Source organism: Pseudoalteromonas sp. McH1-7, from assembly GCF_013366255.1.
Classification (GTDB): Bacteria; Pseudomonadota; Gammaproteobacteria; order Enterobacterales; family Alteromonadaceae; genus Pseudoalteromonas; species Pseudoalteromonas peptidolytica.
Genome location: NZ_JABWPQ010000014.1, coordinates 57,672 through 142,304, shown reverse-complemented (window position 1 = coordinate 142,304; position 84,633 = coordinate 57,672). Strand labels below are relative to the sequence as shown.

Sequence of the window (84,633 nt, the reverse complement as noted above, 5' to 3'; positions counted from 1 at the left end):
CCATGCGCTCACTTCCTCGAACTGGAAGCGTTACTTCGGTTTCTTGTCACCCAAACTCAGAAGTGAAACAAAACAGCTCGAAGGCGAGCCCCGCGAAGGGTCGGTCCCGGTCAATGATAGTGTGGGCTTCCCATGTGAAAGTAGAACATCCTACTTCGTAGCGAGCCAGGGCCTTATAAAAGGCCGATTAACCGCATTCATCCATGAATCTAATCGAAATTAGTGCATCCATGTACGTCAAACCTGTTGCAGCAATGCGACGTGTTTTTTGCTATGTGGGATTTGAAAAGAAACCCTTTGCAGCAATGCAGCGGGTTTTTTGCTATGTGGGATTTGAAAAGAAAATCTCACAAGATAATCAACACCTCGAAAAGCAATCAATACATTACAAAACAATCAACACATCGCGAGGTAAATTCTCTCCCACCACGACACCACCATAGTGCTGCATTGGTAGGAAGCGGTTTACCCGCCGAAAAGAAACCCTTTGCAGCAATACAGCGGGTTTTTTGCTATGTGGGATTTGAAAATAAAACCTCACAAGATAATCAACACATCGCGAGGTAAACTCGCTCCCACCACAGCACCAACAAGGTACTGCACTGGTAGGAGGCGGTTTACCCGCCGAGCTGTTGGCTCTATTAAACAAAAAGAACAAAAATATCCTACATGCGCTCATCTCAATGAGCTGAGGGCTTCGTAGTTTTTAAGCTCGAACATTGCTGTAATACCAATTAGCCTTAATATTTGTTCAATTTGGAGGAATAAATCAGACGTTAACTGCGTTAAAGAGCTCTTATTTAGAAAATCTAAATAAGAGATTTTCTCGCTTCAAATTAGCAAATTAATTATCATAATTGATATAACCAGCTTCGTAGCGGTTCAAAGCGGGTTGATCGGGAAATGGAGTAGCTATTTGATTAATAGGCTCAAATAAGCAAGAATAATCAGACTGAAAGCTCTAAGTTGATTACAGTTCCTAACCCTTTTTTGATAAAGAATGTTATTAATAAATTTCAATTTGTTGCATTTTTCACCTCTCTTTCTGATGTTATAAATCTGTTGTTGTTTTATTAAAAATAAAAAAATTCATATTTTTTATAAAAAATCTTGATCTTTTCCTCGTAAAGAAATAGTTTATGTTGTTGCTTTATCGGGAACGAAGTATATAAAAAAGAATAAGGTCATAAATGAATATAACAAACCTAATAACAAAACGAACTCCTGTGTTTTTTGCCGTAAGTTGTGCCATTGCGTCAACCTCAATGAATGTGCTTGCTGAACAAAGCTCCGGAGTTGATGAAGTAGAAAAAATCCAAGTAACAGGTTCTCGCATTTTAAGAGAGGGTGCGATCGCCCCAGCCCCAGTGACAGTTATCAGTGGAGAGGCATTGTTAGCCAGCGGTGTAACAAGCATCGGTGAAGCATTAAATGATATGCCAGCGTTAGCAAACACCTACTCTCTTGCGAATGCTGGAAGAAGTATTGGTACCGCAGGTCTGAGTTTACTTGACCTACGAGGTATGGGTACTGCAAGAACATTGGTGTTGGTTGATGGTAAGCGCCATGTGTCAAGTAGTCCGGGTTCTGCATCTGTTGATGTTAATAATATTCCTTCAAACTGGATCGAGCGTGTTGAAATTATCACGGGTGGTGCGTCAGCTGTATACGGTGCTGATGCGGTAACAGGTGTAGTTAACTTCATTTTGAAAAAAGACATTCAAGGTTTTGACTTAAGTGTGTCTAAAGGTACTGCTGCGGAAGGGCCGTATGAAAATGAAAAGTTCAGCCTTTCTTACGGCCTAGACTTTGATGGCGGTAAGGGTAATGTCGGTATTTCAGTATCTCATGTGAGCCAAGATGGTATGAATGCTACCGACCGCGCTCAAACTAATAGGCTGATTAGCTCAATCACTAACCCAAATGATGGTGACATCGCCGGCGAAGATGGTAACTATATTCATGATGGGATAGCTGATAGGTTAACAATCACTAATGCCGGTTATTATGATGACTCTGTAAACGGTAACTTTTATCAGCAGGAAAATGGCGAGTTAGTTTGGTATACCTTTAACCCTGACGGCAGTGTTAGACCACAAAAACTAGGTACAACCTATGAAAATGACTGGGCAATTTGTTCTGGCGACTGTGATATCCTTGACCTAACCCGTTATCGAGAATTACAGCCAACGTTTGAAAATACAAACGTAAATATCAAAGCTAACTACGATATTACGTCAGATTTGAATGTTTACGCCTCTGCAAAGTACACAAAATCAGAAGCAGATTCTATTGGTCAGCCGTCGTATTTTGAATATGGTGATAGCCGTGGGACGGGTGCATTTGTGATCAAAAGAGATAATGCTTATATGCATGAGTCTTTGGCACAGCTGATGGATAGAAATGGCGTCGATGAATTTAATATGCACCGTTTCATGGAAGATGCAGGCCGTCGCTATGAATTGAATGAGCGTGAGACAACAAGCTTTGTTGCAGGGCTGAGCGGAGTTGTAGCTGAGGACTGGGATTTTGAAGCGTCAGCTGTGTATGGTAAGACAGAGATCACGCAGACCAATGCAGGTAATACGATTAAAGCACGTATTAAGCAGTCAGCTGATGCTATTCGATTAGACAATGGTGATATTGTTTGTCGTGATGAGCAAGCTCGTGCTGCAGGGTGTGTGCCAACAAGTATGTTTGGCTATGGCGCAGTAAGTGATGAAGCCGCAGCTTGGTTCAATACAACAAGTGTCAGTAAGTCTGAGATTAAGCAAACAGTATTGAATGCCAATATCAGTAATAGCGGACTATTTGAATTACCAGCAGGTTATGTGGGCGTATCATTTGGTCTTGAGTATCGAAAAGAAGAAAGTGATTCCTTACCTGATGCCTTTGCTGCAACGGGTGCAACATTCTTGAATGCAATCCAAGAAGAGCATGGAGACTTCAGTGTAAGAGAAGCCTTTTCTGAAATTTCTGTCCCATTACTTGCCGATATGATGTTAGTGCAGGATTTATCATTAGATGTTGCAGTACGTTATGCTGATTATTCAACTATCGGAGATACCGTAAGCTGGAAAACGGGTTTAAACTGGACGGTAACAGATGAGTTACGAGTTCGAACCACTAAGTCTAGAGCGATGCGGGCACCAAATATTTCGGAACTATACGGGCCTCAAAGTGAGAACTTTTTTAGAAGTATCACTGACCCCTGTAAGCGTGGTGAAGTTCAAGATGCGAACCGCAGAGCGAACTGTGATGCACTTGGTATCCCAGAAGATTTTGACGCGGTAGCGACCAGCTCTTCTATACCGGGCGTACTTGGTGGCAACCCAGACCTTAAAGAAGAAGAATCTGATAGCCTTACATTTGGTGTAGTATATACACCAGAAGCAATATCGGGTCTTTCTATAACGCTTGACTACTGGGAAATTGAGATTGAAGATGCAATTAATAATATCTCAGGCCAGGACATTCTTGATAAATGTGTTGATTCGTTAAGTGGTATTGATAACCAGTTCTGTGCGTTGGTGACACGAGATGCGGACGGAGAGTTGACCGGTATTCGTTCAATTACGCAAAACGTTGCTAAACAGAACGCAGAAGGGATAGATTTTGAGATTGGCTATGACTTTGATTTATTCGAAGGTCGTATGACTTCCAGCCTAATAGGAACCTATCTTAAGAGTCGTGAAGAATTTCCTTTCCAGTCTGACTTATCAGACTCTGAAGAGTATGCTGGGACAACAGGTGAAGCAGAGTGGCAAGCTATGGTATCACTTGGCTATAAGGTCAATAACTGGCACTTTAGCTCGAAAACGCGTTACTTAGATGAAGTTAGCCTATATACCGATAAGTCTCTAAATAAAAACCCAGATCCTAGTAACATTATGAGCTATGGCAGCTACTTTATTACAGATATACGTGGTGGCTATCGTTTCGACAATGGCATTACGTTGGAACTTGGCGTTGATAACGTGTTTGATAGAGATCTACCAGGCTACACTACAGGCACAGGTGCAAGTAGTGCAAGTTATGACAATATCGGGCGGATGTATTACGGTGCCTTTACTTATCAATTTTAGATGTAAATCTTAGAGTGTTAAGAATAGCTCTAGAGTGACAACTTTGAAGGGTATGCAGTTGCATACCCTTTTGCTTTAACTCAACTAATAAAAAATTAAGAGGCTACTCGCTCACTTTTTTAGATATTGCCCTGGTGGTTTTCCAAATACCTTTTTAAACGCACTGCTAAATGCCGCGGTTGAGTCAAAACCTAAATACTGTGCTGCTTGTTGCTGAGAATATCCGCCTTTTAACAATTCGATTGCTTTGATTGCCCTTAATTTTTGGCGCCAGTCACTAAAGCCCATCATAAAACACTTGTGGAATAAACGGTTTAGTGTACGAGTGGATGCGCCCACTTGACCACTCCATTCCTCCAAACTTACTTTACATCCTGGGTTAGTATGCAGCTCGGTTACAATGGGTAAGATTCGAGCATCTTGTGCGCTTGGAATAAAAAAGTGGCAAGTTGCAGCTGATGTTAGCCTATCAATAAAGACCGTTATAAATCGCTCTGTTTTTTCATCTAGGTGGTAATCTTCCTGCCAAGTACAGATCTCCAAAATAAATTGTTTTAGTAGTTCATCGACAACAATCAACTTGGCTTTATTTCCCAGTAACTCAGTATATTTAGTATCAATATACACACTACGAAAGTCTCCACCGTAGCGACAATATGTCTCATGTGGCAGGCCTGGGGGGAGCCATAAAGCTTGGTCAGGAGGGATCACAAATGTGCCCTCTGGGGTCACAATAGTGATCACGCCATTACTGGTATATGCAAGCTGGCCCCAATCATGTTGATGTTGCTGGACATGTTCCCACTCTGCTTTTTTTACTGCCCTAGGAAGAATTGGTCGACCAAGTGCAGGTTTTAAAAAGCGCTTCGACTTTGGCTGAATACGCCAAGGAGAGATTGTCTGTTTTGATAAAGAACTTGGCATAATTGTGTATATCAGAAATTAACATGTGGCCATATTATAGCCATAACTTTTAATAGTTGTGCTTTATGTGGAGATAATCATGAAGAATACTTCTCAAGGATGGCAAAGTCCTTTTAATTTCTTAGTGCTCGCAACCGTTGTTATGGCCGTTACGTTCGCAGGTTGGATGGCTATGCTCAATAACTTTGCGATTGAAGCGGCAAATTTCAATGGTGCTAATATGGGAATGTTGCAATCGCTGCGTGAGATCCCTGGGTTTTTGGCGTTTACAGCGGTATTTGTTTTATTGGTGTTAAAGGAACAAACCTTCGCACTGATCAGCTTGTGTTTGTTGTCGCTTGGCGTCGCCATTACGGGGTGGTTACCTACTATATACGGTTTGTATGCGACCACAGTATTAATGTCGATAGGTTTTCACTATTTCGAGACGCTGAATCAATCGCTCAGTTTACAATGGTTTAATAAAGATGAGGCACCGGCAAAACTGGGTATCTTGCTCTCGATTAAATCCATCGCCTCTTTAATCACCTACGCGATAATATGGCTGGGTTTTAGCTACTTCTCTGCGGACTATCAGTGGATGTATCTACTAATTGGCGGTGTTGGTTTTATTATTGCGTTACTTATGTTTATTGGCTTTCCGACGTTTGAAATACACACTAGGCAACATAAGAAGCTGATTTTAAGAAAAGAGTATAGCCTTTATTATGCGTTGATTTTCTTTTCTGGTGCGAGGCGGCAAATCTTTATGGTATTTGCGGGTTTCTTAATGGTGGAAAAGTTTGGTTTTGATGTTGCACAGATCACAGCACTGTATATGCTAAATCATTTGGTAAACATATTTATTGCACCTAAGATTGGGCAGATGATTGGTCATATAGGTGAGCGTAAAACCCTGACAATAGAATATATTGGGCTGATTGCTGTGTTTATTGGGTACGCATTAGTAGAGTCAGCAAGCTTTGCAGCAGCACTTTATGTGATTGATCATTTATTTTTTGCGATGGCGATTGCACTTAAAACTTATTTCCAAAAAATTGCTCGACCAGAAGATATCGCGGCAACGGCTGGTGTTAGCTTTACCATTAACCATATTGCTGCGGTGGTGATCCCTGCAAGTTTTGGGGTGGTATGGCTGTACGATCAATCCTTGGTATTTTACTTTGGGGCTGCACTGGCTGTATGTTCGTTAGTGCTAAGTCAGTTTGTGAATACACACAAGGGACAGGAAACGCTGGCTAAGTCAGTGTGATGTTGGTGCATCACACTGTAAAGTAGGGTGTGGCTTATATACTGCGACCACACCAAACAACACGTCCTGCAATGCCGTGACTATCGGCATTGTCAGCGGTGATCTCCCAGCTCGGGTAGTCAGGGTTGTCACTGATCACCTGGATTCGGTTCTGTCTCTGTTGCACGCGTTTTGCCATTAGGCCGTCTTGCGTTTGCACGATATAAACGGCATCTTTACTAGGCTGATGTTGTGATAAATCCACAAGTACCATATCGCCGTCTAATAATGTAGGCTGCATACTGTCACCACGAATAGACACAAAAGCGAGTTTATCTGAGTACACGCCTAAATGAGAGTTTAGCCAGCGGCGATTAAGTGCAAATTGCTCTGTTACTTCCTCATTACCAATCACACTCCCCATCCCTGCACTGGCCTCAATGTCGAGTTTTGGAATGAGTGTAAGTTCATCTTGGAGCTGGCTTTGTGGCTTATCGAGAGGCTGCTCTCCTGTCAGTAGCCAATTTAAGTCAACCGCAAAGAGATTATAAAGATGTTCAAGATAAATCATAGATGGGCGGCTCAAGCCGCGACAAATACGGTAAATATGGGAAGGAGATTTACCTGTTAGTTGGGCAAATTGACGTTTATTGCCGCCTGCAAACTGCTCCACTAAAGTTACAAATCGTCTCGAAAATGCCGTACTCATTTCAGTGTTATTCTCTTTATCAGCGCCTAAACTTGCAAGCATACTGAGCTCTGTCTTATCTGTACAGCCTACGAGCATCAATTGCACATTTTATAAACGTGCTCCACTGCAAATACACGAATGGAATAGAAAGTAAGACGCTTTATCACTGTATTAGACTAAGGTCGTAGCACCGCATGTTGTACGAAATTTATCCATGCTGATAGGCTAGAATCGCAAGTTAACATTTATTTAAACTCGGCATGGCTTGCTTTAGCCGACATACAACATGGAAAAAGGTAATGAAATATACAAATCTATTGATAGCACTTCCGCTCTTAGGTGCGATGGAAGTTGCATTAGCTGTGGACTGTAGCAACTTAACGCAATGGCAATCACAGCAGGTCTATACCGGTGGAGATGCTGTCACTTATCAGTCTTCCAAATACACAGCTAAATGGTGGACACAAAACCAAAATCCAGCACAGCATTCTGAAACTTACGGAGTCTGGCAAGCAAACGGACGCTGCGATGCGACTACGCCACTTCCCATTGTGTCGGTTACTTCTCCGAGCAGCAATGCACGCGTTGTTGCTGGTTCGCTCGTTAGTCTTGCTGCAACAGTAAGCCATCCGCAAAATACTACCATTGATAATGTTGAGTTTTATCTTGATGGTACGCTTGTGGCGTCTGATAGCACTCCACCCTATGAGGCTATGTGGCAAGCGCAGGGGCTTGGTGCTCGTGCGTTAACCGTCTATGCCACTGATACATCTGGGGCGAGAGGTGAGTCGAGTTCTGTGAGCTTTAGTGTAGTTTCTGATGATACACCTCCTGGCGATCCTAATTTTAAAATTGTCGGCTACTTCCCAAGTTGGCAAGGCTCCGTGAGCGACATTCAATTTGATAAGCTCACCCATATCAATTACTCATTTTTACTTCCTAATGCTGATGGCACACTAAGACCGCTCGAAAATTTAAGCAAAATGACAGCGCTGGTAAATTCAGCTCATGCCAATAATGTGAAGGTAGGGATTGCCATTGGTGGTTGGAATGGCGGCGATGATAGTGCGTTTGAGACATTTGCTAACTCGGAGCAAGGTCGAGCGCGTTTTGTCCAAGAGGTTATTGCGTTTGTTGAGCAGCACAACCTTGATGGGGTTGATATGGACTGGGAGTATCCAGATCCTGGTGCTTCTGCAAATAACTATGCGTTACTGATGAAAGCGCTAAGCGTTGAGTTGCGTGCCAGAGGTAAATTTTTAACAGCCGCAGTGGTGGCGCTTGGGTACACAGGTGGTGGCGTGTTGGAATCTGTATTCCAAGATATCGACTTTTTAAATTTGATGGCGTATGACGCGAACAATGGCGATCATGCTTCTATGCAATATGCCAAAGATTCTATTGCTTATTGGCAAGGTCGTGGTTTGAGCAAGGAAAAAACGGTATTAGGTGTACCATTTTATGCAAGACCTACTTGGAAGGCATACCGCACCTTACTGCAAGAAAACCCAGCCAATGCGTGTCGTGATAGTGATGGCAGCAGTTACTATAATGGTATCCCGACGATCCGTGCAAAAACGCAGTACGCTAAGCTCAATGCTGGCGGCATTATGAATTGGGAGCTCTCGCACGATAGCAACGGTCCTGCATCATTGCTAACGGCGAAGTGGGAAATTGCTAAAGGATTAACCCCTAGCTATCAGTGTCAGTAATACCAGCGGTAATTTAAAATGGTGGTCGCCCTGTAGAGGGTGACCACGCGTTGTTTATAGTGCTTTAAAGCGGATCGCAACCCCGCCACCGGCAGCCAGTTTTAACATCAGCTTGTCAGTACTGGTTACTTTTTTACGGTAAATGTTCATTTCATACGGATTGTGTTTCCATTCAGCTTTGTCGCCGTCTGCGTAAATTTGTGCTTCGAAGGTTTTACCTGGTTCGAGGAAGTCCAAAGTAATAGGAATGTCTCTTGCTTCTTCATCCGTCACTGCGCCTAAGAACCAGTCGTTACCGCTGTATTGTTTATGTTTACGTTCCTTTCTGGCAAAGACAACATAATCACCCACTTCTCCCGCAAGTGCGATACTGTGTTCCCAATCAGTCGGTACATCTTTTATAAATTGAAAGGCATCTGGCTTAGCGAGGTAATTTTCTGGTAAATCGGCCGCCATTTGAATTGGGCTATAAAGTACAACATAAAGCGCTAATTGCTTAGCTAGGGTGGTTTGTGGGCGGTTAGTTTTATCACCAAGGCCATTAAAGCCCATGTCAAAAATACCCGGAGTAAAGTCCATAGGGCCTGCTAACATGCGGGTAAAAGCAAGCATTGGCACATGTTCAGGTGAGTTTGGTGGCGTGCCCCATGCGTTAAACTCTTGTCCTCTGGCGCCTTCTCGAGAAATCCAGTTTGGATAGGTGCGGCGCAGCCCTGTGTCTTTGATAGGCTCATGGGTGTTAATACTGATCTTATGTTTGGCTGCCAGTTTTATGTTGTCTAGGTACTCATTTGCCATAAATTGGCCATCATGCCACTCGAATCTGGCATTGCCCTTGGCATCAATGCGTTTGATGTTGCCGCCATCTGCAACATAGCCTGTTTTTACCTGACGTACACCGGCTTTTTCGTAGAGTGCAAAGGCCTCTGCCATTTGATTTCGATAGTTACTAACATTGCCTGAAGTCTCGTGATGGCCAATTAAGCGAGCGCCGACAGTTTCGCCATGTTTGGCTATTTCGTCTATGTTGAAATCAGGGTAGGCTTCGGTAAAGCTAAAAACATCGCCGTTGAAGAACCAGTCACCATCCCAGCCAGTGTTCCAGCCTTCAACTAATACACCATCAAAGCCATTATCGGCTGCAAAGGTTAGGTATGCTTTAGTGCGCTCAGTCGTTGCACCATGCTTTTCTCCACTTCCCCAAGTGTTTTTATTTATGTGCATTTCCCACCAAATACCGATGTATTTACCCGGTTCAACCCAAGAAACATCGCCTAGTTTGTTTGGCTCATTGAGGTTTAAAATCAAGTGGGAGTTGAGCAAATCTTTAGCCTCATCTCCTATTTGAAGCGTGCGCCAAGGTGTGTTGAACTTGCCATTGGTCTTAACTGCAATCCCATCTGACCAAGGAGTTAAATCAGCTATAAATGTGCCGGGACGGCGTTGATTTAATGTCATACCCGCATAATCTATAAGGGCGGCTTCGTGTACACTGATATGCACACCATCTTGGTTCTTTAAGGTAAATGGGGTGTGCACATGAGCAGCATCGTGCAGAGGTGTGGTGTTGTATACATATTCATAGCGATTCCATCCACGCGCTGGGATCCACCATGCGGTAATCTTATCGCTGCTGGCAAAGGTAAATTCGGTGAGCTCTTTGGTAATATAAAGGGCTTGGTTTTGAGCAACCTCATAGCGAAAGCCGACACCATCATCAAACACCTTGACGCGTACAGTATATTGCGGTGATTGGTCGGTCTGTTTGGCAAATGTGACCGCCAGCTCATTATGCTGGTCTTGGATCACGCGAGCCTCACCCCAAGGCTGCTCCCAGCTACTATCGACACTGCTACGGTGATGCGTGGCGATAGTCAACCCATCACGCATAGATGCCGCCTTCGCAAAGTCAAAACCAAGTTTAGAGGGAGCAATAATGGTTTTGTTGTTAAAGCTTATTTGGTAGGTAGGTTGGCGCTTATCGTCATTTAAAGTAAAAGTAATATTGCCATCGGGCGAGCTGACTGCTAATGATGTGGCGAAGCTTGTGCTGGTAAAAAAGCTTAAGCCAATGAGTGAAACTGATAGGGGGTGCATAGCGTTTCCTTTTTGTTGTCGACACGTCTATTCGTGTTCTTTTGCGTATAAGCTAAGCTTACTGTTGTATGCTAAAGTTCACGTAAAAGCTGCATACGTATTCATCCAGTAAATGCGATGAATGTAATATTTATTCCGCTCGGTCTACTGAAGATAAGCACAAAATAAAATAAGGATAGGACAAACCGCTTATGCAAAACCTAACTTTGCTGCGATGTCTTGCCATCGCACTAGTCGCATTACAATCAAGCGCTGTTGGTGCGCTGGAAATACAAGTGTTAGACAATGATAAGCAGCCGCTAGCGAATGCAGCCGTATGGCTTGAAGGTGAAGGCGTCGCGCACTTGGCACCGGAAAATGGTTTCAAGATGGAGCAAAAAGATAAGTCATTTGTGCCGCATATTCTAATGGTACCAACAGGGGCTCAGGTCTCGTTTCCTAATTTAGATTCTATTTTGCATCATGTGTACTCTTTCTCACCAGCCAAGCCCTTTGAGCTGAAGCTCTATCGTGACGACCCAAAAAAGGTACTTTTTGATAAGGCAGGGATTGTCGAACTTGGCTGTAATATTCATGACTGGATGTTAGGGTATATCGTGGTTGTAGACAGTCCTTTATTTGCCGTAACTGATAGCAATGGTTATGTCACTCTGGATCTAGATGTGGTGCAAGCAGGCGCGTTACAGCTACATGTGTGGCACGAACGGTTTGAAAACCTAGAGCAAGTTGAGCAGCACCAGCTCTCTGGCTTGAGTAACACCAGTTCAATAACGTATCAATTAAAACAAACGTTGATTGCTCCACTACAGGACTTTTCTGATGGCTTCGATGATTACTAAATTAAGCCCTATGCTAGCACTATTTGCCATTGGGCAAACTAATGCAGTCGAAGTGTCTGGACATGGCCAGTTACAGGCTACCTGGCAGCACGATGACAACCGTAAAGCTTGGTATCAACCAGGTTGGGGGGTAACTCGCTTCGGTCAAGCCGAGTCAGATTTGGTGTTGAGTCGCGGGGTAGTGGATTGGCGCATTGATTTTGACAGTGCTTGGTCTTTACATGGCGTAATGCAATACGTACCAGATCCAGATGATAAGCTCGGATTTACCGAGTTATATTTACAGTATCGCACCCTTCCCAAAAATGGTCGCCGGTTGATAGTGCGTACCGGTGGTTTCTATCCCAGTTTTTCCATTGAAAACCCAGATATTGGTTGGTCATCTCCTTACCATTACCAGTATTCAGCAATTAATGCTTGGATTGGGGAAGAGGTGCGTGTATTCGGTTCAGAAATAGCCGTGGAGCAGCCATCAACTCGTCGCAGCAGAGGTAAGGGGTATAAAGGGGTTGCTGGGATCTTTAAGGGCAATGATCCCGCAGGTACTTTGTTAGCATGGCGAGGGTTTACAGTTCATGATAGGCAGTCGGTATTTAATGAAAGCATACCCTTTGCCGCCGTTGAGTCGTTAAATACGCCGCAGTTACAGCATCAAGCGCAATATGTTGAGCCTTTCACAGAAATAGATGGTCGTTTTGGATACTACTTTGGGTATCATCATGACTTCTCGACTCGTAGCGCGGTCAATGTGTATTGGTACGATAATAATGGTGATCCGAGCAAAATTAATTATCGCACGGGCCAATATGCGTGGGATACCAAGTTTATAAGCGCCGCTTGGCGCTATAAGTTATCAACACAAACACAGCTGCTGTTCCAAGGAATGGCTGGCAATACTGCGATGGGGACTAATCGCGGTGTCGATAATGACTTCAATAGTTGGTTTCTGTTATTGACTCATAAGCGTAACGCGTGGCGCTTTAGTGTGCGAGCAGAGCAATTTAAGGTTATCGATAAAGATGACTGGCAGTTCGATCCAAACCAAAGTCATGGCCATGGTTTCACTATAACTGCAAAATATCAGTTGCATTCAAATTGGATAGTAGGAGCGGAATGGCTAGGGCTCACTACTACCGTTGCGAATCGAGAAGCCTTTAATGGTAAACCCAAACAAACAGATAGTGTCTGGCGGCTCAGCGCTGAGTATCGTTTTAGCTTATAAAAAGCGTGATGTGCTAGACGTCACGCTTGTTTTAACTAATCTAGCAGGCGGTTGATCCCATTTAGCGCCGCAACACGATAGGCTTCCGCCATGGTTGGGTAGTTAAATGTGGTGTTGATAAAATACTCTATGTTATTGCCTGCACCCTTTTGTTCCATAATCGCTTGGCCGATATGAATAATTTCAGAAGCGCGCTCACCAAAGCAGTGGATGCCGAGTATTTCTTTGCTCTCAGCATGGAATAAAATTTTTAAACTACCCACTTCAGTGCCTGTAATCTGGGCGCGCGCCAGGTGTTTAAATTGTGCACGACCTACTTCATAAGGAATGCGAGCAGCAGTTAGCTCTTGCTCTGTTTTACCTACTGAGCTCATTTCTGGAATAGTATATATGCCCGTTGGAATATCAGTGATCAAACGGTCATCGCACGCTCCATGCACAATCGCATTGGCAGCAATACGCCCTTGGTCAAACGCGGCACTGGCTAGGCTTGGATAACCAATTACATCACCCACTGCAAAAATATTATCGACTTCTGTTTGGTAATGCTCATTGACTTTGAGTTGTCCACGGCTATCTGCCTTCAATCCAACGCTTTCTAGGTTTAGCGTCTCAGTGTTTCCTGAGCGACCATTGGCCCATAAGATACAATCTGCCCGAACCTTTTTTCCGGATTGCAGGTGAACAATCACGCCTTTCTCATGGGTTTCTACTTTGGCAAATTCTTCGTTGTGTCGAATAACAATACCGTTATTCCAGAAGTGATAGCTTAGCGCATCTGAAATCTCTGCATCCATAAAGGCCAAAAGGCGGTCGCGGGTATTTATCAGATCTACCTTTGCCCCAAGTCCTTTAAAAATAGAGGCATATTCACAACCGATAACGCCAGCGCCATAGATCAATACGCGCTGCGGGTTGTGCTCTAAACTTAAAATAGTATCGCTGTCATACACTCTAGGGTGAGTGAAGTCTACGCCTGGTGGGCGATATGGCCGCGAACCTGTCGCGATGACAATGGTATGAGCGGTTAATAGTTCCTGTGAGCCATCTTGGTGCAGAACTTGAACCGTGTGGGCATCGATAAAGCTGGCGTCACCTTGGAATAAATGAATACGATTACGGCCATAAAAGCTTGAGCGCAGCGTGGATTGCTTGGAAATGACATCACTCGCATGGTGCAATATGTCTTGAAACGTATGGCGCTGCGGACGCTCGGTAAAACGGTATAAGGGATTGGCTTTGTATTCAATCAGGCGGCTGACGGAGTGGCGCAGTGCCTTGGAAGGAATAGTACCCCAGTGAACACAGCCGCCACCAACAGCATGTTGACGCTCGATGACAGCGACTTTTTTGCCACTTTTTGAGAGGTTCATGGCGGCGCCCTCGCCACCTGGGCCTGTGCCTATGATTATGGCGTCATATTGATAGGAATCTGGAATACTTTTTGTTTTTTCTGTGGCTTTTTTGCTCACGGCCTCACCCTTATCATTGTTGAGGCCGCTGAGTGTTATGCCGTTTTCAGAAGCCTCGAGTTCAGTGCAATCCAAGCTTGTTTTTGACTTTCCCAAGCTTGTTCTAACTCTTTATATTGTTGCATTAATGCGGAGTGTTCGCATTGTGCACGTACGGCTGCTTTCTTTGCTTCAAGTACTTGCTTTTGCACCGCACAGTAGTTTTGAAGCTTTTTCAGAAGCAAATCATACTCTTGTTGTAACAATGTAAGCTTATCTTGCGCTAAAGGCAATTTTGCGAGGCTAACTTTCGTTTTATTTAGTAGCGTTTCTGCTTTGGCTTTCTCGATACGCTCTATCGGCGTTCGTTTTAGCTTGCTGGCAAGCCCGAGCGCCGCAAAGGCACGGATCAGCCATTTAGTCGGATCGTAGTGATACCAGCGAATACCGTTACGGTAGTCACTTGCAAAAATATGGTGAAAATTGTGGTAGCCCTCACCATAAGTAAACAATGCTAAAAAGCCGTTGTCTCTTGCGGTATTTTTCTCTGTATATGGACGGCTTCCCCAGATGTGTGCCAGTGAATTGATAAAAAAGGTAAAGTGTTGACTAAGCACTAATCTCAGCACACCTGCGAGTAGCAGCATACCGATAACATTACCTAGCAATAAGCCCAGCGTGAGCGGAATACCAATATTGGTTAGTAATACCAATTTCATATAATGTTTATGCTGCCACATAACAATCCGATTGCGCTGTAAATCGCGTGCGTTGCTGTAATCACCATAGCTGTCGCCTTGATAGTCGCGTAGCATCCAACCAATATGGCTATACCAAAAGCCTCGAGTTGCGGCATAAGGGTCTTTAACGGGATCATCAACTTGGCCGTGATGAATTCGATGATCACTACTCCAGTGTAATGCGCTGTTTTGTAGCGCAAATGCACCGCCTAGCGCAAAAATAATTTGAATAACAGGGTGTGCATCGTAGGCTTTATGTGCCCACAAGCGGTGATAACCTGCTGTAATTGATAGGCCTGCGTAGAACATGCAGGCAATAAATGCTAGCCAGTGGCTGGTGGTATAACCGTATTCGAAGCCATACCAAGGAACCAAAGTAACGGCTGCCAGAAACGATAAGCTAAAAAACAGCACATTGGTCCATAAAATGGGAGGTTTTTTCATCAGTCAGTCTCAAAATCTTATTTCAGCGTACAACTGTACGCTAAAATAGTATTTCATTCTTGCTGCGTCAAGGTTTAGACTGCGCTTTATTGTTCTTATTTTCGAAGCGAATTGGGGAAAGTCCATGACAGGTGTCCGTGCCCAACAAAAACAGAAGACTCGTCAAGCGCTTATCGAAGCGGCATTTAACCAGCTGAGTGCGGAGCATAGTTTCTCTAATTTGAGTCTGCGTGAGGTTGCAAGAGAGGCTGGTATCGCACCTACTTCTTTTTACCGCCACTTTAAAGATATGAACGAGCTTGGCTTAACTATGGTGGATGAAGCTGGCTTAACCCTGCGGCAATTAATGCGACAGGCAAGACGCCGCATTGCCAAAGGCGGTAGCGTTATTAATACGTCTGTTTATACTTTTATGGAGTTTATTGAGCAGTCGAGTAACCAGTTCCGGTTGTTACTACGTGAACGCTCTGGCACCTCACCGGCATTCCGTGCTGCGGTGGCACGAGAGATAAAGCACTTTATACTTGAGCTTGCACATTACTTAGAGACTGAGACTAGGGTGGATGCGCATCACGCTCATATGCAAGCTGAGGCTATGGTCACTTTGGTATTTAGCTCAGGTGCAGAGGCCTTAGATCAAGACTCACAACAACGTGCAGAACTTACCGAGCGCCTGAAGTGGCAACTGAGGTATATCGCAAAAGGTGCTTCAGGATATGCGAAGCACCCAGAGCCGCCCAAAAAATAGCCTTGCATAGGCTATTTTTTTGCTTGTAATTAAAATTCAAAATTACCCTGTTCATTTCATATACTATCTGTATTTCTCTCTTAAATTGAAAGATATTGTCTATTAAATACTTTTTTTAGACTTAAATTTTTATTTTATATATTTTAAAGTCAGTTTTGATGGATAATTTATGCTTGATTGTCACTTTTGAAGCATGTTAAAACATAACTAATTCATCAACAGGAACACCTAGCTCATGAAACTAACAGCGCGTTTGTCACTCCTTCTTAACCTCCTACTGGTAAACCACAGGGGTGGGGTGTAATTGCGCGAATTGAGCGACATTTACTGTAGACACCCCGCACTTGCGGGGTTTTTTTTGGCTGAGGATAAGGGTATGCAAGATAAAGTTTGGATTTTCGATACAACGTTAAGGGATGGTGAGCAGGCACTAAAGGCCAGCTTAACCGAAGAAGATAAAATACAACTGGCGCATACCATTAGTCGGCTCAATGTGGATGTGATGGAAGTGGGTTTTCCGGTATCCAGCCCCGCGGATTTTCGTGCCGTACAGCGCATCGCCAAAGAAGTAAGAGGACCTGCAATTTGCGGCCTAGCCCGTGCTGTGGCAAAAGACATTGACGCCTGTGGTGAAGCCTTAAAAGGCGCAGAGCAGCGTCGTATCCATACGTTTATTGCAACCAGCCCACTGCATCTAGAGCATAAGTTAAGAATGAGCTTAGATGACGCGACTAACATGGCGATTAACGCCATTTCTCAGGCCAGAAAGTACACCGATGATGTTGAGTTTTCTTGTGAGGATGCTGGCCGTACCCCTTATCCAGATCTGTGTCGGATTGTTGAAGCTGCAATAAATGCTGGCGCCTCTACGATTAACTTGCCTGATACCGTTGGTTACGTGACGCCCGATGAGTATGCCGCGATGATCCACCATATTCGCCATAATGTACCTAACATAGACAAAGCAAGATTAAGTGTACATTGCCATAACGATTTGGGGCTTGCGGTAGCAAACTCTATCGCTGCGGTACAAGCAGGTGCAAGGCAAATTGAATGTACTATCAATGGTATTGGTGAGCGTGCGGGGAACTGTTCACTAGAAGAGGTGGCGATGATCATGAAGATGCGTCAAGACCACCTAAAAGTTCATACCGATATTCGTAGTGAAGAAATCTACCGGGCATCACGTCAGGTCGCTAAAATTTGCAATATGCCGGTACAACCGAATAAAGCAATTGTCGGTGAAAATGCGTTTGCACACAGCTCCGGTATTCATCAAGACGGCGTGCTAAAAGCACAAAATACATACGAAATCATGGCACCTGAAACGGTAGGCGTACCGAGTAACCAGCTAAATATGACGTCTCGCTCGGGTCGTCACGTGATTGAACACCGCCTCAATGAACTTGGTTATCAACAGTCAGACTACGATATGGATAGCCTATATGACAGCTTCTTAGCGTTAGCTGACCAAAAGGGTACGGTTTATGACTATGACCTAGAAGCGATGATTTACTTCAATCAGATCAAAGATAAAGATGAACGCTACCAATTGCAGTTCGTTAACGCTTCATCTAACTCGCAATCTATCGCCAGCGCCACGGTTGGAGTCACAATCAATGGGGAGCTTAAGCAAGAAGCGGCAACAGGTAACGGTCCGGTGGAAGCGGCATTTTTGGCTATTGAACGGATCACAAATATGGCGATTGAAGTTGTGGAATATAACTTAGACGCAACTAGTCAGGGCGCCAGTGCACTAGGCCAAGTGAATATCATTGCGAAATTTGATGGCAAGCAGTATCACGGCGTAGGGCTTGCTTCTGACATCGTAGAGGCATCGGTAAGAGCGATGATCCGAGTATATAACCTAATCGATAGAGCACAAAAAGTGTCAAGTCTTAAACAACAAAGGAAAGCAGGATGAGTCAAGCAAGCTATAAAGTAGCAGTACTGGCAGGTGATGGAATCGGTCCAGAGGTGATGCAAGCCGCTGAGCTAGTATTGGATAAAGTGGCGACTAAGTTCAACTTTACTTTAGATAAGTCGGCGCAAGCGATTGGTGGCGCGGCTATTGATGCGTTTGGCGAAGCCTTACCAGCAGCAACATTAGCTGCATGTGAAGCCGCTGATGCTATTTTATTTGGTTCTGTCGGTGGGCCAAAGTGGGAGCATCTGCCACCGAATGAGCAGCCAGAGCGGGCATCTTTATTACCGCTTAGAAAGCACTTCCAGCTTTTTTGTAACCTGCGCCCTGCGCAGCTATTACCCGCATTGAGCGCTGCCTCGCCACTGCGCAGTGACATTAGCCAACAAGGTTTTGATATTTTATGCGTCCGTGAGCTTACTGGCGGGATTTATTTTGGCGACAAAGGTCGCCAAGGTAAAGGCGAAGACGAATCAGCGTTTGATACGCAAACCTACTCGCGCAAAGAAATCGAACGCATCGCCCGTTTTGCGTTTGATGCTGCAAGGCTCAGAAATAATCATGTGACGTCGGTGGATAAAGCGAATGTACTTGCAACTAGTGTGTTGTGGCGTGAAGTGGTCAATGACGTGGCGAAAGAATACCCAGATGTGGCGCTTGATCACATTTATATCGACAATGCTGCGATGCAGCTAGTCAAGCAACCTAGCCAGTTTGATGTCCTATTGTGCGATAACCTGTTCGGTGACATCCTTTCTGATGAATGTGCAATGATCACGGGTTCCATGGGGCTGTTACCATCGGCCAGTTTAAACCAGTCAGGCTTTGGTTTATATGAACCTGCGGGTGGATCAGCGCCAGATATCGCCGGTAAAGGCGTGGCTAATCCTATTGCACAAATCTTAAGTGCTGCGTTGATGCTGCGTTATTCCTTGGGGCAGGACGAAGCCGCGCGGGCAATTGAAAAGGCGGTAGCAGAGGCAGTGAAAGATGGTGTGGGCACACCTGACATCTACCCGCAAGGTGGGTTTACTACAATGGATGTCGCACAAGCGATCGTCGATAGGGTCTAATAAGGGTAAGAGCAAGTGGCAAAAACATTATACGATAAAATTTGGCAATCCCATGTAGTTGCCAATTTAAATGAACAAACGGATCTGCTGTACATCGACCGTCACCTTGTACACGAAGTTACTTCACCGCAGGCGTTCGCTGGATTGAAGGAGCAGAACCGCTCCGTGCGTTGTCCACATAAAACTTTTGCAACGATGGATCATAACGTATCCACTAAAAGTCGCTCACTTGAGGCAGCCAGTGATGTGAGTAAAAACCAGCTACAAGCCTTGGCACAAAACTGTGAAGAGTTTGGTATTGTACTGTATGACTTAAACTCGATTAACCAAGGCATAGTACACGTAATGGGGCCGGAGCAAGGGATCACTTTGCCAGGCACAACCATAGTGTGTGGTGATAGTCATACTTCAACACATGGCGCATTTGGGGCGCTGGCTCATGGTATTGGTACATCAGAAGTTGAACACGTGCTGGCAACACAAACATTACAACAGAAAAAAGCCAAATCGTTAAAGATCCAGGTGAACGGTGTATTGCGCCCGACCGTGACTGCAAAAGACTTGATCCTCGCTGTGATTGGGCAATTAGGCACAGCTGGTGGCACGGGTTATGTGGCTGAATTTTGTGGCACAGGCATTGAAGCACTGTCAATGGAAGCGCGAATGACGCTCTGTAATATGAGTATTGAAATGGGGGCGAAGGCAGGGCTCATCGCACCTGATGAAAAGACATTTGAATATTTACGTGGGCGTCCATTTTCACCTCAAGGCAAAGACTTTGATGCTGCGGTGCGCTACTGGCAAACGTTGCATAGTGACCCGGAGGCCGAATTTGATCGTGTCGTGGAGTTAGACGCTGATAGCGTGCAACCTCAAGTAACGTGGGGAACAAGCCCAGAGCAAGTCATTGGGATTAATGACTTAGTCCCAAACCCTGACGATGAACCTAATTTAGTTAAAGCAGATGCGATGCGCAGCGCGCTGAAATATATGGGCCTCACAGCAGGGCAAAAGCTAAGCGATGCCAAAGTTGATACTGTATTTATTGGCTCTTGCACCAATAGCCGGATTGAAGACTTACGCGCTGCGGCACAAGTGGTAGCGGGTAAACGCGTAGCAGCAGGTGTTGAAGCGCTTATTGTCCCGGGATCTGGCTTGGTAAAGCAGCAAGCCGAACAAGAGGGCTTAGCCGATATTTTTAAAGCGGCGGGATTTGAGTGGCGCGAACCGGGCTGCTCGATGTGCTTGGCGATGAATGACGATCGCCTTGGTGCAGAAAAGCGCTGTGCTTCAACCTCAAACCGTAACTTTGAAGGGCGCCAAGGGCGAGGCGGTCGTACGCACTTGGTGAGTCCAGCAATGGCTGCCGCAGCAGCAATTGCAGGTCACTTTACTGATATTCGAGGAGAGGCGTCATGAGCGTGTTTCACAAGGGCCTAGTTGCGCCACTAGACAAAAATAATGTTGATACGGACCAAATTATTCCCAAGCAGTTTTTAACTTCAACCAGTCGTGACGGCTTCGACAAAGCGCTATTTTATGACTGGCGCTATCTTGATGAAGGTCAGCCAGATCCCAACTTTGTGTTAAATTACCCACAGTATCAAGGGGCATCAATTTTATTAACACGCGATAACTTTGGTTGTGGCTCATCTCGTGAGCATGCTCCTTGGGCACTTAAGCAATATGGCTTTACTGTGATCTTAGCCGAGAGCTTTGCAGATATTTTCTTTAACAACTGTGGCAATAATCAGATGCTTTGCATTGCGCTACCAGCCAGTACGCTAGATACGCTTTTCGACGCATGTGAGCAACAATCACAAGTGCATTTGAGTATTGACCTCGAAGCGCAGCAGATAAGCGGAACAGGTATTACGCCAATTGACTTTGAGGTGCGAGAAGACATTAAAGCGCGGCTCTTGAGTGGCCTTGATTTTATTGGTGAGACCGAATTATTAAATGCCCAAATTGATGCGTTTGAGCAGCAGCTGGCTACGACAAGACCTTGGCAATAATACTTGTTTACTCAATTTGGTCGAATAATTTTGCCACCAAGCCAGAAGCTGATTAAGCTCTGGCTTTATTTGTTTTAGGTGTCTCCAATGAAAAAATTAACTTTCGCGCTACTCACGACCTTGAGTTGCGCAGCTTTTGCGCGTCCAGCCCCGCTGGTTTCAATTCCTAGTCATGATGCGTTTTTCGATAGTATCAAAGCGCATTGTGGCAAAGCTTATGAAGGTAAAGTAACAGTAGATAATCAAGGTCCCAGCAGCTTTAGCGATGCGCGCCTTGTGATGCACGTACGCAAATGCAGTGATACTGAGCTTCAGGTACCGTTTCATGTAGGTAAAGATGCGTCAAGGACGTGGATCATCACCAAAACAGGCAGCGGTTTGAGCCTAAAGCACGACCACCGTCATGAAGATGGTAGCGATGATGTTTCTACTATGTATGGTGGACATACCTTAGATGCAGGGTATAACACAGTGCAGTCGTTCCCAGCGGATGAATACTCAAAACAGTTATTCATCCAGCAAGGGATCCCTCAATCCGTAGGGAATACATGGCAAATGTATATTTACCCAGAGCAGTTCACCTATCGCTTAGTTCGTGAGGGAAGAGAGTTTCGTGTCGACTTTGATTTAACGAAGCCGGTGACTGCACCAAAAGCACCATGGGGATATAAAGACTAAGTTCAGCGCTGAGTTGTAATACTAACTATTCGAAGATTAGGTTAACTATGCAATAAAGCGTTGAAAGTAAAGTGTGTGATTACCTTGCCACACACTTTATTTCAACTGTTAAATCATTTTGATAGGGTCTTGGCTCTAATGGGAGCCTGTCAAAATCTTGTACACCACTGAGTAATGTCACTTGTGGATGAGCACCTTGGCATAAGCGCTTTGCGTGACGTAGCAAGAACACACTTTGCTGCCTGAAGTGTGCATAACTATCAGGCTTTATAGCCAGTTTAAAGTAGGTATCACTATAAGTGATTTGCTCATAATGGACTTTATGGTCAAAATCATAGTGTTTCTCAGCCTCACCTTTTGGCACCTGAGTGTATTGACATGCGCTAAGTAATGCTACACCCACTGTTAGAGAACTTAGCTTTAACGCGCTTGGTCTTAATGATAACTTAGGCATAACTATCCTTTTAATCTGCTACATTCATAGTATATCACATAGGAGATGAGCAACTTGCTTAACCAACTAAAAAAGCTGTTCCAAAGCTTGCAAGAAACCGCTTCAAAAGAAGAGCTCGATTTTAATACTGCTTTAGCTGCGTTATTGGTGGAGGTAATGCGAGCGGACGGTAAGTTGCAGCAATCAGAGTTCGATAAAATCGCAGAGCTGCTAAAAACGCGTTGTGAATTACCACAGGCTCAAGTCACAACCCTTATTGATGAGGCGCAGCAGTTGGTCGAGCATGCAGTGGACATGTACTCATTTGCTAAACAGATAAACAACCATACCAATGATGTAGAGCGCATCGAGGTAATAGAGCTGCTGTGGCATGTGGCATATGCAGATGGCGAGCTAGACAGTCATGAAGACCATATTATTCGTAAAATTGCCGGTTTATTTTACGTTGCACATGCCGATTTTATTGCCGCTAAGCTCAGAGCTAAACCTTAGGCTAATTCGCTGCTTTTGCCATTAATGACTGACTAACTCTGTTTGGCAGCTGCTGATTGCCTCTTTGATCATAAAGTTGACTAAAGTTGGAGAGATTTTATAAAGGCTGGCAATCTCTTTCTGCTTTAGCCGACCATTACGATAAAAGGAGAGAATGTTTTGGTGGCGTCTTGAGAGCTTTCCAATCGTTTCGTTGATTTTTCCGCTCAGCTGTTCATTCTCATATTTTGCTTCAAGATCGACCTGCTGATCGGTAAGTTGCTCTAGATGACCTGCCTCAATATCCACAATATTTTCACGGTTAAACTTTCTGAGCATATCAATGGCGATATTTCTTGCTACTTGATAACAAAAGCTTGTTGCATTTTTAACTGCTAGGTTTTGACAATTAGACATACCAGCCAATCTAATATAAGTATCCTGCAGGGCATCTTCTGCCAAATATGGACAGCGCAAAATACTGCTTAGGTACACAAGTAATTTTGATTCGTTTTCAGAAATAACACGCGACCATTTTAGCGCAAATTGAGACACAGCGACTTACTCCTTAAGTATTCCAAAAATAACAACAATGCAAATGATAATAATTATCAGTTATTCTATTTTTTATCTGGGAGCCATGTCAAGTGAAAAGTTTACTTTTTGTGTATTGTTTTTTCTTCAAATTAACAAAAGTATTTGTTTTGGGTATTCAGCTGGGGAGGTAGATAAATTAATTTCTAACTTATTGTTTTTAAAGCAGGTAAGTGAATTTTTTTATCCATTATGGCCCGTGAGTCATAGAGAAAATAGTGGGTTATTCGCCGTGAATGCAGTGCGATTAATACTAAAAGTTAATGTTATTAATGTGTTTTTTATTTTGATTTAAGGTTTCTATTTGAGCTTTTGTGTTAACTGGGCTGTGAGGCTGCACAGTATTAACGAATAAATAAAACTAAATAATTTTGTCCGTGAGGCGTCATTGCTAGCAACTTAGTTTATTTACAGTCTGGGTGAAAAGTTATGAGCTTTGATAATGAGAATTGCACATTTAAAGTATTGATAAATCATGAGGAGCAGTACTCTTTATGGCCAAGTTATAAAACTATCCCTGGAGGATGGCAAGAAGCTGGCTGCGAAGGAGATAAGCAGACTTGCCTTGATTTTATCAACGAACACTGGGTGGATATGAGACCGCTGAGCTTGCGTCAGGCATCTTCTAGTTAATCATCCGCATTCTTTTTTAATCTATTTAATGTCGATGGGTTTATGGAATTTAGGTTTCATCACTGAGCCCATATTGTCCAATTTTGTTCGTTAGCAAGCGTTTTCAATTAGCCATGTGCTGCTATAAACATCGGAGATCCTCGGAGTAATCTATGTCTGCCATTACCATTACAGACTACCTTGCGCGCCATGCCGAAGCTCAACCTGAGCAACTTGCGTTAGTATGTGTCGAACGCAAAGCAACCACACAGTGGAGTTATCAAACATTACTAGATAAGGTAATGTCTCTTGCAGGTCACTTTCAACATCATGCAAAGATAGGCGACAGAGCGCTAATCTTGATGGAAACCGGCATTGAATATGTAGCCAGCTTTTTAGCGTGCCAATACTGTGGGATCACCGCTATTCCCAGTTTTCCTCCAGAGTCAACAAAACCACAACACCTAGCGCGAACGATAGGGATTGCTAAAGACGCCAGTGCGACCTTGATCCTGACCACATCACGTTTTAGCGACACGGTGCAAGCGCTGACATCACAAACTCCCGATGCTTCTATGTTGAGTGTTGATACGCTTGCGCCATTTGATGGCAAAGCCGAGCGCGCTGACGTTGCACCAAGTGACATTGCTTTTTTGCAATATACCTCAGGCTCTACTGCTGCTCCGAAAGGCGTTATGGTCAGCCATGAAAACTTGATTGCCAATGAGCGCGTTATTTGCGAGCGAATGGCCACAACCGCTGATGACGTCATGATTAGTTGGTTACCGCTGTTTCATGATATGGGACTAATCGGCGGCCTGCTACAGCCACTCTTTGTTGGTTATCCGCTGGTATTGACGTCACCTCGTTACTTTATGGAACGACCAGTGAGATGGTTGCAGTTACTGAGTCAATACAAAGGAACGATTTCTGGCGGGCCAGACTTTTCATTTCGCTTATGCTTAGAGCGCATCAAACCACAGGTAATGGAAACGTTAGATCTTAGTCATTGGCGGGTTGCTTTTTCAGGCGCTGAGCCTATCCGGCATGACACCTTGATTGATTTTGCAGAGCGCTTTGCTGTATGTGGGTTGGACAAGCAAGCCGTTTACCCTTGCTACGGTCTTGCCGAGGGTACCCTGATGGTAACAGGTAGTCACGCAGGACAGGGGGCATATGTTGCTGCATTTGATAGCGAAGCTCTGGCAGCAGGAAAAGCAACTGAGGTGCCGAGTCAGGATTGGCGAAATACCGCGCAATACCGCCATCAGGTTGGATGTGGTGTGGTTGCCAGCGAGCATTTTTTGCGTATTAGCGACCCGCATACACAGCAGCGTCTTGATGATGGTGAAATTGGCGAAATATGGACCGCAGGCCCAAGCATCGCTGTAGGGTATTGGCAAAATGAAGCTGCGACACAAGCAACATTTGTAGAATTGGACGGTAAGCGTTGGTTAAGAACCGGTGATGTCGGTTACATCTATGATGGTCAGTTGTTTATTTCTGGACGAGAAAAAGACCTGATCATTATGAATGGTCACAACGTTTATCCGCAAGATATAGAAAGGATCATTGAGGCGGAACTAAACTTTGTACGCAAAGGTCGAGTCTCAGCGTTTCCGGTACCCAGTGCCCAAACGGGTGAAGGGATCGGTCTTGCGATTGAAACCAGTAATAGTTACCGCAACTCAGTTGCGGCTGAACACACCGCAGAAGTTATCAGAAACTTTGTAAGTACCCAATTCGGACATAGTCCCGAGTTAGTGCTGTTGCTAGATCAAGGCACGTTACCGAAAACCTCCAGTGGCAAACTACAACGTAGCGCCTGTCTCAAACTGTATCAACGTGAACGGTTGGTACCGTATGGGGCATTTGATAGCGAAGCGCTGCGCAATCTCACTATGGCGGAGTGTGGCACTGAAAAGTGGTCTGATTTTGAATTGACCATTGCCCAACTGTGGCAGCAAGTGCTCAACTATCCAGTCACAAGCGATAAAGCAAATTTTTTCTCGTTGGGCGGGAACTCACTCAAAGCGGTGCGCTTAATTGCTGCGATACAAACCCAGCTTGATTGTCAATTAGACACCACTTGTTTGTTCACCGCACCAGAATTTGGTGCATTTTGCGAGTTCGTAAAACAAAACAAAGCGCAACTCAGCACGCAAATACAATTGCAGCCGTCTCAACAAACAGATTATCCATTGAGTGCTCAGCAGCAGCGGCAACTATTCCTTTGGCAATTACAGCCAGACAGTAATGCCTATCATATTGGTGCAAAAACTACGTTAACCGGCGCCTTGTCCAATGCGCATATTCAGCTGGCATGTAGTACAGTATTTGAACGCCATCCTATCTTGCGACAGCAATTTCTTAAAAGTCGTGATGGTATGTGGCGACAGTCAGCGTCTTCTCGTGAAATGGTTTGGTGTGAAGAAGATTTATCACTGTGTACGCAAGATATACAGTCGCAGTGGATAGCAAAGTGGTATCGCACACCTTTCGCACTTGCAGAGGGAGAGTGCTTCAGAGTAGCACTGATAAAAGTTGCGCCACAGCAGCATAGATTACTGATTGCAATGCACCATATCGTTGGTGATGCGTGGTCATTTGAACTGCTACTTAAACAAATCGCTGAGGCTTATCAAGCTTTGGAAGACAAGGTGGAGACAGCGCAAGCACTCCCGTTATTGCAATATGGTGATTTCGCTCAGTGGCAGCAAGATTGGCTTGAAAGCGCAGAAGCTTTGCAGCAAAAAGCATACTGGCTGGCTCAGTTGTCAGGTGATGGGGATGAGGAACTTATTACACCGCAGTATGGCAATAGCTTAGCAGAACCTGCGTCGGCGCTACTTGGCGAACGAGTCGGGTATCGTCAGGTGCAGCAACTTCAGGCTTTCGCTCATCAACAAGGTGCCAGTTTGTATATGCTGTTGTTGGCGTCCTTGCAAGTCACGTTTTATCGCCTATACGCCAAGGCCAAGCCAAGAATTGGCGTCCCGATTGCAAACCGTCGTAGTGCCGCTACTCAAGAAATGTTGGGCTTTTTTGTCAACACCCAAGTGATCAGTGCACATATTCAGCCTGCGATGTCATTCACTGAAGTGCTAGCACAGGTTAAACAGCGCGCCCTTGAGGCGCAGCAACATCAAGACTATCCGTTTGAAAAGTTAGTTGAAGTGCTAAACCCAGAGCGCCAATTGGGGAAAAACCCATTATTCCAGTTCATGCTGAACCATGTGGAATACCAAGCGAACCCATGGGGTGCATGTACATCACTGCGTGCTGAAGGTGTAGAGGCACTCAATCAGCAAGCGCAGTTTGACTTTAGTGTAGACTCAAAATTGTTTGATGACGGTCACCTTGATATCGAGCTGCAATACAACAGTGCGCTATTTTCAGACGCGCAAATGCAGACCTTTATACAAAGTTGGTTGACGGTACTTGAGCATGCTACTCAAGCGCCACAAAAAGCAATCGCGGAGCTGACGACGGTAAAACAGCCCACTGAGTTATTAGCGTTGGGTCAAGGTAAAGCGAGCAGCGAAGCAACACCTTCGTGGCTGGCACAATTGGCACATCATGCCAACACCAATCCAGACGCAACAGCCATTATTTATCGAGACCAAAATTATAGCTACAGTTGGTTGTGGCAACGGGCACATGCCGTAGCTCGTCAGCTTAATACAGCTGGCCGTGACGAAGAGCTGGTCGTTGGTATTTTGTTACCACGAACACCAGAGATGTTAGCCTGTACCTTAGGATGTCTGCTTGCCGGCGCGGGTTATTTACCATTAGATGTCAACTTCCCAGATGCTAAATTGGCGTTCATGCTGAAGGATGCAAACTGTGGCAAGCTCATCAGTGATGGTAGCAAAGTCAATATAACTTGTGCGGGTGGCGTTTACACTCCTGCTGAGTTATTTGAGACTTTGGATAGCGATAACAGCAATGAAATTAGCGCTACAAATCCGCATACCGTGGCGTATTTGAACTATACCTCGGGCTCTACGGGCACACCAAAAGGTATCGCGATAGCGCATGACGCATTGGCAAAATATATTGAATCGGCCATCGACTTTATTGGCTTAACAGTGAATGACGTGGTGCTGCAATTTGCAACCGCCAATTTCGATGCCTTTGTTGAGCAGGTATTCCCAACTTGGACTGTCGGCGCAACAGTAGTGCTCAGAGAAGACGCACTGTGGGATGCACAAACCTTGTATCATCAAGCAAAGCGTCATCATATTAGCGTGATGGATCTCAGTGCTGCTTATTGGCGTTCAATTGCTGCATCATGGGCACAGCAAGCTAAGCGTGATGGCGCGCTGGTATTGCCTCACCTACGCCAAGTTCACTCTGGTGGTGAAGCCATGTCTGTTAGCGGCATTGCGGATTGGCGTGCCGCTGGATTGGCCGATGTGAAATTATTAAATACCTATGGACCAACAGAAATAGTGGTTGAAGCCAGTGTGTTTGATTGTCGCACACTTGGCTCATCGAAGACTGTACCTGTAGGTACGGCAATTCAGGGGCGGCAGCTTTATGTTTTAGATTCGGCATTACAGTTAGTGCCCCATGGTGAAGTTGGTGAGCTTTACATTGGTGGTGACATTCTTGCTCGCGGATACTGGCAGCAAAGTGCACTTACCGCTTGTAAGTTCATTGCTGATCCATTTAGAGACGATGGTGCTCGCATGTATGCCACGGGCGACTTAGTGCGTTGGCAAGGTGATCAGTTAGCATATATTGGTCGTCGCGATCATCAAGTGAAAATCAGAGGTTTTCGCGTCGAGCTTTCAGAAGTCGAATCACAACTAAGTAAGTTGCCTCAGGTCAATCACGCCGTGGTTCAACTTAGAGAAGGTCAAGACACTGCTAGCCTCGTCGCATTTGTTGAGGCTGAGCACACTTGTGAGTCTGAGTTAAAGCAAGCATTGCAACAGCATTTACCTCATTACATGATCCCAGATGTGATTCAAGTGCTTGATAAGTTACCGCTTTCTGATAGCGGGAAATTAGAGCGTCATAAGCTTCCCAACATCGAATCGACACCTGTTGAACCGCTGTTATCACAACAAACAGGAAGTGCACTAGAGCAACAGTTGCTGCAAGTATTTGCGCGCCATCTACAGCGCGATGCCATTGCCATGGAGCAAAACTTCTTTGACTTAGGCGGTCACTCATTGATGTTAATGGCTATCTTTGATGAGCTAAAACAAGATCACCCATCATTAGTCTTAACGGATCTATTCCAATACCCCAGTATTGCCAGCTTGGCGGCTCATTTAACCAGTCAGTCAAGCACCCAAGTTGCGTCGTCAAACGCGCCAAATAGTAAAAAACAAAAGCAAGCCATGAATGCCTTTGCTGCCAAGAAGCGAAAATCAAGAGAAGCATAAACGATGACAGAGCAAACATTTAACCCTTTAGATATTGCCGTGGTAGGTATGGCAGGCCGCTTTCCTGATGCGGATAATGTTGACGCATTATGGCACAACGTTCGTAGTGGCCACTGCGCGATTAACACCCTCACTGATGACGAGCTTGCAGCTGCGGGGGTAAGCGAAGCACAGCGTGAACATGCGGATTATGTGAAGGCAGCTATCCCATTTGCCAATAAAGATCAGTTTGATGCTGAATTTTTTGGTTACACACCAAAAGAAGCTACCCAGTTAGATCCGCAGCAGCGACTATTTTTGCAAACCTGCTGGCATGCGTTAGAGCAGGCAGGCCTAATGGAAGCAGGCCAGTTTACCGGCGTATTTGCAGGATGTGGTGTGCCTGCATATTTGCTGAAACACCTACTTCCCCAGCAGCAAGATAATGATATTACTAGCTTATTGGCGCTCACCAATGGTAATGAAAAAGACGCACTGGCAACTCGGATCAGTTATGAATTAGATTTAACTGGGCCGGCGGTAACGGTGCAAACTGCTTGCTCAACTTCTTTGGTGGCAGTGCACATGGCCTGCCGCGCGTTGCAAAACTATGAATGTGATAGTGCGCTTGCAGGTGGGGTGTGGCTCAATCTACTAGATGACCAAGGCTACCTTGCCCCAGTAGGTGGAAGTTTATCGACTAGCGGTAAATTAAGCGCGTTTGGTGAGCACGCGGATGGCATTTTAATTGGTAGTGGTAGCGCTGCTGTGGTACTCAAGCGTGTTGAGGAAGCCATAGAGGATGGCGATCATATCTTAGCGGTGATCAAAGGTTCGGCGGTTAATAATGACGGTAGAGACAAAGTAGGCTACACCGCACCGAGTGTCACAGGGCAGGCGGGTGCAATACGTGCGGCGCTCGAGTTTGCTGATGTTGATCCCCGCTCAATTGGCTACATAGAAACCCACGGTACAGGCACTAAGCTTGGCGATCCTATCGAAGTTGCCGCCTTATCGCAGGCATATCAACACACTGAAAAACAATACTGCGCGCTTGGCTCAATCAAGGCGAATATTGGTCACTTAGACTCAGCGGCTGGCGTAACAGGTTTAATTAAAGCAATACAAGCTTTACGCCATAAAGAGATCCCACCGAGTATCCACTGCACGCCACTCAATAGTAAAATCGACTTTGAGGCGAGCCCTTTTTATTTACCCCAGCAGGTGCAAACGTGGCACAGTGATGTTCCTCGCAGGGCTGCGGTCAGCTCGCTTGGTATGGGTGGAACAAACGCACATGTGATTGTTGAAGAGTATCAAGCGCCCGAGGGTAAGGGGACAAGTACCTCCGCGCCTTGGCATATCTTGCCTATATCGGCGGCTAACCCAGACAGTATTAAAAAACAGTGCCAGCAGCTGGCTAAAGTTATAGAGCAGCACCCGCAGCAGCTATCTCTGGTTGCGGCGCAGTTACAACACAAGAAGCGTCGCTTGTCAGCCTGCCATGCCATTGCGGTGAAAGATGCGACTCATGCGCTCGAGATATTAAGTCGTGAGCAGATTGATTGTACCACCACGAAAGCAGAACCGGTTGGTTTGTTGTTTTCAGGTCAAGGCTCGCAATATGTCACGATGGCACAGCCTTTATATCAGCATATCACTGCATTTAAAACGCACTTTGATGATGTAATGGCGCGCGTGCCGAGCCAACTCCAGTCAGAGCTACAAGCCGTGTTTTTCCCATCAGATGAGCAGATTTTGGCAGCCAATCAGCTCTTAAATCAAACTCGAGTTACACAACCTGCACTCTTTATTGTGGCGTATGCGATGGCTAAATGTTATCAGACGCATGGTGTGCAAATACATGCAATGTTAGGCCACAGCATTGGCGAATATGTTGCTGCGTGTTTGGCTGGCGTTATGTCGGTAGATGATGCCATTACACTGGTCATCGCACGCGGTGAAGCACTACAGCAAATGTCAGAAGGGGCGATGTTATCGGTGATGGCAAGCGCGGAGCAAGTACAAACTTATCTGCATTCTGAGTTAGATATTGCTGCGCAAAATAGCCCTCAAAATACGGTGGTGGCAGGGACAAAAGCAGCTATCAAAGCGCTGCAAAGCACCTTAAAAGAGCAGCAAATAAGCTGTACACGTTTACACGTTTCTCACGCATTTCATAGTCACCTGACAGAACCCGTGTTGGCAACGTTTGCAGAGGCACTAGCAAAGGTTGAGCTACATACCCCAACACTGCCATTTGTCTCTAATGTTACCGGAGAGTGGATCACGGCGACTCAGGCAACGTCAACACAGTATTGGCTGGATCATATCCGCAAGCCAGTTAAGTTTGCCCAAGGTGTACAAACGCTAGCGCAATCATGCCCAGTGCTAATAGAAGCAGGCCCTGGCGATACATTGCAAAAACTCAGCATGCAGAATCTTGGTGAGCAAGCACTCGCGCTACACTCGATTGCACATGTAAGAGATCTGAAAGCGGCCATACCTCCTTTTATCAACACGCTTGCGGCACTTTGGCAGCGCGGTCATGAGATTAGCTGGCAGCAAGTCACTGACTATCCACGTGGTCAAATGATGATCACACCAGAGTATGTATTTGCAGATACGCGTTTTTGGCAAGAGGCACAGCAGTTACAAGCACAGGTTGTTGGATCGCAAGACACTCCCCCTGAGTTACTTACGCCAATCTGGCAACAAACGCCACTGCTACCAAGCGCAAGCCAAGTGCCGAGTGCAGAGCAATGGCTGGTGATTTGTGATGATAGCCCACTTTGCGGTGTGCTAGTGAACGCACTTCAAGCTCAGCAAGTTGCAGTACTTCAACTGTGGCATAGTCGTGATTTTGAGCAGCAGCAGGCGCGAGTATACCGTGGCGATACGCAACAAGCTGAAACCCTAGAAGCGATTGCGGCACAATCTGGCGGTATCGACAGAGTCCTTGATTTAAGATTACTCGGTGATGATGTATTGGCATTTTCGAGCCACTTAGCACTGTTTCAATGGGCGGTGGCTAACAAAACCGCGGTAAGCCTTGTGACCACTGGGCTATTTTCGGTGTTGGGAAATGAAGCCATATCACCGCAAAAAGCGACACTTTTAGGTGCAACGCGGGCATTGCGCCACGAAGTATCAGAGTTAGCAATACAAGTACTTGATGTTGATGAAGCGATTGCCAACGCCGCGAACAATAGGCTCAATTCGACGTTACTTCAGCATTTACTTTACGATCAGAGCGTGGAAGTGGCTATCCGTGGTAAAAACGCCTTTAGCTTGTCACAACAGACACTGGCGGAGGTGACAACAGTGCCAGCTTGCACTGAGCAAGCCGTTACCTTTATTACCGGCGGCCTAGGCGGTGTAGCCCTTGTTCTTGCCGAGCAACTTGCACAGCAAGGACATAAACTTGCTCTACTCAGTCGCAGAGCAATACCAGATCCAACACAATGGCAGCGACTGGCAGCGAACGCTGACACAGAAGATGAAAGGGCGTTGTTTACGCAGTTGTGTGCATTACAAACCACAGCAGCTGATTTAATGGTATTACAAGGTGATGTTACTGATTTAACCGAGTTGAGCGATGCGGTCTATAAAGCTGAGACCAACTTAGGCAGTATTACGCATGTTGTGCATGCCGCAGGAGTTGCTGGAGGTGGCGTTCTGCCACAGCTAACCGCTGAGCAAGTGACGATGACATTGGCCGCAAAAGTCTCAGGTGCGGACAATTTACTGACCGTATTTGCACAGCACTCGTTAACAAAAATGATACTGTGCTCTTCGCTCGCTTCCGTACTCGGGGCGTTTGCGCAAAGTGACTATTGTGCTGCGAATGCCTATCTTGATGCCGTCACTTATCGCGCGTTACCATTTCCCGTTTGCACTATTAACTGGGATGGATGGGACAACATAGGCATGGCCGCAGGGCAGCAAGTGGCAAGTGGACTTGGTTTAAGTCGTGAACAAGGCGCAGCATTATTCAAGCAGGCGCTTACAAGTGATGTTCCACATATTTATGCCGCAGCCATGAGTTGGGCGCAGCGTGAAATCAAACTTCAAGCATTACTTGAGACCCTGGGTAGCGTTGACTCTGCGCAGCCGCTGACGTCACAAGGTAAAGCGCGACCATCTTTGGATGTTGAGTTTGAAGCACCCGAAAGCGAGCTGGAGCAGCGCTTAGCTAACTTGTGGTGTGAGTCTCTTGGTTATACAGAAGTTGGTATCTTCGATAACTTTTTTGCGTTAGGTGGAGACTCTCTGATAGCGATACAGATGATAGCAAAAGCAAAGCAAATCTTTGCTGTTGAAATCACACCAGCTGCCTTTTTTGAAGATCCCACGATTGATAACTTGGCATTTCTAGTTGAGGAAGCGCTGGTCGCAGAGCTAGAAAATCAATAACTGAAACGGGTGATAATCACCCGTTTTTTATATCTCACCTCATCTTAAACAAGTGATTTATTCCCCCTCGAAACCAATTGCAGCACGACTTCAATTGGTTTTATTACCCAGTAACAAGAAAAGGATAGGTATGAACTCTAATACACTGCTCATTCCATTATTATTATTTGGCTCCGTAGCATGTCAGGCCGACTACTCGTCAATTCAAAGTAATAACAAACAAGACGACAGCAAGCTTAAAGCGAAGATCACGCGTACTGAGTTTGGTATTGCGCATGTTACAGCGCATGATCTGCGCTCTTTGGCTTTTGGCTCCGGCTATGCACAAGCACAAGATCATGCTTGTGTCTTAGCGGATAGTTACTTGCGAGTACGTGGTGAGCGCGCTAAATATTTGGGCGCTGACTTGCATCATGCGGGCGACAACCGTCATGTAATGTCTGATTACCTGTTTAAGATTGCCGATATTCACCAGCAAGCTAAGTTAGCCTTTCCTCACCTTTCTGAAGATACACAAGCAGCAGCAGAGGGCTTTGCGGCGGGCTTTAACTTGTATCTCGCAGAGGTAGAAGAGGGTAAAGCGAGTCTAGAGCCGACCTGCCAAGGGCAAAACTGGGTGCAACCAATCACGGCAATTGACGTACTTGCCAATATCGCCGCGGCAGGTAGTGGAGCCAGTCTTGGGCAGTTTGCAACGGCTATTTTACAAGCACATCCTGGACAGGCTAATGAGTGGCTGCCAAGTGCAGCAAAGCCAGTCTCGCTGACCGCTCCCCTTGCTGCTGTCCCAAGTGCAGATACGCTTGTTACTCAAGGCTCTAATGCTTGGGCAATTGGTGGTGCACTGAGTGATGATGGCAAAGGGTTATTGATGGCAAATCCGCACTTTCCTATGACCGGGCAAATGCGTTTTTGGGCGTATCATGCCAACATTCCAGGTCAGCTAGATGTAATGGGGGCATCGTTACTTGGCTTCCCCGCAGCGGTAAATATTGGTTTTAACCACAATATCGCGTGGAGCCATACCTATTCAGCCTCAACACAGAGCGTAATTTATCGTTTAACGCTCGATGCAACTGATCCATTAAAATATGTTGTTGACGGCGAAACGAAGCAGATAGCGGTCAAGGATATCGCAATTGAAGTGCTTAGTGATTCAGGTGAAATATACAGACTACACAAACCTGTGTATAAAGCTGAAGGTGGCATGCTGGTCGAAATCCCTAAAGTGTTAGAGTGGAGTGAGCAACATGCCTATGTATTAAAAAATACCAATATAAATAGCTTTGCGGCAATCGATCATTGGTTGGCACTGAATAAAGCGCAAACACTCGCTGAGTTCCAACAAACTTTTAAAGATCACAATGGCTTGATGTTTAATAATGTGATTTATACCGATAAAGACGGACAAGCATTTTATATCGATGCTGCCAATGTGCCAGACCTTCCGCCAATTGCATTACAGTATCTCAATGATAACGCGCAGGCGAAGCAGTACTTTGCAAAGTTCAGAGTCCCAGTGCTGCCAGGTGACTCGGCGGCGTATTATTATCAGCAAAGTGTACCGTATGAAGCAAAACCAAAGCTAACACGTACAGATTACGTGCAAAATGCAAATGACTCATATTGGCTCGCCAATGCGAGTGCACCGATAGCTAAAGTTTCTCCACTTTATGGTCAACACAGTGTATTGCAAAGTCGCAGAACACGACACTCCCTAGCTAAAGTGAGTCACCCAGTCGGGGCTGATAATAAATTCAGTGCTGATGAAGTGGCGACCATTTTGTTATCGAATACTGCGCTTATAACTCCAATAATTGACGATGTCATTGCCGCTTGTAAACAAGGTTGGCAACGCAAAACCATCACGATTGATGAGCAATCAATTGCGCTCGCGCCAAGCTGTGCAGCCTTGCAAAAATGGGATGGGCACTTCAATCAAACATCGATTGCGGCGCATCTAGTGCGGGAATTTGTTGCAAGAGTCAATGATAGGGAAGACTTTGAAGTCAGTTTTGATGCGCGAGATCCCGTGAATACGCCGCGCAATATTCGGATTGATGAAGCGTTATTTAAAGAGCTGGCTATCGCGGGTGAAATTATTCGCCATGCAGGCTTTACACTGGAGGCATCGCTTGGAGAGCTACAATTCTTTGAGCAGCATGGGCAGCGTTTTGCGTGGCAGGGTAATATGAACGTTGAGGGTGGGCTAAATGTATTTGCAACGCAAAATCGCCTTGACCAAACCATATTTGCACCTGTGGCAACGCCATCTGTAACAACGCCATACAATAACAGGCCACTGTGGAGTGGGTTGTCACAACGTGGATACGAGCTCCACTTTGGTTCTAGTTGGATGATGGTTGTGGACTTTGAGCAAACGGGAGTGAAGGCACAGGGCCTGTTAACCTATTCTCAATCACAACATCCAGATGCAGAGAATAGTAACGATCAAACCCGCCATTATAGTGAACAGAATAAGCTGGTGACGTTACCTTTTGAAGCCGCTGACATTGCCACGACGCAAATATCGACAACCGTTATTAAGCAATAACTATTTCGTAAAGACATTAAAAAAGGGGCTGCTAGCCCCTTTTTTGGTCAACCGCTATTAAAAGCGGTATTTTACGCTGAAGTTATACGCGCGAGGTTCACTGTACTTCTTCGGTACGAAGCCGTAAGTATCGTAGAAGCTTTCATCAGTTAAGTTACTGACATTAAGTTTGAAGCTAAGCTGCTTTGAGTAATCATACTTAACATGAGCATTGATCAGAGTCTGGCTGTCTTGCTCTGCACGTACGGCACCACGACGACCACCGGCTGGAAGGCCAAGGTCAACGCCCGGTACGTTAAGAATGTCTACTTTTCTGTCGGTATCCCATGTCGCGTTTAAGCCAAAGCTCCAAGCTTCATAGGTGTACTTAGTGCTGACATTGAGTGTTTGTCTTGGTGCATATAGGTTAATGTCTTCGCCGTTTTCGTCAACGACATCAAAATCACTATAGCCAAGGTTAACTTGCCAGTTATCAGTAATATCCGCATTTAGTTCGATTTCAAAGCCATCAGCTTCTGCACCATCTACAGGGCGATACCTTGCTGGTCTTTGATCCGCATACTCAGGAATAACGACACCAAAGTCTTCTTTTAAGCTATCAAAATAAGCCACGTTTAGGCGTAAACGGTCATCAAGTAGATTCGTTTTCACGCCTACTTCGATATTGCGTGCGGTGATTGGATCAAGTTGCTTTAGGTTTACGTCAACTTTGTCTAGCTGAGGTTCATAAGCATCTGTGTAACTGACATATGTACTAACTTGTTCGTTGATGTCGTAAACAAAGCCTAGGTATAAGCTTTCACCGCTTTCATCTCCTTTATCGCTAGAGAAGCCACTCCACGCAAAGTCACGCTCATTGGTGCGTTCATAATCGAAAAACTTGATACCTGCGACTGCGTGTAGATCATCAGTAAGAACCAATTTACTGCTGATGGCCAAGCTTTGTTCTTTTGTTGTTTTATCCCAATAACCAATAAATTGCTTGTCGGTTGCATTCAAGTGTGAAGCCGGGTGGCGATTATAAATTGACTGAAGTGGATAAAAAACGGTGCGTTTGTTTGCGTCCAACTCTTCATAACGATCATCCGTTGATTCGAAGTCAGCATTGAGATAAGTCACATTGACCTGATGCGAGCGGTCGAATAGATCAAAGCGGCCCACTAAACCTAAAATAAAGTTGGTACCATCTACAGTTTCTACCCAGCGACGATCACCACCTTGTAACCCCAACCCTGTTTGCTTGTCAGGGTTACCACTAAAGTAGGTCATGGTAATGTCAGCTTCTGTTTTGCTGTACTGCGCACCAAAGTTAAGCGCCCAGTCTAAGTTGAGCTGATGCGATAATTTAAAGTGGTAACTTTGATGAGTGTTGCCATTGAAGCTATCCGGTGAAGATAGATTGGTTTTTTTGTCAATTTCTACCGATGAGCCATCAGAATAAAAAATAGGTAGTCCCCAAGGTGACAGTTTTAGTTCACTATCTTGGTAATGTACGGTGAATGACGCTTCAGTATCATCAGAAAAATAATGGTGTAGCTGAGTGTAAGCAACGATTTTGTTGCTATTCTCTTTGTCTACAAAGCTGTCTTTATCTTCATAAGCAAGAATAAGGCGGCCAGCAAGCGCTTTATCATCTGTTAACGCACCAGTTGCATCAAGATGCGAGCGTACTTTATTCCAAGAGCCAACCTCAGCACCGACTTCAACAAAACCATCTCTGTCGGGTTGTTTAGTGATCACATTTAAGGTCGCGGATGGCTGTCCTGCTCCAGCCATTAAGCCTGCAGCACCTCTTAGTACTTCTACGCGGTCATAGACAATGGTATCTAAGCGACTTTCTTGAGGGCCTGCAATAGAGGTTGGTAAGCCATCTTTTACCAACGCATTGATAAGATAACCGCGAGAGGTAAATTCGGTATTATCACCTGCACCAAACTTATATCGAGAAATACCAGTTGCTTGAACTAAGACATCTTCCAGATCATCAAGCTCAAAATCGTCGATAAAGTCATGGCTTAATACCGTGACAGACTGTGGGGTTTCTTTGATGGTAAGGTCCAAACCTGTTGGGCCTGAGTTACGTTTAATTGGTTGACCAACCACATCAATCCGTTCGATGTTTTTGGTGCTGTTCTGCGTATTGGCTAAAGTAGTAGGTGAGAAGTATATCAGTGACAGCATAAGAGATAATGCTGCTGATTGATGAGCTTTGCTTCGCATGGGTTTTTTCATTCCTGATTTTGTTATTTTGGCCAGTTATGCCATTTTGACTTAATGGTTTATTAAGCAAATTGGTATAAAACGCACTTTTGGCGCGCACCCGTAGGACGAAAAGTCGAAACAAAAATTTAGTAAAAGGAATCATTTTTATTTGCGACTGTTTTTTTCATTTTTTCACTCGTCTACTTGCCAAGTAAAAATGGCAGTTGCATTGTCCTAAACTGGAGACAAGAAAGTGGAAGCACCAACGAGAAAGCGCCAACGAAAATCACGGCTACACTCGACATCAACCCAACAGCTAAATGACCTAATAAAACAAAGAGCAAATGCGGCTCAGGTTAGCTTGTTAAGTCGCTCTGAGGTACAAGAACAAGCGCCTTTGACCGCAGCTCAGCAGCGCCTTTGGTATGCTTGGAAAGTTGCTCCGCATGATAAAGCATATAATTTAGCTGGATCTTTGCACTTTGATGGGCAATTAGATGCGGAGTTGGTCAAACGCAGTTTCGACGTGTTGCAGGCGCGCCATGGCGCACTTCAGATCCAGTTCTGCGAAACCGAAGCTGGGGTGTATCAGCAGCAAAATCCACAACTGAATTTTGAATTTTCAGTGGTCTCAATGGCGCAAACAAATGCCAATCAACCAGCTGATAAATTAAGCCATGCAATGCGTCCATTCGACTTATTATCAGAGCCGCTATTGCGGGTAGTATTGGTGAGTCATGAGAGCCGTTGTGAATTGCTGATTGTGATGCACCATATCATCACTGATGGCACTTCGATGCAAATTTTATTTGATGAGTTTGTGGATGTTTACCAAGCATACACGCTCGGAAAAGCGCCTGCGACACAAAAACAAGTCGACTTTATCGATTATGCCTGCTGGCAAGCGACACAAGATAACAGCACCAAGCTCGCGCAGCAAAAGCGCAATTGGGTGGCGCAGCTTCCGACACAAATAGAGGCCATCACGTTGCCAGCTGCGGAGTCAGCAAGGCGTCTAGAGACTTACACAATGGCGACGCATAGCGCCACATTGACAGAGAACATAGTGCAGGCGGTGAGTAGTACCGCTGAGCGCTTTGGCACCACGCCTTACTTGGTGATGCTAACCGTTTTTCAAATGACACTACAGCGTTTTTGTGGTCAACGAGATGTCTTAGTCGGTGTCCCCGTGGCAAATCGCCATATAGCAGAGACCTTAGGAGTGATAGGCTTTTTTGTGAATACGCAAGTGAGTGCGCTACGTGTTACTGAGCACGATAGTTTTTCGACACTCATAGCGCAAGCCAAGCAGTATCACCATTTTGCGCAGTCTAACCAAGATTTACCCTTTGAGCAGCTCATTGATGCACTGGCGGTTGAGCGAGTGAACGGCACCCATCCGATCTTTCAAGTGATGTTCAACTATCTGCGTCGTGATAAGCAGCGCGCCAAACAGTTACGTGACGCGACGCTCAGCCATGCGCAGGCACATCGCTTTACCATGCCTTTTGACTTACATTTGGATGTTATCGATGTACAAAATGAAGGGGTTCAGTGTCACTTTTATTATGCAGAAGAGCTTTATCAAGCGCCGTTTATCGCGCAGTTCCAGAGAGCGTTTTTTACCGCACTCAACCACCTGACTTCATGTTCGACGACGCCAATTACACAAGCAAGTTTATGGCAAAGCGATACAGCAAGCCGTTTGCCTATCGGTGAATCGACTCAACCGGGTGCCGATCTGCTCGCACAGTTACAATACTATGGTGAACAACAGCCTGAACAGGTTGCCGCAGTAGGTAAATCTGGTGTCCTGACTTATGGTGAACTGGTGCAGCTTAGCGATAAAGTGGCTGCAATACTACAGAGTAAAGGAATACTTGCACAGCGCCGTGTGGGTCTGCGAATGTCGCGCGATATTACCGCACTGGTAAGTATTTTTGGGGTGCTAAAAGCGGGCATGACATATGTTCCGATTGATGCCTCACTTCCTGAATCGCGACAACAGTATTTAATAGACAACAGTGAAGTTGCATTGGTTATTTCGGATCTTGAAACGACGCTAGCGATACAATGTGAGCAGGTGCCGTATCAACAGTTAATGGCACAAACGCCTGCGCCATTAACGCCGCCATTACGTCATAGTAAACAACTGGCTTATGTGCTTTATACATCAGGTTCAACTGGGCTGCCAAAAGGGGTAGCGGTGACCTTTGCTGGACTAAATAATTACTTAGCCGATGCCAGCGAGCGCTACATGGCAACATGCTCACGAGCCGTGGTCAGTTCAACGTTGTCATTTGATGCCACAATCACCAGCCTGCTAGTACCTATTTATGCTGGTAAACGTGTTGATATGATTGCGCAAGATGACGGACTGCTGGAGCAAGTAGCAGAGTGTATTCAACAGGCAACAGACAATACATTGTTTAAACTCACTCCCGCACACCTTGATGGCTTGCTGAGCTTAGGTCGTCATATCACTTCTTCGCTGCATCATTGCTTTGTTATCGGTGGAGATAAACTGATGTCGGGGACAGTGGCGAAGCTGCAACGTCATCTAATCAATAGTCGCTTTATTAACGAGTATGGGCCAACGGAAACTGTGGTGGGGTGCTCCGCATTTTTAGTGACCCCACAATCCTGTGCCGCGCATACGGTGCAACCTATTTCTAACGCACTGAACAATACCGCGCTGTTTGTTTTAGATGAATATCTTAACTATTGCCCTGCGAATGCGGTTGGCGAGTTATACATTGCTGGCGCTGGCTTGGCACAAGGTTATCTAGGTCGTGCTGATCTAACGGCAGAGCGTTTTATTGCCAACCCTTTTAGTGACGACGGTAGTCGGCTCTATCGGACAGGCGATATAGTGCGTTATGAGGCCGATGGCACTTTGCTTTACCTTGGTCGCAGTGACAACCAAGTGAAAATTCGAGGCTATCGTATTGAGCTGGCAGAAATTGAAGCCCAGCTATGCACGCTACCAAACGTTGACGAGGCGGTGGCGATAGTAGAGGAAGGGGCGACCCACTCTCGGATCATTGGCTATGTGGTTGCAAGCGAAGTTGATGTGCCCGGGGCGCTTAGTCATCTCGAAAAGCATTTACCCCAATATATGCTCCCTGCGCATATTATCGCCTTAGACAGCATTCCGCTAACCGTCAATGGCAAGGTAGATAAAACCGCGTTACCTAAAGCCAGTCTCCAATTAGCCCGCGACTATATTGCGCCAGAGGGGGAAATGGAACAGCTGATAGCCAGACTTTGGCAAGCGCAGCTTGGCCTTGAGCAGATAAGTCGTCACGATAGCTTCTTTAAACTCGGTGGCGACTCTATTATTGCTTTGCGGTTTATCGCTGCTTTGGGTAAAGCGCTTGGCTATGTTGTGCCGCTTAAGACCTTATTGCTGAATCCGGTGCTAGAGCAGTTTGCAGACGCGATTAATCAGCCGCAGAGTACGATACTGGCACTGGAAAAAAGGCCGCAAAATATACCTGCTTTGGCATCCCCTGGACAAAGAAGCTTGTGGGTTGCACACCAGTTGGCGTTGAATAAAGGCGAAGCGATGAGTTACAACATGTTTGGAGGGGTGGATCTGCACGGCGAACTTGAGGTAACAAAGCTACAGCTGGCATTAGATAAGCTTGTTGAGCAACAATCTGCACTACGTACGTGGTTTGCTGAAGTGGATGGTGAAATTAGGCTGAACGCCGCGGCGCACACACGCATCGTCATCGAAGAGTTCGATTTCAGTGCCTTAGATGATGAGGCTAAAGCCAAAGCGCTGGCACATCAGCAACAGCAGTTGTCGTTACATCAATTTGACTTGGCCGCCCCCCCACTTGTGAAAGTGAACGCGGTTTGGCTTGCACCAAAACACCTGCGCTTGTTAGTTAATATGCACCATATTATTTCAGATGGTTGGTCGATTGCGATCTTCATTGAGTCTTTGAGCAATTTGTATGGTGATAGCCATCAAGACAAAGATGCTGAACTGGCATTTGAGTATGACGACTTTGCACATTGGCAACAGCAGCGCTTACAGAGTGAGGAAGCTAAAACGCATCAAAGTTATTGGCGTAATACATTACGTGATGCTCCGACTTTGTCATTATTTCCTGCACACAAACCACTGTCAGAGCAATCCAGTGATGTTGGAGCAGAGCTAAGCTTGGTGTTCTCTGAAGCGCAAAGCCAGCAATTACGGCAATTTGCACAATCACAGCATGTCTCGCTAAATTCAGTCATGATGACTGCTTATTTACTGTTTTTGCAGTACGTAACTAAACAGCAAGATTTAGTGGTAGGGACCGACTTAGCGGGCAGAGAGATCCCTGAGTTAGAAAAAATCATTGGTTATTTTGTGAAAGTGCTGCCAGTTAGAACACAGCTATCAACAACGACCTCAATGGCGAACGCGGTAAAAACTGTGCACCATACACTTGCAACGACGATGGAGCATCAGTTATTGAGTCTGGATGAAATCATTAAACAGGTAAATCCACCTCGGGATCAGTTTAATGCGCCAATTTTACAGCAGTTATTTGTGATGCAAAACGCACCCAAAGCAAGCTGGCAAGCTCAAGGCGTGTCGTTTACGCCAGCGGTGATCGACTTACCTAAGTATAGTAAGTTTGCGAATGCGTTATTTGTCACTCCTAATGATGAGATTGAATGCACTTGGCTTTATAGAAAGGCATTGTATGACGGTTCAGCGATGCGTCTGTGGTTGCAGCAGTGGCGCACATTATTGTTGTCATTGATTGCTCAGCCAGATACGGCCATCAGCGAGCACTATCGAGCGCTTTCGGCTGTCAGCGGCCATAAACCCAAGTCAAATAAGTTTGCAAAATTTAAAGCTAAGTAATAGCTGCAATAGCACAACAGTAAAAGCCAAGCCTAGCGCTTGGCTTTTATGATCAAAAAGTAAATTTCAACTGCCTTGTACCGTCTTACTGATACTTTGGCCGCCTCGCGGTGTCAACTTTGAAGATAGGCATGGTGTAAATATGCAAGATGATTTTTTAGCGGATATTGATAGCGATATATTGAGTTTACTACTGGAGCAGGACTCGTCTGATGGGATCCCTCGTATATCCGGCAATGCCGCCCCTTTGTCATATTTACAGCAACAGCTATGGACACTGCAAGCACTTGATGAGTCAAACACCAGTTACTTGATGCCTGTGGTTTTTGCAGTAACGGGGCAGATTGATCCAAGTAAACTAGAGCAAGCACTGCAAGCTGTTATTGCCAATCACGGAGTATTTAGAACGCAATTTGTCACCACTGATGATACCCCAACTCAGGTCGAGCTTGATGAGGTCAGCTTTTCTTTAGCGCAAGTACAAAGTGACATGACAAGAGCCGACTACCTTGCTAGCGAAGCATTAAATCAGTGGCTGTTAGCAGCAAAAGACTTATCACAGGCACCACAACTCAAAGCACAGCTCATCACCTGTGCTGATCAATTACAAATATTGGCGCTGAGCTATCATCACCTCGTGTCAGATGGGTGGTCTAATAATCTGATTTTAGCGGATTTAAAAAGTGCGTATCGGGGGCTGGCACTCTCAATGCCAGCGCTGCGCTACCTTGACTTTGCACATTGGCAGCGTCACGCGTTATCACAACAGCATCCTGCGGTGGCATTTTGGCAGCAATACCTTGAAGCGCCGCGACAACCCTTACGGTTGCATCAGCAGCACACAACCACCACTAAGTTGAAGTCGGTAGGTGGGCGTCAGCAGTTTACGCTTTCAGCGCCTTTATGTGCCAGCCTTAGCGACTTTTGCAAGCGCAATCAGGTCACGCCATTTGCCTCTTTATTGGCAACATGGCAACTATTGTTGTCGCGTCATCATGGTAATGAGCAGTTTGTAGTGGGCGTGCCAAATGCGGGTCGCTCAGAGGAGCAGGTGCAAGATATTGTTGGCTGCTTTATCACCACACAGGCTTATCGCTGCGAAGCACATTGTGGACGCTCCTTTATAGAAACGGTAAAACAAATACAGCGTCATGCACTGACTTGTACACAATACAGTGATGTACCGTTTGAATACGTGTTGTCGGTGTTACCTGAGCATCGCGGCGATCTGCGCCAAGGTGGCTTTTTTCAAGTTGGGTTTGATTGTCAGCCGCAATTACAAGGGCAGCTCGACTTTGGAGATTTCTCACTCGCTCCAGTAGCAGGTGGCAGTATGCAGAGTAAATTTGCGATTGCGCTATCGGCACAAACCAGTGAAACGAGTGTTATCTGTGAGATAGAGTACGATTGCGCACAGTTTGATACACCATACATTGAAGTGCTGCAACGAGAGTTTTGCCAGCTACTGACACTGGCACTTGGGCATGATGCTGAGAAAATCGGGAATTGGCTTGATGTCGCCTACGAAAACCAGCCTGCGTATCTTCCTGAAAGCCGCGCGAGTAAAGGAAAACAACTCGCACCAGAAACGCGACTAACGCATGAGTTAGTTCGCCAGCAAGCGCTTAGTTCACCGACGGACACTGCGCTTATCTTCCAAGACCACCACTTTGATTATCAATGGTTAGAGGCGCACAGTAATTATATTGCGGCACAACTGCAACGTCATCATATCAAAGAGGGAGAGGTGGTTGGTATAGCCTTGCCACGTACCCCATATTTGATTGCTAGCTTGTTGGCGTGCTTTAAATCAGGTGTGGCGTATTTACCCCTTGATCCTAAGTTGCCACAAGACAAGCTCACGCACATGATAGAAGATAGTCAGTGTGCGCTCATTGTCGGTGAGCAATTGTCTGCGTCTTCATGCGCGGTGATTGCAGAGGCTGAATTAATATGCCCAGACTTATCTGTTTGGTGCCAGCAAGACGCCGCGCTTGCTGTGCATCCTGAGCATATTGCGTATTTAAATTATACCTCAGGCTCGACAGGAAAAGCCAAAGGGGTGGCGGTGCCACATGGGGCGCTGAGCCGTTATGTTTTTACCGCAGCGGATTTCATTTCGCTTACCCAACATGATGTCGTGTTACAGTTTGCAACAGCAAATTTTGATGCGTTTGTAGAGCAAGTTTTTCCCACTTTGGTTGTCGGTGCCGCTTTAGTGATGCGAGATGACACGTTGTGGGACGCGCAAACCCTGTATGAGCAAGCCAGCAAGCACAGTATTAGTGTGATGGACTTAAGTGCGGCCTATTGGCGACAAATTGCCGAAGATTGGTCGTATTTAATGCCAAAGCATCAATGGCAATTACCCGCGCTTAGGCAAGTGCACTCAGGCGGTGAAGCCATGTCAAAACAGGCCATTAGTGCATGGCGAGCGGCAGGGCTTGAAAAGGTGAAGTTGGTCAATACTTATGGCCCGACAGAAATCGTAGTTGAAGCGGCTATTTTTGACTGTAGTGCGTTGGATGTTGAGCGTATCAACTCTGTACCTATAGGTAGCGCGATTGCTGAGCGGCAACTGTATGTACTTGATGAACAGCTCAATCTGTTGCCACATGGACAGGTTGGTGAGTTGTATATTGGTGGTGAAATTTTAGCGCAAGGCTACTTAAGACGCCCAGGACAAACCGCGGCGAGCTTTGTTGCTGATCCGTTTAGCGATAGTGGTCAACGCCTATATCGCACCGGTGATTTAGTGAGATGGAATGCTCAAGCACAACTTGAGTTTATCGGTCGAGTAGACAACCAAGTGAAAATTCGCGGCTTCCGTGTTGAAGTTGAAGAGGTTGAGCTTAAGTTACGTGCTATCGAAGGTGTCAATGATGTTGCTGTGATTGCACAGCAACACGCAGAGTCGACCCGGTTGCTAGCCTACCTATGTTCAACCCGTGATGTACATGATATTCAAGCGGATACTCGAGCTATACTACCAGAATACATGGTGCCTTCAGTATTTATGCTTTTGGACAGCCTACCGCTTAACGCCAATGGTAAGGTCGACAGAGTTGCCTTGCCAACCCCTGCGGCATCACCGCAGCAGACACAAATAACGGCATGTATTGGTGAAGTAGAAACATTGATCGCTGAGATTTGGTGTAAGTTATTTAGCGTTGAGCAAGTTGGTCGTGACGATAACTTTTTTGCCTTAGGCGGTGACTCTATTATTTGCCTGCAAATGGTGTCACTAAGCCGACAAGCTGGATGGGAAATCAAGCCAGCGGATGTTTTTGAAGCGCAAACTATTATGGCGATTGCACCTTTGGCCACGCGATTGAAAGAGGTCAATAGCAGTGAGGTCGAGCATGTTGCCGGTAGTGCCCCTCTGCTGCCTATTCAGCAGGATTTTTTCGCGCAGCGTGGACACGCTCCAAACCACTATAACCAAGCCGTGATGCTGCATGTATCGCAAACGATAGACTGTTCAGCGCTACAACAAGTGGTCACACAATTAGTGCAACATCATGATGCCTTAAGGCTGCGCTTTTGCCGCGATAGTGAAGGCAACTGGCAGCAGTCTTTTACTGAATATAGTGCGTCAATGTTGGCGCAGATATTTACATTACATGAAGTTGAAAACGCCCAGATAACCGCGCTGGCAGACGATATTCAACGTAGTTTGGATATTCAAAATGGGCCAGTGATGCGGGTCGCGGTGATGCAAGTGGCAGATGGCAGTTACCGCGTCTTACTGGTTGTACATCATTTGGTGATTGATGGCGTGTCATGGCGAATTTTACTGGATGATTTGACAGCAGGGTATGAGCAGCTTATTGCTGGTAAGACGTGGCAGCCAATTGCTAAATCCAGCAGTGTCAAAAAGTGGGCTGAAGCCTTGCAGCAATACGATGCGCACTTTGCTGATGAAGCTGAGTTTTGGCAAGCACAAACCGCCGCAAGATTGCCGTTGCCGTATCAAGATAAAACTGCCAGTGCAGCAGAAACTGAGTTAGCTACCGTTGAGCTGTATTGTCCACAAGCACTCACAACGCAGTTGCTGACACAAGCTAGCCGACCATACCGCACGCAAGTCAACGACTTATTGTTAAGTGCACTGAGTGAAGCACTTTACCGCTGGTTAGGGGCGGATGAATATGTGCTGCATCTAGAAGGGCATGGTCGCGAACCTTGGCAGCCATCTATTGATTTGAGTCGCACCATAGGGTGGTTTACGGCGATGTTCCCGCTGAAATTATCACGCCAAGATAACTGGCAAGAAACCATTCTTGCGACCAAAGAAACACTGCGTGCTATCCCAAACAAAGGCATTGGCTATGGCGCACTCAAATATAACAGCGCGAAACCGGCAAGTAGCGCACCAGAGCTGGCAGATATTGAGTTTAACTATCTTGGGCAACTCGACAATAACTTTAGCAGTGATGGTATATGGCAGCCTGCGCGTGAAGACAGTGGCGCGAGTACCAACCATGCCGCAACGGTTGCAAGTGAGTTGTCGATACAAGCCCAAGTCTTAGGTGGGCAATTACAAATACGCATCAGTTTCGTCGCCACGCGATTGAGTAGAGACACTATTGAGGTGTTCACTCAGTTATTCCAGCAATGCTTGGAAGAGTTAGTGGCGCATTGTGCGTCGACAACGGCAACATTCAGTGCCTCAGATGTACCGCTAGCCCAATTACCAAAAGATACCTTAAGACAATTAGACGCGACAAAGATAAGTAAAGTGTATCCGCTTTCTGCGATGCAAGAAGGTATGCTTTTTCATGCTCAATATAGCGACAACAGTGCGTATGTGAACCAAATGCAGTTTGCGGTTACAGGTCTAGATGTAGTGGCGTTTAGCGAAGCATGGCAGCATGTTACGGATCGCCATGAAGTGCTGAGAACGGGGTTACTCACCAAAGAAAGCCCAGCGCACCAGTATGTAGTACATACGCATGCGGCAGACATCACAGTACTGGATTGGTCCTTTGAGGGCGGCGATGTAGAAGCAAAACTTGAACAACTTGCCAAGCAGCAGGTGTTATTGGGTTTTGATTTAGATAAAGACATAGGCTTTAACCGCGTGCTTATCATCAAACTAAATACACACCAACACCGCGTGATATGGACAAATCATCACCTTTTCACCGATGGTTGGAGTGCCTCACGCATGATGGGTGAATTATTAAGTGTATATCAAGGCCACACGTTAATGCCTGCGACAGGTCAGTATGAGCAGTATATTGGTTTTTTACAGACGCAAGATCACACCCAAAATCGTGATTATTGGCAGCAACAGCTGCGCCAATTAGATGAGCCTTGTACTTTGTTTGCGCAACAAAACACGCAACAGACGTCGCAAAATGGTGCGGGACATACCCGTTGGGTCATGGCGCCTGAGCAGACCGAGCATCTTGTCTCGTTTTGTCGTAGCCAGCAAATTACGGTAAACACCTTAATTCAAGCAGCATGGTCATTGGTGTTGAAAGCCAGCATAGGACACCAAGCTGTGTGCTTTGGCTCAGTAACGTCAGGAAGACCACCAGAACTTGCTCACAGTGACAGCATGCTTGGCTTGTTTATTAATACCCTACCGACCATTGTCACCGTGAGTCCTGAGGTCAATGTGGCAACATGGTTGCAGCAACTACAGCGCCAAAGTCTGCGGGCTCGTGAGCATGAATATACACCTCTTAGCGAGGTGCAAAAATGGGCCCGAGAAGGGGGAATAGATTGTCCAAATGGGTTATTTGACACACTAGTGGTATTTGAAAATTACCCAATTGCTGAAGCGCTTCAGCAAGCCGATAAAGCCACTACGCAATTTGAGTTACTGGCCAGCCGAGAAGAAACCGATTATCCACTCACGGTTTCCATTTCACAGCAAGAAACGGTGGACATCGCATTCCATTATCAGCAAGCAGCCTTAAGTGATGCAGATGCCGAACAATTACTCGCACGCTTCTTATTGATAATCTCGCAATTACAAGAGCAGGTTACACAGCCTGTGGCGCATATTACAGGTCTCAGTGATGCACAGAGTGCTTCACTGATTGAACTGGGCGCAACAAAATACCATGGTGTAGCGCAGCAGCAGGACATATTGGCGTGTCTATATCAGCAGGCAAGCGTACATCAGGATACTGCTCGACTCTTTTGTGAAGCGCAGTCTCAAAGTTATCAAGCGCTATTGGCACGCAGTGAAAAAATTGCAGTTGGCTTGCAATTACAGGGTGTAACCAGTCAACAGCGCGTTGCGCTTTATATGCGTACAGGACTGGATACGTTGGCTTGTATTCTTGCGATTTGGCAGCTAGGCGCTGTCTATGTACCGCTCGATGTAGACTCACCAGAATCGCGTTTAAATGACATACTTGCGCTAAGTACACCGCAATTGGTACTGCACCAAGAGCGTGCGCTAACGCACTGTACAATGCAGCAAATATCGCTTCAATGTCTGATAAGTGAGGTGGATGAACAGTCATTGCAGCGACCAACATTTGACCCTCAGCAGCTCGCTTATTTGGTGTTTACGTCTGGCTCTACAGGCAAGCCAAAAGGGGTGGCGGTAACACGAGGTGCACTATTAAGTCACTGTTTGGCGATTGCAGATGCGTATCACTATGGTACTGAAGATCACGCATTGGCATTTGCGTCTTTGGGCTTTGACGCTGGGCTTGAGCAAGTGTTCGTCCCCTTATTGACCGGTGCGAAGCTGACGTTGGTGAATGGTAAAGCATTACTACCGGAGCAGTGCAGCGAGTTGGTTGTGGCGCATCAAATTAATATTGTTGATTTACCTCGTGCTTATTTACAGCACTTGCCCCATCTGGATGGCGTTCGTCTATGTATTGTAGGAGGGGAAGCTTGGCCAACAAAAGAGTTATTGCAATGGCGCAAGCGCGCGCCTCAGACGCGCTTCATTAATGCCTACGGCCCGACAGAAACCGTGATCACACCGACTATCTGGCAAGATGATCATAAGGTTGAAATAGACAGCTTATATGTGCCCATAGGGGCGGTGGTTGGGCATCGCCATGCTTATGTGTTAACTGAAGAACTTAACCTAGTACCTGCTGGTGGAGTCGGTGAGCTATATATTGCAGGTACTTTGGCGCAGGGTTATTTTGGCCGTGCTGACCTTACGGCTGAGCGATTTATTGCTAATCCATTTAGTGACAAAGGAGAACGTTTATATCGTACTGGCGATTTGGTGCGCTTTAATGAACAAGGGCAGCTTGTGTATCAAGGTCGTGCAGATCAGCAGGTAAAAGTGCGTGGCTATCGGATTGAATTAGCTGAGATAGAAAAGCGCATTATGGCGATGGCGGAGATAAGTAGCGTACTGGTACGGTTACAGCACACCGAACAAGGGGCGCAGTTGATAGCCTATGTGATCGGTGAGAATGTGGATCTGGCTGCGCTGCAAACATGTGCACAGCAGCTACCCGATTATATGCAGCCTGCCCATTGGCTAACATTGACGCAATTGCCATTGACCATCAATGGTAAGGTCGATGTCAATGCGTTGCCACAGCCGACGCAACCCAAAGCGGAGACTAAGTATCAAGAGATGGACGCGCAGGCGCGCCAGCTTAGCGTAATATGGAAAACATTACTTGGTGTTGACGCAACACCGCAGAGTCAGTTCTTTTATGACGGTGGCGACTCCATTTTAGCGATGCGATTAACGTCACAAATCAACCAAACGTTTGGCTTACAGTTGAAAGTTAGAGATATTTTTGAGCATAGTGAGTTTAGTGCGCTGGCTCAATACATCACAGCGCAGCGACAAAGCACAGGTGATAACCACAGTATTACTTTACAAGCGCAGCCATTCGCTCAGCAAATACCGGTATCAGCAGAGCAGCGCAGTTTATGGGTCACTGACAAACTGAGTGAAGCAAAAGACCGAGCCGCGTATAACATCACCACGAGTGTTAATCTCTTTGGAGCACTTGAACCCCACAGCTTACAGTGCGCTTTTGCGCAGTTACTGGCTTACCACAGTACGTTTAGTTATCGCTTTGTTGAACAAGAAGGTGACGTGGTCGCGGTGTATAGTGAGGACAATGAATTACAGTGGCAGTATGTTCAACTTGATGATGACTTAGCGCAAAACACTGCAGCAGCTGCTAAGCTCCGTGAGCATTTTGAGGTGACACCATTTAATTTAGCTGAGGATGTGTTATTGCGCGTCTTGTTGGTGGAAATTGCACCTGAGCACTATCAACTTACCATTAATATGCACCACATAGTGAGTGATGGTTGGTCTATGGGGAACTTGGTACATCAGGTCGGTGAGTTTTATTTGGCGCAAATTGAGCAGCGCCAAGCCCAACTGCCGCCACTGCAAGTGCAATATGGTGACTATGCACAGTGGCAACAGCAGCGTTTAGCAAGCCAAGAAGCAAAGGATGTTGCTCAGTTTTGGCGTACGAAGCTTGCAGATGCTCCAGCGCAAAGCGTGATCCCGTTACATTCTCCACGTCCTGAGCGCACCGATACGCAAGGCGATGTAATAGATTTTCAGATTGCGGCAACAACTCGAGAGGCCATTGAGCAACTTGCGCAGCAACAACAATGCTCTGTGTTTAGCGTGCTATTGGCAAGTTATGCTGCTTGGTTGTTTGAAACAACAGGGCAGCAAGATATGGTATTAGGTACGGATCTATCAGGTCGAGAACATGCGGATCTTGAACCTCTGATCGGATATTTTATCCGTGTCTTGCCGCTACGAGTTCGTCTTAATGGCGCAGTCGGGTTCACCCAGCTATGTGAACAGGTTCAGCAAACGCTATTGGATGTTCAAAGTAATCAGCTGCTTACACTAGATAGCGTGATAAATGAGGTAGGCGCGCAAAGAACAGCGGGCTTGTCACCGTTATTCCAGCAGCTTTTCGTTATGCAAAATACGCCAAAACCAGATTGGCCTATCGATGGGCTAGAAATGGAAGGTGTCGCTTCGGTGGATACGTCAAGTAAATTTGACTCGGCAATTTTTATTGATGCGCAAGAGCAGGCTTATCATGGTCGCTGTTACTTTAAAACGGCGCTATATCGCCGTGATAAAATCCAAGTCGCACTTGATAGGTGGATGCAATTGTTAACTCAGCTGGTGGAAAGCCCAACAGTTGGCATTGCGACATTGAAACCACACACGCCAAAGCAGGCTGGTCAAAGCAAGTTTAAGTCCAGCAAATTTGCTAAGTTTAAGAAGTAGTCAATCCGAGTGCGACTTAAGCCAGCGCTGAACTCCCTTCATTTATTCAACAATAAAGAGACGCATTGAGCGTCTCTTTATTGATTCAAATCAAGTAAATCTTCGACTTTGTAGTAAAGAAAGTACGACTTGCCACGTCATATCGCTAAGCAGACCAACTCAAGGTAGCAGGGCGATGATCTATTGGAGGTCCGATAGAGCATTACCGCGGATTGGTATGAGTCTATGACAGGAGAAAACGATGACGTCCACTGTGCGAAAAGGTAAATTTTCATCTCTTAAAAAAGGGGTAAAACCCACGGCTAGCGCTACTCAAGCCGCAACTTCAACAACATTCTTCAAAGGTGCGCAAGGGTTTCCAGCCGTTATCCAGCCAACCAGTAAAGATTTAGACCCGTATGTGTGGGCTGAAACAAATCGAGACTTTATAGAAAGCAACTTACTTACGTATGCGGGCTTGGTTTTCCGTGGCTTTGGGTTAAAGACCCCACAGGAATTTGAGCAGTTTGCCAATGCAATTCAGCCAGGCTTATATGGCAACTATGGCGATCTGCCTAAAAAAGAGGGTGGTAAAAAGACTTATAAGTCTACGCCTTATCCTGAAAACAAAATGATCCTTTATCATAATGAAAGTTCACATCTAGAGCAGTGGCCGCGTAAACAGTGGTTTTTCTGTGAATTACCTTCTCCTGTTGGCGGTACGACACCCATAGTAGATTGTCGTCGAATGTTATCAGTTTTGCCCAGTGAATTGGTGCAAAAAATAGAAGAAAAAGGCTTGCTGTACCTACGTAATTTCCATAAGAGTGTTGACGTAAGCTGGCAGCATTTCTATAAAACTGACAGTAAAACTGAAGTGGAAGCGAGGCTGAATGCAGCAAATATTGAATATCAATGGCTAGAGAATGACGGCCTCCAAACAAAAACCAAAACCCATGGCGTTATTGTTCACCCAGTGACAAAGGAAAGGTCGTTTTTCAATCAAGTGCAACTGCATCATATTGCCTGTCTAGAGCCGGAAGTCAAAGAGAGTTTGATCGAGTTAGTGGGAGAGCAGCGTTTGCCTCGACACGTGTATTTTGGTGACGGCTCTGCTATCAGTGATGAAGAGATGGCCATTATTGGTGCTGCATATGAAACATGTGCGGTGCGTTTTGAGTGGCAGCAAGGTGACGTAGTGATGCTGGATAATATGCTCGCTGCACATGCCAGAGATCCATTTGAGGGTCCAAGGAAAATTGTAGTTGCTATGGGTGATATCTATACGCAACAAGATCTAAAACAAGCAAATCAAGCACAGTAAAAGGTAGTGCATATCATGATCCAAGAATATATCTCTGCTTATCCACAAGGCCTGTCATTGAGTGAGCAGCAGCAATGTCTAGGTAATACACTGGAGCCATTGGCATATAATAGCGTGCTGGCGCGCATGTCAGAGCAACACAGCACAGAACATCTCCAAGCTAGACTTAATGAAATCATTGATGACAATATCATTTTGAGCTTTACGTTTAGCGAGGTGTCAGGTTTTCGTGGTTTAAGACAGGTACCTCACTTAAGTACCAAGCCCGTCATTGCCACCATGACGTTGGAAGCCGATGCCAGCATTAACTTAGCAACACTTGATAGCTTGCAACCTGTGTCTTTGAACCCTGCTGCGGGTCAAAATTTACAAGTGGTCAAAATTAGCCACCGGGATGAAGCATACCTGTTGGTGCGTACCCATGCGCTATGCGTTGATTTGGCTAGTACAGAGAAAATTGTACAGCGCTTGTTAGATCTTAATTTAGCTGTTGAAGAAAGTGTCCAATACCCTGATTTTCTCGCGTGGCTTGAAGAGCTGACTAGCAGCGAAGATTCACTTCAAGGTAAAGCTTATTGGCAGCAGTATATTAGCCAGCTTAATAATGCAAAAAATCACTTTGCATTACCGTATCACAAAGCGCCAGAGCAAGGGGCGTTACAAAACCTACAGTGCGTTGATGAAGCATTAGCTGAGTCTACGACAGAAGCGATCACAGCGCTTAGCGCACAATTAGAGGTAGATGCACAAAGCATATACTTATCATTATGGTGGTTATTACTAGCGCGTGTTTCAGGGCAAAGCTTTGTGACCAGTGTAGGTTATGATCCGCGCCAAATGAGCGAAGAGTTGGCTGATGCGCTTGGTGTGTATACGCAGGCATTACCGGTTCAAGTACCACAAGCTAAACAGCAGGTATTAGCAGAGTGGATTAATCAGTTTGCCTTTACCTTGTCTCAGCACATGGAGTGGGCGGAATGTTTTGAGCGCCCTGAAACGCTTGCCAATAGTAGTGTAGTTGCACACTTTGCATCAGAGGTAGTGAGTGCAGAAGCAACCGTCGCGATTGCCGATAACGCAGAATTATCCTTAACTATTGCCGATGACAGAGTGCGACTGCAATTTAATAGCTCAGCTTATTCACATCAAGCCGCAAGTATCTTGTTACAGCAATTTGTTCATTTATTGGCACAAGCCCCGCAATATTTGGCAATTGCCGTGGCTGATATTACCCTTGTTACTGCGCAAGAACAGCAGCGCTTTCTCGCGTTAAATGCAGATCAAGGGCTAACTGCTACCCACGTGCTGGCACAACTTGAATATTTTGCAGACGCTAAAAGTGAGCACATTGCATTGGTAGATGCTGCACACTCACTTAACTACAGCCAACTTACTGTTTTGGTCAATAAGACAGCGCAAGCTCTACAAGCCCATGGAGTAAAGCAAGGCTGTGTTGTGCTGTTATCGCTACCTCGCAGTTGGCAGCAAGTGGTCATGTTACTGGCGGTGATGCGTGCCGGTGCAGCATATTGCCCAATTGACCCAAGTTGGCCAGAGCCGCGCAAACAGCGTGTGATGGACGCGTCTGGTGCAATCCTTCATATAGATGAGCATAATGTTGAGCAGTGGCTACTAGAGGCGCAACAGCTAGAGTTAGACAGTAGTGTGCTACCTGAGTATCAGTTAGCAGACATCGCTTATGTATTGTTTACTTCTGGTTCCACGGGAGTGCCAAAAGGTGTGCCTATTGCACATCAACAACTTGCACAATATTGCGCTGCGTCTTCACACGCACTTGAGCTACAGCAAAACCAGCGCTTTGGTCTCACCTCTACCGTTGCCGCAGACATTGGTAATACTACGCTATTCAATGCTTTTTATAATGGTGCCACGCTTATTGTTGCCAGTGAGCAGCAAATGCTCGATGGCGACGCATTTGGTCGCTTTGTGGCTGAGCACGCGGTCGATTGCGTCAAGATAGTGCCTTCTCATTTACAAGCATTATTGGAAGTCATGCCAGCCAGTCTGCCAACTAAGCTGATCTTAGGTGGCGAGGCGGCCAAGCCTGCATTAATTCAAAAGGTACATAAGTTAGCGCCGCAAACACAGGTGTTTAACCACTATGGGCCGACAGAAGCCACTGTGGGTGTGATGTCACATTCATATGAAAACAACGCACGCTTTGATGCCGCAGTGCCAAGACTTAGCCAAGTCTTTTCTGGCTCACAAATCTTTATCTTAACTCCACAAGATGGCTTGTGTGCAACTGGTGAGCAAGGCGAATTATGTATTGCGGGTAAGCAATTGTCAGCAGGATATGTTAATGCTGATTCCAGCGGTGTTTTTGTCGATAACAGTCAATGGTCTGAGCGCCTTTACCGTACAGGTGACGTAGCTCGTTATTTACCTGATGGCTCTATTAGTTTATCTGGTCGTAAGGATGACCAAGTGCAGATCCGTGGCTTTAGAGTAGAGCCCAATGAAGTGGCACTGGCTATTACACAGCACTTAGACAACGTAGATTGTTTTGTGGCGGTACAACAGTATGGCAATGAAGCTGTTTTGGTTGCCTTCTTAACTCAGTATTTAGATAAACAAACCGTAGCAAATGAGCTGTTAACTGGAGAGGAAAACCTTACGTTACAGACGCAGTTACGCGATGTATTGCCAGATGCCATGGTGCCTGCTTTCTTTGTCAGTGTGACAGAGTTACCACTGCTTGCTAACGGTAAGGTAGATCGTCAAAGTTTGCCTAAAATTGCTGAGTTGACTTTATCTACTTATGTTGCGCCTAGCAGTCAATTAGAAACCTTACTTGCGTCCACGTTGGCGGATATTTTAGAAGTAGAGAGAGTAAGTTGTGATGCCAGTTTCTTCGATTTAGGTGGGCACTCTCTGTCTGCTATCAAGTTTGCTACACGCATAAAGAAATTACTCTTATTGAATATTGAACCTGGCGTTGTGTTTGATAACCCAAGCATTCAATCTTTGGCTCAAGCACTAAATAACTTAAGTGGTGATCCGTCTAGATTGGAGAAATTAGCATTGACGCAAATTAAGTTGGCGACACTGACGCCAGAACAGCAGGCGGCATTGCGCGAAAAAATGGGTCTGAAAGCCACATAGGTATCAGGGTAAGGGATAACCCAAGATAATTTTGAGACGATAATACCAATTATCTTAATTAAGAGGTCTATTTTGAGGCGAGAAAATCTTGTCGATTACTAGGCAAAAATTTTGCTATTTAGTTGTTCTAAATAAGAAATTTTTAACGCCGTTAGCGTCAGATTTACGCTTTCAAATTGAGCAAGTATTAAGTCTAATTGGTATAAAGTGGGAGCCTGAGGCTCCCACTTTTATTTGAATGGGTATGGGTATGTCAAATAATGAGTTAGCGGATGAACTGGTCGATGGTCTAGATTTGGACTTGTTGGCACAATTATGGAGTGAGCCCGAAGCACAAAGCGACACGACAACTATCGTCGCCACTGATCACAGCTCAGGTACGCTTTCGTTTCAGCAAAAGCGTTTGTGGCTACTTCAGCAAATTGATCCAACCAGTAACGCCTATGATGTATTACGTGCATATCGTGCGCCTGATGCGTTAGATTTGTTACAGCTCCAGTGCGCACTGGATGCACTCGTTGAATGTCATGATATTTTCCGCACTTATTATCAGTTTGACGGCACGGCAACTCAGGTGGTCGCGTCGCAGTGTCAGGTGCCATTAACCCTCATTGAAGTAGACACTGAGCTTGATGGTGATGCGCTTTTTGCACAGCAAGAGGTCAAAGCATGGTGTGATAAGCCATTTAATTTAAGCCAAGTGCCGCTACTAAAAGCTGCATGGGTGCGTACGGTTCAAGGCGGATATTTATTATTACGCAATCATCATATTGTGAGCGACGCATGGTCAAAAACTTTGATCTTAAAAGACTTGCTAGCAGCATATCAGGGACAATCACTGACGAAACCATCATGTCGTTACCTAGATTATGCGACGTGGCAAAGTGAGTACTTGCTTAATGAAGAGGCCAACAACATTTTAGATTATTGGCAAGGTTATGTGGGTGCAGCACCGCAGCCGATTGCGCTACCTATGGTGGAGCCAGAAACCGAACATCTTGCTCATGCGCTGACATTAAGTTGTCAGTTATCCCGTGTTCAAGTTCAGCAAGTTAACGCTTTTTGCCAGCGCCACGGAAATACTGCCGCAGCGTTATTTATGACGTTATTGCAAGCGACATTGAGCCGCTTTAGTAGTACCGCGCACTTTTTGATAGGCTCGCCTACCGCAGCTCGTAATCTGCCAGAGCTTGCTGATGTGGTTGGGTGTTTTATGAATACCCAGCTGTACAGAAATGAAGTACAAGATGGTGTCACTTTTCTTGATGCGATTGAGTGCAACCAACGACATACGCTGCGTTTAATTAATGAAGATCAAGTACCATTTGAATGGCTTGCGGAGCAATTAGAGTGGCCGGTGCAGGCTGATAGACATCCGTACTTTCAAGTCTTGTTCAACTATTTGCAAAGTGACCCGCAGCCAAGTAGCGACCAAACGATGGCGCTTATCCCCGTGAGTGTAGAAAACCACACTGCAAAGTTTGAATTATCGTTAGATGTTAGTGTGCAAGAGGGGGCTATTGAGCTTTATTTTGAAGCCGACAGCACGATGTATAGCCAAGCACTATTGCAACAATTGCAGCACTGCTATCTCGCTTTATTACACGCTGTGCTGCATGGGCCACAGCAAAGTATAAATAACGTACTTATCCATCAGCCCGATAGCGTATTTTGTGCGCCACAACAAGATAATGATGCTGTCACTATTATTGACCTTATTACTAAACAAGGCAGCCGCCAAGAGTCGTTGGCCATCGCGGATGATAGCGGTGCGCAGCTAAGCTACCAAAAGTTGCTTGAGCTAAGCGCTAACTTTGCCAACTTTCTAATTGCACAGGGAGTGCAAAGCGAAGATAGGATTGCCATTATCACTTCTCGTCAAGCTGACATGGTTATTGCGCTGCTTGGGTGTATGCAGGCGGGGGCGGTGTATGTTCCTATCGACCCGACCATGCCACAACAGCGCCAGCAATTAATTTTCAATTCAAGTGCCGCTGTGGCGATTGTGACGAATATCGACACTGTTCATAACCCCGGGAATTTACCGGTTTGGTCAATTGCTGCGGTGAACGAGCGGCAATATCCGCAGCCTCCGTTTATTGTTCGTATCAGGCCGCAGCAGCTGGCTTATATTCTATATACCTCTGGTTCAACTGGTCAGCCTAAAGGTGTTGCGATAAGTCATGGTAATTTAGTTAACTTCATTCTCGCCATGCAGTCTCAATTTTCACTCACACATGACTCAAAATGGTTAGCCTTGACTGCACTGGGGTTCGATATTTCTGGTTTAGAGCTTTATCTGCCTTTGGTCAGTGGGGCGCAGACTTATATTGCTAACTCGGTACTAGAACTACAAGCCACTGACTTAATCGGTATTACTCATATTCAAGCGACCCCTGCGGGGTGGCAGGCCTTATTGGCAAAAGAGTTGATTAGCGCTGCGGTTATTGGTCTGTGTGGCGGAGAGGCGCTGCCTCCAGCGTTGGCTCAATCATTACGAGATAAACAAGTCACGCTCTACAACATGTATGGCCCAACGGAGACCACAGTGTGGTCTTCTAGTCACCTTGTCACAGCACATATTCATCTTGGTCATCCTGTCCGAAATACACAGTTATATGTGTTAGATCAGCACTTAAACGCTTGTCCGCAGGGCGTATGTGGAGAGCTGTACATCGGTGGTTTAGGATTGGCACGGGGATACTTTGCACAACCTGCATTGACTGCACAGCGGTTTATCGCCAATCCATTTTCTGACACGGGTGAGCGACTCTATCGCACAGGTGACTTAGTTGAGGTAAACGCCCGTAATGAGCTGCATTTTCTCGGCCGTACAGATCACCAGATAAAAATTAGAGGGCACCGTATAGAAATCGGTGAGATTGAAAGTCAGTTGCTATGTATTGATGGTATAACCCAAGCTGTGGTGGTTGCTCACGATGCCGAGGGGAGCAAGCAGTTGATTGGTTATGTTTGCACCCAGCAGTTGCAAAGTGAAGACATAAAAACAGCGCTGAGTGCACTGGTGCCAAGTTATATGGTGCCAGAGCAACTTATTATACTGGATACTCTACCGCTTAATCACAGCGGTAAAGTGGATAGAAAAGCGCTGCCAGCACCTTCATTACAGCAGACGCAGGGCACATTACCTGTGGGTCATGTTGAGCAAGCATTAGCACGCGTCTGGCAACAGATTTTACAGCGTCAGCAAGTGTTTCGGGAGGATAATTTCTTTGCCCTTGGAGGCAACTCGATTCACGCGCTACGCATGGTGCATCAGTGGCATAAACTTGCCAGACCTGAACCTCTCGTTGCTCAGGCTATCTGGCAAGCGGATAACTTACGTGCCTTAGCTGAGCAAATGGTGGCCTCAAAACAAGCTTCTGTGAGTGATATTTTGCCTGAGTCAGTAGGGGGACGCGCACCCAGTGATTTATTAATATGTCTTCACGATGGCCGTGGATTTACCATATCATATCGCCCCTTGGCAATGGCGATGCCTGAACAGGTGAGGTGTGTCGGGATCACCCCTGACACTGAGTTATCATCTAGCGATAATTTTAAGACGCTGGCATCTCGTTATGCTCAACAGCTTGGAGACTTGAGCGGCTATGAAAATATTCATGTGTTAGGCTGGTCGTTAGGTGGTGCCTTGGCATTACAGTTGGTCGAAGCGCTCGCATTACATAAATATCAGGTAGCTAACGTCTTCCTCATTGATAGCTGGGATCCCTTTGAACCTGCGAATCAAAGATCGGAGAGTTGGCGTGATTATATTTTAACGCGACTTTCTGAAAGCGTCGCCGCTCCCGAGCGCTTTACTGATTTTGCGCAAGCGGTAAGAGCGTTTCCATGGTCGGACGGTGATTCTAGTGCGTCAAGAGGTGAGGATATTTCGCGTTTTGTGACAGCGCATTTAGCACTGCTGGAAAAGAATATTGCTGCCATGCCAGTGTCAGAAATTATCCAGACCTTAGAGCAAACTTACTTATTGCGCTGCGCAGGTCGACACGAAGTGGAATATCACACATTAGATACGCCTACCTATTATGCGGTGTGGAGCACAGAGCGCGATGAAGTGCTGACTAACGTGTTCAACCAGCGCTTTGGCATTGAGCATATTGAGTATGTGAATGCCAATCACATGGAGATTATTTCTCATGGGAGTGTCATAGAAACTGTACAAAAAGTGATAAAATTAAAATAAGCATAGATTGTAAGTGATAATTGTTTTCGTTACCATTGCAGGTAATAAGAAAAGGAGATTATGACGATGCAATCAGTAGGTAAGCGATTACTGATATTAGCCAGTATTGTTCCGCTATCCAGTTGGGCAGCAGAGCAATCACTGGCAAGTGAAGATATAGAGGTAATAGAAGTGCTTGGACGAGATTCGGAAAAGCATTTTGCTACGTATACGTATTCCGCAACTAAGACTGCTGCTGATATTTTAGATTTACCGCAATCCATTAGTGCAGTGACCAAAGAGTTAATTCAGCAACAGGGATTGATGCGCCTGAATGATGTAACGCCTTTTGTTAGCGGTGCCAGTGAGTTTTCGGTATACAACGATATTACTATTCGCGGTTTTCGCAGCCAAGATGATCGTCGCCTCAATGGTATGCGCACGTACAATGACTTTTGGTCACAAACAGCCATCGCGCATGTCGAACGGGTAGAAGTGATAAAAGGCCCAGCCTCTGCAATTTTCGGTGATGCCAGCCCCGGTGGTGTCATTAATACGGTAACCAAAAAACCGCTCGCAACCAGTCGCCATGAGCTAAGTGCTCGTATCGGGAGTTATCAAGAGAAGTATGTGGCGCTTGATACCACTGGTGCTGCGAATCAATCTGAGTCAATATTATATCGCTTAAATGTTGGTTACGAAGATTCAGAATCTTTCAGAAATCAAGCGTTTAACAAGGGCTTGTTGGTCTCTCCAAGCGTTACTTTTCTTGCCAGTGATACCCTGAAGCTAAACTTGGAGTTTGTCTATTCAGACAGTGAGGGGATTTTAGAACGAGGCCAGCCCAATATTCGTGGCAGTCAACAGTTGGGCGCGGTGCCAATCGAAGTCTCGGCCACCCAGCCTGGGGACCATTTAGATACTGAAAGTTTGATTAGTAGCCTTGCCGTTGATTATCGTTTTAGCGACTCATGGTGGCTAGCTGTACAGTATATGCACCAAGATAGTGACCAAGACTTAATCGAGCATGGTATTGGAAACTATGTTGATGGCTCTGACTCTGTGGTGAATCTGCGTTACATTGATCGTAACTCTGAAGCAGAGTCGGACTCGTTCTCCAGTTATCTAAATGGTAATTTCTATACTGGAAACATCGAACATAATGTTGTCATTGGTTATGACTATATTGACAGGTTTAGAGAATCTAGTCAGCGTGTGGCCAATAATGCAATACAGTTCGATATTCTAAACCCGGTTTACCAGCGTCGCGACACGGCCAGTTATAATGCAACTCAGCGCCCTGTGTTTGGGGGTAACCTACAAAGCGAAGGGATTTATATACAAGACCGCATCGTGCTTGGACAATGGTCGCTATTAGCCAGTTTACGTGAAGAGCGCTTTGACCTTGATAATACGGGTGGTGGTAGCTCAAAAGACAGCCAGTTACTGCCAAGGCTTGGCACTGTATACAAACTGTCCGATACGCAGAGCGTTTATGCCAGCTGGATGCAAGGGTTTGAGCCACCTCCACTGTATTCAAATAACCCTGAGCAAGGTGGACCATTTAAACCACAAGATAGCGAATTATACGAAGCCGGTTTTAAGGCACGTTTATTCAATGATAACTTACAAATAACAACAGCAATTTATCAAATTACTCGTGAAAATGTTGTGCTATATGATGCTGAAGCATCCGCTAAAATTGATTTCGCTCGCTACATGTATCGTCAGCGTGGTGCTGAGCGGGCGAGAGGATTTGAGTTTGATCTCAACGGTCAATTGAGCGAACAGTTCTCAATTATTGCTAACTATGCTTACAACTCAGCAAAAGTAACCAAAGATCTGAATGACAGTGAGATTGGGAAACGTAAAGAAGGTGCTGCTAAGCATATGGCGACAATTTGGTCGCGGTATCAATTTAATGATAATTGGTCTGTAGGTATTGGCGCCAACTACGTCGGTGAGCGTCCGACATCATCAGAAGGACTATTGCTGCCAAGCTATGTGCTGTATAACGCGGGTATTTATTATCAAGCGGATGACTGGAAAGCATCACTGGTAGTAGATAACCTATTTGACAAAGTACATTGGACCGGCGGTTACAGCTATAGCCAGCTATTCCCAGGTGATCCGCGTAGCGCGAGCTTAGCGATTAACTATCGATTCTAAACAAGGAGAGTGAAGTACGCGCTGTTGCGACTTCCTTTTTAGGTGAAAAAAATGACAGCAAAACAATGGTTCAGTTGGCATAGTTTAAGCGGCGTTTGGTTTGGCTTACTATTATTCGTGATCTGTTGGACAGGGGCATTTGCTACCATTTCTTATGAGTTAGATTGGCTATTTGATGATACGGTCCGTGCGCCAGAGAGCAGTCCTCAAGTGAGCTTGGCGAGTGCATATGAAAAGGTGCAAGAGACTTATCCGGACGCGCGAATCGGGATTGCTTTTGCAGGTGCCGAGGCACATTTTGCGCACGACTTTGTGGTGCGCTTACCCGACAACCCATGGCAACATATTTATGTTGATCCCTATACCGGGAATATTCAAGGAGAAACGAGCTTTTTGAATATTCAACGGTTTTTCCGAGACTTTCATATGCACTTCTTTGGTGTGTTCGATAGTATCGTTTCTTACTATTTGGTTTTGGTGTTTGCAATTCCGATCACCATATCAACACTGACGGCACTGTACCTTTATCGAGGATGGTGGCGTAAATTTTTTACATTAAAACTCAGTGGAGACACTCGCGCGAAAGTCGCCAGTACCCATAAATTGGCTGGAGTATGGAGTCTATGGTTGGCTGTGGTCATTGCCGTGACCAGCATGTGGTATTTATTTGAGTTTGTTAGGATGGACTTAGCTGATGGCAAAACGGCATATACTGATGTTGGGCAGTTCGCTGTAAATCCATTGCCTGAGTTGGCAGCACAAGATAAGCCTCAACTATCAGTGGTGACACTCGCAGCTAAAGTTAAAGAAGCGCGACCAGACTTAGATATTAGAGCCATCCGCTATTCTGGCGGTTACTTTTATGCGGAAGGCCAGGCTAATGATGTATTGGTCAGAGACCGCGCTAACAAGGTTTATGTCAACCCATACACAGGTGAGATAGTCTATAGCCAAACTGCATCTAGCCAAGGGTTATATTGGCGATTATCTGACACTGCGGATCCCTTACATTTTGGTAATTTTGCAGGGGTTTGGGTAAAAATACTGTGGTGTATATTTGGCTTAGCGCTGTCATTTTTAGTGCTTAGCGGAACCTATATGTATGTTAAACGTCAGTTGAAACTGCGTCGCAAAGAAGATCTTCGCGGTGTGAAGGTGTCTCTGGGGTTAAGCGGTGCACTGCTGTTGTGCATTGGATATTATGCCTACCACACACTGATGGGGTATGGCATTGCTGGCCAGTTCCCGGTATTGCCATTGGGCTCTAAACTATTTTTGGTTGTATGGACATTATTAACGTGCGCCATTATCGCTATCTGGATAAAAGCGTTGCTGAATCTATGTCGCGAAGCAACGCTTGTGAATAAGTCTGAGGCTAAGCCTAAAGCAAAGTCCCAGGCGAAGCCTAAAGTGTCGCACCACCATCTATAGTGAGCACTTGCAAGGTAGTATGCGAACTCAGTGATGAAGCAAAAAATAACACTGAATTGGCAATTTCTTCTGGTGTCGCCAGTTTTTGCAGTGGGATCCCAAGCTTGTATTGGCTTGCAAAACCCTGAATAACTTGGTCGGCACCTGAATCATCTAACCACATACCGGTTTGCATCGGGGTTAATGTTGACCCCGGTGCGATAACATTGGCACGTATGCCATAAGGGGCTAATTCTAACCCCGCGGTTAGGGTCAATTGTGTTGCAGCAGATTTAGAGGCACAGTAGGCGGCCATACTTTGACGTGGTGTATGACTGGCATTTGAGCTAACCGTTACAATACTGCCGAGACCTTGCTGTTTGAAGTGACTTGCACAGGTTTTTAGAAACACAAACACGGCTCCTGCGTTAACGTGTTGACAGTGCTGCCATTGCTCTAATGAGTGCGACTCTAATTCACCTAACTCAAGTACCCCTGCGACATTAAGTAAATTATGAGGGGCAAGACCCTGCTGGATAAGCTCAGTCAATGTAGCTTGTAGTGTTGTTAAGTCTTCGAGATCGCACTGTACTGCTTTAAACAGGTTATGAGTACGGGGAAATTGTTTATCAAAACCAACAACGCGCGCGCCAAGTTGAATGAATTTTTCCGCAATACTTTGACCTATCCCTTGGCCTGCACCTGTGATCCAAACCACCTTATTGCGATACTCCTGTTGCAGCAGACTATCAAACCCCATGTTCTAACTCCTGTGTAATCGCGTTACAAGATAAAGCCGGTGTGCGTGTCCAGCGACTCGCGGTTGAGACGATGGCCTGTGCAATTGCACTAATTTGCTGTGATGAATATCTGGCATGGTTGTAATCAATATCAAACTGCGCTGGCTCATCACCATTTAGGTAGATTTGGATCATCAGGTCATCAGTGGTACCTGCACTGAGAATGTGACTACGCGTTGTTACCTCGCCATAACGAGGATGACTGGTAAACGGTAGAATGTTAATTGTCGGGCCGCTTATCTCAATGGATTTACCTTGTTGTTTACGGTCGCGCTTTAAGTGCTCTACGCGGTAGCACTGTAAGGACTTAAGGCGCTTAATTTGTTTATTGATGTGCTTTGCAACATGCTTTAGCCCATCCGCCGACGGCAAAGTCAATGGTAATGGCAGAACATTGCTTTGTACCGTCGGACAGGAGAACTCAATAGCACAGTGGCGATTCATCATCACAAGCCCTAAGGTGACTTCAAAGGTACTGTGCTTGGCGGCTAACACGGCTGCAATGACGCTCAGTAAAATTTCACTTGGGGCGGCATCCACATAATTTGCGGCAGATTGTAACGTTTGCCATTGGGGGCGTGTTAACCCGAAGTGATAACGTTGATTAGGTGCTGTGATCGCGGCTTCACTATGACTAAAACTTTGCGCCGGTGGGTGTTGATCCAGCCACTGGTTTAAAGACGCTTTAGCCTCGGATAGACGTTGTTGGTATTTGTCGCTGGTGTGTAAATCAAGTAGCTGTTGTTGCGTGGTAAATTGGCAATGAGGCATAGGTTTACCCGCGTTTAATGCGTTATAACAGCGAGTTAAAGCTTGATGAAATAGCCCAAAGCCATAGCCATCTAGCACGATGTGATGGCCAACAATAAAACAATAATCTTGGCTTGGCGTACGTACTAATTTAAATTGCATTAAGCAGTCAGTAGCCAAATCAAACGATTTGCCGAGCGTTGTGGCAACCTGCTGAGACATAAACTCTGCGACTGAGACAATATCATGGTCAAGATATTCAATGTTCAATGAGGGCTGAATATTTCCCACAATAATGCTGGGGGTAAAGTTGTCATCATGAATAAAGTGACTACGTAATAACTCTGTTTGCTCAAATACATGATGCAGCGCGGCTTTAAACAGCGCGGCATCGATTTTACCGTGAAACTCTAAACACTCGGCAACATTAAACAAATTACCTTGGCCACTGATGGTATGCAGTAGCCACATGGCATGCTGAGAGTCAGTTAATGGCAACGCCATTATTCAGCCATCCGTGTTTCTAACAGCTCCACCCAAGCGGCAAGCGTTGGTACTTGTGCAAGCTCGATGAAATTAGTCTCAATACCTTGTTGCTGCCACAAAGAAATTAAATTCATGACTTGTACAGAGTCTAAGCCGTAATCAATGAGGCTTTCATGTTCATCAAACTCATCAGGTTCACAATCAATTAATGGCAAAATAAACGCTTTTAATCCGTCTAGAGTGGTCAAGTCTGTACTGGCTTCACCAATAAGCTCTGCGGTGGTAAGCACTTTACCTGCACGTTGACTGATGATGTGAAGTGCCATCATATGTTCATCTTTGGTGAAATCTGCGATTGCATCTGCGACAACAAAGGGTTGGATATCTCGCATAAACGCATCTATTGCTGTGGTCATTACACCGATATGACCATAAATACCGACAATCAATAGTTGATCACGCTGCTGAGCTTGCAGTTGGCTTTCAAAATCACATTTTTGAAATGCGCTATACCGCCACTTGGTCAGTACCGTGTCTTTTTCTGTGGGGGCAAGTGCATCAACGATAGGTTGCTGGCTGGGATCTTGTAGTCCAGCTCCCCACATATCAAGTAGTAAGCCGCGCTCATTACGACCTTGTTTAATTGGCTGAGCGGTGTAGTAGACTGGAATATCATGCTCATAACAATACGCTTTTATACGTTGAATATTTTCTATCATGGCGGTGACTAATGGGTTGTCTTGGCCATAAAAAGAAACAAAATAATGCTGGACATCATGGATCAATAACGCTGCACGGTGTGGCTCTAGCTGCCACTCTACGCGATTTGGTGCAAGCTCAGCGGCGCGCGGCAGAGCATAGTGATTTAATTTAGGTATACTCATGTTACTTCTCTAAAATTGTGGGGTAGGTTGCTGAACTTCGGTTTCGTTACGAAGCTGTTTTTTATCGACTTTGCCAACAGGCGTTAACGGTAAGTTGTCTATAAACTTAAACTTATCTGGCACTTTGTAGTCAGCGATACCCTGCTCGCGCAGGTATTTTCGAAGTGCAAGTGCTTTAACTGGTATACCAGTAAGAAAAGCAAAACTTTTTTCACCTAACGTTGCATCTGGCATAGCTACAATCGCGGCTTGTTGAATATTTGGATGCCCGAGTAAAAGGTTCTCGACTTCTTCTGCTGCGATCTTTTCACCACCACGATTGATTTGGTCTTTCACTCGACCGGTGACGATGAGGTGGCCAGATGGTAAACGTTTTACTAAGTCTCCGGAGCTATAAAAACCATGCTCATCAAAGGCACTTTGATTATGTTCAGGTGAGCGATAGTAACCGCGAATTGTATAAGGCCCTCTTGTTAAGAGTCGCCCTTCTTCACCATCTGGTACTAAGTTACCTTGCTCATCGACGACTTTGATTTCATCGTCTTCACTGATTGGTCGACCTTGTGTATGAAGGATATGCCAAAGATCATCATCATAGCGGGTATAGTTAACCAACCCTTCAGCCATGCCAAATACTTGTTGTAGCTGGCAGCCAAGTAGTGGCTTAACTTGCTCTGCAATGGTCAGGCTTAATTTAGCGCCACCCACTTGAATTACCACGAGGCTTTGTAAGTTATGTGCGCTTTTTGGTGCGTGCTGTAACCACAGTTGTAAGGCTGGAGGAACTAAAGCCGTATGGGTAACTTGGTATCTTTCTATTAACTGGAAGCAACTGCTTGGGCTGGGATCGTTTGCCATCACAACAGTGCCGCCTGCGGCAAAAACCCCAAGTGCGCCAGGGGAGCTTAGTGGAAAGTTATGAGGCGCAGGGAGGGCGCATAAATAAACATGTTGCTCTGTTAATTCGCAAATATCTTTGCTGGCGACCACAGAGTACAAATAGTCATTGTGGGTTCGCGGAATAAGTTTAGGTGTTCCTGTACTGCCGCCCGAAAGTTGGAAGAACGCCACGTGTTCAGGGTTTAAATCAGGGGCAATAAATGCGCGGGGCTGAAGGTAGGCCTGTTTTAATAGGCTATTACCTTTGGGGTGATCCACCAACGTCGTGCGAATACTTGGGTACTGTTGTTGTAATGTTTGAATAAAAGCGTCATCACGATACAGCTCATGCGCTGAAGAGACAATCAGTACTGTTGGTTCAAGTTGCTCGCAGTAACTGTTAATTTCTGTCTGTTTATGGCTAAACAGCGCACATACGGGGGCTGCGCCTAACTTTAGCAAAGCAAATAAGCTAATATAAAATTCAACTTGGTTTGCCAGTTGAATAAGCGCAGTATCTCCTTGCTGGATCCCTTGAGCGGCAAGGTAAGCAGCCAAGTGATCGCTATACGCTTCAAGCTCTTGATACGTCAAACTACGGTGAGCATCAATAACGGCTGGTTTATCGCCATGTTGTGCGAGCTGATCGCTGATGACTGAAGTTAGCGGGCGGTCTTGCCAATAACCTTTTTCACGATAGCGCTTTGCTAGCTCAGGGGGCCAAGGGGTAAAATCAATTTGCTTCATGGAGTTTATTTCTCATTGCGTAGTATGTTTGCTTTATTTCGAGTGCATTCAACATGGTATTGAGTTTTGCCTCTGTTTCTAACCACTCCGAGCGGGGATCAGAAGCCGCCACTATGCCTGCGCCAGCAAAGAGTGTCGCAGTGTGTTTATATAGCTGCGCACAACGTATTACCACTACCCATTCACCGTTACCCTGCTTATCAAACCAGCCAATTATTCCTGAGAATAAGCCTCTGCTATGTTGTTCTAGTTCCGCTATTTTTGGATAGGCAACAGAGGTCGGCTTACCGCATAGCGCAGGGGTGGGGTGCAGTTGGTTGGCAATCATCAAGCTGTGAGTTTCAGGGTGTTGTAAGGCACCAGAGATCACAGTGGATAAATGCCACATGGTGGCTGTACTTAATAATTCAGGCTGGGCAGGGATATTTAGTTTACTGCAAAATGGACTAAGTACTTGCTGGATGTCTTCAATGACCACAGCATGCTCATATCTATCCTTTTTCGATGCAAATAATACGCTGCGTCGATGGGCTTCTTCCTTTGGGCACGGATCTCGTGGAATAGACCCAGCTAATGGGTTGGTGGTTAACGCTTCAGCTTGCTTTTTGAGTAACAGCTCAGGGCTTACTCCCATTAATGTCGCGCCATCTATCGTCGGGAATGAAAAGTGATACCCTGACTGACTTTGCTGTAATAAATTACGTAGCACCAAGTGGTGATTTATTGGCTGATCGAAATCCAGCTGTGTTTGCTTACTGAGTACAATTTTGTCTAGCTGCTCGCTATCGAATAATTGCTTCGCTTGGACAACCGCTTGCTCAAATTGCGCCTGCGATTGAATGTCTGTAATTGCTGATAGGTGGTTCTTTTGCCCATGAACAGGAGCCAATTCAGCATCAAACCAAGCGTTAAACGCGGCTTTATCCCAGCGCGATACCTTTTCCGGAATGATGACTTGTGCCTGTTCTGTTTTGCAAAACGGCAGTGCTGCAAATGCGATGGTGTCATCAGGCAGGTCACGCATGTTAGCGGTAATGTTGGCAACCAGTTGTGCGGTATCGTTGATCGGTAGCGTAATGCGTTTGCGCACGCCTTGACTGACTAGGCAGTGCGTTCCTGTGGTAAAGAGGCAGTTTTTCTCTGGGTTAAACTGCGCGGCTTTTGCATATTGTTCGAGCTGAATAACTTGACTGAAGTCCATGAGCACACCTCGCTGACAAAGCAGCAGTGAAAACGAATTAATTGACATCAAGACGAAGGTAAACAATAAAGATTTAGATTTATATGTCGTTAGTTGCCATCATTGTTTTATACAGAGCTCGCTGTTGTTGGCGTGCATCGGCATGATGTGGTTGTTTGGGGCAGTCACGGCAAAGCTTGCTATTACTTACCTTGTGTAAAAAGCAACAGGATGCTCTTAATTGATAAGAGCCATGTGTATCACTAAGCTCGATTCGAGGCGCGTAAAATGGGTTACGCAGTTGTCCTAAGAATTTTGACTGGGTGAGGGTCTCAAAGTCTTCCTGCGTCTCTGTGCGCCTGCCAGTATAATGAAGGATTGTGGGGAAAAACTGCCTTAGTCTAAAAGCGCAATTGCTCCATAAAACAGGTTCAGGCACACCAAAGTGCTGTACTAAGAAACGATGTAAGGGCACCAAGTGCTCAAAGATGAAGCTGTCGTATTTTTCCAAGGTAGGCTGCGAAGCCATAGCGGTGCCTTGGTGTGGTAATTGTAGCTGCCAATGATTGGTGTCTATGCTTACCTGCTCAGTTGCAAAAGGCAGTTTACGATTTAACACACTGTGTACAAACAGCACCGAAGGCATGATCTGTAAGGTGTAGTGCATATGCCATACCGAAGCTTGTGCTCTTTTACCTTTCACTCCTTTGGCAGCACTGAATTGCGCAATCGCCTCGCTAAGTGTCACCACGCGCTCAAGTTGTTGAGATAGTGGCGTTTGCGTTTCGCTGATTAATGAAACGCCGCGTGCGTATTGTTCAAGTGCTGGTGACAAGTAAGGTTTGAGAATAGGTAACATGATTTAGGCTATCGGGTTTTTAATATATGACGCGATCCAAGTGAATTTTTTTAGTTCAAAGTCGTCCTGTAAGGGATTTGATCATCCTTGGGAGAAATCGTGTTAGTTTTTCTGATAAAAAAGACTTGGCAGCGCTTTGTTGCGACAGCGCTTAGCAGTATTATTTTTGGCATTATCAGTGTTTCATTGGTGGCACTGATCAACGAAATTATTAATGCTAATGGTGAACGCCAAACTGAGTATTTTATGGTGTTTGCTGCGCTTGCCTTGGCGGGTGTTGTGGTACAACTTATTTCCAAGTTGGTCGCTGAGCAGCTCAGTGAGCATAGTCAGGCTGAATTGCGAAAGTTAGTTGCAGATAAAACCATAGAAGCGAAAATCAGCAATATAGAAGCGCAAGGAGACGCAAAGATCAAATCTTGCTTAACTGAGCATAGCCTCAAGGTTGCAGGGTTTTTTATGAGTATGCCAGGGATTTTAACAAATGCCATGATAGTCTTGGGTGCTTTTGTATACATGGCGTGGCTAGATTGGGTTATCTTTCTTTTTGCGCTGCTCACCTTAGTACTTGGCTCGGTGAGTTATAGCTTTGCAAACAATATAGCCTTCAAGAAAATTGCTAATGCAGCGGCGATGCAGGATGGCCTTTTCCATCAGTTTGATGCCATAACAGACGGCATTAAAGAGCTTAAACTTAATCGCAGTAAGCGCGCATTTTTTAAACAAGAAGTCCTCCATCCAGCCATTGATGCCTTGCGTAAAGAACGTATCGAAGGGGTATCGATATTACATATGGCATCATCGTGGGGTGGCTTTTTAATTTTTACTTTCATTGGTGGCGCACTTTTCTTCCTTTCACAGCAAACCGGTGAAGAGAGTCAGCGTATTATGTCGGGCTTTGCATTATTGTTTTTGTATATGCTTACGCCTCTTGAAACCTTACTTGCCAACATACCCAGAGCATTTGCTGCGCAAGCCTCTGCTAACACCATTAAGACACTAAGTGATGAGCTGGTCAATGAGGATGAGAGTCGAGTACCAGCACTTGCAAGTTTTGAACGCATTCAATTACAGTCGCTATGTCATCGCTACTATCATGAGCAAAGTGACGATATATTTTCATTGCAGCCGATTGATATTGGGTTTAAAAAGGGTGAGTTGATTTACCTAGTTGGTGGTAACGGCAGTGGCAAGACTACTTTTGCTAAAGTACTGTGCGGCCTATATGAAGCTGATGAGGGGCAGATCAAAGTAGATAATCAAGCGATCACATGCACTGATTTAGATGGCTATCGGCAGTTATTTAGCACCGTGTTTGGTGACTATTACCTATTTGATCGCCTGTTAAACGTGCCATGTGAACAATTGGAGCAAAAAGGTAACGCGCTAATTCGTAAGCTGAATCTACATCATAAGGTAAGTATCGAGGCTGGCCGTTTTACCACGCAGCGTCTTTCTCAGGGTCAGCGCAAGCGCCTTGCACTAGTCGTTGCTTATTTAGAGGATCGACCATTTTACTTATTTGATGAATGGGCTGCTGATCAAGACCCTGTTTTCAAAGATGTATTTTACCGAGAGTTGTTGCCAGAGCTGAGAGACAAAGGAAAAACAGTACTAGTCATCACTCATGATGATAAATACTTTGCTTTGGCAGATAGATTACTCAAGATGGAAAATGGCTGTTTAACAGAGGTAACACAATCACCTGTTACACCATTACCAACGCTCGCTTAATACCAATTTGACTTAATACTTACTCAATTTGAAGGAGTAAATCTGACGCTAACAGCGTTAAAAATTTCTCATTTAGAACAACTAAATAGCAAAATTTTTGCCTTGCCTACACGGATGTAGGTACCTTGGCGATAGCAGGACGCGTTAGCGGGGTTATCGACAAGATTTTCTCGCCTCAAAATAGACCACTTAATTAAGCAAATTGGTATAACTTTCCTATTCCCTTAACTTTAATTGGCCGTTGCGATCTCCAACGGTCAATTATCAACATATCTTGTTGCTATTTGTAGAAAACCTCTGACATCAATATTTCAGATCAGTTACCCTGTAATAACTATCCAGTAAATTCAGTAGCGAGCATGAACGTATTCGACAACATTTATCAAAGAGCTGCTCAGCGCAAAGGTTCGGAAGCGGCACTTGTAGCAAAATTAAGTAAACCATTAAGTCCAGAAAGCCTACGTGCGCTCAGTGATGACCAGTGGCTGGAGGAATTTACCCGTAAAGTATTTCAAAGTGGCTTTTATTGGTCTGTCGTTGACAACAAGTGGGAAGGATTTAGAGAGGTTTTTTGGCAGTTCTCCGTCGACAAGTTACTGATGATGTCACCAGAAATGTATGAACAGCGTAGTCAAGATGAACGTATCATTCGTAATGCCAAAAAAGTGAAAAGTATCGCTGATAATTGTCATATGATTTTTGAAGTACAGCAGCAGTATGGCCGCTTTAGTGAGTTTGTTGCTAGCTGGCCTGAAGATAATATTGTTGGATTATGGTTGTATCTGAAAAAACATGGTGCGCGTTTGGGTGGTAATACAGGTCCTTACGCACTGAGAGTTTTGGGAAAAGACACCTTTTTGTTGAGTAAAGATGTAGAAACGGTACTGCGCGCAGAAGCTATTATTGATGGTGGGCTACAAAGCCAAAAGTCATTATTAGCAGCACAACAATTTTTCAATGAAATGCGTCAGTATAGTGGTTTCAGTCTACAAGAATTAAGCCAAATCGTAGCGATGAGCGTAGGTGAAAACGTTCGCTAGTGAAAGAGGGAGAAAGTTGGATGGCGTTTTTTCAGCCCTATCAAGGCACAGAGCTGCTTTTTGATGAGCAGCCTACAAAATTTAATCAACCCGTTTTGCTGTTAAAGCATGCTCCTTTATTGGAGAAGTTGGGTCTTAGTCATGTTGATGATATAGCACTGGCTGCATTGTTGAGTGGCCAGCAACCGCTTGGAGAGATTAAGCCGGCAAGCCTAGCATATAGTGGCCATCAATTTGGTCAATTTAACCCACTGCTAGGAGATGGTCGCGCTCACCTTATTGGTGGGGTTAAACTTGAAGATGGCACACAATATGACCTGCACTTAAAAGGCTCTGGTGCAACGCGGTTCTCGCGTGGTGGTGATGGCTTTTGCGCGCTGGGCCCTGCTGTCAGGGAGTTTATAATGAGTCAGGCGATGGCTGCGCTTGGGGTGCCAACAACAGAGTGCTTATCGGTAGTCACAACCGGCCATCGAGTTTATCGTCAAACTGAGGTGCCTGGTGCTGTGGTGTGTCGTGTAGCTAAGAGTCATATTCGTATCGGCACTTTGCAATATCTTGCCACTCAAGAGAATCAGGCGGGGCTATGGCAACTGTTACAGCAGCTAGGTGTGCAATTATTTGACGGTTTAGCGGTGCGCTCGGAGCGTGATGTGCTTGAACTGTTCCGTGAGGTATGTGAGCAGCTGGTGGACTTGGCGGTAGAGTGGATGCGAGTGGGCTTTATTCATGGCGTTATGAACACAGACAATATTTTGCTCAGTGGTGAAACCATAGACTATGGTCCGTGCGCCATGATGGAAAAGTTTGATTTTAACGCGGTATATAGCTCAATTGATAGGCAGGGGCGTTATGCGTTTGGCAATCAACCAAATATCATGAACTGGAATTGTGCGCGACTGGCGGAGTCCTTGTTGGTGTTGTGGCAAGATGAGCAGCAGGGTATCGCAGCTCTGAGTCAAATATTGACAGAGTTTTCAGAGTCTTTTAATCGTAAATATAAAGACATGTGGGCGGCAAAGTTAGGAATTGACGAGTGGCACGATGCCGATGATGTTTTACTTGCCGACTTGCTCAAGCTAATGACTGAGCATTCACTTGACTTTACTAATACCTTCGCAGCGCTTACGAACACTTTGCTTGGAAATCCAAATAGGACCTTACAAATACCCAGTGAACTGGATAGTTGGCAGCAACGTTGGCAGCAAAGGCGTGCGTCAGATGATGTCGCGACGCACTTGATGAGTCAAGCAAATCCAATTTTGATCCCTCGAAACGCACTGGTAGAAGCAGAGATTGAACAGTTTAATCAGAGTGGGTCGAGTGAATCGCTTGATGATTGGCTTCTGGCACTCAACAGCCCTTACGAATATAAGGACTATCCTGAGATGTGGATGAAGGCATCCACACCTGCACACTATAAAACTTTTTGTGGAACCTAAATGGCAAAAAATCAGCTTTCTTGGCAAGAGATCAAAGATAAGGTACTTGAGCAAAAGCGCCCACTAATTTCAGCGCATATTATTGCGTTGTTTGCGGCCTTGGTCAGTGTGCCCATTCCGTTAATGATGCCGCTGCTAGTGGATGAAGTGCTACTTAACACTCCAGGCCCTGCCGTGAATTGGATGAACTCAATACTGCCACAGCATTGGCACCAGCCCAGCGCTTATATCATTGTTATTTTGCTGGCTGTTATTGCTATGCGACTTGCTAGTTTAGTATTGGGGGTGATGCAGTCTCGACAATTCACAATTATTGGCAAGGGGATCAGTTATGAGATCCGTGAACGCTTACTTTCTCACTTGCCTAAGGTGCAACTCAAAGAGTATGAAAGTCAAGGTGGTGCAGCTATTAGTTCACGCTGTATCACGGATGTAGAAACATTAGATAAGTTTATTAGCCAGACCTTGTCTCGCTTTTTGATAGGGTTACTGACCATCGTTGGTACTGCTGCTATTTTACTGTGGATTGATTGGGTGCTTGGACTGGTTATTTTGCTACTTAATCCTGCGGTTATCTATTTTTCTCGGCAATTTGGTAAACATGTTAAAGAGCTAAAAAAGGAAGAAAATGCAGCGTTTGAGGCATTACAAACAGCGTTAGTAGAGACGTTAGATGCAATTTCTCAATTAAAAGCGGTACGTCGTGAAGGCACTTACTTTGAACAAGTTAAAGTAGCTGCCAAAGATCTCAAACATTTTGCTGTGCAGTCACAATGGAAAACGGATGCCGTTAATCGCCTAAGCTTTACGGTGTTTTTGGTTGGGTTCGAGTTTTTCCGTGCTGTTGCCATGTTTATGGTGGTGTTTTCTGACTTAACCGTAGGGCAGATATTTGCGGTATTTGGATACCTGTGGTTTATGATGGGACCGGTTCAGGAAATCTTGGGTATTCAATATGCTTATTATGGGGCATCAGCGGCATTAACGCGGCTCAATCAAGTATTTAATTTTGCCACCGAGACACAGTATCCTGCAACGCATTCGGTGTTTGATTCTGCTCAAGTGGATATTAAGTTCAACAATATTGATTTTGCCTATGTTGCAGAGCAGCCCGTACTAAAACAAGTTTCGTTACACATTCCAGCAGGTAAGAAAGTGGCTCTGGTGGCGGTCTCCGGAGGAGGGAAATCAACATTAGTGCAGCTGCTGTTAGGGTTATATGAAAAGCAAAGTGGTGATATTCACATTAATGATAAACCAGTAGAGCAAATTGGCTATGACGCTGTAAGAGATAATATTGTCACTGTATTACAACAACCCATACTCTTTAATGCCAGTATTCGTGAAAATCTGGCAATGGGAAGAACGGTAGCTGATGATGTGCTTTGGCAAGCGTTACAAGTTGCAGAACTTGCCAGCACTGTAATGATGTTGGAAGACAAGTTAGACGCCCAAGTTGGTCGCAATGGTATTAAATTATCAGGTGGACAGAAACAGCGACTTGCCATCGCCCGTATGGTTGTTGCGGATCCAAAAGTGGTGGTATTGGATGAAGCAACATCAGCGCTTGATATTGAAACAGAAGCCAAAATTCATCGTAATTTACAGGCTTTCTTAGCGAGCAGAACCACACTGATTATCGCTCATCGCTTGAGTGCAATTAAACAAGCCGACTTAATTTATGTGCTTGATGACGGTTCTGTATCCCAATATGGAGCTCATGATGAACTATTACAGGAACAGGGGCTCTACCGTATCTTGTTTGGCCATCAGCATTAGTGGATATTTGGCGAAAATTCTGGATGTAACGTTAAGTAAACATTAATAGACAAGCTAATATTATCTCTGCAACGTAATCAGTCGGCGCATTTTCTGATAGACTGTCAGAGTCAATACTCAATGCGTTAACTAACAGAGATGGGAAGGAATGATGAAAATTAAAACTTTGAGTTTACTAGTTGCGATGGCTGCATCAGCCACTGCACATGCAAATACCACCGAGCCAACTGAAGGCGTATATCTTGGGGTGTTTGGTGACTACTATGATGCCGACTGGCAAAATCACCGTGACATGGCTGGTTTAGATGTTGAGGACTCAACGGGTTGGGGGGCTGAAATTGGCTACCGCTTTGATAAGTTTTGGAGCGGTCGTATTGAATATGCAGACATGGACTTTGATTTAGGTGGGATCAGTAATGGTTCGCTTGACGCTGAGCGCTATGGTATCGATGGTCTATATCACTTTGATGGTGGCCCATTCTACGGTCTAGTTGGTTTGAAAAAAATGAACTTAGATGCCATTTCAGATAACACCTTCGCAAACTTAGGTGCGGGTGTACGTCACCACTTTACTGAGCACCTATTTTTAAATGCTGAGGCTGCTGTGTATCAGGGGTTAGAAGCTGGTTTTACTGATGTAGGTGGTAAAATTGGTATTAACTACTCGTTCGGTAGTGCAGGTAAATCAGAAGCAGTTGCACCAGCTCCAGCACCTGTTGTTGCACAAGCACCGCAAGACAGTGACAAAGATGGCGTAGTGGATAGCGAAGATAAATGTGCAAATACACCAATGACGGATGCAGTTGACGCGTCTGGCTGTACTTTGTACGAAACGAAAGAAGACAAAGTGAGCCTGCTAGTGCGTTTCCCACACGATGATGCCACTTTCTCTCAGCAATATGTCGATGACATCAATGCTGTAGCTAAGTTCTTAAAAGAACATAAAAACGCAGACGTTTTGATTGAAGGTCACGCGTCAGCTGTCGGTGATGCTGATTACAACCAACAACTGTCTGAGCGCCGCGCGAAAAACGTTGCTGAAAAACTCGTTGATATGGGTATTGATTCAATGCGTATTACCACAGTGGGTTACGGTGAGGAGCGTTTGAAGAATCCAGCGAATACGCTAAAAGCACATGCGGAAAACCGCCGTGTAGAAGCGCACGTTTCTTCTAAAGAAAAAGTAAAAGTTAAGCGTTAATGTTCACTTAACTTATGCAAAAAGGCTCCTATTGGAGCCTTTTTTGATCCAATTAATTGCGCGCTTTTACAAAATTTAAATGATTCTCGTTTGACTAATATTCATCAAAATATACTTGTTCCACCATGCTTATTCATAGTATTTATAGTGACTATAAGGCGAGGTATCGCATGCAAGATTTTCATCTATACTCAAAGACCTTATAATTGATCATTATATTTTATGGTCAAGGGAATGGTTCAGCCGGTTTCACTAATAACCGCAGCCAGATCATTTACTTGTCTGTCCACGTCACCAAGAGGGCAATATTGTGCTTCAAGAATATCGTAAACACGTAGAAGAGCGTGCCGCGCAAGGTATCGTGCCTAAGCCGTTAGACGCGCAGCAAACTGCTGACCTTATCGAATTATTAAAAACTCCACCGGCTGGTGAAGAAGAGTTTATTGTTGATTTATTCATTAACCGTGTACCGCCAGGTGTAGATGACGCGGCTTATGTAAAAGCGGGCTTTTTGGCTGCGGTAGCGAAAGGCGAAGCTGAATCACCACTTATTTCAAAAGAGTATGCAGCTGAGCTACTTGGTACTATGCTAGGTGGTTATAACATCGCGCCAATGATTGACCTGTTAGACGATGCAACACTTGCACCTATCGTTGCTAAAGGTTTATCTCATACACTACTGATGTTTGACGCATTCTACGACGTAGAAGAAAAAGCAAAAGCTGGCAACGAGTTTGCTAAGCAAGTTATTGAATCATGGGCAAATGCAGAATGGTTCCTTGAGAAGCCAGCGGTTGCAGACAAAATTTCTGTAACTGTATTCAAAGTAACGGGTGAGACAAACACAGATGACTTGTCTCCAGCACCAGACGCTTGGTCTCGTCCAGATATCCCATTACACGCACTGGCTATGCTTAAAAACGAGCGTGATGGTATCAACCCAGACAAACCTGGTGAAGTAGGTCCTATCGCACAGCTTGAAGCGCTGAATGGTAAAGGTTTACCGCTAGCATACGTGGGTGATGTTGTTGGTACCGGTTCATCTCGTAAATCTGCAACTAACTCAGTACTTTGGTTCATGGGTGATGACATCCCATTCGTACCAAACAAGCGCGTTGGCGGTGTCTGTCTAGGTGGTAAAATTGCACCTATCTTCTTCAACACCATGGAAGATTCAGGTGCACTACCTATTGAACTTCCAGTTGACGAACTAAACATGGGCGACCAAATCGACATCTTCCCATACGAAGGTGTAGTTAAGCGTCACGGTACAGACGAAGTTATTTCGACTTTCTCACTAAAATCAGACGTAATTCTTGATGAAGTGCGTGCTGGTGGTCGTATTCCACTTATCATCGGTCGCGGTCTAACAGACAAGGCACGTACCTCTCTTGGTCTTGAAGCTGAAGACATCTTCCGTAAGCCAAAACTAGTGGCGGATTCTGGAAAGGGCTTTACCCTTGCACAGAAAATGGTAGGTAAAGCATGTAACATGCCGGGTGTACGCCCAGGTCAATACTGTGAACCAACAATGACAACGGTAGGTTCTCAGGATACCACGGGTCCTATGACGCGTGATGAGCTTAAAGATCTTGCTTGTCTTGGCTTCTCTGCTGACCTGACAATGCAGTCATTCTGCCACACATCAGCTTATCCTAAGCCAATCGACGTAAACACACACCACACACTTCCTGATTTCATCATGAACCGTGGCGGTGTATCGCTACGTCCAGGTGACGGTGTTATCCACTCGTGGCTAAACCGTATGCTACTACCTGATACAGTAGGTACAGGTGGTGACTCACATACTCGTTTCCCGTTAGGTATTTCATTCCCAGCAGGTTCTGGTGCGGTAGCATTTGCAGCTGCAACAGGTGTAATGCCACTTGATATGCCTGAGTCAATCCTTGTTCGCTTTAAAGGTGAAATGCAGCCAGGTATCACACTACGTGACCTAGTACACGCTATCCCTTACTATGCAATTCAGCAAGGTCTATTGACGGTTGAGAAAAAAGGTAAGATCAACGAATTCTCTGGTCGCATCCTTGAAATCGAAGGTGTTGAACATCTAACTGTTGAGCAAGCGTTCGAACTATCTGACGCTTCTGCAGAGCGCAGTGCAGCAGGTTGTACCGTTAAACTTTCACAAGCGTCTATTGAAGAGTACCTAAACTCTAACATCGTGATGCTTAAGTGGATGATCTCTGAAGGCTATGGTGATGTACGTACTATTGAGCGTCGTATCACTAAGATGCAAGAGTGGTTAGCAAACCCAGAGCTAATGACAGCAGACGCGGATGCAGAATACGCGCACACTATTGAGATTGACCTTGCAGATATCAAAGAGCCAATCCTTTGTGCACCGAATGACCCTGATGACGCACGTTTACTTTCAGCGGTAACTGGTGAGAAAATCGATGAAGTATTCATCGGTTCTTGTATGACTAACATCGGTCACTTCCGTGCAGCTGGTAAACTACTAGATAACTTCGGTGGTCGTCTACCAACGCAACTATGGGTTGCTCCACCAACGAAGATGGACCGCGATCAGTTAACTGACGAAGGTTACTATGGTATTTATGGCCGTGTAGGTGCACGTATCGAAACGCCTGGATGTTCACTATGTATGGGTAACCAAGCACGTGTTGCTGATAAAGCAACAGTGGTGTCTACCTCTACTCGTAACTTCCCTAACCGCCTAGGTACAGGTGCAAATGTATTCCTTGCATCAGCAGAACTTGCAGCTGTCGCTGCTATTCTTGGTAAATTACCAACACCTGCTGAATATCAAGAGTATGCAGAGAAAATCAATGCAACGGCTGCTGACACGTACCGTTACTTGAACTTCCACAAGATGCCTCAGTACACTAAAAAAGCAGACTCAGTGATCATTCAACAAGCAGTTTAATTACGCGTTTAGAATACATTGAGATAAAAAGCCAGCACTTGCTGGCTTTTTTTATGCGCATAAAACGCTCAAATTAAATGGTGTTATCAAGCTTTATTTTAAATCTAGATAAGTAATCTATTAAAGTTGTAATTAGTGGGTTTTTATTGCGTTTTAGTGATTAAAATCCCGTTTTTTTAAACAGTAATTTTCTCTAGTTTTATTAGAATTATCGGCAAATTCTCATCAATGGGCGAGAGGATCATGACAACAGTAAACAACCAGAATTTATTACAACTACGCTTTTTACCACAGCAGCATATTGATGCAGTGAAGCCGTATTTTAGCCAGCTTCCAGACAACCCTTATGCTGATGGCGCATTTAGAAAACGTCGCTACTCGGTGGTAAAGTTCATCAATAATGAAGTAACATTACAGCCAACCAAGGCCTTTGTGCAAGACGATTCAATTAATACCTTTCAAGGCAATGTTGAGCGTGTTTACGAAAACCTAGAACAAGAGATGCTAAATACCGATGGTTTCAAGCATATGCTTGCAGAATTTAAAACCATGACAGGTATTGCAGATGACAGCGATATTGAGGTGCATCAGTTCCGCATGCTGGCGATAGAAAGTGATACGCCTCCAGCCCCTGAGGGCGTGCACCAAGATGGCTTTGACCATGTGTGTGTATGTGGTGTTTCGCATGAAAATATTGCTGGTGGTGAATTATTGGTATACGAGCATAAAGAAGCCGAGCCATGTTTTAAAATGGAAATCAAAGATGGTCTATTTGCACTGGTGAATGACCGTGAAGTGTGGCATAACGCAACACCAATGAATAAGCTAGATGCCGAGCAAGTCGGTTACCTAGATTGCTTCGTGTTTACAGCCTAAGAGGGTAGTATGGATTTAAATCAAGTGCGTCGTCAGTTTCCTGCGTTGATGCAAAGTGTCGGCGGGACTGCTCCTATTTTTCTAGATGGCCCAGGTGGCTCTCAAGTACCACAATCTGTGTTGAGCGCGATGTCAGCCTACCTTGGTTACTTCAACTCCAACTTGGGTGGCGCATTTTTCTCAAGCGACAAAACGGTCAGTTTAATGAATGAAGCCCGCCAAGCGGTGGCGGACTTTTTGAATGCACCGAGTGTTGAGCAAATCGTTTTTGGTGCCAACATGACTAGCCTTGCATTCAGCTTTAGCCGAGCCGTGTCACGTGATTGGCAAGTTGGCGATGAAGTTATTGTGACCAATGCAGATCACTATTCAAATGTATCTTCATGGCGTCAAGCTGCTGAAGATAAAGGGGCGACTGTACACACAGTTAAGGTAAACGAAACCGACTGTACGCTTGATTTGGCACAGCTAGAAGGGTTATTAAATCATAACACGAAGTTAGTTGCTGTTACGTATGCCTCTAATACTACAGGCTCAATCAATGACATCAAGCGCATTGTCGAGCGTGCACACCAAGTGGGTGCGTTAGTGTTTGTTGATGCTGTTCACTATGCGCCACATGAATTACTTGATGTTCAAGCACTAGACTGTGATTTCCTTGCATGCTCAGCCTATAAGTTCTTCGGCCCACATGTTGGTATCGTTTATGGCAAACGAGAGCATCTAGAAGGCTTTACACCATATAAAGTAGAGCCTGTAAAAGATATTATCCCTTATCGTTGGGAAACGGGTACTCAGAGCTTTGAAGGAATAGCAGGTGTTGTGGCTGCCATAGACTATATCGCCTCTTTAAGCGAAATGAGTGCCGATACGCCGCGTCGTGATAAGTTAGTGGAAGCTTTTGCACGCATCAAAGCGCACGAGACGCAACTGAGCCAACATTTCTTGACGCGTTTAGCGGAGTTTAAGCAAATTAAGCTATTTGGTATCGCATCGCTCGATAGGTTAGCAGAGCGTACACCAACGTTTGCGCTGACATTTGACGGCATTGCACCTCGTGAGGTTTCTGAGTTTTTAGGTGCAAAACACATGTGTGTATGGGATGGTCACTTTTACGCGCAAGGGTTATGTGAGCAACTAGGCGTAATGGACAAAGGCGGTGTTGTTCGCATCGGCTGTATGCACTACAACACGATTGCTGAGTTAGATCGACTATTTGATGCGTTTAGTGAATTATTAGCGTAAGTCGCATCAACATAATGGGAGCCAAGGCTCCCATTATTTATTTCCCAACAAGATCACATGGAGTCGTGTTTGTTGGAAGCTAATTTGATACGCTCATATTAGCGAACTCAAAGAGAGGGAAGCACTCATTGGTAAAGGATATAAATAATATCGACAAGATAGTGGCCATACCGGTATGTTGTGGACTGTTAACCATTTTAGTGATTTATGCGTATCAGTTTCCGGTTCCGATGGTTGGGATGGTGAATGAAACGGATTTAACAAGTTCGGATTTTTGGTGGACGGCAGTACTCGGTTATCTCTTTTACGGATTTATCTGCTTTACTATCCCGCTGATGATGCTTATTCAGTATGTCATTTCAAAGTCAAAGTGGATTACAAATCACAGCGGGCAAGACAAGCAGCTTTGGTGTAGTGCCATTCTTTTATGTTTTGCTTGGGCTACTTTACTTAGTCAGTTACACCTTCAATAAAGGCATTAAGCTTTGCAATACGATGACTCATGCCTTCAATCAGCTTGTCTTTAATTTTTTCTCGGATCACATTGGGCAAGCGCGTAAGAGCATCAGGAGTAATAGCTAATATAATGCTGTCTTTTACCGCTTGTGCACTGGTGCTGCGCTCTCGGTTTGTGATAAATGCGCCTTCACCTAAGAACTCTCCGGGTCCGACTTTGCCTAAGTCATGAGCGGCATCTTGTTTAAAAATCAAAAATTCGCCGCTTAATACAATATAAAGACGATTGTCTTTTTCAAAGCGTTTAAAGGCGTGGCGCTGCTGTGGTACCAGATATAGATGGCTAAAAGACTCCAAGAGCACCTGACGCTCTGCCAAGGTAAATTCTTTAAAAAAGGCTAAGCGATTAATAATCTCTAGCTGTTTTATCAGTGGGACATTTTCAAGTAACTTCATGCAAATGATTTATCATCTAAACTTAATCTTGAATATTGCGTTCTTTTAGCTTTCGCGTCAACGTGTTGC

General features: G+C 45.3%; 49 protein-coding genes (1 of these 49 cut by a window edge). 33 read left to right on the top strand and 16 right to left on the bottom strand.

The genetic code is table 11. The annotated features are described in order from the left end of the window. Positions 1–203: 203 nt before the first annotated feature. On the top strand, positions 204–443 hold the full coding sequence (locus HUZ36_RS11795) for a hypothetical protein (RefSeq protein ID WP_176032943.1): 240 nt from the start codon (positions 204–206) through the stop codon (positions 441–443). 747 nt (positions 444–1,190) lie between these two features. Further along, positions 1,191–4,085, top strand: a complete 2,895-nt coding sequence (locus HUZ36_RS11790) for a TonB-dependent receptor (protein WP_128729804.1) — start codon at positions 1,191–1,193, stop codon at positions 4,083–4,085. Between the two features lie 111 nt (positions 4,086–4,196). Here HUZ36_RS11790 and HUZ36_RS11785 read toward each other — a convergent pair whose 3' ends face one another. Continuing rightward, positions 4,197–5,009 (bottom strand): AraC family transcriptional regulator, encoded by an 813-nt coding sequence (locus tag HUZ36_RS11785; protein WP_125251310.1) that lies wholly within the window; start codon positions 5,007–5,009, stop codon positions 4,197–4,199. Between the two features lie 79 nt (positions 5,010–5,088). Here HUZ36_RS11785 and HUZ36_RS11780 point away from each other — a divergent pair, with 79 nt between their 5' ends. Next, positions 5,089–6,261 (top strand): MFS transporter, encoded by a 1,173-nt coding sequence (locus HUZ36_RS11780; protein WP_176032942.1) that lies wholly within the window; start codon positions 5,089–5,091, stop codon positions 6,259–6,261. Positions 6,262–6,295: 34 nt separating this feature from the next. On the opposite strand, the gene HUZ36_RS11775 is transcribed toward HUZ36_RS11780, so the two are convergent. After that, a complete protein-coding gene (locus HUZ36_RS11775; RefSeq protein WP_254879542.1) occupies positions 6,296–7,027 on the bottom strand; it encodes an XRE family transcriptional regulator in 732 nt (243 codons plus the stop codon). Positions 7,028–7,230: 203 nt separating this feature from the next. Between HUZ36_RS11775 and HUZ36_RS11770 the strand changes: the two genes are divergently transcribed. Further along, the gene (locus HUZ36_RS11770) at positions 7,231–8,643 is read left to right on the top strand and encodes a glycosyl hydrolase family 18 protein (RefSeq protein WP_176032941.1); all 1,413 of its coding nucleotides are present in this window, start codon (positions 7,231–7,233) and stop codon (positions 8,641–8,643) included. Positions 8,644–8,697: 54 nt separating this feature from the next. Here the strand turns inward: HUZ36_RS11770 and HUZ36_RS11765 are convergent, their stop codons facing one another. Continuing rightward, on the bottom strand, positions 8,698–10,740 hold the full coding sequence (locus HUZ36_RS11765; protein WP_176032940.1) for a glycoside hydrolase family 97 protein: 2,043 nt from the start codon (positions 10,738–10,740) through the stop codon (positions 8,698–8,700). Between the two features lie 191 nt (positions 10,741–10,931). Between HUZ36_RS11765 and HUZ36_RS11760 the strand changes: the two genes are divergently transcribed. Further along, entirely contained in the window at positions 10,932–11,579 is a 648-nt protein-coding gene (locus tag HUZ36_RS11760) for a methylamine utilization protein (protein ID WP_176032939.1), read from the top strand. Further along, the gene (locus HUZ36_RS11755) at positions 11,560–12,801 is read left to right on the top strand and encodes a hypothetical protein (RefSeq protein ID WP_176032938.1); all 1,242 of its coding nucleotides are present in this window, start codon (positions 11,560–11,562) and stop codon (positions 12,799–12,801) included. Before HUZ36_RS11760 ends, HUZ36_RS11755 begins: the two co-directional genes overlap by 20 nt. A gap of 35 nt (positions 12,802–12,836) precedes the next feature. On the opposite strand, the gene sthA is transcribed toward HUZ36_RS11755, so the two are convergent. Both sthA and HUZ36_RS11745 read right to left on the bottom strand, forming a co-directional pair. Beyond that, positions 12,837–14,273 (bottom strand): Si-specific NAD(P)(+) transhydrogenase, encoded by a 1,437-nt coding sequence (gene sthA, locus HUZ36_RS11750; protein WP_125251316.1) that lies wholly within the window; start codon positions 14,271–14,273, stop codon positions 12,837–12,839. A gap of 35 nt (positions 14,274–14,308) precedes the next feature. Next, positions 14,309–15,436, bottom strand: coding sequence for an acyl-CoA desaturase (locus tag HUZ36_RS11745; RefSeq protein WP_176032937.1), 1,128 nt, complete (start codon positions 15,434–15,436; stop codon positions 14,309–14,311). Positions 15,437–15,560: 124 nt separating this feature from the next. On the opposite strand from HUZ36_RS11745, the gene fabR reads away from it, so the two are divergent. The 6 genes from fabR to HUZ36_RS11715 all read left to right on the top strand — a co-directional run bounded on the left by fabR (position 15,561) and on the right by HUZ36_RS11715 (position 21,874). Continuing rightward, the gene (gene fabR / locus HUZ36_RS11740; RefSeq protein WP_125251318.1) at positions 15,561–16,184 is read left to right on the top strand and encodes an HTH-type transcriptional repressor FabR; all 624 of its coding nucleotides are present in this window, start codon (positions 15,561–15,563) and stop codon (positions 16,182–16,184) included. 376 nt (positions 16,185–16,560) lie between these two features. Next, complete coding sequence (leuA, locus tag HUZ36_RS11735) at positions 16,561–18,108, top strand: 2-isopropylmalate synthase (RefSeq protein ID WP_147389767.1); 1,548 nt, start codon at positions 16,561–16,563, stop codon at positions 18,106–18,108. Further along, the gene (gene leuB / locus HUZ36_RS11730) at positions 18,105–19,181 is read left to right on the top strand and encodes a 3-isopropylmalate dehydrogenase (RefSeq protein ID WP_176032936.1); all 1,077 of its coding nucleotides are present in this window, start codon (positions 18,105–18,107) and stop codon (positions 19,179–19,181) included. Before leuA ends, leuB begins: the two co-directional genes overlap by 4 nt. Positions 19,182–19,196: 15 nt before the next feature. Next, complete coding sequence (gene leuC / locus HUZ36_RS11725) at positions 19,197–20,600, top strand: 3-isopropylmalate dehydratase large subunit (RefSeq protein ID WP_176032935.1); 1,404 nt, start codon at positions 19,197–19,199, stop codon at positions 20,598–20,600. Beyond that, entirely contained in the window at positions 20,597–21,196 is a 600-nt protein-coding gene (leuD, locus tag HUZ36_RS11720; protein WP_125251322.1) for a 3-isopropylmalate dehydratase small subunit, read from the top strand. Before leuC ends, leuD begins: the two co-directional genes overlap by 4 nt. 87 nt (positions 21,197–21,283) lie before the next feature. Further along, the gene (locus tag HUZ36_RS11715) at positions 21,284–21,874 is read left to right on the top strand and encodes a hypothetical protein (RefSeq protein ID WP_125251323.1); all 591 of its coding nucleotides are present in this window, start codon (positions 21,284–21,286) and stop codon (positions 21,872–21,874) included. 79 nt (positions 21,875–21,953) lie between these two features. Here the strand turns inward: HUZ36_RS11715 and HUZ36_RS11710 are convergent, their stop codons facing one another. After that, positions 21,954–22,328: a hypothetical protein gene (locus HUZ36_RS11710; RefSeq protein ID WP_176032934.1), complete on the bottom strand. Its 375-nt coding sequence runs from the start codon at positions 22,326–22,328 to the stop codon at positions 21,954–21,956. Between the two features lie 54 nt (positions 22,329–22,382). Between HUZ36_RS11710 and HUZ36_RS11705 the strand changes: the two genes are divergently transcribed. After that, a complete protein-coding gene (locus tag HUZ36_RS11705) occupies positions 22,383–22,820 on the top strand; it encodes a tellurite resistance TerB family protein (RefSeq protein WP_128729806.1) in 438 nt (145 codons plus the stop codon). A gap of 21 nt (positions 22,821–22,841) precedes the next feature. On the opposite strand, the gene HUZ36_RS11700 is transcribed toward HUZ36_RS11705, so the two are convergent. After that, the gene (locus HUZ36_RS11700) at positions 22,842–23,354 is read right to left on the bottom strand and encodes an RNA polymerase sigma factor (RefSeq protein WP_125251325.1); all 513 of its coding nucleotides are present in this window, start codon (positions 23,352–23,354) and stop codon (positions 22,842–22,844) included. 468 nt (positions 23,355–23,822) lie between these two features. Here HUZ36_RS11700 and HUZ36_RS11695 point away from each other — a divergent pair, with 468 nt between their 5' ends. The 4 genes from HUZ36_RS11695 to HUZ36_RS11680 all read left to right on the top strand — a co-directional run bounded on the left by HUZ36_RS11695 (position 23,823) and on the right by HUZ36_RS11680 (position 36,353). Continuing rightward, complete coding sequence (locus HUZ36_RS11695; RefSeq protein ID WP_125251326.1) at positions 23,823–24,026, top strand: MbtH family protein; 204 nt, start codon at positions 23,823–23,825, stop codon at positions 24,024–24,026. Between the two features lie 152 nt (positions 24,027–24,178). Further along, entirely contained in the window at positions 24,179–29,404 is a 5,226-nt protein-coding gene (locus HUZ36_RS11690; protein WP_176032933.1) for a non-ribosomal peptide synthetase, read from the top strand. 3 nt (positions 29,405–29,407) lie between these two features. Beyond that, positions 29,408–33,799 (top strand): type I polyketide synthase, encoded by a 4,392-nt coding sequence (locus HUZ36_RS11685; protein ID WP_176032932.1) that lies wholly within the window; start codon positions 29,408–29,410, stop codon positions 33,797–33,799. Between the two features lie 130 nt (positions 33,800–33,929). Further along, complete coding sequence (locus HUZ36_RS11680; protein WP_176032931.1) at positions 33,930–36,353, top strand: penicillin acylase family protein; 2,424 nt, start codon at positions 33,930–33,932, stop codon at positions 36,351–36,353. Positions 36,354–36,410: 57 nt separating this feature from the next. Here HUZ36_RS11680 and HUZ36_RS11675 read toward each other — a convergent pair whose 3' ends face one another. Further along, complete coding sequence (locus HUZ36_RS11675) at positions 36,411–38,573, bottom strand: TonB-dependent siderophore receptor (protein ID WP_176032930.1); 2,163 nt, start codon at positions 38,571–38,573, stop codon at positions 36,411–36,413. Between the two features lie 235 nt (positions 38,574–38,808). Here HUZ36_RS11675 and HUZ36_RS11670 point away from each other — a divergent pair, with 235 nt between their 5' ends. The 7 genes from HUZ36_RS11670 to HUZ36_RS11640 all read left to right on the top strand — a co-directional run bounded on the left by HUZ36_RS11670 (position 38,809) and on the right by HUZ36_RS11640 (position 64,863). Then, a complete protein-coding gene (locus HUZ36_RS11670; protein ID WP_176032929.1) occupies positions 38,809–43,425 on the top strand; it encodes a non-ribosomal peptide synthetase in 4,617 nt (1,538 codons plus the stop codon). Positions 43,426–43,567: 142 nt separating this feature from the next. Continuing rightward, entirely contained in the window at positions 43,568–52,648 is a 9,081-nt protein-coding gene (locus tag HUZ36_RS11665; RefSeq protein WP_176032928.1) for a non-ribosomal peptide synthetase, read from the top strand. A 241-nt stretch (positions 52,649–52,889) separates the two neighbouring features. Then, entirely contained in the window at positions 52,890–53,951 is a 1,062-nt protein-coding gene (locus HUZ36_RS11660) for a TauD/TfdA family dioxygenase (protein WP_176032927.1), read from the top strand. A gap of 15 nt (positions 53,952–53,966) precedes the next feature. Then, positions 53,967–57,077, top strand: coding sequence for an amino acid adenylation domain-containing protein (locus HUZ36_RS11655; RefSeq protein WP_176032926.1), 3,111 nt, complete (start codon positions 53,967–53,969; stop codon positions 57,075–57,077). 250 nt (positions 57,078–57,327) lie between these two features. Continuing rightward, positions 57,328–61,284: a non-ribosomal peptide synthetase gene (locus HUZ36_RS11650; RefSeq protein ID WP_176032925.1), complete on the top strand. Its 3,957-nt coding sequence runs from the start codon at positions 57,328–57,330 to the stop codon at positions 61,282–61,284. Positions 61,285–61,344: 60 nt separating this feature from the next. Next, positions 61,345–63,432: a TonB-dependent siderophore receptor gene (locus tag HUZ36_RS11645; protein WP_241651550.1), complete on the top strand. Its 2,088-nt coding sequence runs from the start codon at positions 61,345–61,347 to the stop codon at positions 63,430–63,432. A gap of 51 nt (positions 63,433–63,483) precedes the next feature. After that, positions 63,484–64,863 (top strand): PepSY-associated TM helix domain-containing protein, encoded by a 1,380-nt coding sequence (locus HUZ36_RS11640; RefSeq protein ID WP_252095108.1) that lies wholly within the window; start codon positions 63,484–63,486, stop codon positions 64,861–64,863. Here HUZ36_RS11640 and dhbA read toward each other — a convergent pair. The 6 genes from dhbA to fhuF all read right to left on the bottom strand — a co-directional run bounded on the left by dhbA (position 64,838) and on the right by fhuF (position 71,427). Further along, the gene (dhbA, locus tag HUZ36_RS11635; protein WP_176032924.1) at positions 64,838–65,602 is read right to left on the bottom strand and encodes a 2,3-dihydro-2,3-dihydroxybenzoate dehydrogenase; all 765 of its coding nucleotides are present in this window, start codon (positions 65,600–65,602) and stop codon (positions 64,838–64,840) included. The genes HUZ36_RS11640 and dhbA overlap by 26 nt on opposite strands. Continuing rightward, positions 65,592–66,896 (bottom strand): condensation domain-containing protein, encoded by a 1,305-nt coding sequence (locus HUZ36_RS11630; RefSeq protein ID WP_176032923.1) that lies wholly within the window; start codon positions 66,894–66,896, stop codon positions 65,592–65,594. Before HUZ36_RS11630 ends, dhbA begins: the two co-directional genes overlap by 11 nt. After that, positions 66,896–67,762: an isochorismatase family protein gene (locus tag HUZ36_RS11625; protein ID WP_128729779.1), complete on the bottom strand. Its 867-nt coding sequence runs from the start codon at positions 67,760–67,762 to the stop codon at positions 66,896–66,898. Before HUZ36_RS11625 ends, HUZ36_RS11630 begins: the two co-directional genes overlap by 1 nt. 9 nt (positions 67,763–67,771) lie before the next feature. Next, positions 67,772–69,388, bottom strand: a complete 1,617-nt coding sequence (locus HUZ36_RS11620) for a (2,3-dihydroxybenzoyl)adenylate synthase (RefSeq protein WP_176032922.1) — start codon at positions 69,386–69,388, stop codon at positions 67,772–67,774. Next, positions 69,375–70,589: an isochorismate synthase gene (locus tag HUZ36_RS11615; protein ID WP_176032921.1), complete on the bottom strand. Its 1,215-nt coding sequence runs from the start codon at positions 70,587–70,589 to the stop codon at positions 69,375–69,377. Before HUZ36_RS11615 ends, HUZ36_RS11620 begins: the two co-directional genes overlap by 14 nt. Positions 70,590–70,668: 79 nt before the next feature. After that, on the bottom strand, positions 70,669–71,427 hold the full coding sequence (fhuF, locus tag HUZ36_RS11610; RefSeq protein WP_176032920.1) for a siderophore-iron reductase FhuF: 759 nt from the start codon (positions 71,425–71,427) through the stop codon (positions 70,669–70,671). Between the two features lie 99 nt (positions 71,428–71,526). Between fhuF and HUZ36_RS11605 the strand changes: the two genes are divergently transcribed. The 9 genes from HUZ36_RS11605 to HUZ36_RS11565 all read left to right on the top strand — a co-directional run bounded on the left by HUZ36_RS11605 (position 71,527) and on the right by HUZ36_RS11565 (position 84,125). Then, positions 71,527–73,161: a cyclic peptide export ABC transporter gene (locus HUZ36_RS11605; RefSeq protein WP_176032919.1), complete on the top strand. Its 1,635-nt coding sequence runs from the start codon at positions 71,527–71,529 to the stop codon at positions 73,159–73,161. Between the two features lie 359 nt (positions 73,162–73,520). Next, entirely contained in the window at positions 73,521–74,201 is a 681-nt protein-coding gene (locus HUZ36_RS11600) for a DNA-3-methyladenine glycosylase I (protein WP_125251343.1), read from the top strand. Positions 74,202–74,221: 20 nt separating this feature from the next. Next, on the top strand, positions 74,222–75,643 hold the full coding sequence (locus tag HUZ36_RS11595; protein WP_176032918.1) for a protein adenylyltransferase SelO: 1,422 nt from the start codon (positions 74,222–74,224) through the stop codon (positions 75,641–75,643). Continuing rightward, a complete protein-coding gene (locus HUZ36_RS11590; RefSeq protein WP_176032917.1) occupies positions 75,644–77,422 on the top strand; it encodes an ABC transporter ATP-binding protein in 1,779 nt (592 codons plus the stop codon). It abuts the gene before it with no gap. A gap of 151 nt (positions 77,423–77,573) precedes the next feature. Beyond that, positions 77,574–78,623, top strand: coding sequence for an OmpA family protein (locus HUZ36_RS11585; protein WP_176032945.1), 1,050 nt, complete (start codon positions 77,574–77,576; stop codon positions 78,621–78,623). A gap of 310 nt (positions 78,624–78,933) precedes the next feature. Next, the gene (acnB, locus tag HUZ36_RS11580; RefSeq protein WP_128731740.1) at positions 78,934–81,531 is read left to right on the top strand and encodes a bifunctional aconitate hydratase 2/2-methylisocitrate dehydratase; all 2,598 of its coding nucleotides are present in this window, start codon (positions 78,934–78,936) and stop codon (positions 81,529–81,531) included. A gap of 243 nt (positions 81,532–81,774) precedes the next feature. Beyond that, positions 81,775–82,407, top strand: coding sequence for a 2OG-Fe dioxygenase family protein (locus HUZ36_RS11575; protein WP_176032916.1), 633 nt, complete (start codon positions 81,775–81,777; stop codon positions 82,405–82,407). A 9-nt stretch (positions 82,408–82,416) separates the two neighbouring features. Beyond that, on the top strand, positions 82,417–83,652 hold the full coding sequence (locus HUZ36_RS11570; RefSeq protein WP_125251349.1) for a cysteine desulfurase-like protein: 1,236 nt from the start codon (positions 82,417–82,419) through the stop codon (positions 83,650–83,652). A gap of 128 nt (positions 83,653–83,780) precedes the next feature. Beyond that, positions 83,781–84,125 carry a hypothetical protein gene (locus HUZ36_RS11565; protein WP_176032915.1) on the top strand — a complete coding sequence of 115 codons (345 nt, stop codon included), beginning with the start codon at positions 83,781–83,783 and terminating at the stop codon, positions 84,123–84,125. Here HUZ36_RS11565 and HUZ36_RS11560 read toward each other — a convergent pair. After that, positions 84,103–84,564: a Crp/Fnr family transcriptional regulator gene (locus HUZ36_RS11560; protein WP_125251350.1), complete on the bottom strand. Its 462-nt coding sequence runs from the start codon at positions 84,562–84,564 to the stop codon at positions 84,103–84,105. The two genes, HUZ36_RS11565 and HUZ36_RS11560, sit on opposite strands and share 23 nt — an antisense overlap. A 22-nt stretch (positions 84,565–84,586) precedes the next feature. Further along, a protein-coding gene (gene ntrC, locus HUZ36_RS11555; protein ID WP_125251351.1) for a nitrogen regulation protein NR(I) crosses the window boundary here: on the bottom strand, positions 84,587–84,633 show its final stretch. The gene runs 1,351 nt beyond the window's last position; 47 of the gene's 1,398 nt are visible here — the last part of the coding sequence; its start codon lies beyond the right edge, outside the window; it ends in the stop codon at positions 84,587–84,589.

Excerpts from the sequence above, each read along its gene's own strand:
- HUZ36_RS11795 (WP_176032943.1), top strand. The coding sequence starts at position 204 with ATGAATCTAATCGAAATTAGTGCATCCATGTACGTCAAACCTGTTGCA.
- HUZ36_RS11790 (WP_128729804.1), top strand. The coding sequence starts at position 1,191 with ATGAATATAACAAACCTAATAACAAAACGAACTCCTGTGTTTTTTGCC.
- HUZ36_RS11785 (WP_125251310.1), bottom strand. The coding sequence starts at position 5,009 with ATGCCAAGTTCTTTATCAAAACAGACAATCTCTCCTTGGCGTATTCAG.
- HUZ36_RS11780 (WP_176032942.1), top strand. The coding sequence starts at position 5,089 with ATGAAGAATACTTCTCAAGGATGGCAAAGTCCTTTTAATTTCTTAGTG.
- HUZ36_RS11775 (WP_254879542.1), bottom strand. The coding sequence starts at position 7,027 with ATGCTCGTAGGCTGTACAGATAAGACAGAGCTCAGTATGCTTGCAAGT.
- HUZ36_RS11770 (WP_176032941.1), top strand. The coding sequence starts at position 7,231 with ATGAAATATACAAATCTATTGATAGCACTTCCGCTCTTAGGTGCGATG.
- HUZ36_RS11765 (WP_176032940.1), bottom strand. The coding sequence starts at position 10,740 with ATGCACCCCCTATCAGTTTCACTCATTGGCTTAAGCTTTTTTACCAGC.
- HUZ36_RS11760 (WP_176032939.1), top strand. The coding sequence starts at position 10,932 with ATGCAAAACCTAACTTTGCTGCGATGTCTTGCCATCGCACTAGTCGCA.
- HUZ36_RS11755 (WP_176032938.1), top strand. The coding sequence starts at position 11,560 with ATGGCTTCGATGATTACTAAATTAAGCCCTATGCTAGCACTATTTGCC.
- HUZ36_RS11745 (WP_176032937.1), bottom strand. The coding sequence starts at position 15,436 with ATGAAAAAACCTCCCATTTTATGGACCAATGTGCTGTTTTTTAGCTTA.
- fabR (WP_125251318.1), top strand. The coding sequence starts at position 15,561 with ATGACAGGTGTCCGTGCCCAACAAAAACAGAAGACTCGTCAAGCGCTT.
- leuA (WP_147389767.1), top strand. The coding sequence starts at position 16,561 with ATGCAAGATAAAGTTTGGATTTTCGATACAACGTTAAGGGATGGTGAG.
- leuB (WP_176032936.1), top strand. The coding sequence starts at position 18,105 with ATGAGTCAAGCAAGCTATAAAGTAGCAGTACTGGCAGGTGATGGAATC.
- leuD (WP_125251322.1), top strand. The coding sequence starts at position 20,597 with ATGAGCGTGTTTCACAAGGGCCTAGTTGCGCCACTAGACAAAAATAAT.
- HUZ36_RS11715 (WP_125251323.1), top strand. The coding sequence starts at position 21,284 with ATGAAAAAATTAACTTTCGCGCTACTCACGACCTTGAGTTGCGCAGCT.
- HUZ36_RS11710 (WP_176032934.1), bottom strand. The coding sequence starts at position 22,328 with ATGCCTAAGTTATCATTAAGACCAAGCGCGTTAAAGCTAAGTTCTCTA.
- HUZ36_RS11695 (WP_125251326.1), top strand. The coding sequence starts at position 23,823 with ATGAGCTTTGATAATGAGAATTGCACATTTAAAGTATTGATAAATCAT.
- HUZ36_RS11690 (WP_176032933.1), top strand. The coding sequence starts at position 24,179 with ATGTCTGCCATTACCATTACAGACTACCTTGCGCGCCATGCCGAAGCT.
- HUZ36_RS11685 (WP_176032932.1), top strand. The coding sequence starts at position 29,408 with ATGACAGAGCAAACATTTAACCCTTTAGATATTGCCGTGGTAGGTATG.
- HUZ36_RS11680 (WP_176032931.1), top strand. The coding sequence starts at position 33,930 with ATGAACTCTAATACACTGCTCATTCCATTATTATTATTTGGCTCCGTA.
- HUZ36_RS11675 (WP_176032930.1), bottom strand. The coding sequence starts at position 38,573 with ATGCGAAGCAAAGCTCATCAATCAGCAGCATTATCTCTTATGCTGTCA.
- HUZ36_RS11665 (WP_176032928.1), top strand. The coding sequence starts at position 43,568 with ATGCAAGATGATTTTTTAGCGGATATTGATAGCGATATATTGAGTTTA.
- HUZ36_RS11660 (WP_176032927.1), top strand. The coding sequence starts at position 52,890 with ATGACGTCCACTGTGCGAAAAGGTAAATTTTCATCTCTTAAAAAAGGG.
- HUZ36_RS11655 (WP_176032926.1), top strand. The coding sequence starts at position 53,967 with ATGATCCAAGAATATATCTCTGCTTATCCACAAGGCCTGTCATTGAGT.
- HUZ36_RS11650 (WP_176032925.1), top strand. The coding sequence starts at position 57,328 with ATGTCAAATAATGAGTTAGCGGATGAACTGGTCGATGGTCTAGATTTG.
- HUZ36_RS11645 (WP_241651550.1), top strand. The coding sequence starts at position 61,345 with ATGACGATGCAATCAGTAGGTAAGCGATTACTGATATTAGCCAGTATT.
- HUZ36_RS11640 (WP_252095108.1), top strand. The coding sequence starts at position 63,484 with ATGACAGCAAAACAATGGTTCAGTTGGCATAGTTTAAGCGGCGTTTGG.
- dhbA (WP_176032924.1), bottom strand. The coding sequence starts at position 65,602 with ATGGGGTTTGATAGTCTGCTGCAACAGGAGTATCGCAATAAGGTGGTT.
- HUZ36_RS11630 (WP_176032923.1), bottom strand. The coding sequence starts at position 66,896 with ATGGCGTTGCCATTAACTGACTCTCAGCATGCCATGTGGCTACTGCAT.
- HUZ36_RS11625 (WP_128729779.1), bottom strand. The coding sequence starts at position 67,762 with ATGAGTATACCTAAATTAAATCACTATGCTCTGCCGCGCGCCGCTGAG.
- HUZ36_RS11620 (WP_176032922.1), bottom strand. The coding sequence starts at position 69,388 with ATGAAGCAAATTGATTTTACCCCTTGGCCCCCTGAGCTAGCAAAGCGC.
- HUZ36_RS11615 (WP_176032921.1), bottom strand. The coding sequence starts at position 70,589 with ATGGACTTCAGTCAAGTTATTCAGCTCGAACAATATGCAAAAGCCGCG.
- fhuF (WP_176032920.1), bottom strand. The coding sequence starts at position 71,427 with ATGTTACCTATTCTCAAACCTTACTTGTCACCAGCACTTGAACAATAC.
- HUZ36_RS11600 (WP_125251343.1), top strand. The coding sequence starts at position 73,521 with ATGAACGTATTCGACAACATTTATCAAAGAGCTGCTCAGCGCAAAGGT.
- HUZ36_RS11595 (WP_176032918.1), top strand. The coding sequence starts at position 74,222 with ATGGCGTTTTTTCAGCCCTATCAAGGCACAGAGCTGCTTTTTGATGAG.
- HUZ36_RS11590 (WP_176032917.1), top strand. The coding sequence starts at position 75,644 with ATGGCAAAAAATCAGCTTTCTTGGCAAGAGATCAAAGATAAGGTACTT.
- HUZ36_RS11585 (WP_176032945.1), top strand. The coding sequence starts at position 77,574 with ATGAAAATTAAAACTTTGAGTTTACTAGTTGCGATGGCTGCATCAGCC.
- HUZ36_RS11575 (WP_176032916.1), top strand. The coding sequence starts at position 81,775 with ATGACAACAGTAAACAACCAGAATTTATTACAACTACGCTTTTTACCA.
- HUZ36_RS11570 (WP_125251349.1), top strand. The coding sequence starts at position 82,417 with ATGGATTTAAATCAAGTGCGTCGTCAGTTTCCTGCGTTGATGCAAAGT.
- HUZ36_RS11560 (WP_125251350.1), bottom strand. The coding sequence starts at position 84,564 with ATGAAGTTACTTGAAAATGTCCCACTGATAAAACAGCTAGAGATTATT.